This window comes from Komagataeibacter xylinus (assembly GCF_031081985.1).
In the GTDB taxonomy this organism is placed as follows: Bacteria; Pseudomonadota; Alphaproteobacteria; order Acetobacterales; family Acetobacteraceae; genus Komagataeibacter; species Komagataeibacter xylinus_E.
In genome coordinates this window covers 1-112,666 of record NZ_JARWSK010000003.1, presented here as the reverse complement: position 1 = coordinate 112,666, position 112,666 = coordinate 1, and the positions used below count along the sequence as shown (strand labels likewise).

Genomic DNA, 112,666 nt, shown 5'->3' with positions numbered 1-112,666 from the left:
CGTGCGGCAAGCTATGGCGGCGGCTGAAGCGGGCGCGGATGGTATGGATGATCGAAATTATTGATCGTTTTCATTAAAACGATTGTTTTGACAAATAATCCCCCAATCGACCAGAACGTCCGCAGGCCAAGCGAAAGGGTTTTGCATGTCGATGAGGAAGATGGTTGCGGCGGCGGTAGTGGCCGGGGGCGTGGTGTATGGTGGCACGGTCGCCTATCTCACCCATTTTGATCACGCAACCGCACCCGCCCCTGCGGGTGCGGGCGTGGATGCCGTGTCCGCCGCGGCACTTGATGTCGTGCGCGAGGCACGGTGTGACTATTGCCACGCGGCCAAGGTTGAACTGCCGTTCTACTTCCACCTTCCCGTGGCGCAGCCGCTCATGAGCCGCGACCGCACCGAAGGGCTGCGCCACTTCCGCGTGGAACCGGTGATCGACGCGCTGCAAAATGGCAGCGTGCCCGATGAGGAAAAGCTGGCCCGCATCGAGGAAGTCATCAACCAGAACCGCATGCCCCCCACGCTGTACCTGCTCATGCACTGGCATGCCCATCTTTCCGCCAGCCAGCGCGAGAGCATGCTGACGTGGATCGCGCAGGTGCGCCGCCAGCATTACGCCACCGCCGGCGTGGCCGACCGCTTTGCCGCCGAACCCGTGCAGCCCATTCCCGAATCTGTCACGGTGGATGCCAACAAGGTGGCGCTGGGCCAGCGCCTGTTCTTTGACCGCAGGCTGTCGGGTGATGAAAAGTCCAACTGCGCCAGTTGCCACAGCCTGCAGCATGGCGGCGTGGATGGTCTGGTCACGGCCACCGGCATTGGCGGCCAGAAGGGGCCGATCAACGTGCCGACGGTGTTTGATGCGGGCTTCAGCAGATGGCAGTTCTGGAACGCGCGCGCCGACACGCTGGCGCAGCAGGCGGCAGGCCCGGTCATGAACCCGGTCGAGATGGGATCGCATGACTGGAACGCCGTGGCGGACCGCCTGCGCGCCGACCCGACCTACGCGCCTGCGTTCGCGGCCGCCTTTGGCAGCGATACGATTGATGAGACCACCATCACCAACGCCATCGCCGAATATGAAAAGACGCTGATCACCCCGGACAGCCGCTTTGACCAGTATCTGAAAGGCGATGACGCCGCACTGAACACGCAGGAAAAGCATGGCTACGCGCTGTTCAAGCAGGTTGGCTGTTCTGGCTGCCATACCGGCCCGTCCATGGGTGGCCAGGCGCTTGAGCCGATGGGGCTGGAAGGCGATTATTTCGCGGCCCGTGGCGGCAAGCTGACCGATGCCGACAGGGGGCGCTTTGAAGTCACGCACGACCCGGCTGACATGGAGCGCTTCAAGGTGCCCAACCTGCGCAACATCGCGCTGACCGCGCCTTACTTCCATGATGGCAGCGTCACAACGCTTGATGAGGCCGTGCGCAAGATGGCGCGCTACCAGACGCCGGACCATGACATGTCCGACCCTGACGTGGCGGATATCGTGGCCTTCCTCAACACGCTGACCGGGCGCTACCAGGGCGAGACGCTGCGCAACACCACGCCCTGAGTTGTCTGATAAAAAACGACTGATGTTTACAGGTGCCGCCTTTTTTCAAAAAAAGGCGGCATTCTTTTTGCGTGGGCGCCATGCCTGAAAACATGGACCTTGCGGGCGCGGTATGATTCTATGCGCGCAGGCCACCGGCCCGCAGAAAGGAATCATACCGTGAGGCAGCGCAGACTGAACGAGGAGGAACAGGCCCTGTGGGCGGCCTTCGCGCAGGGTATCGCGCCGCTCCGGACCGCGCCACGCCACACGGGCCAGACGCCGCCGCCCGCTTCGCCGCCTGCCGTGCCGCCCGAGGCCGACAGGCCGGGCATGAGCCGCGCGGCCATCATGCAGCGCCTTGCTGCGGGCGGCGTGCACGCGGTGCACCAGACCGCCAGCCACAGCCTGACAGTGCAGAAGGGAAAGGGCGGCGCGTTCGAGATTGGTGTGCGCAGGCCGGGGCTCGATGATACGAGCTGGCGCGGGCTGGTGAGCGGCAAGCTGCGCCCCGAGCGCCGGCTGGACCTGCACGGGCAGGTGGCGCAGACGGCGTTCCACCGCCTGCACGGCTTTCTCATTCAGGCGCATGCCGACAATGTGCGCTGTGTCGAGATTATTACCGGGCTGGGCAGCGGCCATCATGGCGGCATCCTGCGGCGCGAACTGCCGTTCTGGCTGGGGCGCGGCGATCTTGGCCGCCTGATCCTGGCCGTAGTGCACCCGCATGCGGCCAATCAGGGTGCCGTGCGCGTGCTGCTGCGCAGGCCGGGGCGCGGCGTGTACCGCTAGAGCCGCCGCCGCTACCGGCGCCCCTTCAGCCCAGCCGCCAGGTGGGCAGGTTGGCAGCCAGCCAGCGGCGCAGGGTCATGATGCTCGAGGTATCGCCCGAAATCTGGCGCAGCGCCTCGGTTGCGTCCGTGCCGGTGAGCAGCGTGCGGCCTGCATCATGCATCGTGGCCTGCAGGGTGCCATCATGCAGCGCCTGCGTGGTGGCCGCCCGCCACCGCGCCAGCGTGGCCGATGAGGTGAGCATGGGCAGCACCAGCGCCAGATCCACCCCCGCAGCCCCCGCCAGCGGCTTAAGCGCCGCATGCAGCAGGCTGCCCAGCGCCGAGCGCGCATCCTGGCGCAGCCGGTCTTCCATGTTCATGATCGTCTGGCCGGGCAGGCTGCACGGGCCGGGCCGGTCGGTCAGGGCAAACAGGGCGGGGCAGCCCGCCTGCGCCAGCGTGCTGGTCAGCGCCGCCGTCTCGGGCGTGCCCAGCGGGTCGGTAATCTGGATGACATCGACCTGGTTGTCGCGCAGGGCGGCGGCGGCGGCCTGCGGCGTGGCCAGGCCCGTAACCGGTATGGGCCGCAGCCCGAACAGCGTCATGGCCAGCACGGTGGGCAGTTCGATTCCGGTCAGGGTCGAGACGGCAATGCGCACGGGCCGGTCGCGCATGAAACTGCCAAGGCTGCGGTGCAGCTGCGTGCGCCCGATCACGATGGGCACCGTCAGGCTGAGCAGCAGCGGCAGCCAGCGGCTGTAGTCGAAATGGATGCGCGGATCGCCGCACAGCGAGGAAACCAGAGCCGAGCCGGGGGCGGCGAGCGCCATCATGCCATCTGATGCGAACTGGGAATCGAACAGGTTGGCTCCCGTCACCCCGTCCTGCCCCACGGTATCGCGCACGCTCAGCGGGTTGGGCAGGCCCAGCGCCTGACCCAGCGCCGTGGGCAGGATGGGGCTCCAGCGTTCCGCCATGGCGCTGTGGCTGCCCGCCATGAGCAGCCCCGGCGTGCCGGAGGGAAGCAGGGGCAGGCGCTCGCGCGGGAGTTCCGAGGCCCGTGCCCCCCATGGCAGGGCAGCCCCTGCGGCCACAAGGGCCATGAAAGCCCGGCGGTTGATCATGGCTGGCGCTGCCGGTGGGGCCTGCGCGCCACCAATGCCCTGTTGTCGGGTCCTGCCGCATGGGGGCGGACGGGCTGGTCAGGGCAGGGCAGGGAGCGTGGAACGGGCATGGCGGCTATTCTTATGGCCAGTGGACTTCCGGGGGAAGGCTCATGAGGATGGCTTCGGTGTTTCCACCGGTCTTGAGGCCAAAAATCGTGCCACGGTCATGCAGCAGGTTGAACTCGACATACCGCCCGCGCCGGACAAGCTGCGCCTTGCGCTGCTCTTGTGTCCACGGCTCCATCATGCGGCTGCGCACGATGTCGGGATAGGTTTCCAGGAAGCCAAGCCCCACATCGCGGGTGAACGCGAAATCGGCATCGAGGTTGCCGGTATCGAGCCGGTCATAAAAAATGCCGCCAAGGCCACGCGCTTCATCGCGGTGGGGCAGGTAGAAGTATTTGTCGCACCACTCCTTGAAGCGGGGATAATACTCCGGGTCATGCTTCTCGCATGCCTTGCGGAACCCGTCATGGAAGCGCTTGCCATCGCTGATGGCCTCGGCACTTTCGGGGAACATGGGCGTAATGTCGCCACCGCCGCCAAACCAGCCCTGCGTGGTGATGATCATGCGGGTGTTGAAATGGGCCGCGGGCACCAGCGGGCTGCACATATGGGCGACGAGGCTGATGCCGGTGGCAAAGAAGCGCGGGTCTTCCGACGCGCCGGGAATCGAGTCGCGGAAGCCGGGGCTGAACACCCCGCTCACGGTGGAGACATTGACCCCCACCTTTTCAAACACGCGCCCGCGCATGAGGCTGATCACGCCGCCGCCGCCGGGCGTGCCATCGTCGTTGGTGCGTGACCACGGCTTGCGCTCGAAGCGGCCCGCTTTTTCCTTGCCGGGCAGGGTGGGCGTGCCAGCGGTCACGGCCTCATCCTCGATCTGTTCAAAGGCCGTGCAGATCCGGTCACGCAGGGTTTCAAACCAGGTCCGGGCCGTGTCCTTCAGTGCGTCGTGGGCGACGGGGGTGCGGGAAATTGTCATGCTCGTCTCATTTAGCCCGTTCTGGTCGTTCGCGATGGATATTACGGGTGCCCGTTTGTTCCACTTATTGCAAGACGGGTGATTGCAAGACCGGCCGCGCTGCCGCTAGGAAGGGGGCCAGCCCCGTGCCGAAAGGCGGGGCGTATGACAATCGCGGCGGGAACGTAGCAGACATGCATGAACCGGGTCATCAGCAGCGCGGGGCGCAACGCCGGCGCATCATGTTACGCCGTGGCATGCTGCTTGGCGGTCTGCTGGCAGTCCTGCCACTGGGCAGCGGGGCCAAGGCGCAGGCGCACGACTATCGTGAGCCGCCCCGCCAGCACTGGAGCTTTCAGGGGCCGCTGGGGCATTTTGACATGGCGGCCGTGCAGCGTGGCTACACGGTGTATGCCCAGGTCTGTTCCGCCTGCCACGGCATGAAGTCGGTAACCTATGGCGACCTGGCCGGGCTGGGGCTGAAGGAGGCGGATGTCAACGCGCTGGCGGCCAGCCACCACATCCCCGCAGGGGTGGATGCAGGCGGCCACCCGGTCTCCCGCCCCGCCAACATGGATGACCACCTGCTCTCCCCCTATCCCGATGCGCATGTGGCGGCAGCGGCCAATCACGGCGTGGTGCCGCCCGACCAGTCGCGCCTTGCCGTGGTGCATCCCGGTGGGGTGGACCGCATCTATGCCTTCCTGACCGGATACGGCCAGACCCCGCCCGCGGGCACGGTGGTGCCGCCGGGCACGTTCTATAATCCGTATGCCGCCAATGGGCAGATCGCCATGCCGCCGCCCCTGTATGAAGGGGGCATTACCTACCCCGATGGCACGCCCGCCACGGTTGAGCAGCAGGCGCGTGATGTCACGACCTACCTGGCCTGGGTGGCCAGCCCGCACCTGACGGCGCGCCATCGCGCAGGGGTGGGGGCGATCGTGTTCCTGCTGATCCTGCTTGTACTTTCCATCTGTCTGAAACGGAGAACGTGGTCCAATGTCCACTAACGCTGCCACCGGTGAGCAGATCGAGCCGGTTATCGGCCTGATCGGCGGGTCCGGCCTGTATGATATCGAGGGCCTTGAGGACAAGGAATGGCGCACGGTCGAGACCCCGTGGGGCAAGCCGTCCGACCAGCTTCTGTTTGGCAGGCTTGATGGCGTGCGCTGCGTGTTCCTGCCGCGCCATGGCCGGGGCCACCCGCTGCCGCCTTCGCGCCTGAACTACCGCGCCAATATCGATGCGCTCAAGCGCTCGGGCGTGACCGATATCGTCTCGCTCTCGGCGGTCGGCTCGCTCAAGGAAGAACTGCCGCCGGGCCACTTCGTGGTCATCGACCAGTTCATCGACCGTTCGTTCGCGCGCGAGAAGAGCTTTTTCGATACCGGCTGCGTGGCGCATGTCGGCATGGCCGACCCGCTGTGCCCGCGCATTGGCGATGTGCTTGAGGGCCAGTGCCGCGAACTCGGGCTGGACGTGACCCGGGGCGGCACCTACCTGGTCATGGAAGGCCCGCAGTTCTCCACCCGCGCCGAGAGCAATCTCTACCGCTCATGGGGCTGCTCGGTGGTGGGCATGACCAACATGCCCGAGGCCAAGCTCGCCCGTGAGGCCGAGATCTGCTACGCCACCGTGGCCATGGTTACCGATTATGACTGCTGGCACGACGACCATGACAGTGTGACGGTCGATGCAGTGGTCAAGGTCATGCAGCAGAACGCCAGCCGCGCGCGCGCGCTCGTGCGTTCGGTCATCCCCAAGCTCGGTGCGAAGCGTGGCCCCTGTTACGCAGGCTGCGACCGCGCGCTCGAGCACGCCATCATCACGGCGCCCGAAAAGCGCGACCCGGCCCTGCTGAAAAAGCTGGAAGCCGTTGCAGGCCGCGTGCTCAACCGCGGTTAAAAACAGCCTTAAAAAAACAGAAGTTTTTGGGTGCCGCCTTTTTTCAAAAAAGGCGGCATTCTTTTTGGCGGTTACAGCCAGTGCTCGAAAAAGCTCAGCGTGCGCTGCATGGCCAGAGTCGCGGCGGCCTCGTTGTAGGATGGGCGATCCGTGCAGCCAAAGCCGTGATCGGCCCCCTCATAGGTAAAGATTTCGATGTCCTCATGTGCCGCGCGGATGGCGTCCACGTCGTGAGCCGGGATATGGGCGTCTTCCGCGCCAAAATGCAGTTGCACGGGGCAGTTGGGCACCTGGGCCCGGGTCTCGGCAATGCCGCCGCCATACCATGCCACGGCGGCCGCGAACGCCTTGGTATGGCACGCGGCCTCCCATGCCAGCTTGCCGCCCCAGCAGAACCCCACGATGCCCTTCTTCTCGGTTGTCAGCATGTCGGCCGCAGCCACAAGGTCGCGCAGCGCGTTCTCCTGCCCCACTTCGGCGCGCAGCTTCAGCCCTTCGTGCATGCCCGCATTATCATAGGGCAGGATGGCATCGCGCCGCGCGCGGTCGAACAGGGCCGGGGCAATGGCCTGATAGCCCTGGGCGGCGAAGGCGTCGCACACCGCGCGGATATAGGGGGTGACGCCAAATATTTCCTGCACCACCACCACGGCGCGCGCCGCATCGGGCCGACCAGCCCGATAGGCGGAAAATTCATGCCCGTCCGCCGCGGTAACGGTTACGACTGCGCCCATGGTTTTCACTCCATTCTTTCCTTCATTGCCGGGCAAAGAATGATGCCGCCTGCCCTGACGTCAATATGAAACCCGCGTGAGGGGCGACTTTATGAGAATTCCTTCCCATGAAGCCCCGCGCTGGCGGCCGGTGCGCTGGAATCGGCACGCCAGTGTGTCATGCATTGTGGGGAGGGCTGTTCCGCCGCTTTTGATGGGGGGTAAATCGCTTCACTAACAAATTGATAATAAATGTAAAAATGAAGGTTTTTCCCTGCTGGCCCTTTTGCGCGCGAATTCTGCGCCGTCTCGCTGCGCGCCATTCTTGACACCTGTAGGGGGGCTACCTATCTGGTGTTTAGCACTCTCACGAGGGGAGTGCTAACGCGATGCGGCCTGGCGCGCGCGCCAACCGGTGGCGTTGCTTGATTCAAGGGCGTTACCTTTAGAAGATTTGGAGCAATCCATGACGAAATTTCGTCCCCTGCATGACCGAGTGGTCGTCCGTCGCCTTAAGAGCGAGGAAAAGACAGCAGGTGGTATCATCATCCCTGAGACCGCCAAGGAAAAGCCGATGGAAGGCGAGGTGATCTCGGTGGGGCCGGGTGCCCGTAACGAGCAGGGCCAGGTTGTGGCTCTTGACGTGAAGGCGGGCGACCGCGTCCTGTTCGGCAAGTGGTCGGGCACGGAAGTGACGATCAACGGTGAAGAACTGCTGATCATGAAGGAAAGCGACATCATGGGCGTGGTCGCCTGACCCACCCGCGCTTTCCACACCGGGTAACCTTTTAAAAAACCTTTCCATACGGAGAAGAGAACAATGGCAGCCAAGGACGTAAAGTTCGGCGGTGAAGCCCGCCAGCGCATGCTGCGTGGCGTGGACATTCTGGCCGATGCAGTAAAAGTGACGCTGGGCCCCAAGGGTCGTAACGTCGTGCTCGACAAGAGCTTCGGCGCACCGCGCATCACGAAGGACGGTGTCTCCGTCGCCAAGGAAATCGAACTGGCCGACAAGTTCGAGAACATGGGCGCGCAGATGGTCCGTGAGGTCGCCTCCAAGACCAACGACATCGCAGGCGACGGCACCACCACGGCAACCGTGCTGGCACAGGCCATCGTGCGCGAAGGCGCCAAGGCCGTTGCCGCCGGCATGAACCCGATGGACCTCAAGCGCGGCATCGACAAGGCGGTTGGCGTTGTCGTTGAAGAGCTGAAGAAGAACGCCAAGAAGATCACCACGCCTGCCGAGACCGCACAGGTCGGCACGATTTCCGCCAATGGCGAGCATGAAATCGGCGAAATGATCTCCAAGGCTATGCAAAAGGTCGGCTCCGAGGGCGTGATCACGGTGGAAGAGGCCAAGGGCCTGCACACCGAGCTCGACGTGGTCGAGGGCATGCAGTTCGATCGTGGCTACATCTCCCCGTATTTCGTGACGAACGCGGAGAAGATGACCGTCGATCTGGACAGCCCCTACATCCTGATCCACGAGAAGAAGCTCTCCTCGCTCCAGCCCATCCTGCCGCTGCTTGAAGCCGTTGTGCAGTCCGGCCGTCCGCTGCTGATCATCGCTGAAGATGTCGATGGTGAAGCGCTGGCGACCCTGGTGGTCAACAAGCTGCGTGGTGGCCTGAAGATCGCCGCCGTCAAGGCGCCGGGCTTTGGTGACCGTCGCAAGGCCATGCTGGAAGATATCGCGATCCTGACCGGTGGCCAGGTCATCAGCGAAGACCTCGGCATTAAGCTGGAAAGCGTTACGCTGGATATGCTGGGCACCGCCAAGAAGGTGCACATCGACAAGGAAAACACCACCATTGTCGAGGGTGCGGGCGCAGGCGAGGCCATCAAGGGCCGTTGCAGCCAGATCCGCGCGCAGATCGAGGAAACCACCTCCGACTACGACCGCGAGAAGCTGCAGGAACGCCTTGCCAAGCTGGCAGGCGGCGTTGCCGTGATCCGCGTGGGTGGTTCCACCGAGATCGAGGTGAAGGAGCGCAAGGACCGCGTGGACGACGCCCTGCACGCAACCCGTGCGGCTGTTGAAGAAGGCATCGTTCCCGGTGGTGGCACGGCGCTGGCCCGCGCATCCACCAAGCTTGGTGGCCTGCACTTCCATAATGACGACCAGCGCGTCGGTGCGGACATCATCCGCAAGGCCCTGCAGGCACCGCTGCGCCAGATCGCTCACAATGCGGGCGAAGACGGTGCGGTCATTGCTGGCAAGGTGCTGGAAAACGACACCTACACCTTCGGTTTCGATGCCCAGATGGGCGACTACAAGGACCTCGTCGAAGCTGGCATCATCGACCCGATGAAGGTCGTGCGCACGGCGCTGCAGGATGCAGCATCGGTCGCGGGCCTGCTGATCACCACCGAGGCGATGGTAGCCGAGCGCCCCGAGAAGAAGCCCGCGGCACCGGAAGGTGGCATGGGCGGCATGGGTGGCATGGGCGGCATGGATTTCTGATCCAGCGCCTGCGCACTCCGGCCCCAAGCTGCAGCACGGGGCCGGATGCCAGAATAAAAAAAGGGGGAAGGGCCATTGGCCTTTCCCCCTTTTTTTATGCCCGGCGCGTGCGATCATGTCGGGATCATTTGACACGGGTGCCCATTTCATGCTGCCCCTATGGGTGCACGAACGGCGTGGAAGTGGCAGGGTGTTTTCCGGATGCCCCGTTTTTTCATGGCGGTAAAGGCACACGCGCCCGGATTGCCGGTATTAGGACCGGCAAGGATGGCGCTGGAGAAGAGACTGGCTATGGCTACCGGAAAAGTAAAATGGTTCAACGCAACCAAGGGTTTTGGCTTCATCATGCCTGATGATGGCGGCAAGGACGTGTTTGTGCACATCACGGCGGTGCAGGCTGCTGGCCTGCGTGGCCTGAACGAGGACCAGGCGGTCAGCTATGACATCGCCATGGAGCGTGGCAAGGCTGCCGCGACCAACCTCAAGGCGCTCTGAGGCGTCTGCTGCCCCGCACATGCGGGGAACGGCAGGGAGACACGATCAGGAAAGCTGGCCCGCGGATACGTCCTGCGCCTGCAGGAAGGCCGTGATCTCCCGCGCCGCAGCGCTTAGCCCGAGGCGGCGCACGGCCACCCCTTCGGGGAAGGCGGAAAGCAGGCGTGACGGGGTGCGCCGGTCCAGAAGGACGAACACCCCCCTGTCCTGCCTGCTGCGGATCAGGCGGCCAAAGGCCTGGCGCAGGCGCAGGCGGGCAATCCTGTCATCAAAGCGCCCCGGCGCGCCGCCGGACAGGTGAATGCGCCGCTCGCGGTGCAAAATATCGGGTCGCGGCCACGGCACGCGCTCGAAGGCAACAAGACGCAGGGCCTCGCCCGGCACATCCACCCCATCGCGCATCGCATCCGTGCCCAGCAGGCAGGCATTGCGCTCGCTGCGCATGATATCGACCAGCGTTGCGTTATCCATCGGGTCCACATGCTGGGCAAACAGCGGCAGGCCCGCTTCCTCCAGCGGGGTCACGATGCGGCGATACACCTCGCGCAGGCGCGATATGGCGGTAAACAGCCCCAGTGCGCCCCCACCCGATGCCATGAATAGCGTGCGGTAGGCCCCGGCAAGGGCTGCCGGGTCATCATGCGCCACATCGGTAATGATGAAGGCCCGGCTCTGGCGCGCGTAATCAAACGGGCTGGGAAACGACGCGCGGATGGCGGGCGAGGGCAGGTGGATCGCGCCTGACCTTGCCTCGGCGGCATCCCATGCGCGTTCGGCGCTGTCATTGGTGTTGTCCTCGCCGCTTTCGTCGCGCAGCGTGGCGGAGGTGACCAGCACGCCATGCGCCGGGGCTGCCAGCACGCTGGCAAACGGAATGGTGGGGTCCAGCCAGTGGCGGTACAGCCCCACGTCGCGCTCGCCGGGGTTCTGGCCCTCGCGCCGGTCCATGCGGATATAATCGATATATTGCGGCGTTTCGCCACCCGTGGGCGGTTCGTTGGCCTGCATGCTGCCGAGCATGGCGCACCAGCCATCCACCCGCGCCAGTGCCCTGCGGCGGATGGAGCGGATGGCGGCGGCAATGCGCTCGCGCATGGGGGTGTCGAGCCAGTCGGCCTCGGTTTCCAGTGCCTCATCAAGGCGGGCGACCAGCGTGCGCAAGGGCTCGGCCAGCCGCCTTAACGCGCGTTCCAGCGCCTGTGCCGCCTCATGCAGCGATTCGGGCATAGGGTAGAGGTCGCATTCGCTGTCGCTGCGGCGCGGGCCACCTTCGGGGCTGCCCTGCGTGCGGGCGAGCACCTGCTGGCGCAACTCATGCAGCAATGCCTCGGAGGGGTTGGACAGCACCGGTTCCTCGCCCTCGGCGGGCACGCGGGCGGCCCGGTGCACCGGGTCAAGGGCGGCGAGGCGCGCCGACCAGCCCGGTGCGGGCAGGGCGCGGGCGGCCATCAGCGCGGTATCAAGTGGCGTTTCGATGCGGGGAATGTTGGCCAGCAGGTCTTCAAGCCTGCGCCGCAGTCCGCGCGCGCGTGAGCGCGCCCCTTCGGCGCCGAGCAGCCAGCGCCGCAGTTCGGCCGCCTCCAGCCCTGAAAGCTCAAGGGCGAAGGCGCTGTCCGCCGCATCGGCAATATGGTGGCCCTCATCCATGATGTAGCGGGTGGGGGTGTTGTCCTCGTTGCTCGCACCCGAGCCATCAAGCGCGTGCCACGCCGCCTGCGACATGACGAGTGCATGGTTGGCAATCACGAGGTCCGCCGTGCGGGCGCGGCGGATGGAGTGCTCCACCATGCATTGCTGGTAATGCGGGCAGGCGCCATGGATGCACTCGCCCCGCCGGTCGGCAATGCTGGTCAGCAGCCCGCGCCCGAACAGATCGGCAAACCAGCCGGGCAGGTCGCCGCCAAACAGGTCGCCATCTTGCGTGTGCGCCGCCCATAGCGCCACCAGCGCCAGCCCGATGAGGGTGCCATCGCCCGCCTGCCCGCGTGAGAGCGCGATGTTCACGCTCTCCTCCATGTTGAGCAGGCACAGATAGTTCTCGCGCCCCTTGCGCACCACCACATGGCTGCGGCGCACGGCGGGGTCGGGGTAGAGCCGCGCCAGTTCGGATTCGATCTGGCGTTGCAGGTGGCGGGTATAGGTGCTGATCCACACAGCGCCGCCGTTGCGGCGTGCCCAGATATTGGCGGGCGCCACGTAGCCCAGAGTCTTGCCGGTGCCGGTACCGGCCTCGGCCAGCACCATGTGCGGGTCGCCCTGGGTCGCGCGCGGGGTGAAGGCGCGGGCGGCAACGTGGCTGAACGCCTCCTGCGCCGGGCGGTGCTCGGCCCCTTCGCCAATAATCTCGCGCAGATGCGCCTGCGCCTCCTCCCCGCTGACCGGATGGGCGGCGGGGGCAGGGCGGGGGGCGGTTTCCTCCCATTTGGGCAGGCGGGTCCAGACCTTGAGCGCCTCGTTGGGCTGGATCATGCCTGCGGGCAGTTTCCCGTCATCCTTCAGGCCCAGTGCCGCGCAGACCGATGGCCCCCACGCCCATCCGGCCTTGCGCATGCGCCACGCAAGGGCTGCGCGGATGCCGCCCTCGGGCGTGTTGCGCAGGCGGGCGATGCGGCCAAGCATTTCGAAGGCAAGGTCGGGCAGCAGGTCGGCTTCGGGGCTTTCCAGCCTGTCCGCCTCAAGCCCGAGCGCCATGCCCAGCCCGCGCGCGGTGGGTGGGGCTGCATGGGCGGGCAGGGTGAAGGCGAACAGTTCCAGCAGGTCCAGCCACGGGCAGGGCCGTGGCGGGGGCGGCAGGTCGAGCCTGCGCGCGATGGCGGGCGCATGGATGACCATGGGCACGGGCCACTGCGGCAGTTCACGGCGGATGTCGGCGCCCTGCATGGACAGGATTTCCCCATCCGGCGTGAGCACCGACCAGGCGCCGTGCCGGGTAAGGATCGCCGGGGCGCTGTCCGGCAGGGGCGGGGTGTCTGGCATGGTCGTCAATGATATAGAGTACGAGCGGGCAGATGTCGCCCGCCGTGTGTCATGCCATTCTTATTGCTGTACCCTATGGTGTGGAATAGGATGGATTGACCCGTGCCCTTCCTGCCCATAGCTTGCCGGTCCATGTCAGAACAGCATCCTGCCCTTATCTCGCCCCTTCCCAAGTCCTGGCCGTTCGAGGAGGCCGCCAAACTGTCCGCGCATGTTGGCGCGCGTGCGGTGACGGCTGACAAACCCGTGCTGCTGGAAACCGGCTATGGCCCGTCCGGCCTGCCGCATATCGGCACGTTTGGCGAGGTGGCGCGCACGTCATGGGTCAGGCAGGCGTTTACGAAGCTGACCGGCCTGCCCACCCGGCTGCTGGCCTTCTCCGATGATATGGACGCCCTGCGCAAGGTGCCCGAGAACGTGCCCAACCAGGAGATGCTGCGCCAGTATATCGGCAAGCCGCTCTCGCGCGTGCCCGATCCGTTCGGCACGCATGAATCCTTTGCCGCCCACAACAATGCCCGCCTGCGCTCGTTCCTTGATGGCTTCGGGTTTGATTACGAATTCGCGTCCTCCACGCAGTATTATGAAGGCGGGCGTTTTGACGCGGCGCTGAAGCGCGTGCTCGAGGTGCATGACCAGATCGTGGCCGTGATTGCCCCCACGCTGGGCGAGGAACGCCGCGCCACCTACTCCCCCGTGCTGCCCATCCACCCGCGCACCGGGCAGGTGATGCAGGTGAAGATGGACGCCATCGACCCTGTGGCCGGCACCGTGCGCTGGACCGATGAAGAAGGCGAAACCTTCGAGACCCCCGTAACCGGTGGCCACGCCAAGATGCAGTGGAAGGCCGACTGGGCCATGCGCTGGTATGCGCTGGGCGTTGATTATGAAATGTCGGGCAAGGACCTGATCGACAGCGTGCGCCTGTCTGGCAAGATCTGCCGCATCCTTGGCGGCCAGCCGCCCGCGGGCCTGACCTATGAGCTGTTCCTGGACCAGAACGGGCAGAAGATTTCCAAGTCAAAGGGCAACGGCATCTCGGTCGAGGAATGGCTGCGCTACGCCCCGCCCGAAAGCCTTGGCCAGTACATGTTCAACGCGCCGCAGCGCGCCAAGCGGCTGTTCTTTGATGTCATCCCCAAGGCGACGGATGAATACCTGGCCCATGTGGGCAAGGCCCGCGCCATGGAGCCTGCCGACCCAGCACTGCTGACCAACCCGGCATGGTTCATCCACAAGGGCGCGATCCCGGCTGATGCCGGCAGCCCGGTCACGTTTGGCATGCTGCTGAACCTTGCCTCGGTCGCCAATGCCGAGACGCCGGATGTGCTATGGAAGTTCATCCAGCGCTACGACGCCAATGCCACGCCCGAAAGCTGCCCCATGCTGGCGCGGCTGGTGGAATACGCCATCGTCTACTACGCCGATTTCGTGCGGCCCACCAAGCAGTACCGTGCGCCGGATGCGCATGAGCGCAAGGCGCTGGCTGATCTGGCCGAGGCCCTGCGCGGCATGGAAGGCGGCGATGTCAGCCCCGATGCCTGCCAGAACCTCGTGTTCGAGATTGGCAAGACCCACGGCTTCGAGCCGCTGCGCGCGTGGTTTGGCTGCCTGTATGAAGTGCTGCTGGGCCAGAAGGAAGGCCCGCGCTTTGGCATTTTTGTCGCCCTCTATGGCGTGGCGGAAACCGTGGCCCTGATCGAGGCCGCCCTGACCCGCGCCGAGGGAACAGCGGCCTAAGGGCCTGCCCATGGCTGAACGTCCCACCCAAGACGCAACGCCTGCCCCGCCCGAAGGGGATGGCCCCACCGGGGCGGGCCTGACCCCCGCGCGCCGCCGCAACGCGCTGCTGCGCCACCTGCCGCATGTGCTGGGGCTGTTTTTGCTGGTGGGCGCCGTAATCGTGGTGCAGCGCGAGGTGCGCACCCTGCACTGGCAGGACATCAGCCACGCGCTGCTCACCATTCCCACCACCACGTTGTGGGCGGGGGCAGGCTTCACGCTGCTGTCCTATCTGGTGCTGTCCTTCTATGACTGGCTTGCCGTGCGGCAGGTGGGCTGCAAGCTGGCCTTCCGGCGCACGGCGTTTGCGGCGTTCTGTTCTTATGTGCTGTCGCATAATCTCGGGTTTTCCGCCATTTCGGGTGCGGCGGTGCGCTTCAGGCTGTATGGCAACTGGGGGCTGAAGCCCTTTGAGGTTGCCCAGATCATCGCGTTCTGTTCGGCCACCTACCTTCTGGGGGCTGCGGTGCTGATCGGCAGCGTGCTGGTGCTCGAGCCGGGCACGGTGCCCTTTATCGGCCATGCGCTGCCTTCGCCCATGATGCGGCTGGTGGGCTGTCTGTTATGGGCGGGAGTGATCGGCTATGTCATTGCCGGGCGCTACGTGAACGAGATCAGGGTCTGGCGCTGGCAGGTCACCTTTCCATCCTCTGGCATGGCGGTGATGCAGACCCTTGTCGCGGCCCTCGAGGTCGCGGCCACGGCGGCCATTGCCTACACGTTCCTGCCCGTGGCGCCGGGGCTGGATTACGGTACGTTCCTGGCCATCTACATCGCCTCCTACACCGCAGGGCTGGTGGCCAGCGTGCCGGGGGGGCTAGGCGTATTTGACGGCACGATGATGCTGGCGCTGGGCGCCTACGTGCCCGCGACCCGCGTTGTGACCGCCATCCTGATCTTCCGCCTGTTCTATTACATCGTGCCGCTATTCGTGGCGGGCATCATGTTCGCGGCGCATGAACTGTTCCTGCGCGGTGACGCGGCCCTTGCGCGCAAGGCAAGTGCTGGCAGCCCCCTGCGCGGGCCGCGACCGGGCAGGCCGAGCCAGGTGATCCGTGAAAGCGAGGCCGATTTCTCGGTGGCGGTGGCGACTGGTGCGGTCTCGCTGTGCGGGGGGTTGCTGCTGGCGCTGACCCTGCTCGACCCCGAAAACTGGCTGAATGCGGGCCGCCTGCAACCGCTCTTCGCCATGGTGGGCGACTATCTGCTTTCGCTGATCGGTGTTGTGCTGATCGGGCTGGGTATCGGGCTTTCGCAGCGCGTGACGCTGGCGTGGAAGGCCACGATCGGGCTGCTGTCGGTGGCGTGTGCGCTGACGTTGCTGCGCGACTCGCCCATGGCGGTGCCGGGGCTGCTCATGCTGGTGTGCCTGCTGATAGCACCCTTCCGGGGGTCCTATTACCGCCATGCGCGCATCATGAGCGAGCCGCTGTCTTCACAGACCATCCTTTCCCTTGTGTTGCTGATCACTTCGGTCGTGGTGCTGGTGCTGGCGGGTCCGCATGATTCGGCGGGGGGAAGCTGGTGGGAGATCATGCTCTTCGCCACCCGTCCGGGTATTGCGCAATGGACGCTGGGGCTCGCGGTCATGCTGGGGCTGGTCACGATCGTGCGGCTGGTGCGGCCGGGGCGCATTCACGTGCTGCCGTGGAACAAGCAGGGCCAGGCCCGTTACCGCGCCCTTGATCATGCGCTTGACGGGGTGGGGCAGGTTACGCCCGCGCCTTCGGGGCTGATACCGGGTGCGCGGCGGCAGGCGCTGCTGCCCTTCGTGCGGCTGGGGCCATACCTGATCGGGCTGGGTGACCCGGCGGGCCATGCGGATGACTGCACATCGGCCATCTGGTGGCTGCGCGACCTTGCGGTGCAGGAAGGCTGCCAGCCTGCCTTCTGGCATGTCGGCACCAGCCTGCTTGCGGTCTATAACGAACTGGGCCTGACGCCCTGGCCGCTGACGGAGGAAGGCGCGCCGCTGCATCCGTGTTTCCTGTGCGCGGGGGCAGATGACCTGAACACGATCCGCTCGCTGATGGACAAGGCCTTCGCGCCTTTGGGGCAGACCGGATGCTGAAGGCGCGTGCCGTGTGGCGTAAAGGAAACCGCTCATGACCGCCCATGCGGGACTGCTCACGCATTTTTCCACCGTGGTGGGCCTGCCCAGCCTGTCGGGTGCGTTCCTCATGGCATTTCCGGCGCTGTTTTCCATTGTCAATCCGCTGGGGGCGGCGCTGATCTTTGCACAGGTTACGGCGGGGCATGACCGGCGCACCTGCGTGGCGCTTGCGGGACAGGTAGCGTTCTATTCCGCCATGCTGATGCTGGCCTCGATCTGGATTGGCGGGCTGGTGCTGTCGTTCTTTGGCATCACCATTGATGCCCTGCGCATTGCAGGCGGCCTGGTGGTGGCGGTGCGGGCATGGTCGCTGCTGCAGGCCCCCGAGACGGAGGAAGCCCGCAAGCAGGCCCAGGCCAGCGGCAGCACGCAGGGCGCCAACCTGATGGGGCAGGCGTTCTTTCCGCTGACCATGCCCTTTACCGTCGGCCCCGGCACGATTGCGGTGGCCATTGCACTTGGCTCGGAAGGGCCACCGGCAGGCCCGCACATCGTCTTTTATGGCGTGCTGTCAATTGCGGCGGTGCTGGTGGCGGGGATTGTGTGGGCGGCCTATGCCTATGCCGAGCAGTTGCTGTACCTGTTGGGCAAGACCGGCACGCGCATCGTCTCGCGGCTTGCAGCACTGATCCTGCTCTCGATTGGCGTGCAGATCCTGATTACGGGCGTGCAGGGGGTGGTGCTGTCAACCGCGCATGCCGTCATGACAATGGCGAATTAAGAGACTGTTTAAAAACAACTCATTGCTAAAAAATGATAAAAGTTTTGGGTGATGCCTTTTTTCAAAAAGGCGGCATCCGGCAGGTTTCATTTTCTCATCACGTCAGCGGTGCGATTTCAGGCACGGGCCGTCCCTCAAGCACGGCCCGCACGCAGGCGCGTAACGCAGGCAGCACATCCGTGCCGAATTGCGGCGTGCGTCGCTCCCATGCGCCCGTGCGCCATGAGGGGTGGGGCAGGGGGAAATAGCGCGGCAGGTAGTGGCGAAAGTCGAGGCAGCGCGTGCTCACCTTTCCCTTGCCCAGAATATGCAGTTGGGCGTAGCTGCCCACCACCAGCGTCAGTTCAAGGGCGGGCATCTGCGCCATGATGCGCGCGCGCCACTGCGGTGCGCATTCCGGCCGGGGTGGGCAGTCGCCACCCTTGGGCAGGCGACCGGGATAGCACAGGCCCATGGGCACCAGCGCAATGCGGCTGGAATCATAGAACGTGGCGCGATCCACCCCCATCCATCCCCGCAGCCGGTCGCCCGAGGCATCATTGAAGGACTGCCCGGTTTCATGCACGCGCGTGCCCGGTGCCTGGCTGGCAATGAGCAGCCGCGCCGTGCGCGAGACATGCAGCACCGGGCGGGGGCCAAGCGGCAGGTGCGCCGCACAGGTCTGGCAGGCGCGGATGGCGTGCAGCAGGTCTTCAAGGGTTTCGGCCATGAGGGTGCCTTTTATGCTTTCAGCAGCTCGCGCGTCCATGCCGGAACCGTGCGGGTGGCAGGGCCGAGAATGGTCTGGTCAAAGGCGCTGCGGCCCGGCGGGGGCTCAAGGTTGAACAGCATCGTATCGGCATGGCTGGCCACGCTGTCCACAAACCCTGCTGCCGGATAGACCACGCCGGAAGTACCGATGGCCACGAACAGGTCACAGGCTGCAAGTTGCCGGGCTATGGCCTCCATATGGTAGGGCATTTCGCCAAACCAGACGATATCGGGCCGGAGTGCGGGCATGCCGCAATCGGGGCAGGGCGTATCGGGGGTGCAGTCGGTTTTCCATACAGGGGTGGCGTGGCAGCGGGTGCAGCGCAGCCGCAGCAGTTCGCCGTGCATGTGAATGACGTTGCGGCTGCCTGCGCGTTCATGCAGGTCGTCGATATTCTGCGTGATGATGGTGAGGTGCCCCGGCCAGTCGCCCGTGCGCCCGGCCTGCTCGAGTGCGGCGAGCGCCTTGTGCGCTTCATTGGGGTGCACGGTGGGAAGTTGCGCGCGCAGGCCGTTATAGAACCGGTCCACCCGTAGCGGGTCGCGCGCAAAGCCCTGCGGCGTGCAGATATCCTCGATCCGTTCATGGTTCCACAATCCATCCGCGCCACGAAAGGTCTGAAGACCCGATTCCTGGCTGATGCCCGCTCCGGTCAGGACAACGATGCGCTGCATGCGAACTCTCCCTCAAGGCGAAAGCCAGTAGTGTGCGGGATTGCCGTACATAAGAAAACCGCCATGGACATAAGCCCATGGCGGTTTTCCGCAATGCGTATCAGGGTGAGGGTGGCCCGTGATGAAAGGCCACCCCTGCCGCGTATTATTACTGCGCGGCGTCCTGACCGGTGTGCGTCTGCGGTGCAAACGTCCAGCCCGAGCCGTAAGGCTGCGGCAGGAACACCGACCAGCCGCTGCTCATGCTGTTCCAGCCGGAGCTGGAAACCGGAGCCCCGGTGTCACGCAGCTTGGTCACGTCGGCTGCCGTAACGGTGCCCGGCGCCTTGTTGCCCCAGCTGGTGCGGATGAAGTTGACCACATCGGCGATCTGCTGGGCGGACAGCGAGCTGCTGTAACCCGGCATGGCCACCGCGGAAGGTGCCCAGTTGCTCGGCGGCAGCACGCCACCATGAGCGATCACGTTCACCAGCGAGGTCGGGTTCTCGGTCACGACAACCGGGTTGCCAGCCAGCGGCGGGAACATGCGGGCCACGCCACCACCGTCGTTACGGTGACAGATGGCGCATTCTTTCACATACGTGTCAGCACCCGGCATGCTGGCGGTGTTGCCAGAGTTCAGGGCCGTCGCGGTGGACGGATCGTATGTGTAGTTGCCCTGTGAGGGGGGCACCGGCGGCAGGCTCTTCAGATACTTTGCGATGGCGTGCAGGTCGTCATCGGTGAAGTACTGGGTGCTCCATGCCACCACGTCGCCCATGCCACCGAACACGGCGGAGTGGTCGATACGGCCGGACTTGAGGAAGGTGTAGATGTCATCTTCCGACCAGCGGCCCAGACCCACGACCGGGTCGTTACGCAGGCTGGGGGCCACCCAGTTGTCGATCGGCGCGCCACCGGCCAGGAAGTCAGGCCCACCCGAGGCATCGAGCGCCTTTTCCTGCATGGCGAAGCCGCGCGGCGTATGGCACGCGCCGCAATGGCCCGGACCCGTCACCAGATAGTCACCACGTGCCACGTCGGCATCTGTGCCGGGGGCGGGGGTGAAGTCCTTGGGCGAGGGCGAGAACATCATGCGCCAGATGCCCAGCGGCCAGCGCATCGACATCGGCCAGGAAATGTCCGGCTGCTTGTCAGGCTGTGCGACCGGCTTCACCCCATGCATGAAGTATGCATACAGCGCCTGCATGTCTTCCTTCGTCATGCGCGAGAAGGAAGGATACGGCATGGCCGGATACAGCGTGGATCCATCCTTGCGGATACCGTGGCGCACCGCTTCGTCGAATTCGGCGAAGGTGTAGCGACCGATACCGTAGGTCGGGTCCGGTGTAATGTTTGTGGAATAGATCGTGCCGATCGGGCTCTTGATTTCAAGCCCGCCTGCATACGACTGCCCATGGAGGGCGGTGTGACATGCTACGCAGTCACCCAGTCGTGCGACATACGCCCCTTTCTGGACCAGCGCGGGGTCGGCATCTGGCGTCTGTGCCAATGCCGTCCCTGCCAGCAGACTAAACGCTGCCGCGCTGAATGTCACCTTAAGCCTGTTGATCATTATGTTCACCATCATGCGTCGCGTTGATGCGAAAAATTGTCAAAACCGGGAGATTATGGCTGCTGCTCGGGAATACCGGCAGCGTTCTTCCGGGCATCAACTTCCCTCTGATAGGTCTCGTTCGCACGCTTGATCAGGAACTGGCGGATATCCTCGATCTCGGTGGGGTTCATGCTGCTGTCGAAGCGATCCATACCATAGGCGGTAAGGGCGCCGCGGCCGACAACATTGTAGAACGCATCCTCGTGGCGGATGGACCCGGACCAGCGCAGGTCAGGCAGCACACCAGCACCTTCGGCATTGTCGCCATGGCAGGCGGCGCAATAGGTCTGGAACTGGAAGTAGCCGTTATCGGTGCGCTTGCTGTCGAACTGTGCCGGCGGCTTGACGGGCAGGAAGCCCTGGTCATTCTGCTTGGGCAGCGGGCCCGACTTGCCATCAAGCGAGAAGGCAATGATGCGCGAGTGGTTGACGGTCCAGCCGCTGGTGCGGGCAAGGCCACCGAGGAAGAACGGATAGATGCCGCCCCAGCCCACTTCAACCGCGACATACTGCTTCTTGTCGCTGCCAAGGTAGGACACGGGGGGAGCGATGATGCCGCTATCCGCCGCGAAGTGGAACAGATCGGAACCGTTCGTCGCGTCATAGGCGTGGAATTCGCCGTTCGCCAGACCCTGGAAGAGCAGGTCGCCGCCCGTAGCCAGGATGCCACCGTTCCACGGACCCTTGTGGTCCACGCGCCAGGCTTCAGCCTGCGTCTTCGGATCCCAGGCCACGATCCAGCCCTTCAGGTCCTTCACGAAGGCCTGCTTGGCTTCGGGGGAGTCGGGGATGCCGACCTTGTTCATGTCCAGACCAAGGTTCCAGCTATCGGGATGCGGCGTGAAGCCACCGATCTGGTTGGTGTACAGGAACGGAACCTGCTGCGCGGGAATGTAGACCAGCCCGGTCTTGGGGCTGTACGCCATGGCCGCGAAGTTATGGCCGCCAAGGTCACCCGGAATGCCGTACCAGTCCTTGCCCGTAAGCGTGTAGAGCGCATCGGGGTTGTAGATCGGGCGGCCGGTCTTGGGGTCGAGGCCACTGGCCCAGTTCACATAGACATAGTTCTTGCCCGAGATGAACTCGCCGGTCTTCGCATCGATGATGTAGAAGAAGCCGTTCTTGGGCGCATGAACGATGACGTGACGGGTCTCACCGTTGATCGGCAGGTCAACCGTCATGATCTGCTGGACCGAGGTGAAGTCCCACTGGTCCATCGGCGTTTCCTGGAAATGCCAGACGTATTCGCCGGTTTCCGGCTTCAGCGCGACGATGCTGCCCAGGAACAGGTTGTCGCCCTTGCCTTCCGAGCGGTACTTGTAGTTCCACGGCGAACCGTTGCCCACGCCAAGGTAGACTAGGTCGGACACGGGGTCATACACGATGGAATCCCACACCGTGCCGCCGCCACCCTGGCGGGTCCAGGCGCCGGTCGGGCTCCAGGTCTGGTAGGCCTTGTTCATCAGCACGCTGTCGGAGGCAGCATGGTCCGGCTCGTTCTTGGGGTTCGGAACCGTGAAGAAGCGCCAGTCCAGCTTGCCGGTCTCGGCATCGAACGCGGAGACAAAGCCGCGCGCACCGAACTCGGAGCCACCGTTACCAATGATCACGCGGCCCTTGGCGATGCGCGGCGCGCCATCAACCGTATAGGAACGCTGCTTGCCCAGCTCCGCCTCGGGCGGGATGGTGTTCACGCTCCAGACCAGCTTGCCGGTCTTGGCGTCAAGCGCGATCAGGCGGCCATCGAACGTGCCGAAATAGACCTTGCCATTCCAGTAGGCGGCGCCACGGTTGACCGTGTCACAGCAGCCCTTGTCGGCGATGTTGCCGGGCACGCGCGGGTCATACGACCACAGCAGCTTGCCGGTGGCGCCATCAACGGCCTTCATCATGCTCCAGTTGGTGGTGGCATACATGATGCCATTGACAACCAGCGGCGTGCCTTCCTGGCCACGGTTGGTATCAAGGTCGAGATACCAGGCCAGCTTCAGGTTACCAACATTGGAACGGTTGATCTGATCCAGCGGGCTGTAGCGCTGTTCAGAATAGGTGCGGCCATAGGTCATCCAGTCGCCGGGATGGTCATCCGCATGGATGATCGCTTCCCCCGTGGCGCCCTGCCCGTCATCTGCGGATGCCATGGTGGCATAGCCCGAGATGAGAGCCGCACATATCGTTCCGGCTGTAAGCGTTCTGCTCAGAGAACGTCTTTTTCCGAAAACGGCAGAAATCATATGTGATGTCCTCAGAAAACTAACGGTTTCGAATTCAGGACGCCGCCGCTGCAACTTTCCGTCCGGGCAGGCTTTCTGAATGTAACCGGCAAAAAGCGCGGGGAGCGCTCATTTTCCGACCAGACAGGAAACCGGCTTCGGGCAGGGAGAAAAAGCAGGTAGTCCGTTTCATCCGAACATACCGAGGCTAGCACGCCCGTCTCCTGACATTTTAGTGTTCAGGCTCACGAAAACGTGAATATGTTGTCTGATAAGCAATGAAACAGATAGCTCGCTCTAGCCGAAGTTTTTTTAAAATATGTTGATATTGCAGCAAGAATGAGAAGACCCGCCTGAGGCCGCGCGACAGGTGCTTCACAATAAATGATGAGAAATATATTTTTATTATTCATGAATGGCATAAATTTTTGGTGAAATGACTATCTGCTTCACGCCGTACGCGTAACGGATCGGGGCAGGGAATCAGCCCTGTAGCGGATAATGTTCCAGCGCATCATAAACCGGGCCATCCGCATGGCGCAGGGACTGGAAAAGCGTGAAGTGCCCCACCAGTTCACCCTCAGGCATGGGCGGCATGGCAGCCAGCCAGGCCTGCCGCCGGAGTGGATCGGGGTGTTGCATGTGGCCCACTGTCACATGCGGCACAAAGCGGCGTGTCGCGCGGGCGCCGGTGGGCAGGAGCCGGTTCATGGTGGCGCGGACTCGCTGTTGCAGGTGCGTAAGGGTCGCATCGGGCGCGCAGCCGACCCATAGCGTATCCGGTCCGTGATGGGTTTCGGGCTCAAACAGGCCCGGCGCTGTCAGGCTGAGCATGGGAGGGGCTGCTGTTATGGCGTTCAGGGCATGGTGAATGTCTTCGAGGAGATGGCCGTGCGTTACCGCACCCAGATAATGCAGCGTCAGGTGATAGGACTCCGGTGGAGACCACGCCACGTCAGGCAGGTTGCCCCGCAGGTCAGCGAGGGCGCGCATGAGCGGAAGGGGAAGTTCAAGACCAATGAACAGACGCATCCGGCACCTTTGTGGTGAAAAGGGAAAAACGGCACATGCAGCATGTGTTGTACAGTATATATAGTAGTGTGAAATGCGCAGCGTGTTGCCGCATTGTAATGTGTTCGTCACGCTGATGTTCTTGAACCGCGTCTAGCATAAGCCCACATGCAGGCAGACGCACGTCAGTTACCGACGTGGAGGAAGGAAACAACAAAATGGCTTTTGGCCCTGATTCGCGGAGTTTCATCCGCCCCACCGCTGAGAGTGCCATGGGCTCCGTCGATATGGGCCTGCGCGCCTATATGCTGCGAGTCTATAACTGGATGGCATCGGGGCTGGTCCTGACCGGACTGGTTGCCTACCTGATCGCCAACACCCAGCTGCAGACGCTGTTCTTCCAGTACGTGCCTGCCCTTGGCACGATCAAGCCGACCGGGCTTGGCATGCTGGCCATGATCGCGCCGCTTGGTTTCGTCCTGGTCATGTCGTTCGGGGTCAACAGGCTGTCCACCCAGGCGGTGCAGACCCTGTTCTGGCTGTTCTGCGGGGTGATGGGGGCAAGCCTGTCCAACATCTTCATGGTGTTCACGGGGGTTTCGGTTACGCGCGTCTTCTTCATTACCGCCGCAACCTTCTGCACCATGTCCATCTGGGGCTACACGACTCGTACCGACCTCAGCCGCTTTGGCTCGTTTTTCATGATGGGGCTGTTCGGCCTGATCATCGCGGGCGTGGTGAACATGTTCCTGCACAGCCCCGCGCTGTATTTCGTCTACAGCGCCGCAGGCGTGCTGCTGTTCGTGGGGCTGACCATGTTCGATACCCAGAACATCAAGGCCGCCTACCAGCAGGTTGCAGCCTATGAAGGGCCGGACCAGGCCGCCAAACGCTCGGTCTATGATGCGCTGAACCTCTATCTGAACTTCATCAACCTGTTCCAGTTCCTCCTGCAGTTCATGGGCGTGCGAAACAGCAGCAACGACTGACCGGCAGGATTCCTGGATTCAAGGACTGGATCAGTCCTGTTTGCCTGCATGAGAAGGGCTGCCACGACCGTGGCAGCCCTTTTTGCGTTGATGGAGGGGCTGGAAGGGTATTTCTGTTAAAAAAGATAAGACTTATTCATATATGGAAATTATATGATGACGAGAGTGTGAGGTTGATGACGCCTAATTAAGTCATTGTAAAAAAACGATTTTGTAAGATAAATTTTAAGCAATGAAATCTATTGAAATATTATGTGAAGGCTTGCCTATAAGGCCGTTCAGGTCGGATAACCCTTGAATAGAAAAACTATATGAAAGGGTATGCGGCACAGGACATGCGCTTCAGCACACAGGACGGCATCGCGATTCATGGTCCGATCTGCCCTGAGAGTACTATTTACGTAAGGACTGGCAGCCTGGATTGATCAAAGTCATGGTCGGCCGGTCTGCAACTAACTCATGACGGACGCAAACCGGAAAAGGCTACTGTCATTTTCGGAAGTCGACTCAGGCGCGATGTCGCTGGATGCCGGGAAAGCAGAATGCTTTTTTCCTGCCATGCGTATAACGTGGCCGCTGTTGTCTAAGCCCGTGGATGAAGCGAGGATGTGAGCAAAACAGGGTGATGTCGAAACCAACGAGGCGTGAGATGAAGAAAAAAATCTTGCCGAGATTAACAAAGCTGATGAGCCTATCTTCAGCAGCGCTGTTAGCTGGCTGTACCTGGGATACACTTGATCCCAAGGGCGTTGTCGGTGCTCAGGAAAAAAGCCTGATCCTGACCTCGACCTACGCGATGCTGCTGGTTGTCATACCGGTATGTATCCTGACGCTGCTGTTCGCATGGCAGTACCGTCAGTCCAACACTTCGGCGGAATACCTGCCGAAATGGTCGCACTCCAACAAGATCGAAGTGGTCATCTGGGCAATCCCCAGCCTGATCATTCTGTTCCTGGCGGTGCTGACCTATCAGACATGTCATTCGCTTGACCCGTACAAGCCGCTTGAGGCTGAAGCCAACGTCAAGCCAATTCATGTCGATGTTGTGGCACTGGACTGGAAGTGGCTCTTTATCTATCCGGATGAAGGGATCGCAACCGTCAACCAGATGGCCATGCCGGTGAATACGCCGGTCGATTTCCGGATCACCTCTGACTCCGTGATGAACTCGTTCTTCATCCCGCAGCTCGGCACGATGATCTATGCCATGGCCGGGATGCAGACACAGCTGCACCTGATCGCCAACGAAGCGGGTGACTTCCAGGGTGAGTCCTCCAACTTCAGCGGCAAGGGCTTCTCCGACATGCGCTTCCGTGCGCTGGCAATGCCGGCGGACCAGTACAGCGCGTGGGTCGAGAAGGTGAAGGCTTCTTCCGAGCAGCTCGACAGCGCAAGCTATCCGAAGCTGGCCGCGCCGAGCGAGGCCAACCCGGTTGAGTACTTCTCGCATGTCGATGCGGGTCTCTTCGATGCCATCGTTGCCAAGTACAATGACGGCATGGTCATGGACAAGAGCACCGGCAAGATGCTGCACGTGCAGCAGTCCGCGATGTCCGACATGAACATGAAGGAATAGGACAGATGTTTGGCAAATTAACTTTGTCGGCCATCCCTTATGATGTGCCGATCCTTGTTGGGACGTTCATCGGTGCCGCTATCGCGGGTCTCGCCGTTGTCGGTCTCATCACCTATTACGGTAAATGGGGCTACCTGTGGCGTGAATGGCTGACCTCGGTCGACCACAAGCGCATTGGTGTCATGTATATCGTTGTGGCCCTCGTGGCGCTGTTCCGTGGTTTTGCGGACGCGATCATGATGCGCTCCCAGCTCGCGCTGGCCTATGCCGGTAACCCCGGCTACCTGCCGCCGCACCACTATGACCAGATCTTCTCCGCACACGGCACGATCATGATCTTCTTCATGGCCATGGCGTTCATGCAGGGTCTGATGAACATCGTGGTGCCGCTGCAGATCGGTGCGCGCGACGTGGCCTTCCCGTTCGTGAACACGCTGAGCTTCTGGATGACGACCATCAGCTTCCTGCTGGTCAACGTCTCGCTGTTCATCGGTGAGTTCTCGCAGTGCGGCTGGCTGGCTTACCCGCCCCTGTCCGAGCAGCAGTTCAGCCCCGGCGTCGGTGTTGACTACTATATCTGGGCGGTTCAGCTGTCCGGTGTGGGCACGCTGCTGACGGGTGTGAACTTCTTCGCGACCATCGTGAAGATGCGTGCGCCGGGCATGACCTACATGCGTATGCCGGTGTTCACCTGGACCATCTTCTGCACCACCGTGCTGATCATGGTTGCCTTCCCGATCCTGACCGTGGCCATGGGCCTGCTGGGTCTGGACCGTTACCTGGGCATGCACTTCTTCACCAACGACGGCGGCGGCAACCAGATGCTCTATCTGAGCGTGATCTGGGGCTGGGGCCATCCGGAAGTGTACATCCTTGTCCTGCCTGCCTTCGGTGCCTTCTCCGAAATCACGCAGACCTTCTCCCGCAAGCCGCTGTTCGGCTACAAGACCATGGTCTACGCGACCGCTTCCATCATGGTCCTGTCGCTGGTCGTGTGGGTTCACCACTTCTTCACCATGGGTGCTGGCCCGAACGTGAATGCGTTCTTCGGCATCATGACGATGATCATCGCCGTTCCGACTGGCGTGAAAATCTTCAACTGGCTGTTCACCATGTATAAGGGCCGCATCGAGTTCCATGCGACCATGTACTGGGTGATCGGCTTCATGATCACCTTCTCCATCGGTGGCATGACCGGCGTGATGCTCGCCATCCCGGCTTCCGACTTCGTGCTGCATAACTCGCTGTTCGTTATCGCCCACTTCCATAACGTGATTATCGGTGGTGTGTATTTCGGCTACGTGGCGGCCATGAACTTCTGGTTCCCCAAGTCTTTCGGCTTCAAGCTGAACGAAGCATGGGGCAAGCGGGCGTTCTGGTGCTGGTTCATCGGCTTCTATGTGGCGTTCATGCCGCTGTATGTCGTTGGTTTCGAGGGCATGACCCGTCGTATGAACCACTACGACAACCCGGAATGGCACCCCTGGCTGCTGATTGCTGAAGTCGGTGCCGTGCTGATTGCATGCGGTATCGTGTGCCAGCTGACCCAGCTCTATGTCTCGATCCGCGACCGTAACCTGGCCGAGAACCGTGACCTGACGGGCGATCCGTGGAACGCACGCACGCTGGAATGGTCCACCTCTTCGCCGCCGCCGTTCTATAACTTCGCCATCCTGCCGGAAGTGCACGAGCTCGACGCTTTTGCCCACGACAAGGAAGCGGGTATCGACACGCGTCGCGCTGGTGGTGACTATCAGCCCATCCACATGCCCAAGAACACGGCATGCGGTTTCCTTATCGGTGCCTTCAGCTTCGTGCTTGGCTTCGGTGCAGTCTGGTATATCTGGTGGCTGGCGGCCGTTGGTCTGATCGGTGTCATCGCTACGGTGATCGCGCGTTCGGCTGACAATGACGTCGATTACTATGTGCCGGTGTCCGAGGTGGCTCGTATCGAGCAGGAGCACACCCATAACCTTATGGCAGCACAGGCAGCGGAATAATGGCGCAAAACATGACTGCTGATGCAGCCCATGCCCATGATGAACACCACGAATCTCCCGTGGTGTTCGGGTTCTGGCTGTATCTGATGACGGACTGCATCATCTTCGGTACGCTGTTCGCAGTGTTCGCGGTGTTGCGTGACCAGTTTGCCGGCGGTCCGACCGGCCACGAAGTGTTCGAACTTTCGGGTGTTGGCATTGAAACGGCAATCCTGCTGTTCAGCTCCATCACCTACGGCTTTGGCATGATCGCCGCCCACGAGAACAAGGTCAGCACCATGCGGACCTGGCTCGGGGTGACCTTCCTGCTGGGCCTGGGCTTCCTGTTCATGGAAATCCGCGAGTTCTCGCACATGATTGCCGAAGGCAACGGCCCGGATCGCAGCGCGTTCCTGTCCGCCTTCTTCACGCTGGTTGGCACGCATGGTCTGCATGTCACCTGCGGCCTGCTGTGGATGGCGGTCCTGCTGTTCCAGACGGCTGGCAAGACTGAACTGAACGAGCGCATGGTGGGCAAGCTGACCTGCCTCAGCCTGTTCTGGCACTTCCTGGACATTGTCTGGATCTGTGTCTTCACCTTTGTCTATCTGATGGGTGTGCTCTGATGGCTGATCATATTTCATCCTCCGGAGAGAGCCACGGCAGCGTAGGATCTTACGTTACCGGGTTCGTACTGGCCGTTATCCTGACGGTCGCCGCCTTCGGTCTGGTGATGTCGCATGCGATGTCACCGTCTGCCACCGGTGGGGCGATTGCCCTGCTGGCGGTGGTCCAGATCGTGGTTCACCTGATTTACTTCCTGCACATGAACGGTTCGTCCGAGCAGCGCTGGAACGTCATGGCGTTTGCATTCACGGTGCTGTCGGTTCTGGTCCTTGTGGCCGGCACGATGTTCATCATGCATGACACGTCCATCAACATGATGTCGCGCTGATACGCGGCTTCATGCTGGGCTTTGGGGGTGGGCAACCACCCCCGGGGCCAGACGGCATAAAAAAAGACCGGCACGGGAAACCGTGCCGGTCTTTTTTATTGGCCCTAGGCGGGAAAGAAAGGCGGGATCAGCCCTTCTGCGGCTCGGGGGAAAGCAGGTCTTTCTTACCGGGCTTGTCTTTCCATTCCTCGGCATCGGCCGGGGCGTCGATCTTGCGGGTGATGTTGGGCCAGATCGCGGCGTATTTGGCGTTGAGTTCGGCCCAGGGTGTGGCGCGGTCGTCGCTATCGGGGAAGATGGCCTCAGCCGGGCATTCCGGTTCGCACACGCCGCAGTCGATGCATTCATCCGGATTGATTACGAGAAAGTTCTCACCCGCGTAGAAGCAGTCAACCGGGCAGACTTCGACACAATCTGTGAATTTGCAGCGAATGCAGTTTTCGGTGACCACATAGGTCATCGCCTATCTCCGATCATTATTTGTGTGGCCTGTGGCAGTAGGCCCAGCCATGGAAAGGGACGAGGCGCCACAGGGGGCATGACCTCATCGGGAATGGCGGAAGATATGAGAGTGTTTTCCGGTCGTGGCAAGCCCAAGACGGTGGCTAATGCATAATCCGTGCCTGTATTGTCCCTATCGCCACAATATTCAGGCAGTTTCTGGAACAATTTCATACAGAAGTTGTGCAAGTGGCGCTGCCTGGCGGCGTTCGGCCTGACCTGTCACGCGAATGACGATTACGGCCTTGCGGTCGGGGGCGGGCAGGGTCAGCACGTCGCCTGTGCGCACGAGTGCATGCGCCTTGGTCACGCGCTGGCGGTTGATGCGCACGTGTCCGCTGGTGGCGATCTGCGCGCAGGCGCTGCGGCTGCGCCCGAAGCGGGCATGGAACAGCCACACATCAACGCGCTGTGCCTGGGGCTGGGGAGCAGGGGCCTGTTTCATGCGTTCAGGGCCGGTCCAGAAGGGTTGCAAGGGCGGCGAAGGGGCTGTCAGGCCGCCGCGGCCGCCGTGTGGCGCCGCGCTTGCTGGCCTGATGCTCCTGCACCGGGCGGGTTTTCTCGTGCCGGGTGTTTTCGCCTTCCGCATGGAAGCGGATCATGATCGGGGCCGGTGGTCCGTAGCGGTCGGCGGGCATGGCGCGCGGATGGTGCACGCGCATGTTCAGCCCCTTCAGCACGGCAGGCAGCATTTCACGGCGCACGCCCAGCCGAGAGGCCAGTTGCGGGGGTAGCGGCACGGGGGCGCGGCGGGTCAGGCGGGCCAGTTCTCGAATGAATTTTTCCGCAATATCGAGCCGCAGGCGCACAGGGCCCGCCGCGAGCCAGCCCATGCGGTCCATGAAGGCCGCAGGCAGGGCATCGGGCGGCAGGGTGATGCGGCTCATGGCGGGCAGGGCGGGGCAGGGCATGTTCAGGCTGATGGCCACCAGCCAGCCGCGCAACTGCAGCGGGCGTTCCTTCAGGATCGCGGGCATGAACAGGGTATAATGGCCCACGCGCACCCCCAGCCTGCGCAGGCGGCCCAGCATCTCGGGCGGCAGGCGCTCGCCCCGGTGCAGGGGGGCGATGCCAGCGCCTTCCAGCAGGCGGTGAACGATGCCGCGCAGCTCGGGCGTGGCGGCGACAGCGGCCTGCACGGCAAAAAGCGGGGCAAGATGCTCGCGCACGACCTGCCCCAGCCAGGTCTGGAGCCGGTTGCGGATTCGCTCGCGCTGCGCGTTGTCGAGCAGCGGGTTGTCGAGCACCAGCGGGCGGGGCGAGAGCACGTCGGCGCCCGGCAGCAGGCGGGCCAGGTTCATGCCCTCCCACATGATATGCGTGCCATCGGGCGAGAAGGTGAATTGCTGGTCGTCACCCTGCACCAGCAGCGCCACGCGGCGGGGAATCTCGCTGCGCACGGCACGGCGGGCGGCACGCATGAGCAGGCGGCCATCCTCGGCATCGGCATGTTCCCCCGCAATCAGGTCAAGGCCCGCGATCCGGCCAACCTCATGGCCTTCCACCACCACATTGCCCTGCGCGGTCACGGCGGAGAGCAGGTTGTCGTGCCCGCCTTCATCAAGCCTGCGGATCAGCGTGGTGGCGCGGCGGTCGACAAAGCGGGCGGTGAGCTGTTCGTGCAGCACGTCGGACAGCCGGTCCTCCGCCTCACGCGTGCGGGCCTGCCAGTGTTCGGCATGGGCAATCCAGCCGGGGCGGGCGGCGATGTAGCTGCACACGCGAATTCCCGCCAAGCGCTGCATCAGCGTGTCGATGGTGCCATCGGTCTGGAAGAAATGGGTGATCTGGTTTTCCATCCATGTGGCGGGGATGCGGCCATCACTGATCAGATGGGTGAAGATGCGCCCGCACAGGCGGATGTGGCTGTCATCGCCCAGCTTGCGGAAATCGGGGATCTGACAGCTCTCCCACAGCATCCGCGTGGCCGCGCGGGAATGGACCAGCGGGCGGATGTCGGGGTTTGCCGAGAGTGCTGAAAGGGCCAGCACGTCGCTCGCTTCATGCCCCGCAATCAGTTCAGGCCGGGGCGAGGCTTGGTTGAGGCTGCCGAGCAGGCTGGCGGGCGAGGAAAAATCAAGCGCGCTGTTGCGCCATGACAGGCGGGTGAGCGGGTCGAAGCGGTGCTGCTCCACGGCCTCGGCCAGTTCCTCATGCAGGGGCGGGCAGGTGCCGGTGGTGCCGAACGTGCCATCGCGCAGGCCGCGCCCGGCACGCCCGGCCACCTGCGCGATTTCCCCCGCTGTGAGAGGGCGGATGCGCGAGCCGTCGAATTTCGACAGGCTGGCAAAGGCCACATGGTTTACATCCATGTTCAGCCCCATGCCGATGGCATCGGTCGCGACGAGGTAATCGACTTCCTTTTCCTGATACAGCGCCACCTGCGCGTTGCGCGTGCGCGGCGAAAGCTGGCCCATCACGATGGCGCAGCCGCCGCGCCTGCGGCGCAGCAGTTCGGCAATGGCGTAAACCTCGCCCGCCGAGAACGCGACAATGGCCGAGCGCGGCGGCAGGCGCGTGAGCTTGCACGCGCCCGCATGGGTCAGTTGCGACAGGCGGGGCCGGTGCTCTATCTCGATGCCCGGCACAAGGCGGCGGATCAGGTTGCGGATGGTGTCGGCACCGAGGAACATCGTCTCCGCCGTGCCACGCGCGTGCAGCAGCCGGTCGGTAAAGATGTGGCCGCGGTCAGGGTCGGCGCAGAGCTGGATTTCATCCACCGCCACGAATTCCACCCGCCGGTCGAGCGGCATGGCCTCGACCGTGCATGAAAACCAGCGCGCCTTCGGCGGAATGATCTTTTCCTCGCCGGTAATCAGCGCCACGGCCTGCGCGCCCTTGCGGGCGACCATGCGGTCGTAGTTCTCGCGGGCGAGCAGGCGGAGCGGGAAGCCGATCACCCCGCTGGAATGCGAGAGCAGCCGCTCGATCGCGAGATGCGTCTTTCCGGTATTGGTCGGGCCGAGCACAGCCCGGACCACCTGGTCGGAATGGGGGCCGGAGCGATGCCCGGCCGCTGCGCGATGGGGGGCGCGAAGCCCCGAGGGTACACCCGTCATGCCGGTATGCTCCGGCCAAGTGGACGGAAATGCAAGCAAAACCACGTGGGTGCGCCCGCCATCGCGGCAGGGGGTGTTGCGTTGGCGCGATGGCGGACGCACCCTTGCGGGCAACAGAAGCTGACGCAACCGAGGAACGCCATGAACATGCCGCAACACCCTGACTGTCTGGTCGCCGCGCACGATGTGGGCCACGAACCCGTTGGCGTGGTGCACGCCATCCGCCCTTCGGCCCTGGGCGGGCTTGAGGCGCTGGTGGGCGAGAAGGCGGCGCGTTTCGCGCTTCAGGCCGGTTTCGTTGCCCGTTACGGGCAGGTGCAGGGCCTGCCCGATGCGGATGGCAACATCACCACCGCCGTGCTGGGCGTGCCGGAAGCGGCGGATGGAGCCGACCCGTTCGTGTTCGGCGCCCTGGCCGACTCGCTGCCAAGCGGGCTGTGGCGCATCAGCGCACCGCAGGATGTTGCCGCCTCCGACATGGCGCTTGGCTTCTGCCTTGGTGCGTATCGCATGCCCGCTTTCGGGCGCGACAGTGCCCCGAAACCGCCACGGGCGCGGCTCGTGGTTGACGCGGCGGGTCTGGCGGCAGGCCCGGTGGCGCAGTGCATCAACCTTGCGCGCTCGCTCATCAACACGCCGCCCAACCTGATGGGCCCCGATGACCTGGCGCGGGCGGCGCAGGCGGCGCTTGAGCCGCTCGGCGCCGATGTGTCGGTCATTCGCGGCGCGCGGCTGGAGCAGGATTTCCCCACCGTGTTCCATGTGGGCATGGGCTCGGAGCGCGCGCCCTGCGTGGTGGTGGCGCGCTGGAGCGGCAGCACCGCGCCCGAGGATGCGCCGCTTGTGTCGCTGGTGGGCAAGGGCGTGTGTTTTGATACCGGCGGCTACGACCTCAAGCCGCCTTCCTCCATGCTGCGGATGAAAAAGGACATGGGGGGCGCTGCCATCATGCTGGCGCTGGCGCGGCTGGTGGTGCTGTGCAACCTGCCGGTGCGGCTGGAACTGTGGCTGGGCTGTGTTGAGAACAGCGTGTCGGGCCGCGCCATGCGCCCGTCCGACGTGGTGCGCACGAGGGCGGGGCTGACGGTGGAGGTGGGCAATACCGATGCCGAGGGCAGGCTGGTGCTGTGCGACCTGCTGCATGCCGCATGCGAGCACGATCCCGCCCTGCTGGTTGATGCCGCAACCCTGACCGGCGCCGCCCGCGTGGCGCTCGGCCCAGACATGCCCGCGCTGTTCAGCAACAGCGATGAAGCCGCCCTGGCGCTGGAGGGGGCGGGATGGGCCTGCGGCGACCCGCTATGGCGCCTGCCACTGTGGCCGGGCTACCGCAAATGGCTGCGCAGTCCGGTGGCAGACCTGAACAATATTTCATCCAAACCGATGGCAGGGGCGATTACGGCGGCGCTTTTCCTAGAGAATTTTGTCAAAACTGATGTGCGCTGGGTTCATATCGATACCTATGGATGGAACGATTCCGACCGCCCCGGCCGTCCTGAAGGTGGAGAAAGTCTTGGTTTAAGAGCGGCTTATGTAGGAATATTAAAAATATTTAATCTTGACGAAACGAACGCGCCGTTAAAGAAACAATTATGAAATCGAACTAATTTGCCAGGTGCGACTTATATATGCCGTAAATGCCAATTATATAGGCACCACCAGATAGACACCATTCCGTGCCGGTCCGATTCCATGGCCCACAGGCCCGTTGGCCGGCACGAGATCATGACAGAGGATTCCAACCGATGGCCAAGTCATCACAGGCTAATCAGGCGAATGCGGACCAGATGACGCAGTCCCTGCGCGATACCGTTGTTGCAATGGTTCGCCGCGACGGGCCTGACCTTTCAGCGCGCCAGCTTGCCGTGTTCCTGACCTGCTACCTCAGCGACAGCGCCCACACCGTGCGTGGCCTCGCCGCCGAGCTGAACGTGTCCAAGCCCGCGATCACCCGCGCGCTCGACCGGCTCGAGGACCTGCGCCTCGCCCGCCGCACGGCCGACCCGATGGACCGCCGCTCGGTGCTGATCACGCACACCCCGCAGGGCAACGGCTTCCTGCGCGACCTGCGCACGATCGTGAACGAAACATCCGCCGCAGCGCAGGAAAAGGTTGCCGCCCCCGTGCGCAAGGCGCCGCGCGCGCGTCGCACCGAGGAACTTCGCCGCGCAAGCTGAGTTAGAAGCAGGTTCTCTTCGTGCATTCCGCGACGGAAGGTTTCCATTCCATGCATATCTCTCGACGTCTGCTTGCCCTCGCCATTGCGATCGCCCCCCTTGCCAGCCTGCCATGCGCGGCCATGGCCGAGGAGTCCTCGCTTGGCACGCCATCGGGCACCGTCACCATGAAGTTCAAGTCGCTCGATATCGGCGTGGGGCATACATGGGGTACGGGCAAGCTGGTCTATGGGCACCATACCTACCGTTTCAAGATCGAGGGCGGGTCGCTCGCGGCTGTGGGCTATGCCAACATCAAGGGCACCGGCACGGTCTATAACCTGCATTCGGTCAAGGATTTCGAGGGCAGCTATGCCGCCGTCAACGGTGACGTGACAGCAGGCACAGGCATTGGCGCGGTCCTGCTCAACAACCCCGCAGGCGTGCGCATCCGGCTCGATACCTCCAGTTCCGGCGGCCGCCTTGCCGCAGCCGCCCAGGGCATGAAGATTACCCTTACCGGCAAGTAAGCTTCGTTATCTGTCACGATCGGCAGGGGGAATGGTCGCAGGGCCATTCCCCCTGTTTCGTTTCTACCACCGCACGCCCGGCGCATGCCGCACGCGCCAGATTACCACAGCGGCCCAGAGCAGTTGCAACGCCAGTGGTCCGCCAGTTGCGGCAGGCAGGCCGACCACGCCGCCTGCCAGTGCGCCTGCTGCCACTGCGCCGCAGAGCGTTGCCGCCCAGGCCAGCATGGTGATTGTGACAGGCTCCATGCCCCCGCGATGGGCCATCTGGTAGAAATGCTCCCGGTGCGCCTGCAGCAGCGGGCGGCGCAGCATGGCGCGGCGCAGGAGCGTCACTCCCACATCGGCCAGCAGGCCCGACAGCATGAGCGGCATGAGCGCCCGGCCATGCGCCAGTTGCGGCAGGTCGGCCATGTGCAGCCCCAGCGCGCCCAGCACCAGCCCGCAGCACTGGCTGCCCACATCGCCCATGAACAGCCGCGCTTTGGGGAAATTGAAGGGTAGGAAACCGGCAATGGCAACAGCCATGACCAGCGCCGTGCCCCATGTATCGACCCCTGTGCCAGCATGCAGGCACAACAGGGCCGTGGCCAGGCAGGCCAGCAGGGTGCAGCCCGCGGCCAGCCCGTCCAGCCCGTCCATGAAGTTGATGGCGTTGCACAGCACGACCAGCCACAGGCTGCGCCCCGCCAGCGCGCTCCATGCCGCACCATCATGCGGCAGCACGCCCAGGCTGCCCCAGGCCACCAGCAATGCCGCCAGTACCTGCGCGCCCAGTTTCCACAGGGCGGGCATGGGGTGCATGTCGTCGCGCCATGAAAACAGGCCCAGCCAGGCGGTCGCGGCCAGCAGGGTCTTGTCGGCAAGGGTGGGGGCATGGTGCCAGAGCATCTGCGCCAGTGGCACGCCGGTCACGAACACGGCCAGAATGGCCAGCCCGCCGCCCTTGGGCACGGGCCGGGCATGGGCGCTGCGCCCGGTGGGATAGTCCAGTATGCGCAACCCGATGACCCGGCGCGACAGCAGGGCGGCCACGCCCGCGCCCGCGCCCAGCAGCAGCACGAAAAGCATGGCCGCGCCATGATCGGCATGCACAAGGGTCATGAAAGCGGGGTCCGGGGCATGATCTCTCCTTCTTGCCCCCCGCTGGCTCGGCTATAGGGAGGGGGTAATGGCAACGCAATCCTCCAGCGCGCACTCCCTGGCCGAGTGCCTGCGCATGACACGGACAATAGCGCTGAACTGCATGCTTGATACGGTCCTGGGGGGGCTGGCGGCAAGCCTTGCGGGCTGGGCGTGCGGGTATCAGGCGCCAGTGGCTGGTGGCGTGTGGCATGCCGGGGTGCAGGTGCTCGGCATGGCGGGTCTTGGCGTGGCGGGGTGGCCGTTCCGTATCTTCCAGCAGCACTGGCGCTTTGCGGGGCGGTCCGATTTCTGGCGGCTGGGCGGGGCGTGCGCGCTGGCGGGCGGGCTGGTGCTGCTGGCCACGATCGGGCTGGGCATGGCCGCCCCGGCCTTCAGCATGGTTTACGCCATGGCGGCGTTCGTGCTGCTGGCGGGCGTGCGGGGTGGCTATCAGTACTGGCGGCAGGACCTGCGGGGGCTTGGGAGCCGCCAGCGCGTGATCGTGCTGGGTGATGGGGAAGACGCCAGCCGGTTTCTGGCACTGGCGCCGCATAGGGGCCGCCGGGTCGCGGGGCTGGTGCTTGAAGGCCGCCAGCGCCGCCCCGGCCGCAGGCTGCGCGGCCTGCCGGTGCTGGGGCAGGTGAGCGACCTGCGGGCCATTCTGGCGGCTCTGGGGGCGGATGAGGACTGGATGGTGGTGGTGGCCGATCCGCACTGCCGGGGCGAGCGGCTTTCCGCTGTCCTGCGCATGGCGCATGAAAGCGGCACCCCGGTGCGCTGCATGCCCGACCTGTCCGGCCTGACAGGCACCGCACGCGCGCCCCTGCACCCCGTAAGGCTGGCCGACCTGCTGCCCCGCCAGCCCATGCCCCCCGATGAACAGGGCCTTGCCAGCATGCTGCGCGGGCGGCGGGTTCTGGTTACGGGGGCGGGTGGGTCGATCGGGGCGGAACTGGTGCGCCAGATCGCCCGGCACGCGCCTGCGGAACTCGTTTTGCTTGATATGGGCGAGTTTCCACTCTGGCAGGTGGATATCGACCTTGAGGCGACAATGCCCGCGCTCAAGCGCCATCTGGTGCTGGCCGACATACGCGACCCCGCGCGCATCGAGCGCGTCTTTGCCTGCTATCGCCCCGAGCTGGTCTTTCACGCAGCGGCGCTCAAGCAGGTGCCCATGGTCGAGGCCAACCCGTGCGAGGGGCTGCTCACCAACGTCACCGGCACCCGCATCGTGGCCGATGCGGCCAGCCGCTACGGCGTGCGGGCCATGGTGCTCGTCTCGACCGACAAGGCGGTCAATCCCGCCAGTGTCATGGGCGTGTCAAAGCGCATTGCGGAGATGTACTGCCAGGCCCTTGATGCCCGCGCCCGGCGCGGGGGTGGCCCTGATGCCATGCGCTGCGTGACCGTGCGCTTTGGCAACGTGATGGGTTCGACCGGCTCGGTCATTCCGCTGTTCCAGCACCAGCTTGAGCGTGGTGGCCCGCTTACGGTGACCGACCCGCGCATGCGGCGCTATTTCATGACCGTGTCCGAGGCCGTGGGGCTGGTGCTGCAGGCCAGCGCCTGTGGCACCGGCGCGCAGGAGGACAGGCTTGCCGCCGCCCTGCTGCGCCGGGGCGGGGTGTTCGTGCTCGACATGGGCACGCCGGTGCGCATCCTTGATCTGGCGCGGCAGATGATCGTGCTGGCGGGGCTGCGGCCGGAGCGTGACGTGCAGATCCGCTTTACCGGGTTGCGACCGGGCGAAAAGCTGGCCGAAGACCTGTTTCACAGCCAGGAAATCCTGCAACCCACCGGCTGTCCCGGTTTGCGGATGGCAACGCCGCGTACGGTGGACCTTGCGCAGGTCGTCAATATCATGGATGCACTGACAGTGGCATGTCGTCAGGGTGACAGCGCGCGGGCGCTGGAACTGGCAGGCCAGCTCGTACCCGAATTTGTCCATAACCCGCACGGCATGGTTACACAGGTTCCGGCGGGGCAGGCCGATGTGGAAAGGAATGCATCATGAACGCTCCGGCGCAGGCGCCCATAGGTTTTCTTGACCTGCCCAGACAGCAGGCCGCCATTGCCGATGCACTGCGCGAGCGTGTCGATGCGGTGATGCGGCACTGCCGCTTCGTCATGGGCCCCGAAGTGGCCGAACTCGAATCCCGGCTGGCAGGCTACGTGGGGGCAGGGGAATGCGTGGGCGTGTCATCGGGCACGGACGCCATCCAGGTGGTGCTGATGGCCGAGGGAATCGGTGAAGGCGATGCCGTGTTCCTGCCCGCCTTCACCTACACCGCCACGGCGGAGGTGCCGCTGGTGCTTGGTGCCACCCCGGTCTTTGTGGATGTGGACCCCCATACCTTCCAGATCGACCCTGAAAACCTGCGCCAGCGCATTGCCGATGTGCGCAGGGCCGGCCGCCTGCGCCCGCGCGCGCTGATCGGGGTGGACCTGTTTGGCCAGCCCGCGCCGTGGCCCGCGCTGCGCGCCATTGCGGCGGAGGAGGACCTGTTCCTCATGGCCGACTGCGCGCAGGCCTATGGCGCAAGCCTGTCGGGCTGCAGGCTGGGGCGCGAGGGGGTGGCGACCACGCTGTCCTTCTTCCCCTCCAAGCCGCTTGGCGCGTATGGCGATGCGGGCGCGATCCTGACCGATGACCCGCAGCGCGCCGAACTCTACCGCTCGCTGCGCACCCACGGCGAGGGCAAGACCCGCTACGAGGTGCTGCGCACGGGCATGAATGCGCGGCTCGATACGCTGCAGGCGGCCATCATCCTGGCCAAGATGGACCGTTTCGATGCCGAGCTTGCCCGCAGGCGCGCCATTGCCAGCGCCTATGACAAAGGCATTGTAGGCCATCTGGTGCCCCCCGCCCGCGTGGCGGACAGCGAATCCTCATGGGCGATCTATTCCGTGCTGACCCAGGGCGAGGCCAATCGCGCCGCCATGCAGGAAAAGCTCAAGGCCCGTGGCGTGGCCTCGGCCATCTATTACCCCCGGCCGCTGCACCGCCAGCCCGCCTATGCGGCCTGCCATGATGGCGCATCGCTGCCGGTGGCCGAAGATCTTTCGCGCCGGATCATGGCGCTTCCGCTACATCCGGAACTGTCGGACAATGACGTGGCCCGGGTCATCGCGGCTGTGTGTGCATAAGGAGACCATACGCCAATGAGACGCGAAACCGCCCTGCTGATCGGGTTCCTGTTCATCACCATCGGCACGGCAGCAGGGTTGTGGTACATGGCCATGCCCAATTTCCGGCCGCTGACCTTCCCCACCATGCAGTCGGGCACCATTGCCGTCGGCCCCATGCGGCGCGAGCGCACGCTCACGGCAGCACAGGTCAAGACGCTCAATGACTGGCTGCAGGCCCACACCAAGGGCTGGGGCCCGCTGGGCCAGACCCCGCCTTCAAGCGGTGATGCGGTGATGGAAATGCAGGTGGCGCCCGATGGCAGGCAGCCCAGTGGTCCCGCCGTGCCCTACCGCATCACGCTGTGGACCGGCATCAGCGCTGCCGACTGGAACAACACCGTGTTCGTGGAGGAGCGCCCCGGCGCCGTGATCCGCTTCCATCACTACAAGGACAAGGATTTCGACGCGCTGCGTGACCTGGTCAACCAGTATGACTATGCCCGGTCGGCTTTTCCATGAGCCTTGTGCGCGCAGGCACGCAGGGCCTGATCTTTGATTGCGACGGCACGCTGGTCGACAGCCTGCCGCTGTACCGTGAAGGCTGGCTCGCAGCCCTTGAGGATGCGATCGGCCACGGCGTGCCGCCGGAATGGTTTCATGGCCATGGCGGCATGTCGGAGCACATGGTGCTCGATATTGTCGAGCAGCGCCTTGGCCGCGTGGTGGACCGCGATGGCATCATCTCGAATGCGCGGACCAGCATGCTCAGGCAGTTGCATGTGCTGCGCGAGATTACGGTCGTGACCGATATCGCCCGCGCCTATCATGGCCGCCTGCCCATGGCGGTGGCCTCCAACGGCTCGCGGCAGGTTGTCTCGGCCTGCCTGGGTCATCTCGGGCTTGAGAAACTGTTCGATGTCATCATCACCATTGATGACGTGGATCACCCCAAGCCCGCGCCGGACATGTTCCTGCTGGCTGCCCGCAGCATTGCCTGCCTGCCCGCCACCTGCCTCGTGTTCGAGGACAGCCCGGAGGGCATGCAGGCGGCAACGCGCGCCGGCATGGCGCATGTGGATGTCAATACCCTGCAGGGCTGATGGCCGCAGGGCGACAGGACCGAACTGGTAAAGATAAAAGTTTATGGGTGCCGCCTTTTTTCAAAAAGGCGGCATTGTTTTTGCCGGTGCCTAAACCCGCTCGTCGTCATCCAGTTTTGGCGTGGCCCTGTCCATGGTGGCGAGCAGGGCGGCGGTGAGGGGGGAGGCGAGGATCAGGCCGGGAATGCCGAGGATGGTGCCAAAGATCGTCTGTGACAGGATGGTCAGCCCCGGCGGCATCTTGACCGCATGGCGCTGGATGAGCGGCGCCATGACATTACCTTCGAAGAACTGGATGGCGGCGTAAAGCCCCAGCACCATCACCCCCTCGCGCGTGCCCTGCGACAGCCCGATGAGCACGGCAGGCACCGCCCCCACGAAGGCCCCGATATAGGGAATGAAATTGGCCATTCCCGCCACCACGCCCAAAGCCAGGGCCAGCGGCACGCCAATGCACCATAGCCCGATGAAGGACAGCAGCCCCACCACCGTCATGTCCAGCGCCTGCCCCGCCGTCCAGGCCCATAGCGTGCGGCCTGCGGTCAGCAGCAGCGTGCGCGATGTCCTGCGATAGGGGTGGGGGATCAGCCGCAGCATGCCATTGACATAGATTTCGGGCGAGATGGCGAAATACAGCCCCGCGATCAGGATCACGGCCAGCGTGCCCGCCGCCCCGAAGGCCGAGGAGACAAAGCCCGTCATCGACCCTGCGATGGACCCGAATCCGGTATTGCCTGATGTCTGTTCGTTGCCGCCAAGGGTGGTGGGCAGGTTATCAAGGATCATCCGCCCGGTGGAGGAATGGCCCATGCTGTCACGCAGGTTGTGGGCCTGCTCGCTCAGGGCGGTGCGCAGCTTGACCGCCTGCTCCGATATTTCCGGCCCGCTGCTCCAGATCAGGCCGGTCAGCGCGCCGATCAGCACCACCACCACGGTGGTCAGCGCCAGCCAGTAAGGCATGCGGGTGCGCCGTTCGACAAGGGCGGCAAGGTTATGCAGGATCACGGCCACCAGGGTTGCGGCGAAGATGACCATCAGCACGTCGCCCACCACCCAGATCAGCATGACCACGATGGTCACGATCAGCGTCAGGCGCAGCAGGGCATAGATGCGTGCGAGTTGTGTAGCGCGGGGGTCGGTGATGTCATCCTTGTGATGGACAGGCTTTGAATCGGGTTCGCTGGAAGAGGGAGCCGTGGGCGGAGAGGCTGTCATCTATGGGTCCGTATGCTGGGCATGGAACATGTGAAAAAGGCAGGGCGTGCGCGTGGCGTGAACCCGGATAACGCAGGGCGGAGCGGACGGATTGCCAGAGGGCGAAATTCCGCTACGGATGGTCTGGTAAGGTGATATGGCCCTGATGGGTTAATGCCGCATTGATGTGCAAGCGGTAAGCCAATCTTCGCCATCGGGAAAGGGCGGATATGTGAGTGACGCAAACATGGCCCCCCTTCCGGCGGGCCGCGCATGGGCGGTCTGGGTGGCGCTGGCGGTGGCCACGTTTGCCATCGGCACGGGTGAGTTCGCGCTCATGGCGCTGCTGCCCGGCGTGGCGCGCTCGCTTGGCGTTGGCGTGCCGGTGGCGGGCCATGTCATCAGCGCCTATGCGCTGGGCGTGGTGGTGGGCGCGCCGCTTGTCACCCTGTTTGCCGCCCGCATGCCCCGGCGCAGGCTGCTGCTGGTGTTGCAGGCCGTGTTTGTGGCGGGCAATGCCGGGTGCGCCCTTGCCCCCGGTTACGGTACGCTGGTGGTCCTGCGTTTTCTGACCGGGGTGCCGCATGGCGCCTTTTACGCCGTGGCAGCACTGGTGGCGGCGGCGATGGTGCCACCCGCACGCCGGGGGCGGGCCGTGGCGGGCGTATTCTCGGGTCTTACGATCGCGCATGTGGTGGGCGTGCCGCTGGTAACGTGGGTGGGCGAAGCCCTGGGGTGGCGCGCGGTTTACGGGCTGGTCACGTTCATGGGGCTCGTCGCCTTCGGGCTGATGGCGCGCAGCCTGCCGCCTGTGCCGGTCGATCCCGCCCATGCGCCCTCCCTGCGGCGCGAGCTTGGGGCGCTCGGGCGCCCGCAGGTGTGGCTGACACTGGCCACGGGGGCGGTCGGGTTTGGGGGCATGTTCTGTGTCGGCACCTATCTTTCCACCGTGCTGCTGGGGGTTACCGGGGTCTCCGCCGATGTGCTGCCGGTAGCGCAGATGCTGTGGGGGCTGGGCATGGTGGCGGGCAACATGGCGGGCGCGCGGCTGGTTGATGTCAGCCCGGTGCTGGCGATCATTGTAACCCTGGTGGCGAGCACGCTCATGTCATGCCTGTTTGCGCTGTGCGCGGGCAACGTGTGGCTGATCCTGCCGGTCATTGGCCTGACCGGCTGCATCATCGCCCTGCTGCCCGCACTCCAGACCCGGCTCATGGACGTGGCGGCCGGGGCGCAGGGGCTGGCGGCGGCGCTTAACCACTGCGCCGTCAACATCGCCAACGCATTCGGGGCGTGGCTGGGTGGGGCGGTGATTGCGGCGGGCTATGGCGCGCAGTCGGTCGGGTGGGCCGGGGCCTGCCTCTCGGCTGTGGGGCTGGGAATTTTCCTGATCGGGCTGGCCGGTTCCTGGAAAGCGACCTGTAAATGATAAAAGTTTTTGGGTGCTGCCTTTTTTCAAAAAGGCAGCGTTTTTTCGAAGCTTTTTGAAAAAAGCTTCACCAAAAACTTTTATCGGCCTTAGTCCGCATTCGCGGCTTCAAGCTCGGTTTCGGCTTCCAGCCAGTCTTCCTCGGCGTGGTCATGTTCGCGCGCAATGGCGGCAAGGCGGGTGTTAAGCGCCGTCACCTCCTCGGGCTTGCCGGTTTCATACAGTTTGGGGTCGGCCAGTCGGGCTTCCAGCTTTGCGCGTTCGGCCACCAGTTTCGCCATAAGCTGCTCGGCATCGCGGATGCGCTTGCGCAGGGGGGCCGTGGCCTTGCGGGCCTCGGCGCGTTCGCGCCGGTCATCACGCTTGGGGGCAGCGGCGGGGCGGTCGGGGTTGCTGGCGGCCACCGCGCGGGCGCGTTCGGTCAGCCACACGCGGTATTCCGCCATGTCGCCTTCAAACGGGCGCACCGTGCCATCGCCCACCAGCCACAGCCGGTCGGCCACGAGTTCAACCAGATGCGGGTCATGGCTGATCAGCAGCACCGCGCCCTCGAATTCCGCCAGCGCCCGGATCAGCGCATCGCGGGCATCGAGGTCGAGGTGGTTGGTCGGTTCATCCAGAATCAGCAGGTGCGGGGCATCGCGCGTGGCCAGAGCCAGCAGCAGGCGGGCCTTCTCACCGCCTGATAGGTCGCGCGTGGGGGTTTCGGCCCGCTCCGCATCCAGCCCGAAGCGGGCAAGCTGCGCACGCACGGCAGGCGGCGTGGCTTCGGGCAGGGCGCGGGCCATGTGGTCGACCGGCGTTTCATCGGGCCGTAGTTCCTCGGCCTGATGCTGGGCAAAATAGCCCACCTTCAGCTTGGGGCTGTGCTGGATCGTGCCCGACTGGGGCTCCAGCCTGCCCGCCACCAGCTTGGCGAAGGTGGACTTGCCGTTGCCGTTCGCACCAAGCAGGGCGATGCGGTCCTCCATGTCGATGCGCAGCGACAGGTTGGACAGGATGGTATGATCGCCATACCCGGCACTTACGCGCTCCATGGTCAGCATGGGCGGCGGTAGGGCGGAGGGTTCGGGGAAGGCGAAGTGGCTGGGCGTATCCTCCACCACGCTGTCAATCTGGGGCAGTTTTTCCAGCGCCTTGATGCGGGCCTGCGCCTGCTTGGCTTTGGTGGCCTTGGCGCGGAAGCGGTCGACAAAGGACTGCATGTGCGCGCGCTTGGCGTTGATGCGCTCGGCCATGCGGGCCTGCTGCAGCGCCTGCTCGGTGCGGATGCGCACGAATTCCTCATACCCGCCGGGCGTGAGCGTAAGCTTGCCGCGGTCAAGATGGGCGATGGCATCGACCGCGCGGTCGAGCAGGCCGCGATCGTGGCTGACAATCAGGGCAGCGCCGCCAAAGCGGGCCAGCCAGTTCTCGAGCCAGATCGTGGCCTCGAGGTCGAGGTGGTTGGTCGGCTCATCGAGCAAAAGCAGGTCGGGGTTGAGGAACAGGGCCGTGGCGAGGGCCACGCGCATGCGCCACCCGCCCGAAAAGTCGGATACCGGGCGCGCCTGGGCGCTGGCGTCAAACCCGAGGCCGGACAGGATGGCGGCGGCGCGGGCAGGCGCGCTATGGGCATCAATGGCCAGCAGGCGCTCGTGGATATCGGCAATGCGGGCGGGGTCGGTGCAGGTTTCGGATTCGGCCAGCAGGCCCGTGCGCTCGGTATCGCCCGCAAGCACGGTATCGAGCAGGGAGCCATAGCCGGTGGGGGCCTCCTGCTTGATGCGGCCCATGCGCGCGCGGGCGGAAAGGTGAATGGAGCCGCCATCGGGCGCGATATCACCCGCAATGGCTGCCAGCAGCGTGGATTTGCCTGCCCCGTTGCGGCCCACGAGGCCGATCTTGCGGCCGGGGTCGATGCTCAGGCTCGCGCCATCAAGCAGGGTGCGCCCTGCAATGCGCAGGGTCAGGTCAGATATGACGAGCAGGCTCACGGGCGGAAAACTCCGGCAATAAAGGGGGCATGGCTGGTTTCGTACCTACCAGTCTGCGGCGATATGCTCTAGATGGCGGTTGTAAGGTGATGTCGGCTTATGTCCAATGCCGCCTCGTATATTTTGCAACCCGTTGAAAGGAGCTGTCCCATGGCAGTCGAACGTACCCTCTCCATCATCAAGCCCGATGCGACCCGCCGCAACCTGACCGGCAAGATCAATGCCGTGTTCGAAGGCAATGGCCTGCGCATCGTTGCCCAGAAGCGCATCCAGCTGACCAAGGCGACCGCTGGCGCGTTCTATGAAGTGCACAAGGAGCGCCCGTTCTACAACGACCTCGTGTCCTTCATGATCTCCGGCCCGGTCGTGGTGCAGGTGCTTGAAGGCGAGAATGCCGTGCTGAAGAACCGCGAAGTGATGGGTGCGACCGACCCCAAGAAGGCCGAAGCCCACACCATCCGCGCCCAGTTTGCCGAGAGCATCGAAGCCAACTCCGTGCATGGCTCGGACAGCCTCGAGAACGCGAAGAACGAGATCTCCTTCTTCTTCGCTGGCACCGAGATCCTGCCCTGATCCTTTTGGATCAGACAGGGGCCGGGGTGTGATGCCCCGGTTGCGGAAAAGCCGACCTTCGGGTCGGCTTTTTTTATGCCTGCGGGTTGACGGGCGCTATAATATTTTATCGCACCTAACAGTATTGAAAAGCGGAAAGCCCAGCGCAGGCCGCGCAGATGCCCGGCCCCGATAAAGGCATAAAGAGGAAAAGTTTTTGGTGAAGCTTTTTTCAAAAAGCTTCGACAGGGCGCTGCCTTGATGAAAAAGGCAGCGCCCGGAAGCCTGTATTAAACCGCCAGCAGGCTGTCAGCCGCGTCAGGCACGGGTGTCGTGGCCGGGGCCAGCACGCGGCGCAGGGCTGTGGGGTAGAGCCTGTGTTCCTGCACCAGCACGCGGGCGGCAAGCATGTCCGGCGTGTCGCCATCAAGCACGGGTACGGCAGCCTGGCCGATGACCGGACCTTCATCCATGCCCTCGGTCACCCAATGCACGGTGCAGCCATGGATGCGGGTGCCGTTTTCCAGCGCGCGCTCATGCGTGTGCAGGCCGGGAAAGGCGGGCAGCAGGCTGGGGTGGATGTTGAGCATCCGCCCCTTCCATGCCGTGGTCAGGAATGGTGTGAGCAGGCGCATGTAGCCCGCAAGGCAGATATATTCCACGCCCGCCGCCCGCAGCGTGGCATCGAGCGCGCGCTCATGGCCCTCGCGGTCGCGGGGGTAGGCGCGGTGGTCGATGGCGCAGGCTTCAAGCCCGGCTTGCCGCGCCACGTCCAGCCCCGGCGCGTCGGGATTGTTGCTCAGCACCAGGGCGATGCGGGCGGGGTAGTCAGGCTGGGCGCAGGCTTCGATCAGCGCGCGCATGTTGCTGCCGCGCCCGCTGATGAGGATGGCGATGGGAGTCTTGTGCATCGGGGCGGGGTCAGTCACGCAGTTCGGGTAGTTCATCAAAGGTCAGCGTGGCCGGGCTGTCCGGGCTTTCTCCCTGGGTGATGGTGCCGATGATGAAGGCCTGCTGCCCGCGCTCGGCCAGCTTCGCCATGGCGGCATCACTGTCGCGCACCACCAGCACCATGCCCACGCCGCAGTTGAACACGCGCAGCATTTCCTCGGTGGTGACATTGCCAATGCTGGCCAGCCACGGGAAGACCGGCGGCACCGGCCAGGCCGTGCCATCCAGCACGGCGCGCACGCCTTTTGGCAGCACGCGCGGCAGGTTGCCGGGCAGGCCGCCGCCGGTAATGTGGGCAGCACCCACCAGCAGGCCCGCGTGGTGCAGGTCGAGCACGGGGCGCACGTATAGCGTGGTGGGCGTCATCAGTGCCTCGCCCAGGGTCTGGCCGTCGGCAAACGGGCAGGGGGCATCCCAGCCCAGCCCGCTGCGTTTGACAATGTTGCGCACCAGCGAAAAGCCATTGGAATGCACGCCCGCCGAAGGCAGCGCGATCAGCGTGTCACCGGGGCGGATATCGCCGGGCAGCAGCGCCGTGCGCTCGGCCGCGCCGACCGAAAAACCGGCCAGGTCGTAATGGCCGGGGCCGTACATGCCCGGCATCTCGGCAGTTTCGCCGCCCACCAGCGCGCAGCCCGACTCGGCGCAGCCCTTCGCTATGCCGCGCACCACCTTGGCCGCATCCTCGACGGCAAGCTTGCCGGTGGCGAAGTAGTCGAGGAAGAACAGCGGCGTTGCGCCCTGCACCACAAGGTCGTTCACGCACATGGCCACGAGGTCGATGCCCACGGTTTCATGCAGGCCGCTCTCGATGGCGATCATGAGCTTGGTGCCCACGCCATCGGTGCATGAAACGAGAATGGGATCGGAAAAACCGGCGGCTTTCAGGTCAAACAGCGCGCCGAATCCGCCAAGCCCGCCCATGGTGCCGGGGCGGTCCGTGGCCTTGGCCGCAGGCTTGATGACCTCGACAAGGGCGTCGCCCGCCGCGATATCCACCCCGGCATCGCGGTAGGTGGCGCTTGGCGCGTTGTCGGAGGCAGGTGTGGTCGGGCGGGGGGCGGACGTCATGCAGCAGGCCTTTTTCACAAGCAAACTATCACTTTCCCGGACTCCCTCGCGCAGGCTATGAAAACCGCCCTTGGAGCCGGGTTCAAACGGACTTCCGGCTTTCTTTACGTCATGGTGGGGCTGCGCACAAAGCGGTGGTTGAGCATACGAAGCTGAAAACGGATGAAAACACGCCTGCCGGGGTGATCGGCCAGATGGTGTTGCCGTTTGCCCACACGCCGCGTTTCCGTGCCGCCGATTTCGTTTTTGCCGCGTCCAACGCCGCAGCCCGGAGCTGGCTGCTCGGCTCCACGCCCTGGCCCGAGCGCAGGCTGGCGCTGTGGGGGGCAGCAGGCACCGGCAAGACCCACCTGCTTGAAATCTGGGCGCACCGTCATGGCGCGCGGCTGCTGCACGGGGCCAGCCTGTCGCACGCGCATGTTGCGGCCCTGTTCCCGGCCTGTGGCGCGCGGGTGCCGCTCATGGCCATTGCGCTCGACAGTGCGGATGAATGCGCCGATGAGCGTGCGCTTTTGCACCTGATCAATGCCGCGCGCGAGCATGGCATGGTGCTGCTGCTTGGCGCGCGCACGCCGCCCGCGCGGTGGGCGGTGGCCCTGCCGGACCTGGCCAGCAGGCTGCGCGCGACCATGGCGGTGGCCATCAGCCAGCCGGGCGATGGGCTGTTGCGCGTGCTTTTGCTGCGCCTGCTGGCCGAGCGCCAGATCGTGGTGGCGCAGCCGGTGGTGGAGTGGCTGCTGCGCCGCCTGCCGCGCACGGCGCTGGCCATGCAGGAGGCCGCGAACCGGCTCGATCACGCAGCCCTTGCCTCGGGCCGCCCGGTCACCCGCGCCCTGGCCGCACGCGTGCTGGCCGACCTGCTGCCAGCCGAGCCGCCGCTGGTGCCTTCGGAGCAGAAAAACGATGGTTTGCGCGTGTCATAAAAAATTCATGGGTTTTCAGCCTGGCGCCTGTTGGCCGGCATCCCTTTCAGAATAAAAGTTTTTGGGTGCCGCCTTTTTTCAAAAAGGTGGCGTTCTACCAAAGCGTTTTGAAAGCAGCTTCATCCCTGACTTCAGGATGTTGCCCCTGAACGCTTCGGGGCACGCAGGGGCTTGGCGCTGGCCAAGAGGGCGCTCCGTCGTCTAGAATCACTTGCAACAAGCAATGCCACCGCCGAACGGGAGCGCGAATCCATTGGCCAGAACGCCACGCAAGCCTGCCACGGGCGCAAAACCGGCGCGTCGCCGCGCAGCCTCCACCAAAGCGGCAGGGCGTCAGGTCGCCCTGCGCGAGGCGCCTGAAACCCAGATCGACGCCACATCGCCCGCCCGCTTCATCAACCGCGAACTGTCCTGGCTCGACTTCAACCAGCGCGTGGTTGACGAGGCCGACAACCCCCGCAACCCGCTGCTCGAGCGCGTTCGCTTCCTGTCGATCAGCGCGTCAAACCTTGATGAATTCTATTCCGTGCGCGTGGCGGGGCTTGTGGGGCAGGTGCGCGAGGGACTGGTCAAGACTTCGCCCGACGGGCTGACGCCGCAGCAGCAGCTTTCCGCCGTGCGCGAGCGCACGGGGCGGCTGTTGCAGGAGCAGCAGCGCATCTGGCGCGACCTGCAGCGCGAACTCGAGGGCGCTGGCGTGGTGGTGTGCGATGAGGTCTCCTTCACCGCCGAGGAGCAGGAGTGGCTGGATAGCTGCTTCATGGAGCGCGTCTTCCCCGTGCTCACGCCGCTGGCCATCGACCCCGCCCATCCGCTGCCCTTCATCCCCAACATGGGCATAGCCCAGGCGTTGCGGCTGATGAATGCCGAGACCGGGCAGTTCGTGATGGAGGCGCTGATCCTGCTGCCCGCGCGCATCGAGCGTTTCATCCGCCTGCCTGCCGCCCTGTCACCGCCTGGTGTTACGCGCTTCATCCTGCTCGAGCGCCTGATCGTAATGTGCATCGACCGCCTGTTCCCCGGCCTCGTGGCGGGGGACTGGGGCGTGATGCGCGTGGTGCGCGACACGGATGTGGAATTCGAGGACGAGGCGGAGGATCTGGTCCGCTCGTATGAGAGCGCGCTCAAGCGCCGCAGGCGTGGCGTGGTGATCCATCTCGATATCGAATCGCGCATGCCCGAGGACCTGGCCCGCTCCATGGCCGACGGGCTTGCGCCCCCGCCTGATGAAGTGTTCGTGCAGTCCGGGCTGATCGGGGTGGTGGACCTCAAGCAACTGATCGTCGATGACCGGCCCGACCTTCTGTTCCCGCCCTATACGCCACGCTTTCCCGAGCGGATTGTTGATTGCGGGGGCGACTGCTTCGCCGCCATCCGCGCGCGCGACATGATCGTGCATCACCCGTTTGAAAGCTTTGACGTGGTGGTGCAGTTCCTGCGGCAGGCAGCGCTCGACCCCGCCGTGGTGGCGATCAAGCAGACGCTGTACCGCACCTCGCGCGACAGTCCGATCGTGAAGGCACTGATCGAGGCGGCGGAAGCAGGCAAGGCGGTCACCGCCATGGTGGAACTGCGCGCCCGTTTTGACGAGGAGGCGAACATCCGCCTCGCCCGCGCGCTCGAGGCGGCGGGCGTGCAGGTGGTCTTTGGTTTCTCCGACCTCAAGACCCATGCCAAGCTCAGCCTCGTGGTGCGGCGCGAGGGCAATGGCCTGCGTTCGTATGCGCATTTCGGCACGGGCAATTACCACCCCATTACGGCGCGGATTTATACCGACCTGTCGTTCTTTACGTGCAACCCGGAGCTTGCACGCGATTCGGCGCGGCTGTTCAACTACATGACCGGCTACGCCATGCCTGCCAGGATGGAGGCGATCGCGTTCTCGCCCGTGACCATCCGCCGCACGCTTGAAGACCTGATCGCAGGCGAGATCGCGCATGTGCAGGCGGGCAGGCCGGGGCAGATCTGGCTCAAGATGAACTCGCTGGTCGATCCCGACCTGATCGACCGGCTCTATGCGGCGTCGAATGCAGGCGTGCGCATCGTGGCGGTGGTGCGTGGCATCTGCTGCCTGCGCCCCGGTGTTCCCGGCCTTTCGGAGAACATCAAGGTCAAGTCCATCGTGGGGCGCTTCCTCGAGCATGCGCGCATCTATGCGTTTGGCGACGGGCACCGCCTGCCATCCAAGCAGGCGAAGCTGTACATTTCCTCGGCGGACTGGATGCAGCGTAATATGGACTGGCGGGTGGAAAGCATGGTGCCCATGCTCGACCCGCAAATTCATGCCCGCGTGCTTGACCAGATCATGATGATCGATCTCAAAGACAACCTGCAGTCGTGGATTCTACAGCGTAACGGGGTCTGGCGGCGGCTGGAGCCGGGGCGCAGGCCCTTTTCATCGCATGAGTATTTCATGGAGCATCCGGGCTATCCGGTGCGTGGCGCGCCAGAAGCCCCGATCCGGGTCAGCGCATCGCAGCCGTGGCATGCGGAACAGATTATTGAGGACTGAGGATTACGGCATGGGCACGCTCAAGGCAGGACGCGCAGGCAGCATATGGGGCGCGATGTGACGGGTGCTGGCGGGTTTCGCCGTTCGGCGGTCATTGATCTGGGTTCGAATTCCGTGCGCCTTGTGGTGTTTGACGGCATTTCGCGCAATCCCGCGCCCATTTTCAACGAGAAGGTGGTGCTCAGGCTGGGCCGGGGGCTCAACGCCACGGGCCGGCTGAACGAGGAGGCGGTGCCGCTGGCCATGGAGGTCATGGCCCGCTTCAACGCCATTGCGCGCGGCATGGAGGCAAGCCCCTTCGAGGTGCTGGCCACGGCGGCGGTGCGCGATGCCACCAACGGGCCGGAATTCGTGGCGGGGCTGAAATCGCGCCTGCCAGGCGTGCCCATCCGCATCTTGAGCGGGGAGGAGGAGGCCGATTATTCCGCCACCGGCGTTCTGTGCGGCATACCCGACGCCAACGGGCTGGTGGCCGATATTGGCGGCGGCTCGCTTGAGCTGATCCGCATCGAGAACGGGCGCAAGCGCGATGCCTGCACCCTGCCGCTGGGCGTGATCCGGCTCAATGACCGCGCCGATGGCGATCTGGCCCGCGCGCGCACGCTGGTGGATGAGGACCTGGCCCGCGTGGACTGGCTGGAGGCCGTGCGCGGGCAGGATCTGTACCTTGTGGGGGGCGCCTTTCGCGCACTTGCGCGCATGCAGATCGCGCGCACGGCCTATCCGCTCAATATCGTGCATCTCTATCAGCTTGCGCCCGACACCGCGCGCGAGATGACGGACTGGATCCTGACCGCCAACAAACGCTCGATCGAGCGCCTGCCCGGCGTGCCGCGCAAGCGGCTGGATGATGCGCCCTTTGCCGCCACCGTGCTGCGCAGGCTCATGCGGCATGCGCAGCCCAACGGGCTGGTCTTCTGTGTCGATGGCCTGCGCGAGGGGTGGTACATGCGCAATGTCGCCGCAAGCGTTGCCGATAACGACCCGCAGGATGCCGTGGCCCGCGAGATGTGCAGCATGCTCGGCCGCAGCATGCAGTTGCCCGAGCGCCTGGCGGACTGGACGGCGCCGCTCTTCCCCGATGATGACCCCGTGGCAGGCCGCCTGCGCGCGGTGGCGTGCTGGCTGTCGGATGTGGGCGCGCATGACCACCCGGAATACCGCGCCGAGCAGACCTACCTGCGCATCCTGCGCCTGCAGGGCGTGGGCTTTACGCATCAGGCGCGGGCCTTCCTGTCGCTTACGCTTGCGGTGCGCTACGGGGCTGACCTGTCGGTGGCGTATCTGCAACCCTCGCGGCAGTTGCTTGACTCCGCGCAGTTTGCCCGTGCCGTGGCGCTGGGGCAGGCGCTCCGGCTGGCTTATACGGTCAGTGGCGGTACGGAAGCCCTGCTTGATGGCACGCGGCTGGAAATGGCAGGCGGCACGCTGTCGCTGCATTTCGCGCCGGGGCGCGACGTGGTGCAGGGCGAGAGCGTGCGTCGCAGGCTCGAACGCCTGGGCAGCGCCATGGACATGTCGGTGCGCATCCGCGACCATTAAGTGAAAAACTGAATCAGAATAAAAGTTTTTGGGCGCTGCCTTTTTTCAAAAAGGCGGCGTTTCCCCAATAACGCTCAGATATGTCTGTAACGGGGGCGAGCATGAAGCACGGCGCGCAGCGCGATCTGCTGCTGGTTCGCGGCGGCACGGTAGTCACGGGGCAGGCCAGCCTGCGGGTGGACGTGCTGTGCGGCGGCGTGGGAGAGATTCTCGCCGTCGGGCCTGAGCTTGAAGCGCCCACCGCCTGCACCATCATCGACGCCGATGGCCTGCTGGTCCTGCCGGGTGGGGTTGACCCCCATACCGGCATTGGCGCGGATGCGGCCGGTTTTGCTGCAACGGCTGATGCGCTGGCCGGCGGCACCACCACCGTGATCGACGTGATGCAGCCACAGGGCCGTGACATGGCGCAGGCGTGGCGCGACTGGCGGCAGGCAGCGGCCTGCGCCCCGGTCGATGTCGGGCTGTGCATGGGGCTGCCGGGTGGCGGTGGCGCTGTCATGGGGGGCATGGACATGCTGGCGGGCCGTGGGGTCAACAGCTTTCATCTGTCCATGGCAGCGGGCATGGCGGATCGTGACATTCTTGATCTGGCAACCCATGCCGCGGGCCTTGGCGCCCTGTGCGTGATCGAGGCGCAGAACGCGCAGGCCATGGCCTACCTGCGCGCGGCCCTTGACCATGCGGGCGTGAGCGCAGCCGAAGCCTGCCCGCTGGCCTGCCCGCCCGCCATCGAGGCGGATGCCGTTGGCCGGGCCATCATGCTGGCGGGGCTGGTGGGGGCGCCCGTGCATGTTGGGCCGGTTTCAACGGCGGGCGCGTGTGCCGCCATCATCGCCGCCCGCGCCCGGGCCGAGCGCGTGCAGGCGCATGTGCTGGCCCCGCATCTTGTGCTCGATGAGGCGGTGTATGATGCCGATGATGCTTCCCCCTACCTGATGCGCCCGCCCTTGCGCGACGGCACGCACCGGCGCGCGCTGTGGGGCGCGCTGGCCTGTGGCGCGGTGGGCATGGTGGCCAGTGGCTTCAGCCCGGCAGGGCGGGCGGGCCATGGCGTGGCAGGGGGGCTGGCCGAGCGGATGCGCGTGGTGTGGCGGCACGGCGTGCAGGCGGGCGTGATGGAGGCGGAGGAATTCGTCCGCGCCACATCGGAGGCGGCAGCCATGGCCTTCAACATATACCCCCGCAAGGGCGCCATCATGCCGGGTGCTGATGCCGACCTTGTGCTGTGGAACCCCGATGCACAGGAGATGCGCCCTGCCAGCGCGGGCGGCCTGTATGGTGGCATTGCGCTGGGCGGCCAGCCAGAATGCGTCATCCGCGGCGGGGTGGTGGCGTTCCGTGATGGCGCGCTGCAGGAAGGGGCCACCTGCGGTGCCTACGTGCCCTGCCCGGCATTCCGGCCCGGCCTGTCGGCGCGGCTGCGGCAGGCGGCCCGGTTATCCGTTTGAAAACAGAGCAGAGATGAACGTTTCCGGGTGCCGTCTTTTTTCAAAAAGGTGGCATTCTGAAAAAAGGCATCATGGCATTGCCCCTTTGCATCAGGGCGGGGTGACAGCGTAGGATCATCTTCCCATATAATGGGATCACGAAACATCAATGGCTGTTCCGGCTGTCTGCCTTGAGGGGGGTGAGGCAGTCCGTGGCCACAGGACAAGGGAACAGGTTTGACGGGGATCAGACACGATATCCGTTTCTATGTCGGGAACGAATATCATGCGTTGGCCAACATCGCGCCAACACGCACGCTGCTGGACTGGCTGCGCGAGGAGCGGGGCCTGACCGGCACCAAGGAAGGCTGTAACGAAGGCGATTGCGGGGCCTGCACGGTGCTCGTGGTGCGGCTGGAGGGCGAGCGGCTGGTGTGGCGCGCGGTCAATGCGTGCATCCAGTTCGTATGCATGCTCGATGGCGCGCAGGTGCTCACCATCGAGGATATGCGCGCGCCTGATGGCAGCCTGCACCCGGTGCAGCAGGCCATGGTGGAGCATCATGGTTCGCAATGCGGTTTCTGCACGCCGGGTTTTGTCATGTCCATGGTGGCGGGCCGCAAGGCCGCCGGGCTTGCGCAGGATGAACGCGGCATTGACGACATGCTGGCAGGCAATCTGTGCCGCTGCACCGGCTATGCGCCCATCGTGCGCGCCATGCGCCATGCCATGCAGGCGGGGCCTGACCATTTCGATGCCATGGCCGATGACATGGCCGCGCGCCTGCGCGCCCTGCGTGATGGCGCTACGGTTGACATTGCCACGCCCACGGGCCGCCTGACCATTCCGGCAACGGCGGATGCGCTGGCCCATACGCTGCTTGAGAACCCCGATTCCCGCATCGTGGCGGGGGCGACCGATGTGGGGCTGTGGGTGACCAAGGGCCTGCGCGACCTGCCGCATGTGATTGCGATTGGCCAGATTGCCGACCTGCGGCGTATCGAGCCTACGGCGGAAGGGCTGTACATCGGCGCTGCCGTTACATGGCAGGAAGCCCGCGCAGCCCTGGCGGAAATCCTGCCCCAGCCCGATGAGGAAGTGTTCCGCCGCATCGGCTCCGTGCAGGTGCGCAATGCGGGCACGGTGTGCGGCAACATCGCCAACGGCTCGCCCATTGGCGATGGCCCTCCGGTGCTGATTGCGGCAGGCGCGCAGTTGCACCTGCGCCGGGGCGATACGCGCCGCACCATTGCGCTGGAAGAGTTCTTCATCGATTACGGCAAACAGGACCGCGCGCCGGGCGAGTTTGTGGAAGGGATCACCATTCCCGTCCCCGCACCCGATACGGTCATCCGCGCATGGAAGGTGTCCAAGCGGTTCGATCAGGATATCTCGGCCATTCTGGGTGCGTTTTCGCTCACGCTTGCGCCTGATGGCACCATCCGCAATCCGCGCATCGCCTTTGGCGGCATGGCGGCCACCCCGCGCCGTGCGCGGCACACGGAAGAAGCCCTTGCGGGCCAGAAGTGGAATGACGCCACGCTGGACGCCGCGCGTGAGGCGATCATGGCCGATTTCACGCCCCTGACCGACATGCGGGCGAGTGCATGGTACCGCAGCACGGTCGCCGCCAACCTGCTCAACCGGCTTTACGCCGAGTGCGGGCCGCCCGCCGTCCGCGTGCCCACCAGCGTGCATGCTGCCTGTACTGCCACGGGAGATCATGCTCATGGCTGATGCAAACATCGCGGCCACCACCGCGCCCGTGCCTGGCGGCGCATCGCAAAGCCTGCGGCACGAAAGTGCGGCCATGCATGTGCAGGGCACGGCCAGTTATATTGACGACCTGCCCGAACCGCGTGGCACGCTGCACCTCGTGCCCGGGCTGAGCACGCGCGCCCATGCCCGCATTGCCTCCATGAACCTTGACGCCGTGCGGCAGGCCGAGGGCGTGGTGGCGGTCTATACGGCGGCAGACATACCGGGTGAGAACCAGATCAGCCCGGTGGGCAAGGGCGATGAGCCGCTTTTGGCAAAGGATATTGTCTCCTTTTATGGCCAGCCGCTCTTTGTCGTTGCCGCCACCACGCGTGGCGCCGCCCGGCGCGCGGCGCGTCTGGCGGTTGTAGACTATGAAGACCTGCCCGCCATCCTCGACATCGCGCAGGCCCGTGAAAACGGCAGCCCGCTTGTCTGGCGGCCCATGGAAATGAAGCGCGGCGACGTTCTGGCCGGGCTGGAACACGCGCCACGCAGGCTTTCGGGCCGCATTACGGTGGGCGGGCAGGAGCATTTCTATCTGGAAGGGCAGGTGGCCCTTGCCCGGCCGGGCGAGGAAGGGGAGATGCATGTCACCTCCTCCACCCAGCACCCGACCGAGACGCAGCATATGGTCGCCCATGTGCTCGACCGCCCCGCCAACCTCATCACCGTCGAGGTGCGGCGCATGGGCGGCGGCTTTGGCGGCAAGGAAACGCAGGCCAATGCCTGTGCCTGCCTCGCCGCCCTCGTGGCCGACAGGACGGGCCGTGCGGCCAAGATGCGCCTCGACCGCGATGACGACATGACCATGACCGGCAAGCGCCATGACTTCGTGATCGATTACGATGCAGGCTTTACCGATGACGGGCGGATCGTGGCGGTGGACATGGTGCTCGCCGCGCGCTGCGGCTGGTCGGCCGATCTGTCCGGCCCGGTCATCGACCGGGCGCTGTTCCATGCCGATAACGCCTATTTCTACCCCGATGTGCGCCTGCGCTCGGAGCCTTTGCGCACCAATACCCAGTCCAACACTGCCTATCGCGGCTTTGGCGGCCCGCAGGGCATCGTCGCCGCCGAGCGCGTGATCGAGGAGATTGCGTTTGCCACCGGCCTCGACCCGCTCGAGGTCCGGCTGCGCAATGTCTATGGCACGCATGATCGCAACGTCACGCCGTACAACATGGTGGTGGAAGACTCGATCACCCACGACCTGCTGCCCGCACTGGCCCGGCGCTGCCATTACGCGCAACGCCGCGCGGCGTGCCGTGAGTTCAACGCGGCCAGCCCCTATCTGCGGCGCGGCATCGCCATCACCCCGGTCAAATTCGGCATCTCGTTCACCGCCACCCATTACAATCAGGCCGGTGCGCTGGTGCATGTCTATACCGATGGCTCGGTGCAGGTGAACCACGGCGGCACCGAGATGGGGCAGGGCCTGCATACCAAGATGGTGCAGGTGGCCATGCGGGAATTCGGCCTTGGCACTGACCAGGTGCGCATTACCGCCACCACCACCGGAAAGGTGCCCAACACATCGGCCACGGCGGCCTCGAGCGGGGCGGACCTCAACGGCATGGCGGTGCTTGATGCCGTGCGCCGCATCAAGCGCAGGCTGGTGGAATTTGCCGCCAGCCACTGGAACGTGGGCGAGGACGAGGTGCGCTTCGCGCCCGATGGCGTCCATGTGGGCGACAAGGTCATCGCGTTCTCGCATCTGACCCGGCAGGCGTATTTCGCGCGTGTATCCATGTCGGCCAACGGGTTCTACAAAACGCCCAAGATTTCGTGGAATGGCGATACGGGGCAGGGCCGCCCCTTCTATTATTTTGCCTACGGGGCCGCGTGTTCGGAGGTTGTGATCGACCTGCTGACCGGCGAGACAAAGATCGACCGCGTGGACATTTTGCATGATGCGGGCCAGTCGCTGAACCCGGCACTCGACATTGGCCAGATCGAGGGCGGTTTCGTGCAGGGTGCGGGCTGGCTGACCTGCGAGGAACTGGTATGGGACGCGGCAGGCCGCCTGCGCACGCATGCGCCCAGCACCTATAAAATCCCCGCCTGTTCCGACCGCCCGCGCGTGTTCAACGTGGAATTGCTGGAAAACGCGCCTAACCGCGAGCACACCATCTTCCGCTCCAAGGCGGTGGGCGAGCCGCCCTTCGTGCATGGGGTATCGGTGCTGCAGGCCATATCGGATGCGCTGGCCAGCCTTGATGGCTACCGCACCTGCCCCCGGCTTGATGCCCCCGCCACGCCGGAGATGATCCTGCGCACGGCAGATCGCCTGCGCCGCGACCAGTCTCCCGCCCGCTGAACCCATGAGCATGGAAATGCGCGCCGATCTGGCCCGCTGGCGGCTCATGGGCCAGCCGGTTGCCCGGATCAGCGTATCCGCAGCACGGGGCTCCACCCCGCGCGAGGCGGGCACTTTCATGCTGGTCACGCCCACGGAGCAGTCCGGCACGGTGGGCGGTGGCGAGCTTGAATGGAATGCTGTCCATCAAGCCCGCGCCCTGCTGGCCACGGGTGGCGGGGCGCAGGACCTGCGCATCGACCTTGGCGGCCGCTCCGGGCAGTGCTGCGGTGGCGAGGTGATGCTGTTCATCGACGTGCCAGATGGCAGCGGGCTGGACGCCGTCATGGCGGCACTCGAGCGCGAGCGCCGCGAGGCCCCGCTGCTTGTGCTGTTCGGGGCGGGGCATGTGGGCCGCGCGCTGGCCCATGTGCTGGCCCCGCTGCCGCTGCGGCTGGCCTGGTGCGATTCGCGCCCGCATGAATTCGGCCCCGTCATTCCCCCTGGCGTGGACGTGCATGATGATGGCGACTGGCAGCGCCTTGTAACAGGCGCGCCCGCAGGCTCCGGCGCGCTGGTGCTGACACAGAGCCACGCGCTTGACAGCCTGATTGTTGCATCCATCCTCGAACGGGGCGATTTTCGCTATGTGGGCCTGATCGGCTCGCACACCAAGCGCCGCCGTTTCGAGATGGCCTTCCGCGCGCTCGGCCTGCCCGAAGACCGCATCAGTGCCATGGTCTGCCCCATCGGGGGGGAGGGCGTGCGCGACAAGCGGCCCCCGGTCATCGCGGCGCTGGTGGCGGCGGAAATCGTCACGCGCTTCCTGCACGCGCCGCGGGAAGAAGGTGATGCAGATGGGGATGAGACACGCTTATGAACGATCCGCTTTCGCGCACGCCCCGCATGATGCGCCTGCACGCGCGGGGCATTTCCTACTTCAATGCGGTGCGGGAATGCCGCTCCATCCGCGAGGCGGCGCGCAGGCTCAATGTCACGCCCTCGGCGCTGACGCGCCAGCTTGCGCAGATGGAGGCCGAGATCGGCGCGCCCCTGTTCGATCGCCTGCCCGAAGGCATGGTCCTGACCGAGGTGGGCACCATCATGGCCCGCCATATCGTGACCGTGATGCAGGATGCCGCCCGGACGGAGGAGCAGATCAACGCCCTGTCCGGCCGGCATGACGGCAGGCTGCGCATCATGGCGGTGGAAGGCATAGCAGGCCAGCTCCTGCCCGCGCTGCTCGAGCGCATCATCTCGGCCTTCCCCACCGTTGAGCTGCATGTGGAAGTCGGCGCGCCCAAGACCATCGTTTCGGCATTGCAGGACGGGCGGGTTGACCTTGGCATCGCGTTCTCGCTAGCCCTTTACCCCGAATTGCGGCGGGTGGCGGTGGGGCATTTTCCCGTCGGTGCCGTGGTGCGCGCCGATCACCCGCTGGCGCACCTGCGCACGGTCACGGTGGAGGAATGCGTGGCCTACCGCCTGATCCTGCCCACGCGCACGCTCTCGCTCTACCGCGTGATGGAGCCGATGCTGCGCCCGTGGCAGGACCGGCTGAACGTGGTGCTGCATACCGGCTCGATCGAACTGACCAACCGCATGGTGCTGGCAGGGACGGGGCTGGCCTTCCAGTCGCCGCTGGCCGTGGGCGTGCAGCCCGGCCAGGACAGCCTGCGCCATGTGCCATTGCGTGACACCCGCGCCGTGACCGATCTCGGGGCCTATGTGCGTGAATCCCGCTGGCTGCCGCCATTGCTTGAAACCGTGATCGAGGAACTGCGCCTTGAACTGCGCCGCGTGCAGGGCGTGAGCGACGAGCGCGCGGTCTGACTACCGTTGCGATTTAGGCAACGGAATGATGAAATCATTCTACTGGACGAAACACCCTGCGGGCTGATTAGATCAATTCATCGTGGTGCGGTTGGGGGATATCCGCATGACGTCGGGGGACGTCATGCGGGGCTGCATCAGCCAAAGCCGAAAAAACAGATGGGGACCCGCAGATGGATACCAACATGCAGCCGAAAGACGGGGGGCTGGCGGCACTCGATGCAGCCGTGCGCCGTGACCTGGAAATCATCCGCTACCCGCGCAAGGAATGGGTTCCCCCCATCGAACGTGATGGCCGGCGCGTGCTTGATGTCGCGATCATCGGCGCAGGGCAGGGCGGCCTTGCCACGGCGTTTGCGCTCAAGCGCAACAACATCACCAATGTGCGCATATTCGACCGGGCCTCAAAAGGCGGGGAAGGCCCGTGGGTGACATTCGCGCGCATGATCACGCTGCGCACGCCCAAATACGTGACCGGCCCCGACCTTGGCGTGCCCTCGCTTACCCCGCGCTCATGGTATGAGGCGCAGTACGGCGCGGCAGCATGGGAGAAGCTGGACAAGATCCCCCGTGGGGACTGGCAGGCCTATCTCGACTGGTACCGCGACATCCTCGACCTGCCGGTGGCCAATGACCACGAATTCACGGGTGTGACCTGGGAGGATGGCCTGCTGCGCCTGACCTTCCGCCGCCCCGATGGCACGAGCCACGTGCATTATGCCCGCAAGCTAGTGCTGGCCACCGGCATCGAGGGCTGCGGCACGTGGCATGTGCCCGACTTCATCCGTGAAGGCCTGCCGCGCGACCGTTATGCCCATACATCCGAGGCGATTGATTTCGCGGCGTTGAAGGGCAAGCGCGTCGGCGTGCTCGGTGCCGGGGCCTCGGCGTTCGATAATGCCGCGACCGCGCTCGAGGACGGTGCGGGCAGCGTGACCCTGTGCCTGCGCCGCAAGGAAATTCCCTCCATCAACCCGTACCGGTGGATGGAGAATACCGGCTTCCTCGCCTATTACCCCGCCCTGTCCGATGAGTTGCGCTGGGGCTTCATGCGCCGCATTTTCGATCTCAACCAGCCGCCGCCGCAGGATACGTTCTGGCGGTGCCGCAGGCATGCAAACTTCGCCTACCGTACCGGCTGCCCCTGGACGGGCGCCCGCATGGAGGGCGACGAGATCGTGGTCGATTCGCCCACTGGCGAGATGCGCTTTGACTTCGTGATCATTGGCACGGGCTTCGCCACCGACCTGTCCCGCAGGCCCGAGACCGCATCCTTCGCCCCCTCCGTCGCCCTGTGGGGCGAGCGCTACAAGGCACCCGCAGGGGCCGAGAGCGCGGTGCTGGAAAGCTATCCCTACCTGGGCGACTGCTATCAGTTCCTGCCGCGCCACAAGGATGACCCGCTGGCGCCCATGCTGGCCAACATCCATAATTTCACGTTCTCGGCCACGCCGAGCATGGGGCTGTCGGGGGCCTCGATCAGCGGCATGCGCTTTGGTGTCGAGCGCCTCGCCCACGGGCTGGGGCGTGACCTCTACGTGGCCGATGGCCGCAAGCACCTTGAAAGTCTGCTGTCCTATGACGTGGCGGAACTGGTCAGTCTCGATCCTCCTGTTGCATGATGCGCCCCGGGTAGATTTATCCATTCGGGAGAGAGTGAGTAGATGAGCAGTGCTGTAAGCCTTTCACCTTCCGCGCCGGGTGTTGCCGGCGCGGGGGCGAGCAATGACCACAAGGTGCCCCCCGTGACAGACATGGCCCGGATGATCGGCCTGACCATTCCGGTGGCCTGCCTGCCCGATGTCGTGGCCAATACGGCGTTGCTGCAGGGCTATGCCGACCTCGTGGCAGGCTTTGTGCTGCCCGATGACTGCGAGCCAGCCTACGAGTATGCGCCATGACCGCGCGCGCCATGGGGGCAGCGCTTGGCATCGCCGCTGACATACGCGCAGGCCGCCGCAACGCCGTGGGCGTGGTCACGGCGGTCATTGCCGATATCGAGGCCCGTGATACCCGCTTCAATAGTGTAACCCGCATCCTTGGCCCCGCCGCCGTGGCGCAGGCCGAGGACGTGGACAAGGCAATTGCCGCGGGCCGCGACCCCGGCCCGCTCGCGGGCGTGCCTTTTGGCGTAAAAGACCTGTTTGACGTACGCGGCGAGGTGACCACCGCAGGCTCCATCGTGCTGCGCGACAACCTGCCCGCCACCGAGGATGCCACCGTCATCGCCCGCCTGCGTGCCGCAGGCGCCGTGCCGGTGGCGACCCTGAACATGGATGAATTTGCCTACGGCTTCTCCACCGAGAACGCGCATAACGGCACCACCTGCAACCCGCATGACCGCACCCGCCTGGCCGGTGGCTCGTCGGGCGGGTCGGCTGCCGCCGTGGCGGCGGGGCTGCTGCCCTTTACCCTGGGCTCGGACACCAATGGCTCGATCCGCATCCCCTCCGCGCTGTGCGGGGTGTGGGGGCTCAAGCCCACCTACGGGCAGGTGCCGCTGCGCGGGGTCTATCCGTTCGTGGCCAGCCTCGATACCGCAGGCCCCATGGCCGACACGCTTGAAGACCTGATGGCGGTATACGGCATCATGTCTGGCCGGGACGTGTCGGCCCTGCCCGATGTGGCATCCGTGAAAGTGGCGCGGCTGGGGGGCTGGTTTGCCCGCAATGTCAGCACTGAGCTGACGGCTGCGATTGATGGCGTGATGGCGCATCTGGGCCATGACAGCGTGATCGAACTGCCCGAGGTGGCGCGCGCGCGGGCCTCCGCCTTCCTCATCAGTGCGGCAGAGGGGGGCAACCTGCACCTGCCCCGCCTGCGCAGGCGCTCCATGCAGTATGACCCCGCCACCCGCAATCGCCTCATGGCGGGTGCCATGCTGCCTGCCGCCACCTTTGTGCAGGCGCAGCGCTTCCGCCGGTGGTTCCGCGCGCAGGTGCATGCGGCCTTTGCGCAGGCGGATGTGCTGGTGGCGCCCACCACGGTGGGGGTTGCACCGCGTATCGACCAGCCTTCCATCATGGTGGATGGCAAGAGTGTTTCCGCGCGGGCCAATCTGGGCATTTACACCCAGCCCATCAGCCTGGCCGGGCTGCCGGTGCTGGCCACCCCGCTGGCCGTGGACGGCCTGCCGCTGGGCATCCAGCTGATCGGCGCGCCGGGGGCCGAGGCGAAACTGTTCGCCGTGGCCGCTGAACTGCAACGCGCGGGCCTGGCCGCCTGCCGCCCGCTTGATGCGGGTTACGCGCGGAAGGAAAAGGCATGCTGAACACGCCGCGTTCATGCCGGGGGATGGTCACATCCCCCCACCACCTTGCCAGCCAGGCTGGCCTTGACGTGCTCAAGGCGGGCGGCACGGCCATTGAGGCCGCTGTTGCCACCGCCGCGGCGCTGGCCGTGGTCTATCCGCACATGACCGGCATTGGCGGTGATGCCTTCTGGCTGACCATGTGGCCCGATGGGCGGGTTGAAACCATCGATGCCTGCGGGGCTGCGGCAGGCAAGGCGGATGCCGCGTTCTATCACGCGGCGGGCCATGACACGATTCCGTGGCGTGGCCCGCTTGCGGCCAATACGGTCGCGGGCACCGTGTCGGGGTGGGAGATGGCCCTGTCGTGGAGTCATGCCATGGCGCCGGGCCTGCCCCTAGGCCGCGTGCTGCGTGATGCGCTGTACTATGCCGAGCAGGGCGTGCCCGTCACGGCGGGCGCCGCCGAGATCACCCGCCAGAAGGTGGAAGAACTCAAGGACGTGCCCGGCTTTGCCGCACAGTTCATGCCCGGCGGCAAGCTGCCGCAGGCAGGCGACATCCTGCATAACCCGCGCCTGGCCGCGACCCTGCGCCAACTGGCTGATGAAGGGCTTTCCAGCTTCTATCGCGGCACGGTGGCGCGTGAACTCGCCGCCGACCTCGAGGCCCTTGGCAGCCCGCTCACCCTGGCCGACCTGCAGGCGCACAGGGCGACGCACCAGCCCGCACTTCATGCCCGCATTCACGGCGCGGACCTGTACAACATGGCGCCGCCCACGCAGGGCGTGGCCTCGCTGCTGATCCTGGCGCTGTTTGACCGGCTCAAGGCCGCGAACGCGGATGATTTCGATTACCTGCACGGGCTGGTCGAGGCCACCAAGCAGGCCTTCCGCTACCGCGACACGCATGTGGGCGATCCCGCCTACATGACCGTACAGGCGCAGGACATCCTTGATGACCGCAAGGCGCTCGACCGCATGGCGGCAAGCATCGACCCCAACAAGGCAGCGCCGTGGCCGTGGCAATCGCAGCAGGGCGATACGGTGTGGCTGGGCGTGATCGATTCCGACGGGCTGGCCGTGAGCATGATCCAGAGCCTGTATTTTGAATATGGCTCCGGCGTGGTGCTGCCGCGCACCGGCGTGGTGTGGCAGAACCGGGGCACCAGCTTCGGCCTTGACCCGCAGGGGTGGAACGGGCTGCAGCCGGGCCGCAAGCCGTTCCATACGCTCAACCCCGCCGGCGCGCGCTTCGAGGATGGCCGGACCATGGTGTACGGCACCATGGGCGGCGAGGGCCAGCCCCAGACACAGGCGGCCCTTTTCACCCGCTACGCGCGGTACGGCATGCCGCTGCAGCGCGCCATCACCGCCCCGCGCTGGCTGCTGGGCCGCACATGGGGGGAATCCAGCGTCAGCCTGAAATATGAGGACCGCTTCAACCCCGAGGTGATCGCCCGCATGAGTGCCGCAGGCCACCAGATGGAACGCGTGGCGCCATTTTCCTCCATCATGGGGCATGCGGGCGCGCTGGTGCGCCATGACTCCGGCCTGCTGGAGGGGGCGACCGACCCGCGCAGCGATGGGTGTGTCGCAGCATGGTAAACGCAGGAGGCAGCATGGATCAGCCTTCGGGCCAGCGCGCGGTGGCACGCTGCGCCGAACTCGGCCGCGCACCCTATTCCGAGATGGAGGGTGGGCTGTTCCGCCCCTATCTCGGCCCATCCTACCGCGCCACCTGCGAGCGGCTGGCTACATGGATGCACGCGGCAGGCATGACCACGCGCATGGATGCGGCGGGCAACCTGCTGGGCCGCTACGAGGGCCTTGCGCCTGACGCCCCGGTGCTGCTGCTCGGCTCGCATATCGACAGCGTGCGCGATGGCGGCTTTTTTGATGGCATGCTCGGCGTCATTCTTGGCATCGAGACCGTGGCCCATTTCGCGGCAGCGGGCAAACGCTTCCCCTTCGCGCTGGAAGTCATAGGCTTTGGCGATGAGGAGGGGTCGCGCTTCCCGTCCGGCATGCTGACCTCGCACGCCGTGGCGGGCGTGCTCGAAGCCCCTGATCCCGCCATGAGCGACTGGAGCGAGACCGCAACGCTGGCCAGCGCGCTGGAAGGCTTCGGGCTGGATGTGGGCCAGATGCACAAGGCATCACGCAGGGGCGAAAAGATCCTCGCCTATGTCGAGGCGCATATCGAGCAGGGGCCGGTGCTCGAGGCCGAAGGCCGGGCGCTGGGCGTGGTCAGCGCCATTGCCGCCCAGCATCGCTACCGCATGACCCTGCGCGGCATGGCGGGGCATGCGGGCACCGTATCGATGGACCTGCGGCGTGATGCGCTGGCGGGTGCTGCCGAGATCATCCTCGCCGCCGAGCGCATTGGCCGCGCGGGCACCGACGGGCTGGTGGCCACCGTGGGATCGCTTGACGTGATGCCGGGTGCGGCCAACGTGGTGCCGGGCGAGGTGGTGTTCACCCTTGACGTGCGGGCTGGCACCAATGCGGCGCGTGACCGGGCCGCCCGCGAAATCCTGGCCGTGGCCGAGGCGGTGGCAAAAAAGCGCGAGCTGGAACTTGCCATCAGCATGCAGCAGGATCTTGATGCGACCCCATGTGATCCACGCCTGACCACCTTCATGGAACAGGCCGTGCGCGACGTGACGGGGGCCGAACCGCGCCTCCTGGTCAGCGAGGCGGGGCATGATGCCATGATCATGGCGCATCTGGCCCCGGTTTCCATGCTGTTCATCCGCTGCGCGGGTGGCATCAGCCATAACCCCGCTGAATCCGTGACCGATGCGGATACGGATGCAGCCCTGCAGGCGATGATCGCCTTTATTGGACTTTTTGAGAGACATTTCGGATGACCCAGACCTTTTTCGGCCAGATCAACCCTCCCGCCCGGCTGCTCATGGGGCCGGGGCCGGTCAACGCCCACCCGCGCGTGCTGCGCGCCATGGCGGCCGACATGCTGGGCCAGTTCGACCCCGAGATGACCGAATACATGAACCAGACGATGGACCTCTACCGTCAGGTGTTCATGACCAATAACCGCTGGACCCTGCTGGTCGATGGCACGGCGCGCGCGGGCATCGAGGCGGCCCTCGTCTCGCTGGTCGAGCCGGGCATGAAGCTTTTGATCGTGCGCGCGGGGCGTTTTGGCCTGCTGCTTTCCGAGATCGCGCAGCGTATCGGCGCCGAGATCGTGACGCTGGACCTGCCCTGGGGGGAGGTGGCAAGCCTTGAGCAGATCGAGGACGCCATCGTAACCCACCGCCCGCATGTACTGGCCTGCATTCATGGCGATACCTCCACCACCATGGCCCAGCCGCTTGATGGCGTGGGGGCACTTTGCCGCAAGTATGACGTGCTGTCCTATGTTGATACCACGGCCACCCTGGGCGGCATGGAAGTGGCCACCGACCGCTGGGGCGTGGACGTGGTGAGCAGCGGATTGCAGAAGTGCATGGGCGGCCCGCCGGGCTCGGCCCCCATCACCATCTCCGACCGCGCGGCCGAGCACATCTTCGCCCGCCGCCATGTCGAGGCGGGCATTCGTGGTAGCGACACGACAGACGGCACGCGCGTGCGCATTCCGTCGAACTATTTCGATCTGGCCATGGTCATGGATTACTGGTCCGAAAAGCGCCTCAACCACCACACCGAGGCGACCACCATGCTGTACGGCGCGCGTGAAGCCGCCCGCGTGGTGCTTGAGGAAGGGCTTCAGGCCCGCTTCGCCCGCCATGCGGCAGCATCGCGCGCGGTGTGCGCCGGGCTGCGCGCCATGGGGCTGGAACTGTTTGGCGGCGACGAACACCGCATGACCAACGTGACCGGCGTGTACATCCCCAAAGGCATTGATGGGGAAAAGGTGCGCGGCCGCATGCGCGAGGATTTCGAGATCGAGATCGGCTCCGCCTTCGGCCCGCTGCAGGGCAGGATCTGGCGCATCGGCGCCATGGGCTACAACGCCGAGAAGCACAAGGTGCTGCTGACCATGGGCGCGCTCGAGACCGTGCTGCGCCATGAAGGCCACGGCTTTGCCGCGGGTGCGGGCGTCGATGCCGCCCTTGCCGCTTATAACGACTGATAATGGGAGACCACGGCGTCATGTCTGACACAGGTGCCTATCCGCGCGACATGGTTGGTTATGCGGGCAACCCGCCAGATGCAAAATGGCCTGGCGGGGCGCGGATCGCGGTCCAGTTCGTCATCAATTACGAGGAGGGGGCCGAGAACTCGGTCCTCCATGGGGATCGTGGGTCGGAGGCATTCCTGTCCGAGATGGTGGGGGCGCAGTCCATTCCCGGCGCCCGCGCCATTGCGATGGAAAGCCTGTACGAATACGGCTCGCGTGCCGGGTTCTGGCGGCTGCACCGCATCTTTACGCAGCGCAAGCAGCCGCTCACGGTGTTTGCCGTGGCCGCCGCCATGGCGCGCAATCCTGCTGCAGTTGCCGCAATGAAGGATGCCGGGTGGGAAATCGCCTCCCACGGGCTGCGCTGGATCGACTACCAGCACGTGCCCGAGGCCGTGGAGCGCGCCCACATCCTTGAATGCATCGCGCTGCATGAAAAACTGACCGGATCGCGCCCGCTGGGCTGGTACCAGGGCCGCACCAGCCCCAACACCGCCCGCATCGTGGCGGAGGAGGGCGGCTTTGTGTACGACGCCGATTCCTACGCCGATGACCTGCCCTATTACGACCGCAGTTCCGGCCGGGCGCAACTGATCGTGCCCTATACGCTCGATGTGAACGACATGCGCTTCGTGGCGCTGAACGGCTTTACCGAGGGCGAGCAGTTCTTCAACTACCTGCGCGACACGTTTGATGAACTGTACGAGGAAGGGGCGGACAAACCACGCATGATGTCCGTCGGCCTGCACTGCCGCGTGGCGGGCCGCCCCGGCCGTGCGCGGGCGGTGGCGCGCTTCCTTGACTATATCGCCCAGCGCGAGAAGGTCTGGGTCGCCACCCGGCTGGACATCGCCCGGCACTGGCTGGAGACGCACCCGGCATGAACCGCGTTTTTGACCGGGTGAATTCACTCTCCGCCGTGCGGTTTGTGGAACTGTTTGGCCCGATATACGAGCATTCGCCGTGGGTTGCGCAGCGCGCCCATGGCCATGCGCCCTTCAGTGGGCAGGATTCCATGCTGGCCGCCATGGCGCTGGTGCTGGAACAGGCGCAGGAGGCCGAAAAGATGGCCCTGATCCGCGCTCACCCCGAACTGGCACAGCGCATGGGGGTTGACCCCACGCTTACCTCGGCCTCGGCTGCGGAACAGGCCTCCGCCGGGCTGGACCGGCTGACGCCGGATGAGTTTTCCAGCTTCCGCGCGCTCAATGAGGCCTATGCGGCCAAATTCGGCATGCCCTTCATCATCTGCGTGCGGCGCTCGGACAAGCAGGCCATCCTCAACGGCCTGCGGACCCGGCTGGAAAACACGCCCGAGGTCGAGCAGCAGACCGCGCTGGCCGAGATCAACAAGATCGCAGCCCTTCGCCTGGCCGATGTGCTCGAACGCCTGGAGCATGAAATATGAGCACGCTTTCCACCCATGTGCTTGACCTCGTATCGGGCAGGCCCGCCGCTGGCATGGCCATCAGCCTGTGGGCCGGGCAGGACTGCCTGTTCCGTGGCGTGACCAACGCCGATGGCCGCTGCCCTGAACTGGGCGAGCAGATGGGCGAGATGCGCCCCGGCGCCTACCGGCTGGAATTTGCCGTAGCCGCCTATTTTCGCGCGCAGGGCGCAGCCTTGTCCGAGCCGCCTTTCCTTGACGTGGTGCCGATTGCATTCGGCATGGCGGCAGCGGGGGCCGATGGCAGGGGCGGCCATTACCATGTGCCGCTCCTGGCCTCGCCGTTCGGGTTCTCAACCTATCGCGGTAGCTGAAAACCAGACGTTTCCGGTGAAGCTTTTTTCAAAAAGCTTAAAAGGACATGACGCCTCGCCGTGCCTCAGCGCGGCGGGGGCGCGGTGGGCGCATCAACAACCAGTTTGGCCAGATAGATCAGGGTCTACGCACCAAGGCTGTGATAGGGTGGTAGCCGGGCATTGAGCGCCACGATCTGCGCGAATTCCCTGACAGACAGCGGCACATTCTCATCACACCGATGATCGCATAATGTCCCGAAGGCCAGCGGGCATTCATTGAAATCGACATATTCCAGGGCGGGCAGGCGTTTTCCCTCTGGCATCCGCCCTACAAAAAGGTGGCCAGAGGCCCGGATGTCTTCCCTGATATCCGTCATGCTGCTTCCATTACATCATTAAAAAAGGGCCGTGGCATGAAACGCCACGGCCCTTTTTGCATGCTCCTGCGGCAGGCTGGCCCGCCGCAGGATGCACCGAAATCAGGAAACAGCCTGCTTCAGCGCCGCCGTCAGGTCGGTGGTGCTGGCCTTGCCGCCCAGGTCGCCCGTGCGCACGGCACCCGAGGAGATGACTTTCTCGATGGCCTTGTCGATGCGGGTGGCCAGGTCCTGGCGGCCCACATGCTGCAGCATCATGTTGGCAGCGAGCAGCAGCGAGGTCGGGTTGGCCTTGTTCTGGCCTGCAATGTCGGGGGCCGAGCCATGCACGGCCTCGAACACGGCGGCCTTCTCGCCAATATTCGCACCCGGTGCCAGGCCAAGGCCGCCCACGAGGCCAGCGGTCAGGTCGGACAGGATGTCGCCAAACAGGTTGGTGGTGACAATGCAGTCATACTGCCACGGGTCGGTCACGAGCTGCATGGCGCAGGCGTCAACGATGCGCTCGTTCACTTCCACGCGGCCTTCATATTCCTTGGCGACCTTGCGGCCTTCCTCAAGGAACAGGCCGGTCAGCAGCTTGAGGATGTTGGCCTTGTGCACCAGTGTCACGCGCTTGCGGTTGTTCTTGACCGCATATTCAAAGGCATAGCGCACGATGCGGTTGCATTCCGCGCGCGAGGTGTAGCCTGCGCTGGTGGCGATGGCATGCGGGTCGTCGCCAACGGGAATGTAGTTTTCGAGTGCGGCGTAATAGCCCTCGAGGTTCTCGCGGAAGATGACGAGATTGATGTTCTCGAAGCGGCCGCCCGGCACGATCGTTTTTGTGGGGCGCACATTCGCGAACAGGCCGAACTCCTGGCGCAGTGTGACGTTGATGGACTTGAAGCCGCCACCGACGGGCGTGGTCAGCGGGCCTTTCAGCGCAAGGCCGGTGCGGCGGATGCTCTCGATCGTTTCCTTGGGCAGCGGGCTGCCGGTCGCCTCAAGGGCGGAAACGCCACCAAGCGCCTTTTCCCATTTGAAGGGGGCGCCAACCGTATCAAGGATCTCGACAACGGAGTCGACAATTTCAGGCCCGATTCCATCACCGGGAATCAGGGTAGCGGGAATTGTTTTTTCTGCGGACATTCTCGAACGTCTCCCTTTAGTGCTTGCTACTGAAAAGCGTTTCAGCATGCGCACCGGCTTGGCGGACCCGGTTCGTTGCCGGGTGCCCCGTCGGAACTGGTTAAAAGTCCTAGGCCCCCCAGTCCGGCGTGACAATCGGGCCACGGGGCCGGGCTGGCGGTTTTACAGTCACATTATCCGGCGTGCAGCGGCGCGCAGGCCGCCGCAAGCCATGCACGCGCCGGAGTTTGCAGATGCGGCGCGATGCTTTCAAAAACCCGTGCATGATAGGCATCAAGCCATGCCGTCTCGGCCGCTGACAGGCTGGCGGCGTCAACCAGCCGCCTGTCAAAGGGGGCCAGCGTCAGCACTTCGAATTCCAGAAACGACCGGTTGGCCTCGCCCACATTGCTGGGCTGGACCAGATGCAGGTTTTCAAGCCGGATGCCAAACGCGCCGGGGCGGTAATAGCCCGGCTCGTTGGACAGGATCATGCCCGCATGCAGCTTTACGGGCCGGAACACGGGCGAGATCGTGGCCGGTCCCTCATGCACCGACAGGTAGCTGCCAATGCCGTGGCCGGTGCCGTGGTCGTAATTCAGCCCGCCCTCCCACAGGGCATGGCGGGCGAGCGCATCAAGCGCATGCCCGGTCACACCAGTGGGGAAGCGCGCGCGGGCAAGGGCAATATGCCCGCGCAGCACGCGGGTAAAGGCATCGCGCGCATCCGCATCGGGCGCATCCGGCCCGGTCCAGATGGTGCGGGTGATGTCGGTGGTGCCGAAGGGATACTGCCCGCCGCTATCAATCAGATAGACCTCGTTGGGGCGCAGCGCCCGGTTGCTTTCGGCGGTGACGCGGTAATGGATGATCGCGCCATTCGGCCCCGCGCCGGAGATGGCGGGGAAGCTTTCCTCGCGGTAATCCGGGCAGTCCTTGCGAAAGCCATTGAGCGTTTCAGCCGCATCGAGTTCCGTGGTGCGGGCCGCATTGTCATCCAGCCAGTGCAGGAAGCGGCAGATCGCAACACCATCAAGCAGGTGGGCACGCCTGCTGCCGTCCTGCTCGGTCGGGTTCTTGATGGCCTTGGGCAACTGGCAGGGATCATCCTTGCGAATGACCGTGGCCCCGGCCTGTTCGAGCACCTGCATGAACCAGATGGCATTGCGGGCGGGGTCAACCTGCACGCGGGCCGGGGCGAGGGCGCGCAGGCTTTCCTCCAGTGCTGCGGGCGGCAGCAGGGTTACGTCGGCACCCAGCCAGTCGCGCGTCTGCTGCGCCACCTTGGCGGGGTCGATGAACAGCGTCACCCGCCCGTCATCATGCACGATGGCAAAGCTCAGGCTGAGCGGCGTGTAGGGCACGTCGGTGCCGCGAATATTGAGCAGCCACGCAATCGAAGCCGGGTCGCTGAGCACCAGCGCGTGCTCGCCCGCCATACGCAGGCTGGCGGCAATGGCGTCGCGCTTGGCCGCACTTGCCTGCCCGGCCCAGATTTCGGGTTGCGGCACGCAGGGCGTGCAGGGCGGGGCGGGGCGGTCGGTCCAGATCTGGTCCACTGGGTTCTCGGCCAGTGGCACGAGTGTCAGCCCCGCATCATTGAACGGGCGCAGCGCGCTCTCACTGGTCAGGCGCGGGTCGTAGCCAATGCGCAGGGTGGCCCCATGCTGCGCCAGCCAGCCTGCGGGCGGGGTCTGGGTAATGTGCAGCCGCTCCCAGGTCGCGGCGTCAACCTGCTGGTCCATCTGGGTCATGTAGCGCCCGTCGGAGAACACGGCGGCGCGGTCGGGCAGGATGGCCGCAAGCCCCGCGCTGCCGGTAAAGCCGGTAAGCCAGGCGAGCCGTTCCGCGCAGGAGGCGACATATTCGCCCAGATGCTCATCGCCACGCGGCAGGATGAAGCCGTCCACGCCCATCCGGCTCAGGGTCGTGCGCAGGGCATCGGGGCGGTTCGGGGCAGGCGACATGGGCATATCCTTGAGGGGGTTGGAACTTACACCGGCGACATGATGCGGTACAGGAACAGAAGGTCCATCCAGCGGCCATACTTGGTGCCGCATTCAGGCAGCAGGCCCCCATGCTGGAAGCCAAAGCGCTCATGCAGCTTGCGCGAGGCGATGTTGGTCGAGGTAATGCCCGCGATCATCACATGCACGTCCGCCGCCTTCGCCCGCTCGCACAGGGCCTGCAGCAGGGCGCTGCCAATGCCCTGGCGCTTGTAGGCGGGCGCGATATAGAGCGAGTGCTCCACCGTGTGCCGGTAGCCTGAAAACGGGCGGAACATCTTCCAGCTACTGTAGCCCGCAACATTGCCATCAGGCATCTGCGCCACCAGCACGGGAAAGCCGCTGGCCTGGCTGGTGTGCAGCCACTCCAGCCGGGCCTCGAGGGTGGTTTCCTGCGTTTCCCACATCGAGGTGCTGTTGCGGATGGCGTGGTTGACGATCTCGACAATGGCCGGAATATCGTCATCCGTCGCATCGCGGATCAGGAGGGCGGGCGTGTCAGCCATGGGGTTTGCGCAGGATCAGCGTGCCCCAGTCTCCCTCGCGCAGGTGGCGCTCGAGAACAAGCCCGTGGCGTCTGTGGGCGGCCAGCACCATGCGCACCTGCGTGTTGAGCAGCCCGGCCAGAATGGCGGTGCCGCCGGGCATCAGGTTGAGCGCGAGGTCAGCGGCCATGGCGCAGAGCGGGCGGGCCAGGATGTTGGCGAATACAAGGTCGTATGGCGCATGGTGGCGGATGGCGGGCGTGGACCAGCCATTGCCCAGATGGCAGTCAACCAGGTTGGCCAGCCCGTTCATGGCGGCGTTGCGCTTTGTCACCCGCACCGACCACGGGTCGATATCGGTGGCCAGCACCGGCTTGTGCAGCAGTGCCGCCGCCGCCATGGCCAGGATGCCCGAGCCGCAGCCAAGGTCGAGAATGCGCTGAGGTTTGCGGTAGGCCACCATTTCAAGCGCGCGCAGGCAGCCGCGCGTGGAGCCGTGCTCGCCCGAGCCGAAGGCAACGCCCGCATCGAGTGTTATGGTAATGCGCTGCGGGTTGGGCGCATCCTCAAGGTGGGTGCCGCGAATGGCGAAGCGCTTGCCCGCAAGCTGCTCGGGGAAGGATTCATAGGTGCGGGCCAGCCAGCCTTCGGCCTCGGTGTGGCTGCGCTCGAGTTCGGCATCCACACCGCTGGTCAGGGCGGCAAGGATGAGGGCCGCGCGCAGTTCGTCCTCGCCGCTGCCGGTGTCCTTCACCCCTTCCACGCGCCACAGGGTCTGGCTGTCATCGAGTTCAAAGATGCCGATGGTGGCGCATACGGTGGCGAGGGCGGATTCATACGCCTCGACCGCATCGGGCGGAATGGTGACCGATATGGTTTCAAGTTCGGTGGCGTGACGCCGGGGGGAAAGGCTCATCTATACCTGCTCAACAAATTTATCGATCACCCGCTTGGGGCCTGCTTTTTCAAACGCGACTTCCAGCCGGTTTCCCTCGACCGAGGTAATCGTGCCGTAGCCGAATTTCTGGTGGAACACACGCGCCCCCACCTTCATGCCCGCAGCCGGGGCGGCTGTGGGGGTGACGTCATGCACCCTTCGCGCTGCCACGAGCGGGAAGGGGGATGAGCCGAACACCCCAGGCCGACCGAGGAAGTTGCGGCGGCTGTTGGCGCTGTCGCCCCGGCTTTCAATGTGCTCGGCGGGCAGTTCTTCCACAAACCGGCTGGGAATGGCGGACTGCCAGCTACCATAGATGAGCCGGTTGGCTGCGTGGCTGATGATGGCCAGCCTGCGCGCGCGCGTAATGCCCACATAGGCCAGGCGGCGTTCTTCCTCCAGCCCCTTCAGCCCGCCTTCATCGAGCGTGCGCTGGGAGGGGAAGACCCCTTCCTCCCATCCGGGCAGGAACACGGTGTCGAACTCAAGCCCCTTGGCGCCATGCAGCGTCATGATGCTCATGCTGTCATCGCCCGCCTTCGCCTCGGTATCCATGACAAGGGCGACATGTTCTAGGAAGCCGCCAAGGTTCTCGTAATCCGCCAGCGAGCGCACGAGTTCCTTGAGGTTCTCGATCCGGCCCGGCGCGTCGGGAGATTTGTCGGCCTTCCACATCCCGATATACCCGCTTTCTTCCAGCAGGTTGTCGATGGCCACGACATGCCCTTCGCGCCCGGCCTGCTCGCGCGCGGTGGCGAGTGCGTGCATGAGCGCGGTCAACTGTTCCTTTGCTTTGCCTTTGATCTCGCCGGTGGCGAGCATTTCCAGCACGGCGGCGGTCAGCGGTATCTGGCGCTCGCGGGCGTGCATGTGCAGCTTCTGCAACCCCGTGGCGCCCACGCCCCGGCGCGGCACGTTGATGATGCGCTCGAACGCCAGGTCATCGGAGGGCTGGCTGACCACGCGCATATAGGCAATGGCATCGCGGATTTCGGCGCGTTCATAAAAGCGCAGGCCGCCTACCACGCGGTAGGGCAGGCCGAGGGTGATCAGCCGCTCCTCGAACGCGCGGGTCTGGAAGCCCGCGCGCACGAGGATGGCGATCTCGCTCATGGCGTGGCCATCGGCGCGCAGGCGTTCGATCTCGGCGCCGACCATGCGGGCCTCGTCATCGGAGTCCTGCACGGCAATCACGCGCACCTTCTCGCCTTCCGCATCCTCGCGGCCGGGGTGCAGCGTCTTGCCAAGGCGTTCCTCGTTATGGGCGATCAGGCCCGAGGCCGCGCCAAGGATCTGGCGGGTGGAGCGGTAATTGCGCTCAAGGCGCACCACGTGCGCACCGGGGAAGTCACGCTCGAAACGCAGGATGTTCTCCACCTCCGCCCCACGCCATGAGTAGATGGACTGGTCATCATCGCCCACGCAGCAGATGTTGGACGGCTGGCCCGGCCTGTGGGCCAGAAGCCGCAGCCACAGGTACTGGATGGTGTTGGTATCCTGGTATTCATCAACCAGGATGTAGCGGAAGTAGCGGTGATACTGCTCCAGCACGGCAGGGTGTTTGCGCAGGATTTCCGTCATGTGCAGCATCAGGTCGCCAAAGTCGCAGGCGTTGATCTGTTTCAGCCGGTTCTGATAGTCGGTATAGATCTCGGCGCAGCGACCGTTGGCGAAATCCGTGTCCTCGGCGGCCGTGATGGCGTCGGGCACGAGGCCGCGATCCTTCCAGCGCTGGATCACGCCCATGATCGCCTGTGGCGGCCAGCGCTTGGTGTCGATACGGTAGGGCTCGAGTACCTGCTTGAGCAGGCGCAACTGGTCATCGGTATCAAGGATGGTGAAGCTGCTGGTAAGGTTCACATATTCCGCATGGCGGCGCAGCATGCGCGCGCACAGCGCGTGGAAGGTGCCCAGCCATAATCCTTCCGCCGGTTCGCCCAGCAGGGCGCTCACGCGTTCGCGCATCTCGCGCGCAGCCTTGTTGGTGAAGGTCACGGCCAGGATCTGGTTGGGCCGCGCCCGGCCCGAAAGCAGGATATGCGCGAACCGCGTGGTCAGCACCCGCGTCTTGCCCGTGCCCGCGCCGGCAAGGACCAGCAGTGGGCCGTCGGTCGTCTCGATCGCGGCGCGCTGCTCGGGGTTGAGGCGGCTGAGGTATTCCGGCGCGTTGCCGGTAGGGATAAGGCTGTCCATCACGCTTTCTTCTATACCAATCCGGGCAGTGCGCACCAATGCTATCGGGCATGGGGAGGGGTCATGAAAGAAACAAAACCCGCAAAAACACCGGCACGGGTCGGCCCCGGCGGCCACAGGGCGCGCATGCGCCAGCGCATTCGCGTGGCGGGCGCGCACTCGCTGGCCGATTATGAACTGCTGGAGATGCTGCTGTTCGCGGCAATCCCCCGGCGCGACACCAAGCCGCAGGCCAAGGCGCTACTGGTAGAATTTGGCAGCCTCGAGGCGGTGCTTGAAGCCCCGCCTGCCGCCCTGCGGGCCGCGGGGCTAGGGCCGCGCGGGGTGGCGGTCATGGGCGTGCCGGGCGAGGTGGCGCAGCGTCTGGCCCACGCCGACCTGCGCGCGCAGGTTGTTTTTACCGACATGGCGGTGCTGCTCGATTACTGCGACCGCCTGCCAGCCTGCACGCCTGATGGCATGCGGATGTTCTACCTTGATTCAGCCCGCCACATGCTGGCCGATGAGGTCGTGCCTGCAGGCCCGGCCCCCGAACAGTGCCGCGCGGTGCTGGCCCGCGCGCTTGAACTGCATGCGGTCTCGCTCATTGCGGTGCGCGACATGGGCCAGCAGGCCCCCCCATCGCCCGAAAGCCTGCCCGAACTGCGGTTTTTGCGCATGCTGCACGCGCATGCCCGCCTGCTTGGCCTGATGTTTCAGGACTGCCTGGTGCGCGGGGCGGGGCAGGTGGTGAGCCTGCGGGTGCTGATGGAGCGCTAGGTGTGGGGATGCGCCTCGGCTGCCGCGAATTGCTGGCGGATGGAGGCCAGCAGTTCGGAGGGCTGGCTGACCAGCGCATCCGCACCCGCCTGCACCAGTTCCTCGCGCGTGCCGTAGCCCCACAGCACGCCCAGCGCGCGCACATGGTTGGCATGCGCGCCGCTGATGTCAAAGCGGCGGTCGCCAATCATCAGCGCATCTTCGCGGTTGACCGCGTATTCACGCAGCACGGCGGCGATCAGTTCGGGCTTTTCGGCCCCGCTTTCATCCTCGCGCGCGCCGGACAGGCCATCAAAATACTGCACCAGCCCACGCATGTGCAAAATCTTGCGCGCAAGGTAGCGCGGCTTCGAGGTGGCCACGAACAGCCGCACGCCTTCAGCCGAGAGGGTCTCGATCACCTCGCGCATATGCTCGAATACCGGGCTTTTGTGCATGCCCCCCGACTCGTAGTGCTTGCGATACAGCGCCATTGCCTCCTGCACCCGGTCATCGCCATACTGTGCGAGGATGTGGCCGATCAGTTCCTCAAGCGGCGGGCCGACCACCCAGGTCAGGTCCATCGACAGGTCGGGCTCATGCCCGAGGTCGCGTAGTACGGCATGGATGGATTCGACAATGCCATCACGCGAGCGGATGATGGTGCCATCAAGGTCAAAAAGTACGGTATGGGACTGATGAAGACGCATGCAGGTTCATAACCTCCTTATTTTGTCGCCATCATGCACCATGGCGGCGTGTCCTGTCCTGCAATTGTTGGGGAAGGGCCGTTTTGTCCGACCATAAGCCGCCCGCCCCCGCATCGGTGCCTCTTGGTGGCAGCATCAGCCGCGCGCAGGACCATGCCTTCCTGCATCGCCTCATCCGCACGCTTGATACGGCGCATCCCGCCCCCGACCGGCTGGCAGCCAGCCTTCTGGCCCGTTTCGGCTCGGCGGGCATGGCGCTATCGGCGCATGTGGGCGGGCTTGATGAAGTGGCGGGGCGCGAGGCGCTCGTGCCGCCGCTGCTCGCGGTGGCGCGCGAGGCCGCGCTAAGGCTGTATCGGAGCCGGGTGCGGCGCACGGATGTGCTCGCGGGCCGCAAGGGGCTGGAGGCTTACCTGCAGGCCTGCATGGGCCATGAGGTGATCGAGCAGTTCCGGGTGCTGTTCCTTGATGGGGCATGCCACCTGCTGGCCGATGACCTGATGGGCACCGGCACGGTCAACCATTCCCCCGTCTACCCGCGCGAGATCATGCGCCGCGCCCTGCAACTGGGCGCCGAAAAGCTGGTGCTGGCCCATAACCACCCTGCGGGCCGCCCCGAGCCATCAGGTGCCGATATCGAGATGACCATGCGCATTGCCCAGATCGGCAAGATGATGGGCGTTGTGGTGCATGACCACATTATCGTGGGCAACAGGCGCACCCACAGCTTTCGCGCCATGGGGCTGATTGCCTGAGTATTCGTGGTCGAGATAAAGTTCCGGGTGCCGCCTTTTTTGATAAGGCGGCATTCTTTTGAAGCTTTTTGCAAAAAGCTTCACCAAAAACTCTATTTGCCAGCCGCGTCGTCTTTTGGGTTCACGGGCGTTGCCAGTGGGCCAAGGGCGGCTTCAACACCGAACTCACCGGGCAGGCTGCCGGGCGGAAAGATCACGTTCACATGCCCCATCTTGCGCCCCGGCCGGGCCTCGGCCTTGCCATAATGGTGGGGCAGCAGGCGCGGGGTGGCCATGATGTCGGGCCACAGCGTCATGTCATCGGGGCCGATCAGGTTTTTCATCACCGCGTCGCTATGGCGGGTGGCAGGTGGCAGCGGCAGATTGGTTACAGCGCGCACATGCATCTCGAACTGGTCCACCGGGCAGGCATTCATGGTCCAGTGGCCGGAATTATGCGGCCGCGGCGCGATCTCGTTCACGCGCAGGCTGCCATCATGGTCCACGAACATCTCCACCCCCAGCAGCCCCACAAGGCCGAGGGCCGAGGCAATGCGCCGGGCCAGATCGCGCGCCTGCGCGGCAAGGTCAGGGCTGATGCGCGCAGGGGCCAGGCTGATGTCGAGAATGCCGTTGCGGTGGCGGTTCTCGGTTACATCAAAGGTGCTGACATCGCCGCGTTCGTTGCGAGCCACCATCACGCTCACCTCGCAGGCGAAGCGGATCATGCCCTCGGCTACCAGCGGGTGGGGGCGCAGCGTATCGAATGCGTGGTCGAGGTCGGTCGCGCTGTGAATGCGGGCCTGCCCCTTGCCGTCATAGCCCAGCCGGGTGGTCTTGAGAATGAAGGGATAGCCCAGCGCGTCCGCCGCGCGGTCAAGGTCGGCCCGGCTTTCAACCGCGTGCCAGGGGGCGACGGGAATGCCGTGCTCGCCCATGAAGGTTTTCTCGGCAATGCGGTCCTGGCTGATGCGCAGGATCGCACCCGCCGGGTGAACCGGGCGCAGGCTCGAGAGCAGGTCCAGCCCGTCGGCGCTGATGTTCTCGAACTCGAAGGTGATGACATCCACCGCACCGGCAAAGCGGCGCAGGGCATCGTGGTCATCATAGGCGCCAAGGGTCACGGCATGCGCCACCTGGGCTGCCGGGCCATCGGCCTCGGTGGTCAGGATATGGGCGCGGTAGCCAAGGCGGGCGGCGGCAATGGCTGACATGCGGCCAAGCTGGCCACCGCCCACAATGCCGAGGACGGAACCGGGGGGCAGCATGCTCATCGGGTCGGCTCATCCGCCACGGCCGCCGTCTGGGCCGCGCGCCACGCTGCCAGCCGCGCGCCCAGCGCCGGGTCGGACAAAGCGAGGATGGCAGCCGCCATTAGGGCGGCATTGGTCGCCCCCGCCTTGCCAATGGCCAGCGTGCCCACGGGAATGCCGCCGGGCATCTGCACGATGGAAAGCAGGCTGTCCATGCCCTTGAGCGCATGCGATTCGACCGGAACCCCCAGCACCGGCAGCGCCGTCCAGGCCGCACACATGCCCGGCAGGTGGGCCGCTCCACCCGCGCCTGCGATGATGACCGAAAGCCCGCGCCCCTGCGCGGCTTTTGCATATTCCGCCAGCCGGTCGGGCGTGCGGTGGGCGGAGACGATGCGCACCTCATGCGCAACTTCAAGCTTTTCCAGCACGGCGGTGGCGTGGCGCATGGTTTCCCAGTCGGACTGGCTGCCCATGATGATCCCCACGCAGGGGGAGGAAGAAGGGTGGCTCACGGTTTGAAATACTCTCGTCAGGTCGTCAGGCAATACTGTCGGGGATCAGGCGGCTTTCCAGCCAGGTGATCTCGTCCTTGAGCAGCAGTTTGCGTTTTTTCAACCGTTGCAGTTGCAACTGGTCCGCCATCTGCAGGGCCATGCGGCTTATGACCGTATCAAGGTCACGATGTTCGCTGCGCAGTTCATGTAGTTTGCGAAGGAGGGTCTCGCGATCTGTCAGCATGGCGGCTCATCTGTTCGGTGGGCAGGGCCCTAGTCTAAGCATATCCGCGCCAAAAGGCGAAATGCGTGCGCCTTGCCCCACGGTCTGCAATTTTAGCATGGAATTTGCCTGCGCGTCTGGTCTAGCCTGATCGGGTCGTAGCAAAGACGCTGGAGGGTTCCATGTCGTATGAAGCGCGTATCAACAGCCTCAAAACACGCCATGCGCGGCTTGATGCCCGCATTTTTGATGAAGACCGCCGCCCGCTGCCCGATGAGGGCGCGATAAGGCGGCTCAAGCTGGAAAAACTGCGCGTAAAGGAAGAAATTGAGCGACTGGCCAGGCTGGGCTGAACAAAAGGCCCTGCTTTTCCGCCCGGCGGGCATGCCGCCGGGCGGTCAGGCTTACAGTGCGTGCTCGCTGTCGTCGTCCAGTTCAAGCGGCGGGGGAACGGCCTGGCCTTCACGGGCAAGGCGTTCATTGGCGGCAGCAACCATGGCATTGAGGTCGGTCTGGCTGCACAGGCCCAGTGTCACGGGGTCACGCGGCTTGATGTTGGGGCTGTTCCAGTGCTGCTTGCTGCGCACTTTCTCGATCGTGTCCTTGGTGGTGCCCAGCAGCTTGCTGATCTGCTGCTCGGACAGCTGCGGGAAGTTGCGCAGGATGAACGCAATCGCATCCGGCCGGTCGTTGCGCTTGGCTACCGGCGTATAGCGCGCGCCCTTCGAGCGGCGGTTGATCGGGTTGGCAGGCGGCAGGATCTTGAGGCGCGACTCAGGGTCTTTCTCGCAGCGGTCGATTTCCGCCTGGGTCAGCTGGTGGTTGGCAATCGGGTCATAGCCCACGATTCCCTGCGCCACTTCGCCATCGGCGATGGCCTGCACCTCAAGGGGGTGCATTCCACAGAATTCGGCAATCTGGGTAAAGGTCAGCGCCGTCTTTTCAATAAGCCACACGGCGGTTGCCTTGGGCATCAGGGGCAGGGCAGTCATTGTCACTCAGGTCCTACAGCGTGTGGCGCCACACGCAGGCACCTGAAATGGTGTGTGAAACGGCTCCATCCCGAAGCGGGAACCGTGCGTACCTGCTGGCGCGCTTAAACGGAAAACACTCGTGGAAGTGATATGAAGGTTGCAGACGCCAAAGGTCAAGACATCAATCCGCCCGCGCCTGATGTTTCGCATCCATCAGCCCGGAGCCTGAAAAGATGCGGGCAGTCATGCCGACGTGCGTACCGTACAAAAACGGGGGCAGGCCATCTGGCCCGCCCCCGCAATCAATGACCCTGTTCAGGCCGCGCAGCCACACGCGGCGGGCTGTGGGGCAGGGGTGGCAACACAGGCGGGGGCGGGCTGCGCATCCTCCATGGCCACGACCTGCCCTGACGAGATGGGAATGCGGCGCGGCTTGAGCGCCTCGGGCACGATCTGGCGCACGGCAATGCGCAGCAGGCCGTTGGTCATGTCCGCCTTTTCCACCACCACATGGTCGGCCAGCACAAAGCGGCGCTCGAACGCGCGTGTGGCAATGCCGCGATGGAGCATCTCGCGGTCCTGCGTGTTTTCCGCCACGCGACCGGCCACGATCAGCGTGTTGTCCTGCACGGTCAGTTCGATGTCATCGGGGCCGAAGCCTGCCACCGCCATGGTCAGGACATAGCGGGCATCGGACAGCTTTTCGATATTGTAGGGCGGGTAGGACGGGCTGACCGGATTCTGGGCCGCCGTATCGACAAGCTGGGCCAGTCGGTCAAACCCGATCGCGCTGCGAAACAGCGGTGCGAAATCATAAGCCATGTTCAAAACCTCCATGAAGCAAGGTCTGCGGTAGGCGGCCCCTCGGTCGAGCGGGCCGCGCTTTGGGGAAGATGCGAACCCGCTCGGGCGTTCGCATGGTCCAGACATGGGAATGCCCGGCCCCCCGTTCAAGGGACCGGGCATTGCCCGTAACCGCAGTGTATGTTCGGTGGAGGTAAGGGTTATCAGCCCTTCTTGCGCTGGCCCAGCGCGCCGAACTTCTTGTTGAACTTGGCGACCTGGCCCCCGGTGTCCATCATGCGCTGCACGCCGGTCCACGCCGGGTGGGACTTGGTGTCGATGTCGAGGCGGAGCGTATCGCCCGGCTTGCCGTAGCAGGAGCGGGTCTTGTACTCGGTGCCATCGGTCATGATGACATTGATCTCGTGGTAGTCGGGGTGGATGCCGGATTTCATTTCAAAAAACTTTCGCGCTGGGCCCACCGATGCCGACCGGGGGCGTATGTTCGGCTGGCCTATAGACGAGATGGGCGCCCGAGATCAACACCCGATGGCAAGAAAACCCACGCCCGTGGCGGCAGGCAGGGTGTTACCGCGTTGCATCAGGGGAGCGGAATGGCAAAAAAGCGGCGTTGATGCAGTCGTCACGCGCGCCCGATGTTGCTAGGAGTAAATATCTTCTGCGAAATAAAGGATTGGCGTTAATGGCAAAACTGCCGGATCACGTGCCTGAACTGCACGTCAAGGATATTCATGTACCCGGTTGGCTGGGCGAATTCCGCAACTTTCTCATGCGCGGCAACGTGGTTGACCTCGCCGTCGGTGTTATCGTCGGCGCGGCGTTCACGGCTATCGTGAACAGCCTGGTGAAGGATATCTTCACCCCCATCCTTGGCCTGCTCATTGGCGGCATCGACTTCACCAACCTGTTCATCACCCTGCGCGGCCCGCATCTGGCCACGCTGGCCGATGCGCAGAAGGCTGGCGCGGTTACCCTGAATGTGGGCCTGTTCCTCAATGCCGTGATCCAGTTCGTCATCATCGGTTTCGTGATTTTCTGGGTGGTCAAGGTCATCAACCGCCTGACTGCCAAGAAAGAAGCCGAGAAGCCGGCAACGCCGCCCGCCCCCCCGCGCAGCGAGTTGCTGCTGCAGGATATTCTCGACGTGCTCAAGACCGAAGCCGCCCAGAAGGGCGAGGCCCCCAAGGCCTGAATACACGCTCCGGCGCCGTGTTCTGGGCGCGGGGCAAGGAACGGGCACCCTGTCGGGGGTGCCCGTTTTTTTGTGCCCTTTCATGCCCTTGTGTCCGGTGGCCTAGGTGCCCACTATTGCAGGCGCGGGTTGATCACATGCGGTGTTTGTGTAACCCGGTGGCTGTGACCCGCCCGTCTGGCCAGACCACGGCGCGGGGCATGCGTTGTGCATGAGAGAATTTTCACAGCCGTTACAGGGTTGGCGCTACATGATTGATATTCGACGACATGTCCGTTCCGGCATGCTGCTTGTGGCGGCGGCCAGCCTGCTTGCGGGCTGCCATGGCCCGCAGCGCCCGGACATGGCGCGCCTGCTCGGCCCGGCCCAGGATTACCTGCTGGTCTCGACCTATTTTATGGCCGAGGGCAGCCTTGTCAGCCGCCTGCAGGATGGCGGGCTTTCAGGCCAGCAGGTGTATGACATGGCCACCTCGCTCAAATACGGCAAGCACACGATCATGGCCGTGCTGCAAAAGCCCTCGCGCCGCGCGCGCCGCGAAGGCCAGCAGGCCGTAGCCCTGATGGTGGCCTGCGCCAATCAGCCCGACCCTTCCACGCTCAATGGTGTTGCACCCCCGCGCTGCCTTCCCGGCGCGCCGCTCATGCCCGTCAATGCAAAAGGGCAGGTCGTGCCGCCATCGGCCGGACCTGCCCCCAGATAGTGTGAAACGTTTTTGGTGAAGCTTTTTTCAAAAAGCTTCAAAAAATGCCGCCTTTTTGAAAAAAGGCGGCACCCATAAACTTTTACTTTTTATCGGTCATACTCTCAGGAACGCGTGGGCGGCCGTGCATCCCGCCGCAGCCGCTTCTCGCCCATCAGCAGTAGCAGGGGCGCTGCGATGAAGATGGAAGACGACGTGCCCACCACGATCCCGAACAGCATCACCCACGCAAAGCCGGACAGGCTGGCCCCGCCAAACAGGGCCAGCGGCAGGGCCGCCAGGAACACGGTGCATGACGTGCCCAGCGTGCGGCTCAGCGTCTCGTTGATCGACAGGTCAATCAGTTCGGCGAGCGGCATGGTGCGGTATTTGCGCAGGTTCTCGCGCACGCGGTCATAGACCACCACCTTGTCGTTGGTGGAGTAGCCCAGAATGGTCAGGATGGCCGCCACCATCACCAGATCGAACTCGAAATGCGTAATGACCAGAAAGCCGATGGCCTTGGTCAGGTCCAGCACCAGCGTCACCACCGCGCTGACCGCGAACTCCCATTCAAAACGGAACCAGATATAGGCCAGGATCATCAGCAGGCTGATGCCCAGCGCCAGCATGCCGTTGCGGAACAGTTCCTTCGACACCGAAGCCCCCACCGCATCCGCCCGAAGCACCTGGGCTCCGGGCAGGGTGGCGATGGCATGGCGCACGGAGTCGACCATGGCCTGCGTGCGGGCCTCGTGGTCGGGTTCGCTCTCAGGCGGCGTGTCGAGGCGGATCAGCACGTCATCGGGGCCGCCAAAGGACTGCACGCCCGCAGCCGAGACATGCTCCTTCGCCAATGCGGCGCGGATGACGTTGAAATCAGCCGGCCCCTGCGTGCGGGCCTCGACCACGATGCCGCCCCTGAAATCCAGCCCCAGCGTCAGCCCGGGGTGGAAGAACAGGATCAGCGAGGCGATGGACAGCACGGCAGACGTGGCCAGCCCGATAAAGCGCCCGCGCATGAAGTTGATTTTCGTGCCACGCGGCACGAACCGGAGAAGGGGACGATCAAACATCATTCGGCGCGCCTCAGACCGGCAGGGTGCTGGGGCGTGTGCGGGCATACCAGCGCACCATCAGCATCCGGGATAGGAGAAGGGTGGTAAACAGGGTCGTCACGATACCGATCGTGATGGTCAGCGCGAAGCCGCGCACCGGCCCGGTTCCGAAAACGAACAGCATGACATGGGCCAGCAGGGCGGTTGCGTTACTGTCCACGATGGTGGCGGTCGCGCGCTCGAAGCCTGCCTGCATGGCCTGCAGTGCGCTGCGGCCGCGGGCCACTTCCTCGCGGATGCGCTCGTTGATCAGGATGTTGGCATCCACCGCCATGCCCAGGGTCAGCAGCATGCCCGCCATGCCCGGCAGGGTCAGTGTCGCCTCGAACAGCGAGAGGATGGCGGTCATCAGCACCAGGTTGGCCAGAAGGGCGATGTTGGCATACCAGCCGAACCGGCCATAGAACAGCGCCATGAATGCGATCACGAGCACGAAGCCCGCGGCCAGGCTGTAGCCGCCAGCGCGGATCGAATCGGCCCCGAGCGAGGGCCCGATGGAGCGCTGCTCGATCACGTTGAGCGGTGCGGGCAGCGCGCCCGCGCGCAGCAGCAGGGCCATATCGGTAGCCTGCTGGGCGGAGAAGCCGCCGGTAATCTGCCCGTTGCCGCCGGTAATGGCGGTGTGGATGATCGGGGCCTCGATCACCTTGTTATCGAGCACGATGGCGAAGCGCTTGCCCACATTGGCACGGGTGACATCGCCAAATTCCTGCGCTCCGGTCGAATCGAAGGTAAAGTTCACCGCCCATTCGCCGCCATCCTGATCGATCGAGGCGCTGGCATTGGTCAGGTCAGCGCCGTCCACGTCCACATGCGAGAAGACCGGCAGCGTGCCCTGCCCGTCGCTCATGGGCAGCATTTCCACGCCTGCGGGCGGTACGCTGGAGCCAATGGCGGAATCGGCCACGAGGTGGAAGGTCATCTTCGCCGTGGTGCCAAGCAGGTTCTTCACCCGCTCGGGGTCGCTGATGCCGGGCAGTTCGACAATGATCCGGTCCTCGCCCTGTCGGGTGATCTCGGGGTCGATCGCGCCGGTGGCGTCAATGCGGCGGCGCACGATCTCGATGGACTGGGTGACCGCATCATAGGCGCGCTGGCGGGCCGCATCGGGTGAGAGCGTGAGGGCAATCTGGCCACCTTCACCCTCTTCCACCTTGAACTCGCCCGGCGTGTTCATCGGCATGGCGCGCAGCGCCTTGAGGTCGGGCTGCGTCTCGTCGGGCGTGCGGGGGGTGAAGGTCACGCCATGGGGGCCGGTGGCCAGGTTGCGGTAGCCAAGCCCGGCCTTGAGCAGGGTCTGGCGGGTCTGGTCCTGCAGGCCGCGCAGCCTGTCGGTGGCGACGCTGGCCATGTCCACCTGCAACAGCAGGTATGAGCCGCCACGCAGGTCAAGGCCCAGATGGATCTGGCGCCAGGGCAGGGAGGGGCTGGGCTGGCGGATGAAGTTGGGCAGGCACAGCGCCAGCCCGATCAGACATACGCCAATGACCGAAGCCATTCTGAGCCGACTGTAATACATCATGACTTGATGGAAAGCTCCCTGCGCCCGGCTGAGCCGGTTCCCTTGCCCGGCATGGTCAATGTGTCGTGTGCACGTAAAATCAGTGCGGGAACATGCCGCCCCACGCCCGATGATGCAACCGCTGATGCACCGAGCGCCTGCCCGGCGTTGCCGTTTTGCCGCATTGGCGGCGACAGGCGCGCATGGCGGGGGCTGTGCGACCGGCGTGCTGGCTGCTAATCCGGCAGGGGTGTTTCAAAGGCATGGTCGTTTTGAAACGGCCCCGGAAGAACGGCACGCAGGAAAGGCAGGACATGGCGCAGGCAGCACGGCGGTTACGCATCGGCATTGTGGGGGCTGGGCATTTTGGCCGCTTCCATGCGCTCAAGGTGCTGTCTGGCGCGCGGGAGGAACTCGTGGGCATTCATGACCCCGATGCCGCGCGCGCGCGCAAGGTGGCTGATGAGGCGGGGGGCGTGCCGGTGCTGTCCTACCCCGACCTGCTGGCCCGTTGTGATGCGATCATCGTGGCGGCCCCGGCGGAATATCATTTTGACCTTGCCCGCGAAGCGCTTGTGGCGGGCAGGCACGTGCTGGTTGAAAAACCCATGGCCGCGACGCTGGAGCAGGCCGATGAACTGATGCATCTGGCGCAAAAGCACGGCGTGGTGCTGCAGGTGGGCCACCTGCTGCGTTATTCCGCTGAGCACCGGGCCATTACCGAGCGCATCACCCGCCCGCTTTATATCGAGGCAACCCGCATCGCGCCCTACAAGCCGCGCGGCACGGATGTATCGGTCATCCTCGATCTCATGATCCATGATCTCGACCTGGTTCTGGCAATTGTCGACAGCCCGATCGAAAGCGTGGATGCGCTGGGGGCTGCGGTGAGTTCGCCGTTCGAGGATATCGCCAATGCCCGCGTGCGGTTTGAAAATGGCTGTGTCGCCACCATTGCGGCGAGCCGCATCTCGCTCAAGACCGAGCGGCGCATGCGCGTGTTCTCGCAGGAGGGCTACCTCTCCGCCGATTTCATGAAGCGTGAACTGACCATGATCGGGCGCGAGCGCGGCCTGCCGCTGCCGGGCACGGGCGGCTTCCGCCGCGAATCGGTCACATGGCGTGACCATGACACGCTCGCCGCCGAGCACGCGGCCTTTGCCGCCTCCTGCCTTGATGGCGCGAAAGTACTGGTTGATGGCGCGGCAGGCCGGCGGGCGCTGGCGGCCGCCCTTGCGGTAACGCAGGGCATTGCCGCCACGCGGGCGCGGATGGAGGCGTCTGGGTTGATCATTCCCCCCGTTCAGGAGGACTGAAGCGTCTCGCGCAGCATTTCAAGTTCCAGCCAGCGTTCCTCGGCGCCAGTCAGGTCGGCCTGCGCCTTTTCCAGTGCGGCCGTCGCGGCGGTGAAGGCAGCGGGGTCGCGGGCATAAAGCCCGCCATCGCTCAGCACTGCGCGCAGGCGCTCGATTTCCGCCTCAAGGGCTGCCATCTGCCCCGGCAGTTGCTCAAGCGCATGCTTGTCCTTGTAGGTCATCTTGCGGGCAGGCTGGCGGGGCGAGGTGCTGGGGGTGACATCGGTCGTGGCGGGTGCGGCTTCACTACGCTCGGCGCGGGGGCGGGCGGCGAGGGTCGCATCCTGCCGCTGGGCCAGCATGTCGCTGTAGCCACCGGCATATTCCACCCATTTTCCGCCGCCTTCGGCCATCAGGATGGAGGAGGCGACCCGGTCGAGGAAGTCACGGTCGTGGCTGACAAGCAGCACCGTGCCGGAATAGGCGGCCAGCATCTCCTGCAACAGGTCGAGCGTTTCAAGGTCGAGGTCGTTGGTTGGCTCATCGAGCACCAGCAGGTTCGACGGCCGCGCCAGCGCACAGGCCAGCATCAGCCGCCCGCGCTCACCGCCTGACAGCACGCCCACCGGGGTGCGCGCCTGCTCGGGGCGGAACAGGAAGTCCTTCATGTAGCCAATGACATGGCGCTTCTCGTCACCCACCTGCACCATGTCGCCCCCGCCGCCGGTCAGCGTATCGGCCAGGGTGGCGGTGGGGTCGAGCGTGCGGCGCTGCTGGTCCAGTGTCACGACCGACAGCGCGCTGCCGATATTGATCGTGCCCGAATCCGGCTTGTCCTGCCCGGTGAGCAGGCGCAAGAGCGTACTCTTGCCCGCGCCGTTCGCGCCCACGATGCCCAGCCGATCCTTGCGCAGCACGCGCAGGTCGAGATGGCTGACCACGGGGTGGGCGGGGTCATAGGCGCGGCAGACATCCTCGGCCACGGCAACGAGCTTGCCCGAAAGGTCGCTCTCGCGGGCTTCCATTTTCAGCCCGCCCTGCGGGCGGATGGCGGTGCGGCGCTGGTTGCGCAGTTCGGCCAGTTCGGCCACGCGGCGCACGTTGCGCTTGCGGCGTGCGGTCACGCCGTAGCGCATCCAGTCTTCCTCGCGCGCGATCTGGCGGTCAAGCTTGTGGCTGTCGCGTTCCTCCTGCTCCAGCACCTCCTCGCGCCAGGTCTCGAAGCGGGCAAAGCCCTGGTCGAGCCTGCGGGTCACGCCTCGGTCGAGCCACACCACCGAACGTGACAGGGTTTCAAGCAGGCGGCGGTCATGGCTGATGATGACCATGGCCGATGAGAGCGAGAGCAGTTCGCGCTCCAGCCATTCAATGGTGGGCATGTCGAGGTGGTTGGTCGGCTCATCGAGCAGGAGCAGGTCCGGCTCGGGGGCGAGCGCGCGGGCCAGCGCGCAGCGGCGTGCTTCCCCGCCCGAGAGTGTTGACGGGTCTTCCGTGCCATTCAGGCCGAGTTCGCCCAGCAGCAGTTCGGCTCGGTATTCCGGGTCGTTCGGCCCCATGCCCGCGCGCACGTAATCCAGCGTGGTGGCAAAGCCCGACAGGTCAGGCTCCTGCGGCAGGTAGCGCACCGTGGTGCCGGGCTGGAGGAAGACCGTGCCGGAATCGGCCTGGATCTCGCCCGCCGCAATGCGCAGCAGGGTGGACTTGCCGCAGCCATTGCGCCCGACAAGGCAGACCCGCTCGCCGGGGCCGATACCAAACCCCGCGCCATCAAGCAGCGGCGCGCCACCAAGGGTCAGGGTAATATCTTGGAGGAGGAGAAGGGGAGGAGGAGCCATACCCGCTTATGTCGTGTCAGGCGGGCCGGGCGCAAGGTCCGTGTGGGCAACCCCTATCTGCGCGCCGTGCTTTCGAGCAGTTCGAGGAAGGACAGCCCCCAGCCCAGCGCGGTGCGGTTGGCGATGGCGTTCCAGCACGCCTGCCAGCGTTCACGCTTTTCGGCGGCGGACATGGCCAGTGCGCGCTCAAGCGCATCGGCCATGCCGTCATGGTCGAGCGGGTTGACCAGCAGGGCCGCGTCAAGCTGGCTGGCGGCCCCTGCCAGCCGTGAAAGGATGAGCACGCCAGGGCTCTCGGGGTCCTGGGCTGCGATGAACTCCTTGGCAACGAGGTTCATGCCATCGCGCAGAGGGGTGATGTAGCCGATATCGGCCAGGCGCATGTAGCCCGCCACCGTGGGGCGCGGGCTGCCGCGGGTGAGAAAGCGCAGCGGCGTCCAGTCCGCCTGGCCGCGATGGGCGTTGAGCTTGCCGATCTGGTGCTCGAGCTTCCTGCGCAGCGCCTTGTAGGATTCGACCTCGGTGCGGCTTTCGGCCGCGATCTGCAAAAAGGTGACCTGCCGCTCGCGCTCGGGGTAGGTCTCGAGCATGCGCTCATAGCCCGCCAGCCGGTGGTCCAGTCCCTTGGTGGGGTCCATCCGGTCCACGCCAAAGATCAGCTTGCGCCCCGCCAGCGAGCCTGAAAGGCGCTTCAGGTCCTGCGAATCGGCGGCCGTGGCGGCAATGCGGGCAAAGGCCTGCGGGTCGATCTCGACGGGAAAGGTGCCCACGCGCACCGTATGGTCCTCGAACACCAGCGTGTCCTCGCCCTTGAGCACCGCGCCTGCCGTGCGGGTTGCGGCGAAGATGAAATTGGCGGTGTCATCGGCGGTCTGGAAGCCCAGCAGGTCGGCTTTCAGCAGGTCGCGCAGGAAGGTGCCGCCATCGGGTGCTGTGGCCAGCATGTCGGGCGCGGGGAAGGGCGTGTGCAGGAAGAAGCCGATGGGCTGGCGCACGCCATTGCGGCGCAGCAGGGCAGGTAGCGGCAGCAGGTGGTAGTCGTGAATCCAAATGACGTCATCGGGCCGCAGCAGGGGCAGCAGGTTCTCGCAGAAGCGCTGGTTGACCGACCAGTAGGTTTCAAGCTCGCGGCGCTCGAAGTGGATGTGCTCGGGCAGCGAGTGCATGAGCGGCCACAGCGTGCCGTTGGAAAAGCCGGTGTAGTAATTGCGGTGCTCGGCGGGAGTGAGGCCGATGGTGGCGTATTCCACCCCTTCGGCCTGCTGATGTTCAGGCGGCAGATGGGCGGCGTCGGGGTGGCAGGTGCCGTTCCAGCCAAACCACATGCCACCCTGGCGGGCCAGCAGGTCCTTGAGCACCACCGCGAGGCCACCAGGCCGCAGCCCCTCCTTGGGAACGGGAACGCGATTGGAGACGATGACCAGCCGTTTCATTCTGCCCTCTCTTCACTCAGCAGTCGCATGGCGGCCCAGCTTCGTCCGGCAGCACGACAGCGGCAGCATACACATCTGCCCGGGCAGCGGGATGCCTGTTGCGCCGGGACTGGCATGCGGCTTTGTCAGTTCAGCGGCACGCCGCCCGATACGGCCTGATAGGTGGACACCGCCAGCGTCAGCGGTTCGAACGGCTTGGTGATGACGAAAGCGGGCTCGATCGTATCGCCCGTGAGCAGCCGCTCGGGGTAGGCGGTGACGAAGATGATCGGAATGTCCTGGTGCTGCAATATGGCCGAGACGGCCTTCATCCCGTCACCGCCATCACCGAGGTTGATGTCGGCCAGGATCAGGCCGGGCCGGGTCTCGCGCGCAAGGCGCACGGCCTCTTCCTCGCTGCTGGCGACACCGGCAATGGTGTGGCCGCACTGGCGCACCAGTTCCTCGATATCCATCGCGATGATCGGTTCATCCTCGATGATCAGCACGCTGGTCTGGGCGCACGAGCGCAGGCGGGCATGGGCATCCTCCAGCATGGCGGCCGCCTGCGGCTGGGCAATGGCCAGCACGCGGGCGGCGTCCGCCACGCTCAGTTCCTCAAGCGAGGTGAGCAGGAGCAGCTTGCGCGCCAGCGGCGGCATGCCGCCCGCTTTCGTGTCCTGCGCGCCGTGCTGGGCATGGTGGCGCGAAATCCATTGGTAAAGGCGTAGCCTCGGTGGCAGGGTAGGATCATCCACCGCCATGAGTTCGCGCAGGCTTTCGGCCACCAGAAGGTCGCCGCTTGACTGGCTGCCACATAACGCACGGGCGTAACGCCGGGCATAGGGCAGGGCGCGAAGCAGGTCTTGACGCCGTGATAGCGGCATGAGGCATTCATCTCCCCAGATAAACTGTTACACTCCGGATCATGACAGCGTTAGGCTGTGCTGCAAGAGTTGAAGAGTAAACAAACTGGAATCAAGAATACCATTTGATCCGTCACGGGTCACGCACTTGCGTGGGGAGATGCTGTCTCTCCTGCCACAATTGCGTGGTTTTGCCCGTTTCCTGACCGGCCAGCCCGCGGCGGCGGATGACCTGGTGCAGGAAACGGTGCTGCGCGCGCTCGGCGCGCTCGAGCAGTTTACGCCCGGCACCAGCATGAAGGCGTGGCTCTATACCATTGCGCGCAACCTGTTTTACGAGCAGGCGCGAAAGGGGCGGCGCGAGCGTGATGTCATGTCGGATTACGCCCTGCGCCCCGACCAGGCCGAAAGCGGCACCGGCGCGGGGGAAGCCGACGTGCTGCGCGACCTCAACGGCGCCATCTGGCAGCTCACCCCCCGCCTGCGCGAGGCGCTCGTACTCGTGGGCGTGCAGGAAATGACCTATGTCGAGGCCGCCCATGTGTGCGGTGTTACGGTGGGCACGCTCAAGGCCCGCGTGTCGCGCGCGCGGGCGCAGATCATGGAATACATGCAGGCGGGCGCCGGCGGCGAAGGCTGAGGGAACCAATGCGCGGTGCTCGCGTTTTCGTTACATGGAAAATGTAACCTTTCATCCCTCCCGTTCATTGCACTGGCATGAACGACGAAACAGGGGAGATGAAAATGACCAGCAGCTTTCATGACCAGATGATTGCAATCCTGCCCCGACTGCGTGTGCAGGCCCTGTCGCTCACGCGCAACCGTGCGGCAGCCGATGACCTGGTGCAGGATGCCGTGTGCAATGCGCTGGCCGCCCAGCACAGCTTTACGCCGGGCACCAATTTCTCGGCATGGATGCATCGCATCCTGCGCAACCGCTTCATTTCCGACCTGCGCAAGAAGCGCGAGACCGGCAATATCGAGGATGTGCCCGCATCCAGCATGGCGGGCAGCGGCGCGCATGAAGAGCGCCTGATGGTCAAGGAACTCGCCGAGGCCATGAACCGCCTCCCCGCCGACCAGCGCGAGGCGCTGGTGCTCGTGGTGATGCAGGGCATGAGCTATGACGAGCTTGCCGCCGCCACCAGCTGCGCGGTGGGCACCGCCAAGAGCCGCGTGTTCCGCGCCCGCCGCCAGCTTGCCACGTGGCTGTATGGCGAGGAGCGCGATATCTCCACCGTTGAACTGCGCGGTGCGGTGCAGCGCCTGCGCTCGCGCACGCAGGCCCGTGCCGCTACGGCATCGGCAACGGCCTGAGACGGGAATTCCCACTTTGAATTATGGCGTGAATATGGCACTGACACGGATGACTTCGTCAGTACCCAGGGATTCTACAGGGTAATGATGCGGCCCTGGCATACAGGCAGGGGTTGTGTGAAGTGGGAATTTACTTCGGGATAATGCGATGGCTCTGAAGGACAAGTGTCCTCCCAGGCAACCAGGAAAGAAGTCCACAAGCAGATCGGATGATGCGTTCGAGCTATGGCTGAGGCGAGGGCTGCACCAGTTGTTCGATGATGTGACCAAAGAGCCTGTTCCCGAGGAGCTGCTGCGTCTTATTGAGGAAGACCGGAAGCGGACAAAATAGGCATGTCCGTTCCACCTTCCTCCGCGCGGGGCGGCAGGCAGGGACGCCATCGCAGCCTGTTTACGCGGGTCGGGCGCGTGTTCGATGCCGTGCGCGGCCGGATGATGGCGATCATCCTGCTCGCCGCCATGCCCATCGCCCTGATCGGGGCCGTACAGGCGTGGCACAGCTACCATAATACCCTTGAGGCGCCGGGCTACCGCACGGACATGGCCGTGGCGCGCATCGATCTTGAACTGCACCATGAATCCGAGCATGTGGCCTCGCTGTTGCAGGCGGTGGCGCGCATGCGGCTCGACAGCAGCGGGCTTGCGCGCATGCTCCAGCTTGTCGAGTCGCTGACCGGGCGGCATTACAGCCAGATCGCGCTGGCCGATGACCGGGGCAATATCGCCGCCGCCGTTGGCCCCGACCATGACGCGACACCCCTGACCATTGACGAGATGCCGCGCTTTCAGGGCGACGTGAAGCTCGTGGCCATACCCGATGCGCTGACCGGCGTGCCCGATCATTTCCGCATCACGGTTGTGGCCACGATTGGCGATGATGCCGGCCGCCCGGCGCGCTCGGGCTACCTTACGGCCATCATGCCGCTGTCATGGCGCAGTGCCGTGCTCCAGACCAGCGACCCCCGGCTTGACCTGATGCAGCAGAGCGGCCCGATCGAGATCTGGGTCATGGACAGTCACGCCCGTGCCACGACCCCCCTGTGCGCGGATTGCAACTGGCAGGAGCACCCGCCGGCGCGGATCATGCAGTGGGCGCGCTTTGAGGTCACGCATGGCGTGGAGCACGACCACATCACCCTGCCTGAAGGTTCGTATTCCATCGGGCGGGTGCAGGGGGGCGTGTACGTGCTCACCATGACGCGGCGCAACGCCAGCGAGCGGCATGCGGTGGTCATGTTCGCCATCTCTCTGGTCAGCAGCGGAGTGCTGCTGCTCGTGGGGCTTCTGGGGGCCTCGAAAAGCGCTGACGTGCTGGTCATCACGCCGCTGCGCCAGCTTACGGCCTCGGTCAACCAATGGCAGCTTGGCGGCGTGTATGACGTGCGCTCGAACTGGGCCATGCCGCTTGAGGTCAGGCAGCTTGCCCATGCCTTCAGCAAGGCCACGCGCAGGCTGGCACGGCATGAAAAGCGCCTTGAGCGCGCGCAGGTGCGCCAGGAGCTGCTGCTCAAGGAGATGCACCACCGCGTCAAGAACAACCTGCAGATCGTGGCCTCGCTGCTCAACCTGCAGGCAGGCCGCATCCGCCAGCCTGGCGCGCGCGAGGAATTTGCCCAGGCGCGTGACCGCGTGCGCGCGCTGGCAACCCTGCACCGCTACCTGTATGCCGATGGCGAACTGTACAGCCTGAACATGCAGAGCTTCGTGCGCGAACTGTGCGGCCAGATCATGCATGCCATTGGTGAATCCGATGAAGGCCGGATCACGCTTGATATCCGCGTCGATGACCTGCTCATGGTGCCCGACCAGGCCGTGCCGCTGGCCCTGATCGTGACCGAGGCGGTCAGCAACACCATCAAATATGCCTTTCCCGACCAGTTGCACGGCACGCTTGAAGTGGGCCTGCGCGCGCTTGATGGCGGGCGCGCCTGTCTGTGGATTGCCGATAACGGCGTGGGCATGGCGGCGGGCCGCAACCTTACGGGCGCGGAAGACGGGCGCAGCGGGATCGGCATGCAACTGATCCGCGGCTTTGCGCGGCAGCTTGGCGGCACGTTGCAGATGTTCGAGGAAAACGGCACCCGCTATGTACTTGTTTTTGCGTTAAAGCAGCCCGATCAGGATGAACTGGCCGACTGAATGCATGCAAAAATGCATGGCAGAGTTATCTCACGGGCAGTTTATGGCGGCGCATGATGGCTGTCCCTGTGTCGTGTCATTCGGTATAGGGAGCGGTCATGAGTGATGACAAGACAGTGATGAAGGCGTGGACCCGGGCACAGTCGCGCCTGGGGCGCAGGCAGGCCATGCCTGTCGTGTTGCTGGGTCTGGCCATATCCGCCGTTGCCGTGGGGCAGGTATGGTGCATCGCCACCGTGCTGGCCTGCGTGCTGGTGCCCGGCGGCATGCCGGTTGTTGCGTGGCCGCTGGCGGGGCTGGTGGGGCTTGCGGTGGCGCGCGCGGGCCTGCAGGCGGCATCTGACACGCTGGCCGCGCGCGCGGGCATGAAGGGCCGCGCGCGGCTGCGTGGTGGTGTGATCGAGGCCATCATGCGTGGCGGGCCGGGGCTTTTGCGCCAGCACCACACGGGCGAACTAACCGCGCTGGCCGTTGACCGGATCGAGGCGCTCGACGGGTTCTTCGCCCGCTGGCTGCCTGCTTCCGTGCTGTGGGTGGCCGCCCCCCTTGTCATTGGCGTGCTGGCGGCATTCGTACAGCCGGGCTCGGCGCTCATCATGGCCGTTTGCGGCCTTGCGGTGCCGTTTGGTCAGGCGCTGTTCGGTATCGGGGCGGCGGTGGCCTCGCGCAACCAGTTCCTGGCCATGACCCGCCTGCAGGCCCGCTTTCTTGACCGGGTGCGCGGCATTGCCACCATCGTGCTGTCGGGCCGCACGGAGGATGAAACCCGCAGGCTTGCCGCAAGTGCGGAGGAACTGCGCCTGCGCACCATGAAGGTGCTGCGCGTGGCCTTCCTCTCTTCCGCCTCCATCGACTGCGCCATGGTCGTGGCCCTTGTGCTCATCGCCCTGCGCAACGGCGCGCACCTGATGGACCTGCACGAGCAGGGCGTGCCTGCCGCCATTATGGCAGGCCAGGTGGCGCGCGGGCTGTTCGTGGTGCTGGTGGTGCCGGAATTCTTTGCCCCCTTCCGCAGCCTTGCCCTGGCCTATCAGGACCGGGCGCATGCCTCGGGGGCCGCGAGCGCCATGCGCATCCTGCCCGATGACGCTACGCCCGCGCGGGTGGGCGGCCAGGCGGTGTGCGACATGACGGGTGGTGTCGCGGTGGCCTTTGAGCATGTCAGTTTTGCCTGGGATGCGGCACGTGGCATGGCGGTTGATGATGTCTCCTTCAGCGTGCCCGCGGGCCAGACGCTGCTGCTGTGCGGCGCGTCGGGTTCGGGCAAGTCCACCATCATCGAACTGCTGCTCGGCTTCATCCAGCCTGCCAGCGGGCGCATTACGTTCAACGGCGTGGACATGACCACGCTGGCGCCTGAAGCGCTGGTGGCCATGACCTCGTGGATCGGGCAGAAGCCGGTGCTGTTTGCGGGCACGCTGCGCGAGAACATCCTGTTTGCCCGCCCCGATGCAACGCAGGCGCAGCTTGACGCCGCCGTTGCTGCCGCCGCGGCCGGGGATTTCGTGGCCAGCCTGCCCCACGGGCTCGATACCTTTATTGGCGAAGGGGGCTTTGGTCTGTCTGGCGGTCAGGCGCAGCGCGTGGCGATTGCGCGTGCCTTCCTGAAAGATGCGCCACTTGTGGTGCTTGATGAGCCAAGCGCGCATCTCGACCCCGATACCGAGGCCGATGTGTTTGAAAGCCTGCGCCGCCTTGCCGCCCGGCGCACCGTCATCCTGGCCACCCATTCCAGCGCGGTGGCGGGGTTTGAGGGCCAGCGGATCGACCTGGCGCAGGGCCATGTCGTGACCAGTGGGGAGACAGTATCGTGAAATCCTCACAGACAAGGGAACTGAACCGTCAGGCGCAGCGCGAGGGCGTGCTCGCCCCCGTAGGCCGCATCCTGCAGATCTGGCAGCGGCGCGCGCCGCTGCTTACGGCGGGGGCGCTGCTGTCGCTGCTCGCGCTCATCATCGGCCTTGTGCTCATGCGCGAGGCCGGCATCCGCGTCGCTGCCATGACCATGGGCATGATCGTGGTCACGACCGGGGCGCTGCGCATCTTTGGCAGTGCGCGGGTGATCCTGCGCTATGCGGAGCGGCTGGTCGCGCATGATGCGATGTTCCGCGCGCTGGCCGATGTGCGGGTGTGGTTCTTCCGCCATCTTGCGCGCGGGGCGGCGGCGGGGCTTGGCTTCCGCCGCGCGGGCGACCTGCTCTCGCGCCTCGTGTCGGATGTCGAGACGCTGGATGGGCTTTATCTGCGCATCATCCTGCCGCTGGCGGGTGCATGCCTTGTGCTGCCGTTCCTGTTCATCGCCATCAACATGGTCAGTTCCATGCTGGCCGTGGTGGTGTGCGCGCTGTTTGCCTGCGGGGCGTTCGTGCTGCCGCTATGCGCCGCCATGCTGGGGCGGCGCGAAGGCGGGCTGGTCAACCATGAGGCCGCCCAACTGCGCGTGGGCGTGCTCGACATGGTGGGTGGCCTGCGTGAGATCGCGACCTTCGGGGCGGAGGGGCGCATGCTTGACCATGTGCGCGACCGTGATGCCGCCCTTTACCGCGCGCAGATGAAGCAGGCCCGCATGCTGGCGCTGGCAGGTGCCGCCTCCTATCTGTGCGGGCAGGCGGCGGTTGTGGCGGTGCTGGCCGCAGCCCTGGGGCTGGGCCTGCCGCGGATTCCCCCGCTGCAGGCTGCGGCCGTTCTGTTCCTTACGGTTGCGGCTTTCGAGAGCATTGGCGGGCTGACGCGCGCGGGCGCGCTTGCGGGCAACATTACCCGTGCCGCCGCGCGCGTGGTGGCGGTGGGCGACCTGCCCGGGCATGCCCCGCCCGAAGGCACGCAGCCTGCGCCCGCGGGTACCGACATCCGCTTCGAGCAGGTTTCCTTCCGGTGGGACGAGGCGCGTGCGCCGGTGCTTGATCATCTTGACCTGAGCATTCCCGCAGGCCAGCGCATTGCGGTCATGGGGCCTTCGGGGGCGGGCAAGTCCACGCTGGCGGCATTGCTGCTCAAGGTGGTGGGGCCACAGGCAGGGCGCATTACGCTCGGCGGAGAGGATATCGCCACCATCCGCGACGAGGCGATGCGCGAGCGGATTGCCTGGCTGTCACAGGCGACGCACCTGTTTACCGATACGATTCGTGCCAACCTGCTGCTTGGCCGTCCCGACGCCACCGAGGCTGACCTGTGGGCAGCACTCGAGCAGGCCCGCGTGGCCGATGTGGTGCGTGAACTGCCCGATGGGCTGGATAGCTGGCTGGGCGAGGGTGGTGCCAGCGTATCAGGCGGGCAGGGGCGGCGCCTGGCGTTGGCCCGCGTGCTGCTTTCGCATGCACCGATCCTGATTCTGGATGAACCGGCCACCGGGCTGGATGCCCAGACCGAGCGTGAATTCCTGCTCACCCTCAATGAGGTGACGCAGGGGCGCACGGTCATTCTGATCGTGCACCGGCTGACAGGTGTGGAAAAGCTGGATCAGGCATGGCGTATCGTGGGTGGTAAAACCGTGGCGGCTACGGCATGAAGGGGCCGCCCCGCCTGCCGAAAGGATTGACGTGCCCCGCCCCAGCGGGCACGAAGTAGCTCAAAACCGGATCGGACACACCTCAAGGCTGGGCGCGGTCCGTCATGCATACCTGAAACGGGAGTAACTCCATCATGCGTCGCCTGTCCCTTCTTCTTGGTCTTGGTCTGCTGACAGGATGCGCTGGTGGCCATCCGGGCAAGTATGTCGTGTTCTTCACCCCCAATTCCGCCCAGCTTGATGCCCCGGCCCAGACCGTGATCTCTCAGGCGGCCCAGCGCGCGGTGACAAACCATTCCAAGGTGCGCGTTGAAGGCTATGCCGCCGCCAGCCATGACCTGTCGGCTGATGAACTGCTGGCCATTGACCGCGCCAAGATCGTGGCCCGCCAGCTTGCGGTTGACGGCGTGGATGCAGGCCGTATCAGCCAGCAGCCGCGTGGCCCGATGAACAACGAGGACGGTGCGCTGGCCTCGCGCCGTGTCGAGATCGAGGTCGGTGGACACTGAGCGAAAGTCCCGCTTTTCATGATATGACGGCGCCTGAAGGCAGCACGCGCGACCCGCGCGCGGTGCTGGCCGAGGTTTTCGGCTTCCCCGATTTCCGTGGCCTGCAGCAGCAGGCGGTGGCGGAGGTCATGGCCGGGCGCGACTGCCTGGTGCTCATGCCCACCGGTGGTGGCAAGAGCGTGTGCTATCAGGTGCCCGCCCTTGCCCGGCCCGGCACGGGGCTGGTCATCTCGCCCCTGATCGCGCTGATGGATGATCAGGTTGCCGCCCTGCGGCAGCTTGGCGTCAATGCGGGCGCCCTGCATTCCGAGCAGGAACCCGAGGACGCCGCCCGCGTGCGCTCTGACCTGATGGCAGGTCGGCTCGACATTCTCTACGTCTCGCCCGAGCGCCTGCTTTCGCCGGGCATGCTCGACCGGCTCGGGCGGCTCACGCTCTCGGTCATCGCCATTGACGAGGCGCACTGCATCTCGGCCTGGGGGCATGAATTCCGCCCCGAATACCGCGAGCTTGCGGCATTGCCGCAGCATTTTCCCAATGTGCCGCGCATAGCCCTTACCGCCACGGCGGACGCGCGCACGCGCAGCGACATTCTTGAAGCCCTGGCCATGCCCGATGCCACGGTGCTCAAGGCCAGTTTCCACCGCCCCAACCTCGATATCGCGGTCAAGCCCAAGACATCGGAAATCCGCCAGCTTACCGCCATTCTCGACCGGCACCGGGGGGCGGCCTCCATCGTGTATTGCGGCAGCCGCAGCAAGACCGAGCGCGTGGCGCGTTCGCTGGCGGGCAAGGGTTATGCGGCGCTACCGTTCCATGCCGGCCTCTCGCCGGTGGAAAAGCGCGCGGCACTGATGCGCTTCCGCTCGGGCGAGCCGGTGGTGATCGTGGCCACCATCGCCTTTGGCATGGGCATTGACCGGCCCGATGTGCGCGCCGTGGTGCATCTGGACATGCCATCCTCGCCTGAAGGGTATTACCAGCAGATCGGTCGTGCCGGGCGCGATGGCGAGCAGGCCGAGACCGTGCTGCTTTATGGCGGCGATGACATGGCCCGCGCACGTTACTGGCTGGAGCAGTCCAACGCGCCTGATGCGCAGAAACGCATCATGAGCGCGCGGCTCGAGGCCATGATCGCCCTGACCGAAACCACGGGCTGCCGCACCCAGGCGCTGCTCTCGTGTTTTGGCGAGGAACTTGATGAAGCCTGCGGCCATTGCGACAACTGTCGCAGCCCGGTGGCCACATTTGATGGCACGGTGGCCGCGCAGAAGGTGCTCTCGGCCATCTACCGCACCGGCCAGCGCTTTGGCGCGGTGCATGTTGCAGGCGTGCTGCGGGGCAAGGCTTCGGACATGACGGCGCGGCACGGGCATGAAAAGCTGAGCGTGTTTGGCATTGGCCGCGACCGGCCCGAGCCGTTCTGGCGCGGCGTGATCCGCCAGCTCATCGCGCGCGGGGCCATCAGGGTTACGGGCGAATACAATGCCCTTGCCCTTGAAGAAGGCCGCGCGCGCCCCATATTGCGCGGCGAGGAGCCGATCATGCTGCGCGAGGACGCGACCGAGGATCTCAAGGCCGCGCGCAGTACCGGTGGCGGCACGCGCCCTGCCATGGCCGACCTCACGCCCGAGGCCGCTGCCCGTTATGAGGCGCTGCGTAGCTGGCGGCTGGGCGAGGCGCGTGAACAGGAAATTCCGCCCTATGTCATTTTTCATGATGCGGTGCTGCATGATATTGCCCTCGAGCGCCCGACCACGCTTGATGAGCTTGGCATGATCCGTGGCGTGGGCGGCTCGAAGCTGGCCCGCTATGGCGAGGCGGTGCTCGATGTGCTGGCGCAGACCGGGGCCTGAGACCATCCCGGCCGCCATTTTGCCCCCAGATCAGGAACAGCTTGCCCATGCGTTGCCCTTTTTGCGGACATGACGACACACAGGTAAAGGACAGCCGCCCGCATGAAGATGGGGCGGCCATCCGTCGCAGGCGCATCTGTGGCTCATGCGGGCAGCGCTTCACCACCATCGAGCGCGTGCAGTTGCGTGATCTGGTCGTGATCAAGGCCGATGCGCGGCGCGTGCCCTTCGAGCGCGACAAGCTGGCGCGTTCGGTCAAGGTTGCCCTGCGCAAGCGCCCGGTTGATGCCGAGCGGATCGAGCGGATCGTCACCGGGCTGGTGCGCAGGCTCGAGGCGATGGGGGAGACGGACATCCCCTCACGCGATATCGGGCGGCTGGTCATGGAAACGCTGCGCGAAATTGATTCGGTCGCCTATATCCGCTTTGCCAGCGTGCACTGGGATTTCCGTGAAACCAAGGATTTTGCTGATATCCTTGCCACGATTTCGACCGCCGGGCCGGGCGGGAGCAGCGAGGACTTTCCGCCTTCCGGCCCGAAAGACAAAGATTGAACTGGACCCCGCCGCCCAAAGAGGCGATGAAGCCGTGATTTTGCAGCAACGCCACAGCAGGAGTAACGCGCCATGACACAGACAGACGGCGACCGGCAGCCCAAGGTCCGTTCCCGCACCGCTTCACGCGTGGCAGCGGTGCAGGCCCTGTTCCAGATCGAGCAGGGGCATGAAGGGGCCGAGCAGGTCATCAACCAGTTCAACCGCCACCGCCTTGGCGGGGCCGGGTCTGAATATGCCGAAGGCCAGGTGCCCGAGGCCGATGCCCGGTTGTTCGGCATCGTGGTGCGCGGGGCCATCGCCCGGCAGGAGCGCATCGATGCGCTCCTGCACGAGATCCTGCCCGCGTCGTGGCCGCTGGCCCGCCTTGACCCGGTGCTGCGTGCGATCATGCATGCGGCGGCCGGCGAGATGCTGGCCGCAGATCCCGCACCCGCGCGCGTCATCATCAACGAATACATGGATATCGGCCACGGCTTCCTGGCCGGTGACGAGCCGCGCATGCTCAACGGCGTGCTCGATGTGCTATCGCGCCGGGTGCACGAACCAGCACCCGCCGCCCCGGCCGAGGCAGCGCAGGACGTCGTTGATGAAGCCCCCGACAGCCCGGCTTCCTGAAGCGGGATAAGGAGGGCGGCCATGGCACCGGATCGCGCCAGGGAGGATGGCCTGCCAGCCGAATTCGGCTTTATTGCCCGCGTGTTCCGCCCGCTGGCAGGCGATGGCGCGCTGGACCTGCGCGATGACGCGGCCGTGTTCACGCCCCCTGCGGGCCAGCAACTTGTCGTTGCGGCGGATGCCATGGTCGAGGGCGTACATTTTTTGCCCGATGACCCGTCGCACACCATTGGCCGTAAACTGCTGCGCTGCAACCTGTCCGACCTTGCAGCCATGGATGCGACGCCCTTGGGCTACCTGCTGACCGTATCCATGCCCCCTGCGCGGGATGAGGCGTGGTTTGCCGGTTTTGCAGCGGGCCTTGCGCAGGACCAGCGGCAGTTTGCCATTACCCTGCTGGGTGGCGATACCACCGCCACATCCGGCCCGCTGGTGCTCTCGCTCACCATACTGGGGCATGTGGCGCCCGGCATGGCGCTGCGGCGCAATACCGCACGGGTGGGTGACGGCCTGTGGGTGACCGGCACGATTGGCGATGGCGCCATGGGCCTGCTGGCCCGGCAGGGGCAGGTGCCCGACCCCGATGGCTTTCTGGCCAGTCGCTATCAGTTGCCACGCCCGCGGCTCGGGCTTGCGCTCGGCGGCATTGCCTCGGCCGGCATGGATGTGTCGGACGGGCTGGTGCAGGACCTGGGGCATATGGCGCGCGAGAGCGGGGTGGGGGCCATCATCGAAGCCCCACAGGTGCCGCTTTCGCCCGCCGTGCGCGCGCTCGGCCCTTCATGGTTGCCCCAATGCCTGACGGGTGGCGATGATTATGAACTGCTGCTGGCCGTGCCCCCCGCGCAGGAAAGCCGCCTGCTGGCCCATGCGGCCCGCGTGGGTGTTGCCGTGACCCGCATTGGCCAGATCGTGCCGGGGAGCGGCGTGCGGGTGCGTGATGAAGCCGGGCGGGACATAAAGCTGGCCCGCCGGGGCTGGAGCCACGTCCAGCCCTGAAACACAAGAACACCGCCTTTTTGAAAAAAGGCGGCACCCAAAAACTTTTATTCTCCCTTACTCTTCCAGCGGGCGGTCATACACCCGGTAGCGCTTGCACGGCTCGGGCGTGATGCGCTCGATCAGGCGGCGCATGGACGTGTTGGTTTCCAGCACCCAGCCCAGCTCGATGGTGCGGTAGGGCAGGCTGCGGCCACGCTTCATGAGTTCGGTAATGGCAAGGGCGGGCATGATCGCGCCAAGGGCCGTGCCATCAAGCACGGAACTCACGCCAAGCAGGATGACGCGGGCCGAATGGAACTCGTGGCGCAGCAGCCGCTTGCCCAGCTTGAGCCAGCCCAGGGGTGAGGGAGCGCCATTCAGGTCAGCCGAGATGTCGAACACGTTGGGCACCACCAGCGCCACGCACACAGGCGTGCCCGCCTGCTCGATCAGCACGAAGTGCTCGGGCTTGAGCAGGGGCTTCATCTCCACGATCATGGATTCGATGTCTTCGCGCGCCAGCGGGATCGAGCCCCAGTTATTGCGCCAGGCATCGTTGTAAAGCGCACGCAGGATCTCGCCATCTTCCTTGATGCGGTCCATGCGCAGGCCGCGCGTGGTGACATTGCCCAGCCTGCCTTCGCCCAGCCGCAGGCTGGCGGGCACGAGATGGGCTTCCTCTGCATCAGGCCCGGTGTGCATCTGGTAGGCCACGAGGTCGCGCACCTTGGTGCAGCCGCAGGCATCCATCATGCCCGGCAGCCATTTGGGGTGCCACGGCATGGCCACCATGGGCAGGGCGTGGTGGCCTTCAAGCATCAGCCCGAACTCGCCATTGCTGTCGAGCGTCTGGGGGCCGCGCATGGTCTTCATGCCGCGCTGGCGCAGCCAGGTGCCGGCGGCATCCAGCAGGGCGGACACCACCTCAAGGTCGTCAATCGCATCGAACGCGCCAAAGAAGCCGATCGGCGCGCCATAATGCTCCATCGAGACCGGATCGATCTGCGCCGAGATACGGCCTACGGCCCGCCCGCCGCGCATGGCGAGAAAATACTGTGCCCGCCCGTTGCGGAAAAAAGAATTCTTGCGCGGGGTGAGCAGGTCGCGCTGGGTCAGGTCAAGCGGCGGCACATAGCCTGGCAGCCCCGCATAGAGGTGGCGGGGCAACTGGATGAAGGTGGTCATCTGACGAAAACCGGAAACGGGTACGATAGTAAGACGATCGGTTTCGTTCATGACCGGTTCGTTGCATCCTGAACATTACCGGCATCGACCTTCATTCCGTGGCAAAACGGGGCAGGCTATGCAGGCATGGGTTGAAAGAAATGATTCGGTGGTCCGTCCTGTTGTTGTGCTCATGGCACAGATGGACCCTGAAAAGGAAGATGGACAATGACAGTAAGCTCTGCATCACGCACGGATGAAGGCCGATATGTGCTCATTACGGGGGCCTCGAGCGGGATAGGAGCGGAACTGGCATGGCTTTATGCAGCCCAGGGGCGCCCGCTTGTGCTGTGGGGGCGCGACGCGGAGCGGCTCGAGGCGGTGGCGGCGCGCGCGCGTGGTTGCGGCGTGGCGGTCCAGACCCGCGTGCTCGATCTGGCCGATGGGGCCGCCGCCATCGCGGCCCTGCGCGCCGATGATGCGGCCCACCCCATTGGCATCGCCATCCTCGCCGCGGGCCTTGGCGACATGCGCCGCAGCGATGACGTGGTGGAAAAGGCGGAGGACGTGCTGCGGCTGGGGCTGGTCAATTACGCCACCCCTTCCGCCATGGCGGCGGCGGCGGCCGAATGCATGGTGCCGCGCGGGCGGGGGCATATCGTCATGCTTGCTTCGGTCGCGGCGTTTCATGCACTGCCGTTTGCTGCGGCCTATTCCGGCTCAAAGGCAGGGCTCAAGCGCTTTGCCGAGGCCCAGCAGATGGCCCTCGCCCCTTTGGGCATCGGGGTGACCCTGGTCTCGCCGGGGTTTGTCGATACGCCCATGAGCCGCCGCGTGGTGGGAGCCAAGCCCTTCCTGCAGAGCGCGCCGTCTGCCGCCCGCCGCATTGCGCGCGCGGTAGCGCGTAACCAGCCCCATCTGGTCTTTCCGTTCGTGTTCTCGGTGCTGCGGCTGATTGACACATTGGTGCCGTGGCCGCTCAAGCGGCGCATCCTTTCCGCCATCAGGGCGGACCAGACGGACTGATTTCCAGCCATGCGCCGGGTATAATAAAATGTATTTTAGTCCTGATCGCGGCGATTATGGCCATTTTGTGACCTCGATCAATGAAATGCCGACCCGGCTGGTCTTTTTTCATATCCGAGACGTGAACCCACGGGCCTGCGAAGCTTCAATTCATCTGCCTGTTGCATGGAATGCCGGGGACAGGCACACTTGCAGGCCATTTTTATTACAATAATGCGGGCAGCAATCTGCCGTATGGCCACGGAGCGTGACCGGACATGAAAGAGATCGTAGCAGTTGACATTGGTGGAACCCATGCGCGGTTCGCCATTGCCCAGGTGGACCAGGGCCGTGTCGTCACGCTGGGGGAGGCCACGACCCTCAAATGTGCCGATCACGCCAGCCTGCAACTGGCATGGGAAGCCTTTGCCCGCGTGGTCGACCGCCCGCTGCCCAAGGCGGCGGGCATTGCCGTAGCATGCCCGATCAAGGGCGATATCCTCAAGCTGACCAACAACCCGTGGGTGATCCAGCCTGCGTGGCTGCCGGTCAAGCTGGGGGTGGACGAACTGATCCTGGTCAATGACTTCGGCGCGGTGGCCCATGCCGTGGCACAGGTGGGCGCGGACAGCCTCCAGCATATCTGCGGGCCTGACGTTCCGCTGCCCGAGCAGGGCGTGACTACCGTGGTGGGGCCGGGCACGGGGCTGGGCTCGGCTTACATCGTGCGGCGCAAGAAGGGTTACTTCGTGTGCGAGACCGAGGGCGGGCATATCGATTTCTCGCCGCTCGACCCGCTGGAGGACCGGATCCTGACCGTGCTGCGCCGCCGTTACCGCCGCGTGTCGGTCGAGCGCGTGGTGTCCGGACCGGGCCTTCTGAACCTGTATGAGGCGATTGCCGAAATGGGGGAACTCTCGGTCAAGGCGCGTGATGACAAGGCCCTGTGGACCATGGCGCTGGAAGGTTCTGACCCCGTGGCTGCCGCAGCCCTCGAGCGGTTCTGCCTCAGCCTGGGCACCGTGGCGGGCGACCTTGCGCTGGCGCAGGGTGGCAGTGCCGTGGTGATTGCCGGCGGCCTCGGGCTGCGCCTGGCCAAGCACCTGCCCAATTCAGGCTTTGCCGAACGTTTCGTGGCCAAGGGCCGGTTCGAGGGCATGATGTCGGACATGCCGGTGAAGCTGATCACCTACCCGCAGCCCGGCCTGCTGGGTGCGGCCGCAGCCTTTGCCGAGGCTTACCGCCAGGACTGACAGCCGGTTTGAACAATGGCTGACTGATAAAAAAGAATAAAAGCATCCGATGCCGCCTTTTTCCAAAAAAGGGCGGCATTTTTTTTAGGGATTGGCTGAAGCCCGCGCTGCCACCAGCTTCAGCCGCGCCACAGATGACCGGGCATGGCATCGTAATGCCGGGTCAGGAAATCAAGCAGCAGGGCGAGAACCTGCCCCATATGCTGCGGGTCATGCCGGGCATGGCGGGCGAGTTCTGGCAGGGGGCGCTGGTCAATCATCGCGCCAATGAGCACACGCTCGTAACGGCCCCCGATAATATCGTGAATATACCGATACCGGTTGATCGACCCGCTCCGCCCGTTGAGCGGGCGGCGTGACAGGCCGAGCGATGTCCGGTCAAACAGCGGGTCTTCAAGCCCCATCACGCCAATCCGGTAATCCGTGGCCCAGAACCGTGCTGCCTCGGCCTGGCGGGCCGTAATGATGCCATCATGGCGCAGGGTCTCGATAAGGACGGGGAGTGTCGGATCAGGATCCGGCTGCGCGCCATGGGCGGTTGTCTGGGCAGTCAGTGGCGCAGGACTGTCGGCAGGCAAGGGGCGTACTTTCATGATCGCGTAAGGGTGTATCATCTTCGCGTTGCGGCGGGTGGTCAATCACATGATGTATGCCGGTGCCGCCTTCCCATAAAAAAACGGCATCACCCGGGTGCAGGTGATGCCGTAAGTTTCCGTGGGCAGAGTTGGGAAATCGACGGTTGGGATTCTGTCGGGTGACCCACGGGTTGCATTCTTGATAATGATAATCACTATCATTATCAAGATAAAAATTGACGCCAGCTTCCCCCGCTGCTGCTGGACCCGCTCCCCAAAACGTGGTGCCATGACCCACACCTTCAAAGCAGGCAGGGAACAGCATGGCCATTACACCGCTTGAGGTCGCGGCACGGGGAACGGGAGGGCGTCGTGGCGCCGACATTCTTCTGGAAATTCTGGAAAGTGAAGGGGTTCGCTATATCTTTGGCAATCCCGGCACGACCGAACTCCCCCTGATCGATGCCCTGCAGCGCCGCCCGGACCTGAAATACATCCTGGCCCTGCAGGAGGCGAGCGTGGTGGCCATGGCCGATGGCTATGCGCAGGCGGCAGGCCGCCCCGGCTTTCTCAACCTGCACACGGCGGGCGGGCTGGGGCATGGCATGGGCAACCTGCTCAATGCCAGCGTATCGCAGACACCGCTGGTGGTGACGGCGGGCCAGCAGGATTCGCGGCATACCATTTCCGACCCGCTGCTGTTTGGTGATCTGGTCAGCATCGCAACCCCTGCCGTCAAATGGGCGCAGGAAGTGCTGCATGCCGACCAGTTGCCCGTGCTGGTGCGCCGTGCCTTCAACGATTCGATGGCAGCCCCCTCGGGGCCGGTTTTCCTGTCGCTGCCCATGGATGTGATGGAGGAGGCCAGCGATATCGACATCGGCAGACCCTCTGTCATCAACCGCGAGGCCATAGCCGGTGGCCTGCCCGAACTGGCCCGCGCGCTGGCGGCCATCGCGCCGGGGCGGCTGGCCATTATCGCGGGCGATGAGGTGCATGGTGCAGATGCCGCAGCACAGGTCGCCGCGGTGGCCGACATACTGGGGGCGCCGGTTTATGGCGCGTCATGGCCCTCGCGCATTCCGTTCGCCACCTCATGCCCGCTCTGGGCAGGCAACATGCCCACGCGCGCGACCGATATTGCCAGCCGCCTTGCGGATTATGATGCGATTTTCGCGCTCGGCGGCAAGTCGCTCATCACCATCCTTTATTCCGAAGGTTCGCCCGTGCCGCCGGATTGCGCGGTGTATCAGGTCTCGGCCGATGCGCGTGACCTTGGCCGCACATTCCAGACGCCGCTCTCCCTTGTGGGTAATATCCGCGCCTCGCTCGATGTGCTGCTGCCGCTGTTGCAGCGCGAGACGGAGCCGAACCGCGCGGCCCATGTCGCCGCGCGCGAAAACGTCGTGGCGGCCCGCACCCGCAGGCGCCTTGAGGCCGAGGAACTGGTGGCGGCTCATCAGGATGATGCGGTCATTGCGCCCTGCGTTGCCGCCCACGAGGCCGTGCGCGCCATTGGCCCCCAGGTTGCCATTGTGGATGAGGCGATTGCCACGTCATCCTACACGCGCATGTTCCTCAACAGCGACTGGGCGGCGCAGTATTCCTTCCTGCGCGGCGGCGCGCTGGGCTGGGGCATGCCGGCTGCGGTGGGGGCCTCGCTCGGGCTGGGGGGCGAGCCGGTGGTCTGCCTTGTGGGTGATGGCGCGGCCCTCTATTCCCCGCAGGCGATCTGGACTGCGGCGCATGAGCAGTTGCCCGTGACATTCGTGGTGATGAACAACCGCGAATATAACGTGCTCAAGGGCTTCATGCGCGGGCAGACGCATTATGTCTCGGCCCGGCAGGGGAATTTCCTGGCGATGGATCTGTGCGATCCGCCCATTGATTATCAGGCGATGGCGACTTCATACGGGCTCGAGGCCCGGCAGATCACGCGGGCAGCCGATATTGCCCCGGCCATTGAGGCCGCCATGGCGTCGGGGCGGCCCAACCTTGTCGAGATCGTGATCAGTACGGTCTAGCGGGCGGGGGAGCTGCACGAAGCGGGCATGGCCTCGGCCCGCTCGCCACCGGGATTGACCTTCAGGGTCAGGCGCATGACGGCAGCCGCCAGATGCGCGCCACTCGTATGCATGGTCGCCTTGATGTCGACGCCGTGGTTGTTATCAAGCACCGCCACGTTGCGGCCCCGGCCAATCGTGCCCTCGGCCCGCACCGACCAGTACGTGCCATTGATGTCGGACAGGCGGGCGAGGTTATAGACCTTTCCTTCGCCCCGCAGCGTGCTGTAGCCGATTCCCACAGCGCCACCGCCCGTAATCTTGACCGGGTAGGAATGGCCGCCAAAATAAAGCCGCCCCTTGCCCCATGAATAGCCACCGGCAAGGGCTGCGTCATGCAGGCGAAAGCACAGCGAAGCCGTTGGCTGGCCCAGCGCATCAGCCGCCCAGGCGGAAGGAGCGGCCAGTAGTCCTGCTGCAAGAAGGACGGGGGCGGAAAGAAGAGCTGGGCGCACGATATGTTCCTGTTACGATAGGCTGGCTGGGAGCATGAAGGTCGTCACTGGGCTCCGGCATGGTTGACCGGGTTCGTCCTTTGTTTTTCAGTTGATTATCATCAAAAGGCAACCCCTGTCTGTTTCATGCCCTCTGCCTGCATGACAGGAAGGGAAGGAAACACTGCGATGCATCCTGTAACATTTGCCCCGCGCCGCATGCGGCATGACAGTCCCGATTGCGGGCCTGCCCTGCGGCGCATCCGCGCGGATGCGCCTTTTGTCTATGGCCTGACGAATTATGTCGCCGCCGCCCTCAGCGCCAACGTGCTGCTTGCCGTAGGGGCGGCTCCCGCCATCGGGGCGGCACCCGGCTGGCCTGTGGCCTTCGGGGCGCAAGCTGGTGGGCTATGGGTGAACGCGGCGGGGCTGATCAACGCGACAGAGCACGACATGCTGGCCGCAATCGATGCGGCCAATGCGGCAGAAGTGCCATGGGTGCTCGATCCCGTCGCCATGGGGGCGGGTGTTGCGGAATATGATGATATCATTCGCCGCCTGGCGGCATGCAGGCCCGCTGTCATTCGTGGCAATGCCAGCGAGATCATGGCGCTGGCAGGTGGTGCTGCTACCGCGCGCGGGGTGGAGACAACAGCCTCGATCACGCAGGCCGTGCCGCTGGGGGTGGCGCTGGCGCGCAGGTCGGGCGCGATCGTGGCCATCAGCGGGCCGGAGGATCATGTCCTTTCCCCTGATGGTCAACAGATCATCATACCGGGCGGCCATCGCTGGCTGACGGCCGTAACAGGCGCAGGCTGCGCCCTTGGTGGCCTGATTGCAGCGGGCCTTGCGGTGACGCCTGCTGATCCGCACGAGCGGCTGACAACAGTAGCCGCCGTGCATGCCCTTTATGCCCGCGCGGCGGAAATGGCGGCCGGACCCGCGCAGGGGCCAGCCTCCTTCGCCACCGGGTTTGTTGATGCTCTGGCGCAGCTACAGGGCAGGGCGGACGACTAAATCAGGAAATATCGGCCATGAGAGAGACATGCGCCGCGATGATCTTCCAGCCATCGGGCATGCGCACCCATGTCTGGCTCTGCCGCCCGATGCGTTCGCTGCCATGGCGGCGGAATTCCAGGTCAACCGTGCCCAGATCCGTGCCAATGGCGGTGATGTGCCGCCGCAGCACATCGCGCGGCGGCGAACCGCCCGTGCGGTTGCGGCGGAAAGCGGCAATCTCGTCATAGCCATAAAGCGTCTCGCCCACGCCATACCGCACCGTTTCAGGCCCGTGATAGAACAGGGTGTCGAGTTCAGGGATGTCGTTTTCACCCAATGCACGTTCGTAGCGGTCGGACATGGCGGTCAGTTCCGCCACGATTTCACTGCGATTCAGGTCCGGAGGCATGTGGTTCTCCCTCAATGGATAGGACTGGTCAGGATGCCGAAGCAGGTGGAGTGGTATGCGGCGCTTCATCCGTCACGTTGATAACAGCCTCATCAGAAATCGATACCACTTCCGACGGCGGGCGATGGGCGACCTCATCCGTTTTGCGGCTCAGTTCGTTGATGACCGTTTTCAGCTCGGTCACCTCGTCACGCACGTCATTGAGAATTTCCATCAGCGCCGCGTGGTCTTCCGCCGCGCGCTGGTCCGCGCCCCGGCTCAGAACCGCGTTGCCCACCATCAGCGCGGGCAGGGCAACAAGCTGAATGCAGTTGCTTATATAGAGCAGCGTGTTCTGCCATGCGGGCGCGGCGAGCGGAATGAGCGAAAAAACCAGAAAGCCGTAAACGCACCAGATGCTGCCGAATATGAAGGTCATGCGTACGGCAACGCGCTCATTGACCTCGCTGATGAGGGAAGATTTGGGAGACTGATTCGTCATGAGACCCAGCTTTTGCAATGAATGACTGTGATTTCAGGCGGTATGTCTCAAAACATGTCGCTTTGCGCCTGCCTTAAATGGATAGGATTTATGCCACAGATGGGGGAAGCCTGTTTTTGCAGATTGTTTTTTATGGCCCGCAATTCGCAGTCTGATGCCGTTTTTCAGGCATATGCCCGCATGCAGGAACAGGTTTTTTCGCTCATTCCGCATTTTTCTGATTGACGCTGGGGTGTGTGGGTCCTATATCCCCAATCACCGGCGGCGCTGAGGAAACTTCTTGAGCT

106 protein-coding genes (1 of these 106 cut by a window edge) are annotated in these 112,666 nt (G+C 64.9%); 64 read left to right on the top strand and 42 right to left on the bottom strand.

Annotation, left to right across the window (positions count from 1 at the left end; all coding sequences use genetic code 11):
• The 3 genes from QEG70_RS06715 to QEG70_RS06705 form a co-directional block, all read left to right on the top strand.
• Positions 1-64, top strand: the 3' end of a protein-coding gene (locus tag QEG70_RS06715; RefSeq protein WP_308719963.1) for a DNA-methyltransferase. Its footprint begins 827 nt before the window's first position; the window shows 64 of its 891 coding nt (coding positions 828-891); its start codon lies beyond the left edge, outside the window; it ends in the stop codon at positions 62-64.
• An 87-nt stretch (positions 65-151) separates the two neighbouring features.
• Positions 152-1,558: a cytochrome-c peroxidase gene (locus QEG70_RS06710; RefSeq protein WP_308720211.1), complete on the top strand. Its 1,407-nt coding sequence runs from the start codon at positions 152-154 to the stop codon at positions 1,556-1,558.
• Positions 1,559-1,717: 159 nt separating this feature from the next.
• A complete protein-coding gene (locus QEG70_RS06705) occupies positions 1,718-2,329 on the top strand; it encodes a Smr/MutS family protein (protein ID WP_308719962.1) in 612 nt (203 codons plus the stop codon).
• 25 nt (positions 2,330-2,354) lie between these two features.
• Here QEG70_RS06705 and QEG70_RS06700 read toward each other — a convergent pair whose 3' ends face one another.
• Entirely contained in the window at positions 2,355-3,434 is a 1,080-nt protein-coding gene (locus tag QEG70_RS06700) for a hypothetical protein (protein WP_308719961.1), read from the bottom strand.
• A 121-nt stretch (positions 3,435-3,555) separates the two neighbouring features.
• On the bottom strand, positions 3,556-4,464 hold the full coding sequence (hemF, locus tag QEG70_RS06695; protein WP_308719960.1) for an oxygen-dependent coproporphyrinogen oxidase: 909 nt from the start codon (positions 4,462-4,464) through the stop codon (positions 3,556-3,558).
• Between the two features lie 173 nt (positions 4,465-4,637).
• On the opposite strand from hemF, the gene QEG70_RS06690 reads away from it, so the two are divergent.
• Entirely contained in the window at positions 4,638-5,456 is an 819-nt protein-coding gene (locus QEG70_RS06690) for a cytochrome c1 (protein WP_308719959.1), read from the top strand.
• Complete coding sequence (locus tag QEG70_RS06685; protein ID WP_130730035.1) at positions 5,446-6,351, top strand: S-methyl-5'-thioadenosine phosphorylase; 906 nt, start codon at positions 5,446-5,448, stop codon at positions 6,349-6,351. Before QEG70_RS06690 ends, QEG70_RS06685 begins: the two co-directional genes overlap by 11 nt.
• Positions 6,352-6,422: 71 nt before the next feature.
• Here the strand turns inward: QEG70_RS06685 and QEG70_RS06680 are convergent, their stop codons facing one another.
• Together QEG70_RS06680 and QEG70_RS06675 are read right to left on the bottom strand one after the other, a co-directional pair.
• Positions 6,423-7,085: a dienelactone hydrolase family protein gene (locus QEG70_RS06680; RefSeq protein WP_308719958.1), complete on the bottom strand. Its 663-nt coding sequence runs from the start codon at positions 7,083-7,085 to the stop codon at positions 6,423-6,425.
• Between the two features lie 89 nt (positions 7,086-7,174).
• Positions 7,175-7,387, bottom strand: a complete 213-nt coding sequence (locus tag QEG70_RS06675) for a hypothetical protein (protein ID WP_308719957.1) — start codon at positions 7,385-7,387, stop codon at positions 7,175-7,177.
• A 143-nt stretch (positions 7,388-7,530) separates the two neighbouring features.
• Here QEG70_RS06675 and QEG70_RS06670 point away from each other — a divergent pair, with 143 nt between their 5' ends.
• The 3 genes from QEG70_RS06670 (at position 7,531) to QEG70_RS06660 (ending at position 10,026) form a co-directional block, all read left to right on the top strand.
• Positions 7,531-7,821, top strand: a complete 291-nt coding sequence (locus tag QEG70_RS06670; RefSeq protein WP_172158177.1) for a co-chaperone GroES — start codon at positions 7,531-7,533, stop codon at positions 7,819-7,821.
• 63 nt (positions 7,822-7,884) lie between these two features.
• The gene (gene groL / locus QEG70_RS06665; RefSeq protein WP_308719956.1) at positions 7,885-9,531 is read left to right on the top strand and encodes a chaperonin GroEL; all 1,647 of its coding nucleotides are present in this window, start codon (positions 7,885-7,887) and stop codon (positions 9,529-9,531) included.
• A 291-nt stretch (positions 9,532-9,822) separates the two neighbouring features.
• Positions 9,823-10,026 carry a cold-shock protein gene (locus QEG70_RS06660; protein WP_010507660.1) on the top strand — a complete coding sequence of 68 codons (204 nt, stop codon included), beginning with the start codon at positions 9,823-9,825 and terminating at the stop codon, positions 10,024-10,026.
• A gap of 45 nt (positions 10,027-10,071) precedes the next feature.
• Here the strand turns inward: QEG70_RS06660 and QEG70_RS06655 are convergent, their stop codons facing one another.
• Positions 10,072-13,002 (bottom strand): ATP-dependent DNA helicase, encoded by a 2,931-nt coding sequence (locus tag QEG70_RS06655; protein ID WP_308719954.1) that lies wholly within the window; start codon positions 13,000-13,002, stop codon positions 10,072-10,074.
• 132 nt (positions 13,003-13,134) lie between these two features.
• Here QEG70_RS06655 and QEG70_RS06650 point away from each other — a divergent pair, with 132 nt between their 5' ends.
• The 3 genes from QEG70_RS06650 to QEG70_RS06640 are packed head-to-tail and all read left to right on the top strand — an operon-like array spanning position 13,135 to position 17,618.
• Positions 13,135-14,742: a lysine--tRNA ligase gene (locus QEG70_RS06650; RefSeq protein ID WP_308719953.1), complete on the top strand. Its 1,608-nt coding sequence runs from the start codon at positions 13,135-13,137 to the stop codon at positions 14,740-14,742.
• A 10-nt stretch (positions 14,743-14,752) separates the two neighbouring features.
• Positions 14,753-16,855 carry a lysylphosphatidylglycerol synthase domain-containing protein gene (locus tag QEG70_RS06645; RefSeq protein WP_308719952.1) on the top strand — a complete coding sequence of 701 codons (2,103 nt, stop codon included), beginning with the start codon at positions 14,753-14,755 and terminating at the stop codon, positions 16,853-16,855.
• A 34-nt stretch (positions 16,856-16,889) separates the two neighbouring features.
• Positions 16,890-17,618: a MarC family protein gene (locus QEG70_RS06640; RefSeq protein ID WP_308719951.1), complete on the top strand. Its 729-nt coding sequence runs from the start codon at positions 16,890-16,892 to the stop codon at positions 17,616-17,618.
• A 97-nt stretch (positions 17,619-17,715) separates the two neighbouring features.
• On the opposite strand, the gene QEG70_RS06635 is transcribed toward QEG70_RS06640, so the two are convergent.
• From QEG70_RS06635 to thpR, 5 genes are all read right to left on the bottom strand, one after another.
• Positions 17,716-18,327, bottom strand: coding sequence for a uracil-DNA glycosylase family protein (locus tag QEG70_RS06635; RefSeq protein ID WP_308719950.1), 612 nt, complete (start codon positions 18,325-18,327; stop codon positions 17,716-17,718).
• Between the two features lie 11 nt (positions 18,328-18,338).
• Positions 18,339-19,043, bottom strand: coding sequence for an NAD-dependent deacylase (locus QEG70_RS06630; RefSeq protein WP_308719949.1), 705 nt, complete (start codon positions 19,041-19,043; stop codon positions 18,339-18,341).
• Between the two features lie 148 nt (positions 19,044-19,191).
• Positions 19,192-20,598: a c-type cytochrome gene (locus QEG70_RS06625; protein WP_374762558.1), complete on the bottom strand. Its 1,407-nt coding sequence runs from the start codon at positions 20,596-20,598 to the stop codon at positions 19,192-19,194.
• 53 nt (positions 20,599-20,651) lie between these two features.
• On the bottom strand, positions 20,652-22,874 hold the full coding sequence (locus tag QEG70_RS06620) for a PQQ-dependent dehydrogenase, methanol/ethanol family (protein ID WP_308719947.1): 2,223 nt from the start codon (positions 22,872-22,874) through the stop codon (positions 20,652-20,654).
• A gap of 462 nt (positions 22,875-23,336) precedes the next feature.
• Complete coding sequence (thpR, locus tag QEG70_RS06615) at positions 23,337-23,885, bottom strand: RNA 2',3'-cyclic phosphodiesterase (protein WP_308719946.1); 549 nt, start codon at positions 23,883-23,885, stop codon at positions 23,337-23,339.
• Between the two features lie 197 nt (positions 23,886-24,082).
• On the opposite strand from thpR, the gene QEG70_RS06610 reads away from it, so the two are divergent.
• The 5 genes from QEG70_RS06610 (at position 24,083) to cyoD (ending at position 29,363) form a co-directional block, all read left to right on the top strand.
• Complete coding sequence (locus tag QEG70_RS06610; protein WP_308719945.1) at positions 24,083-24,853, top strand: Bax inhibitor-1/YccA family protein; 771 nt, start codon at positions 24,083-24,085, stop codon at positions 24,851-24,853.
• A 649-nt stretch (positions 24,854-25,502) separates the two neighbouring features.
• On the top strand, positions 25,503-26,429 hold the full coding sequence (cyoA, locus tag QEG70_RS06605) for a ubiquinol oxidase subunit II (RefSeq protein ID WP_172158197.1): 927 nt from the start codon (positions 25,503-25,505) through the stop codon (positions 26,427-26,429).
• Positions 26,430-26,434: 5 nt separating this feature from the next.
• On the top strand, positions 26,435-28,429 hold the full coding sequence (cyoB, locus tag QEG70_RS06600) for a cytochrome o ubiquinol oxidase subunit I (protein WP_172158199.1): 1,995 nt from the start codon (positions 26,435-26,437) through the stop codon (positions 28,427-28,429).
• Entirely contained in the window at positions 28,429-29,034 is a 606-nt protein-coding gene (gene cyoC / locus QEG70_RS06595; RefSeq protein WP_308719944.1) for a cytochrome o ubiquinol oxidase subunit III, read from the top strand. The genes cyoB and cyoC overlap by 1 nt, the downstream gene beginning before the upstream one ends.
• Positions 29,034-29,363: a cytochrome o ubiquinol oxidase subunit IV gene (gene cyoD, locus QEG70_RS06590; protein ID WP_308719943.1), complete on the top strand. Its 330-nt coding sequence runs from the start codon at positions 29,034-29,036 to the stop codon at positions 29,361-29,363. Before cyoC ends, cyoD begins: the two co-directional genes overlap by 1 nt.
• Before the next feature lie 127 nt (positions 29,364-29,490).
• Here the strand turns inward: cyoD and fdxA are convergent, their stop codons facing one another.
• The 3 genes from fdxA to QEG70_RS06575 all read right to left on the bottom strand — a co-directional run bounded on the left by fdxA (position 29,491) and on the right by QEG70_RS06575 (position 32,923).
• A complete protein-coding gene (gene fdxA, locus QEG70_RS06585) occupies positions 29,491-29,823 on the bottom strand; it encodes a ferredoxin FdxA (protein WP_172158202.1) in 333 nt (110 codons plus the stop codon).
• A 189-nt stretch (positions 29,824-30,012) separates the two neighbouring features.
• Positions 30,013-30,309 (bottom strand): S4 domain-containing protein, encoded by a 297-nt coding sequence (locus QEG70_RS06580; RefSeq protein ID WP_308719942.1) that lies wholly within the window; start codon positions 30,307-30,309, stop codon positions 30,013-30,015.
• 4 nt (positions 30,310-30,313) lie between these two features.
• Positions 30,314-32,923, bottom strand: a complete 2,610-nt coding sequence (locus QEG70_RS06575; protein ID WP_308719941.1) for a helicase-related protein — start codon at positions 32,921-32,923, stop codon at positions 30,314-30,316.
• Positions 32,924-33,064: 141 nt separating this feature from the next.
• Between QEG70_RS06575 and QEG70_RS06570 the strand changes: the two genes are divergently transcribed.
• The 3 genes from QEG70_RS06570 to QEG70_RS06560 all read left to right on the top strand — a co-directional run bounded on the left by QEG70_RS06570 (position 33,065) and on the right by QEG70_RS06560 (position 35,609).
• Positions 33,065-34,519, top strand: a complete 1,455-nt coding sequence (locus QEG70_RS06570; RefSeq protein ID WP_308719940.1) for a leucyl aminopeptidase family protein — start codon at positions 33,065-33,067, stop codon at positions 34,517-34,519.
• 149 nt (positions 34,520-34,668) lie between these two features.
• Entirely contained in the window at positions 34,669-35,100 is a 432-nt protein-coding gene (locus QEG70_RS06565) for a MarR family transcriptional regulator (protein WP_308719939.1), read from the top strand.
• Positions 35,101-35,150: 50 nt separating this feature from the next.
• Entirely contained in the window at positions 35,151-35,609 is a 459-nt protein-coding gene (locus QEG70_RS06560; RefSeq protein WP_308719938.1) for a hypothetical protein, read from the top strand.
• A 63-nt stretch (positions 35,610-35,672) separates the two neighbouring features.
• Here the strand turns inward: QEG70_RS06560 and QEG70_RS06555 are convergent, their stop codons facing one another.
• Positions 35,673-36,713, bottom strand: coding sequence for an MraY family glycosyltransferase (locus QEG70_RS06555; protein WP_308719937.1), 1,041 nt, complete (start codon positions 36,711-36,713; stop codon positions 35,673-35,675).
• A 67-nt stretch (positions 36,714-36,780) separates the two neighbouring features.
• Here QEG70_RS06555 and QEG70_RS06550 point away from each other — a divergent pair, with 67 nt between their 5' ends.
• Genes QEG70_RS06550 through QEG70_RS06535 form a run of 4 tightly spaced genes read left to right on the top strand, consistent with a single transcriptional unit; the run spans position 36,781 to position 40,963 of the window.
• Positions 36,781-38,748, top strand: a complete 1,968-nt coding sequence (locus QEG70_RS06550) for a polysaccharide biosynthesis protein (RefSeq protein WP_308719936.1) — start codon at positions 36,781-36,783, stop codon at positions 38,746-38,748.
• Complete coding sequence (locus QEG70_RS06545; protein WP_308719935.1) at positions 38,745-39,881, top strand: DegT/DnrJ/EryC1/StrS family aminotransferase; 1,137 nt, start codon at positions 38,745-38,747, stop codon at positions 39,879-39,881. The genes QEG70_RS06550 and QEG70_RS06545 overlap by 4 nt, the downstream gene beginning before the upstream one ends.
• Positions 39,882-39,896: 15 nt before the next feature.
• Entirely contained in the window at positions 39,897-40,382 is a 486-nt protein-coding gene (locus tag QEG70_RS06540; protein ID WP_308719934.1) for a hypothetical protein, read from the top strand.
• Positions 40,379-40,963, top strand: a complete 585-nt coding sequence (locus QEG70_RS06535) for an HAD family hydrolase (RefSeq protein WP_308719933.1) — start codon at positions 40,379-40,381, stop codon at positions 40,961-40,963. The genes QEG70_RS06540 and QEG70_RS06535 overlap by 4 nt, the downstream gene beginning before the upstream one ends.
• Positions 40,964-41,053: 90 nt before the next feature.
• Here QEG70_RS06535 and QEG70_RS06530 read toward each other — a convergent pair whose 3' ends face one another.
• Positions 41,054-42,178, bottom strand: a complete 1,125-nt coding sequence (locus tag QEG70_RS06530; RefSeq protein WP_308719932.1) for an AI-2E family transporter — start codon at positions 42,176-42,178, stop codon at positions 41,054-41,056.
• A 211-nt stretch (positions 42,179-42,389) separates the two neighbouring features.
• Between QEG70_RS06530 and QEG70_RS06525 the strand changes: the two genes are divergently transcribed.
• Entirely contained in the window at positions 42,390-43,586 is a 1,197-nt protein-coding gene (locus QEG70_RS06525; protein WP_308719930.1) for an MFS transporter, read from the top strand.
• Between the two features lie 89 nt (positions 43,587-43,675).
• Here the strand turns inward: QEG70_RS06525 and QEG70_RS06520 are convergent, their stop codons facing one another.
• Complete coding sequence (locus QEG70_RS06520) at positions 43,676-45,562, bottom strand: ABC-F family ATP-binding cassette domain-containing protein (RefSeq protein ID WP_308719929.1); 1,887 nt, start codon at positions 45,560-45,562, stop codon at positions 43,676-43,678.
• 150 nt (positions 45,563-45,712) lie between these two features.
• On the opposite strand from QEG70_RS06520, the gene ndk reads away from it, so the two are divergent.
• Positions 45,713-46,135 carry a nucleoside-diphosphate kinase gene (gene ndk, locus QEG70_RS06515; protein ID WP_010514331.1) on the top strand — a complete coding sequence of 141 codons (423 nt, stop codon included), beginning with the start codon at positions 45,713-45,715 and terminating at the stop codon, positions 46,133-46,135.
• 269 nt (positions 46,136-46,404) lie between these two features.
• Here the strand turns inward: ndk and purN are convergent, their stop codons facing one another.
• Both purN and purM read right to left on the bottom strand, forming a co-directional pair.
• Entirely contained in the window at positions 46,405-47,061 is a 657-nt protein-coding gene (gene purN, locus QEG70_RS06510) for a phosphoribosylglycinamide formyltransferase (protein WP_308719928.1), read from the bottom strand.
• The gene (gene purM / locus QEG70_RS06505) at positions 47,036-48,136 is read right to left on the bottom strand and encodes a phosphoribosylformylglycinamidine cyclo-ligase (RefSeq protein ID WP_308719927.1); all 1,101 of its coding nucleotides are present in this window, start codon (positions 48,134-48,136) and stop codon (positions 47,036-47,038) included. The genes purN and purM overlap by 26 nt, the downstream gene beginning before the upstream one ends.
• 134 nt (positions 48,137-48,270) lie before the next feature.
• Between purM and QEG70_RS06500 the strand changes: the two genes are divergently transcribed.
• From QEG70_RS06500 to uraH, 17 genes are all read left to right on the top strand, one after another.
• Positions 48,271-49,059 (top strand): P-loop NTPase family protein, encoded by a 789-nt coding sequence (locus QEG70_RS06500; RefSeq protein WP_308719926.1) that lies wholly within the window; start codon positions 48,271-48,273, stop codon positions 49,057-49,059.
• Positions 49,060-49,282: 223 nt separating this feature from the next.
• On the top strand, positions 49,283-51,571 hold the full coding sequence (locus QEG70_RS06495; protein ID WP_308719925.1) for an RNA degradosome polyphosphate kinase: 2,289 nt from the start codon (positions 49,283-49,285) through the stop codon (positions 51,569-51,571).
• Between the two features lie 45 nt (positions 51,572-51,616).
• Entirely contained in the window at positions 51,617-53,113 is a 1,497-nt protein-coding gene (locus QEG70_RS06490) for a Ppx/GppA phosphatase family protein (protein WP_308719924.1), read from the top strand.
• 101 nt (positions 53,114-53,214) lie between these two features.
• Positions 53,215-54,564 carry an amidohydrolase family protein gene (locus tag QEG70_RS06485; protein WP_308719923.1) on the top strand — a complete coding sequence of 450 codons (1,350 nt, stop codon included), beginning with the start codon at positions 53,215-53,217 and terminating at the stop codon, positions 54,562-54,564.
• Positions 54,565-54,789: 225 nt separating this feature from the next.
• On the top strand, positions 54,790-56,280 hold the full coding sequence (gene xdhA / locus QEG70_RS06480; RefSeq protein ID WP_308720210.1) for a xanthine dehydrogenase small subunit: 1,491 nt from the start codon (positions 54,790-54,792) through the stop codon (positions 56,278-56,280).
• Positions 56,273-58,621 (top strand): xanthine dehydrogenase molybdopterin binding subunit, encoded by a 2,349-nt coding sequence (gene xdhB / locus QEG70_RS06475; RefSeq protein WP_308719922.1) that lies wholly within the window; start codon positions 56,273-56,275, stop codon positions 58,619-58,621. Before xdhA ends, xdhB begins: the two co-directional genes overlap by 8 nt.
• A gap of 4 nt (positions 58,622-58,625) precedes the next feature.
• Positions 58,626-59,480 (top strand): xanthine dehydrogenase accessory protein XdhC, encoded by an 855-nt coding sequence (xdhC, locus tag QEG70_RS06470; protein WP_308719921.1) that lies wholly within the window; start codon positions 58,626-58,628, stop codon positions 59,478-59,480.
• Positions 59,477-60,433: a LysR family transcriptional regulator gene (locus QEG70_RS06465; RefSeq protein ID WP_129551770.1), complete on the top strand. Its 957-nt coding sequence runs from the start codon at positions 59,477-59,479 to the stop codon at positions 60,431-60,433. The genes xdhC and QEG70_RS06465 overlap by 4 nt, the downstream gene beginning before the upstream one ends.
• A 173-nt stretch (positions 60,434-60,606) precedes the next feature.
• Positions 60,607-62,055: a SidA/IucD/PvdA family monooxygenase gene (locus QEG70_RS06460; RefSeq protein ID WP_308719920.1), complete on the top strand. Its 1,449-nt coding sequence runs from the start codon at positions 60,607-60,609 to the stop codon at positions 62,053-62,055.
• Positions 62,056-62,097: 42 nt separating this feature from the next.
• A complete protein-coding gene (locus QEG70_RS06455; RefSeq protein WP_308719919.1) occupies positions 62,098-62,334 on the top strand; it encodes a DUF4089 domain-containing protein in 237 nt (78 codons plus the stop codon).
• The gene (locus QEG70_RS06450) at positions 62,331-63,704 is read left to right on the top strand and encodes an AtzE family amidohydrolase (protein ID WP_308719918.1); all 1,374 of its coding nucleotides are present in this window, start codon (positions 62,331-62,333) and stop codon (positions 63,702-63,704) included. Before QEG70_RS06455 ends, QEG70_RS06450 begins: the two co-directional genes overlap by 4 nt.
• On the top strand, positions 63,698-65,290 hold the full coding sequence (locus tag QEG70_RS06445; RefSeq protein WP_308719917.1) for a gamma-glutamyltransferase family protein: 1,593 nt from the start codon (positions 63,698-63,700) through the stop codon (positions 65,288-65,290). The genes QEG70_RS06450 and QEG70_RS06445 overlap by 7 nt, the downstream gene beginning before the upstream one ends.
• Positions 65,284-66,555 (top strand): allantoate amidohydrolase, encoded by a 1,272-nt coding sequence (locus QEG70_RS06440; protein WP_308719916.1) that lies wholly within the window; start codon positions 65,284-65,286, stop codon positions 66,553-66,555. Before QEG70_RS06445 ends, QEG70_RS06440 begins: the two co-directional genes overlap by 7 nt.
• Positions 66,552-67,781, top strand: a complete 1,230-nt coding sequence (locus QEG70_RS06435) for a pyridoxal-phosphate-dependent aminotransferase family protein (RefSeq protein WP_308719915.1) — start codon at positions 66,552-66,554, stop codon at positions 67,779-67,781. The genes QEG70_RS06440 and QEG70_RS06435 overlap by 4 nt, the downstream gene beginning before the upstream one ends.
• A gap of 20 nt (positions 67,782-67,801) precedes the next feature.
• A complete protein-coding gene (gene puuE / locus QEG70_RS06430) occupies positions 67,802-68,713 on the top strand; it encodes an allantoinase PuuE (RefSeq protein ID WP_308719914.1) in 912 nt (303 codons plus the stop codon).
• Positions 68,710-69,237: a 2-oxo-4-hydroxy-4-carboxy-5-ureidoimidazoline decarboxylase gene (gene uraD / locus QEG70_RS06425; protein ID WP_308719913.1), complete on the top strand. Its 528-nt coding sequence runs from the start codon at positions 68,710-68,712 to the stop codon at positions 69,235-69,237. Before puuE ends, uraD begins: the two co-directional genes overlap by 4 nt.
• Positions 69,234-69,590: a hydroxyisourate hydrolase gene (uraH, locus tag QEG70_RS06420; protein WP_130729995.1), complete on the top strand. Its 357-nt coding sequence runs from the start codon at positions 69,234-69,236 to the stop codon at positions 69,588-69,590. Before uraD ends, uraH begins: the two co-directional genes overlap by 4 nt.
• 125 nt (positions 69,591-69,715) lie before the next feature.
• Here the strand turns inward: uraH and QEG70_RS06415 are convergent, their stop codons facing one another.
• From QEG70_RS06415 to QEG70_RS06390, 6 genes are all read right to left on the bottom strand, one after another.
• A complete protein-coding gene (locus tag QEG70_RS06415) occupies positions 69,716-69,949 on the bottom strand; it encodes a MafI family immunity protein (RefSeq protein WP_308719912.1) in 234 nt (77 codons plus the stop codon).
• A gap of 102 nt (positions 69,950-70,051) precedes the next feature.
• Positions 70,052-71,080, bottom strand: a complete 1,029-nt coding sequence (locus QEG70_RS06410; RefSeq protein ID WP_110566483.1) for an isocitrate/isopropylmalate dehydrogenase family protein — start codon at positions 71,078-71,080, stop codon at positions 70,052-70,054.
• A 173-nt stretch (positions 71,081-71,253) separates the two neighbouring features.
• Complete coding sequence (locus QEG70_RS06405; protein WP_374762557.1) at positions 71,254-73,032, bottom strand: M24 family metallopeptidase; 1,779 nt, start codon at positions 73,030-73,032, stop codon at positions 71,254-71,256.
• Between the two features lie 20 nt (positions 73,033-73,052).
• Positions 73,053-73,571, bottom strand: a complete 519-nt coding sequence (locus QEG70_RS06400) for a GNAT family N-acetyltransferase (RefSeq protein WP_078526824.1) — start codon at positions 73,569-73,571, stop codon at positions 73,053-73,055.
• Entirely contained in the window at positions 73,564-74,466 is a 903-nt protein-coding gene (locus QEG70_RS06395; protein WP_308719910.1) for a 50S ribosomal protein L11 methyltransferase, read from the bottom strand. The genes QEG70_RS06400 and QEG70_RS06395 overlap by 8 nt, the downstream gene beginning before the upstream one ends.
• Positions 74,467-76,680, bottom strand: coding sequence for an ATP-dependent helicase (locus tag QEG70_RS06390; RefSeq protein WP_308719909.1), 2,214 nt, complete (start codon positions 76,678-76,680; stop codon positions 74,467-74,469). It abuts the gene before it with no gap.
• Positions 76,681-76,743: 63 nt separating this feature from the next.
• Here QEG70_RS06390 and QEG70_RS06385 point away from each other — a divergent pair, with 63 nt between their 5' ends.
• Positions 76,744-77,439 carry a JAB domain-containing protein gene (locus QEG70_RS06385; RefSeq protein WP_308719908.1) on the top strand — a complete coding sequence of 232 codons (696 nt, stop codon included), beginning with the start codon at positions 76,744-76,746 and terminating at the stop codon, positions 77,437-77,439.
• Here the strand turns inward: QEG70_RS06385 and QEG70_RS06380 are convergent.
• Positions 77,436-78,128, bottom strand: a complete 693-nt coding sequence (locus QEG70_RS06380) for an HAD hydrolase-like protein (RefSeq protein ID WP_308719907.1) — start codon at positions 78,126-78,128, stop codon at positions 77,436-77,438. The genes QEG70_RS06385 and QEG70_RS06380 overlap by 4 nt on opposite strands.
• Positions 78,129-78,211: 83 nt before the next feature.
• Here QEG70_RS06380 and QEG70_RS06375 point away from each other — a divergent pair, with 83 nt between their 5' ends.
• Complete coding sequence (locus QEG70_RS06375; protein ID WP_308719906.1) at positions 78,212-78,883, top strand: JAB domain-containing protein; 672 nt, start codon at positions 78,212-78,214, stop codon at positions 78,881-78,883.
• Positions 78,884-78,975: 92 nt separating this feature from the next.
• Here QEG70_RS06375 and QEG70_RS06370 read toward each other — a convergent pair whose 3' ends face one another.
• The 3 genes from QEG70_RS06370 to QEG70_RS06360 all read right to left on the bottom strand — a co-directional run bounded on the left by QEG70_RS06370 (position 78,976) and on the right by QEG70_RS06360 (position 80,856).
• On the bottom strand, positions 78,976-80,136 hold the full coding sequence (locus QEG70_RS06370) for a 5-(carboxyamino)imidazole ribonucleotide synthase (protein WP_308719905.1): 1,161 nt from the start codon (positions 80,134-80,136) through the stop codon (positions 78,976-78,978).
• Entirely contained in the window at positions 80,133-80,591 is a 459-nt protein-coding gene (gene purE, locus QEG70_RS06365; RefSeq protein ID WP_308720209.1) for a 5-(carboxyamino)imidazole ribonucleotide mutase, read from the bottom strand. Before purE ends, QEG70_RS06370 begins: the two co-directional genes overlap by 4 nt.
• A 64-nt stretch (positions 80,592-80,655) precedes the next feature.
• Positions 80,656-80,856 carry a YdcH family protein gene (locus tag QEG70_RS06360; protein WP_308719904.1) on the bottom strand — a complete coding sequence of 67 codons (201 nt, stop codon included), beginning with the start codon at positions 80,854-80,856 and terminating at the stop codon, positions 80,656-80,658.
• A 161-nt stretch (positions 80,857-81,017) separates the two neighbouring features.
• Here QEG70_RS06360 and QEG70_RS06355 point away from each other — a divergent pair, with 161 nt between their 5' ends.
• On the top strand, positions 81,018-81,188 hold the full coding sequence (locus tag QEG70_RS06355; RefSeq protein WP_078526835.1) for a YdcH family protein: 171 nt from the start codon (positions 81,018-81,020) through the stop codon (positions 81,186-81,188).
• Positions 81,189-81,239: 51 nt separating this feature from the next.
• On the opposite strand, the gene QEG70_RS06350 is transcribed toward QEG70_RS06355, so the two are convergent.
• The 3 genes from QEG70_RS06350 to rpmE all read right to left on the bottom strand — a co-directional run bounded on the left by QEG70_RS06350 (position 81,240) and on the right by rpmE (position 83,047).
• Positions 81,240-81,827 carry a DUF1013 domain-containing protein gene (locus QEG70_RS06350; protein WP_308719903.1) on the bottom strand — a complete coding sequence of 196 codons (588 nt, stop codon included), beginning with the start codon at positions 81,825-81,827 and terminating at the stop codon, positions 81,240-81,242.
• A 297-nt stretch (positions 81,828-82,124) separates the two neighbouring features.
• Positions 82,125-82,631 carry an Hsp20 family protein gene (locus tag QEG70_RS06345; protein ID WP_308719902.1) on the bottom strand — a complete coding sequence of 169 codons (507 nt, stop codon included), beginning with the start codon at positions 82,629-82,631 and terminating at the stop codon, positions 82,125-82,127.
• A gap of 185 nt (positions 82,632-82,816) precedes the next feature.
• On the bottom strand, positions 82,817-83,047 hold the full coding sequence (gene rpmE / locus QEG70_RS06340; protein WP_061272648.1) for a 50S ribosomal protein L31: 231 nt from the start codon (positions 83,045-83,047) through the stop codon (positions 82,817-82,819).
• A 248-nt stretch (positions 83,048-83,295) separates the two neighbouring features.
• Between rpmE and mscL the strand changes: the two genes are divergently transcribed.
• On the top strand, positions 83,296-83,805 hold the full coding sequence (gene mscL / locus QEG70_RS06335) for a large conductance mechanosensitive channel protein MscL (protein WP_078526841.1): 510 nt from the start codon (positions 83,296-83,298) through the stop codon (positions 83,803-83,805).
• Between the two features lie 250 nt (positions 83,806-84,055).
• Positions 84,056-84,508, top strand: a complete 453-nt coding sequence (locus QEG70_RS06330) for a hypothetical protein (protein WP_308719901.1) — start codon at positions 84,056-84,058, stop codon at positions 84,506-84,508.
• Positions 84,509-84,612: 104 nt separating this feature from the next.
• Here the strand turns inward: QEG70_RS06330 and secF are convergent, their stop codons facing one another.
• The gene (gene secF / locus QEG70_RS06325; RefSeq protein WP_308720208.1) at positions 84,613-85,563 is read right to left on the bottom strand and encodes a protein translocase subunit SecF; all 951 of its coding nucleotides are present in this window, start codon (positions 85,561-85,563) and stop codon (positions 84,613-84,615) included.
• Positions 85,564-85,576: 13 nt separating this feature from the next.
• Complete coding sequence (secD, locus tag QEG70_RS06320; RefSeq protein WP_308719900.1) at positions 85,577-87,127, bottom strand: protein translocase subunit SecD; 1,551 nt, start codon at positions 87,125-87,127, stop codon at positions 85,577-85,579.
• A 293-nt stretch (positions 87,128-87,420) separates the two neighbouring features.
• On the opposite strand from secD, the gene QEG70_RS06315 reads away from it, so the two are divergent.
• The gene (locus QEG70_RS06315; RefSeq protein WP_308719899.1) at positions 87,421-88,422 is read left to right on the top strand and encodes a Gfo/Idh/MocA family protein; all 1,002 of its coding nucleotides are present in this window, start codon (positions 87,421-87,423) and stop codon (positions 88,420-88,422) included.
• Here the strand turns inward: QEG70_RS06315 and QEG70_RS06310 are convergent.
• From QEG70_RS06310 to QEG70_RS06300, 3 genes are all read right to left on the bottom strand, one after another.
• Positions 88,410-90,236 (bottom strand): ABC-F family ATP-binding cassette domain-containing protein, encoded by a 1,827-nt coding sequence (locus tag QEG70_RS06310; RefSeq protein WP_308719898.1) that lies wholly within the window; start codon positions 90,234-90,236, stop codon positions 88,410-88,412. The two genes, QEG70_RS06315 and QEG70_RS06310, sit on opposite strands and share 13 nt — an antisense overlap.
• 53 nt (positions 90,237-90,289) lie before the next feature.
• Positions 90,290-91,669: an alpha,alpha-trehalose-phosphate synthase (UDP-forming) gene (locus QEG70_RS06305; RefSeq protein WP_308719897.1), complete on the bottom strand. Its 1,380-nt coding sequence runs from the start codon at positions 91,667-91,669 to the stop codon at positions 90,290-90,292.
• A 125-nt stretch (positions 91,670-91,794) separates the two neighbouring features.
• On the bottom strand, positions 91,795-92,535 hold the full coding sequence (locus tag QEG70_RS06300; RefSeq protein WP_308719896.1) for a response regulator: 741 nt from the start codon (positions 92,533-92,535) through the stop codon (positions 91,795-91,797).
• Between the two features lie 139 nt (positions 92,536-92,674).
• On the opposite strand from QEG70_RS06300, the gene QEG70_RS06295 reads away from it, so the two are divergent.
• The 12 genes from QEG70_RS06295 (at position 92,675) to thiL (ending at position 104,014) form a co-directional block, all read left to right on the top strand.
• Positions 92,675-93,154 (top strand): sigma-70 family RNA polymerase sigma factor, encoded by a 480-nt coding sequence (locus QEG70_RS06295; RefSeq protein WP_308719895.1) that lies wholly within the window; start codon positions 92,675-92,677, stop codon positions 93,152-93,154.
• A 104-nt stretch (positions 93,155-93,258) separates the two neighbouring features.
• A complete protein-coding gene (locus tag QEG70_RS06290) occupies positions 93,259-93,831 on the top strand; it encodes a sigma-70 family RNA polymerase sigma factor (RefSeq protein WP_308719894.1) in 573 nt (190 codons plus the stop codon).
• Positions 93,767-93,916, top strand: a complete 150-nt coding sequence (locus tag QEG70_RS16990; protein WP_374762556.1) for a hypothetical protein — start codon at positions 93,767-93,769, stop codon at positions 93,914-93,916. Before QEG70_RS06290 ends, QEG70_RS16990 begins: the two co-directional genes overlap by 65 nt.
• A 63-nt stretch (positions 93,917-93,979) precedes the next feature.
• A complete protein-coding gene (locus QEG70_RS06285; RefSeq protein WP_061272675.1) occupies positions 93,980-94,162 on the top strand; it encodes a hypothetical protein in 183 nt (60 codons plus the stop codon).
• A 2-nt stretch (positions 94,163-94,164) separates the two neighbouring features.
• Complete coding sequence (locus tag QEG70_RS06280; RefSeq protein WP_308719893.1) at positions 94,165-95,970, top strand: sensor histidine kinase; 1,806 nt, start codon at positions 94,165-94,167, stop codon at positions 95,968-95,970.
• A gap of 98 nt (positions 95,971-96,068) precedes the next feature.
• Positions 96,069-97,784 (top strand): thiol reductant ABC exporter subunit CydD, encoded by a 1,716-nt coding sequence (gene cydD, locus QEG70_RS06275; RefSeq protein ID WP_308719892.1) that lies wholly within the window; start codon positions 96,069-96,071, stop codon positions 97,782-97,784.
• Positions 97,781-99,478 carry a thiol reductant ABC exporter subunit CydC gene (gene cydC, locus QEG70_RS06270; RefSeq protein WP_308719891.1) on the top strand — a complete coding sequence of 566 codons (1,698 nt, stop codon included), beginning with the start codon at positions 97,781-97,783 and terminating at the stop codon, positions 99,476-99,478. Before cydD ends, cydC begins: the two co-directional genes overlap by 4 nt.
• Before the next feature lie 134 nt (positions 99,479-99,612).
• Entirely contained in the window at positions 99,613-99,987 is a 375-nt protein-coding gene (locus QEG70_RS06265) for an OmpA family protein (RefSeq protein ID WP_061272688.1), read from the top strand.
• A 23-nt stretch (positions 99,988-100,010) separates the two neighbouring features.
• On the top strand, positions 100,011-101,843 hold the full coding sequence (gene recQ / locus QEG70_RS06260) for a DNA helicase RecQ (protein WP_308719890.1): 1,833 nt from the start codon (positions 100,011-100,013) through the stop codon (positions 101,841-101,843).
• A gap of 47 nt (positions 101,844-101,890) precedes the next feature.
• Positions 101,891-102,397, top strand: coding sequence for a transcriptional regulator NrdR (gene nrdR / locus QEG70_RS06255; protein WP_308719889.1), 507 nt, complete (start codon positions 101,891-101,893; stop codon positions 102,395-102,397).
• A gap of 72 nt (positions 102,398-102,469) precedes the next feature.
• Entirely contained in the window at positions 102,470-103,015 is a 546-nt protein-coding gene (nusB, locus tag QEG70_RS06250) for a transcription antitermination factor NusB (RefSeq protein WP_308719888.1), read from the top strand.
• Between the two features lie 21 nt (positions 103,016-103,036).
• Positions 103,037-104,014 carry a thiamine-phosphate kinase gene (thiL, locus tag QEG70_RS06245; RefSeq protein ID WP_308719887.1) on the top strand — a complete coding sequence of 326 codons (978 nt, stop codon included), beginning with the start codon at positions 103,037-103,039 and terminating at the stop codon, positions 104,012-104,014.
• A 57-nt stretch (positions 104,015-104,071) separates the two neighbouring features.
• Here thiL and QEG70_RS06240 read toward each other — a convergent pair whose 3' ends face one another.
• Positions 104,072-105,232, bottom strand: a complete 1,161-nt coding sequence (locus QEG70_RS06240) for a hypothetical protein (RefSeq protein WP_308719886.1) — start codon at positions 105,230-105,232, stop codon at positions 104,072-104,074.
• A 156-nt stretch (positions 105,233-105,388) separates the two neighbouring features.
• Between QEG70_RS06240 and QEG70_RS06235 the strand changes: the two genes are divergently transcribed.
• Complete coding sequence (locus QEG70_RS06235) at positions 105,389-106,186, top strand: SDR family NAD(P)-dependent oxidoreductase (RefSeq protein WP_308719885.1); 798 nt, start codon at positions 105,389-105,391, stop codon at positions 106,184-106,186.
• A gap of 257 nt (positions 106,187-106,443) precedes the next feature.
• Complete coding sequence (gene glk / locus QEG70_RS06230; RefSeq protein ID WP_308719884.1) at positions 106,444-107,418, top strand: glucokinase; 975 nt, start codon at positions 106,444-106,446, stop codon at positions 107,416-107,418.
• A 119-nt stretch (positions 107,419-107,537) separates the two neighbouring features.
• Here the strand turns inward: glk and QEG70_RS06225 are convergent, their stop codons facing one another.
• Entirely contained in the window at positions 107,538-107,996 is a 459-nt protein-coding gene (locus QEG70_RS06225) for a hypothetical protein (RefSeq protein ID WP_308719883.1), read from the bottom strand.
• 60 nt (positions 107,997-108,056) lie between these two features.
• A complete protein-coding gene (locus tag QEG70_RS06220; RefSeq protein WP_308719882.1) occupies positions 108,057-108,284 on the bottom strand; it encodes a hypothetical protein in 228 nt (75 codons plus the stop codon).
• 32 nt (positions 108,285-108,316) lie between these two features.
• Here QEG70_RS06220 and QEG70_RS06215 point away from each other — a divergent pair, with 32 nt between their 5' ends.
• Positions 108,317-110,017, top strand: a complete 1,701-nt coding sequence (locus tag QEG70_RS06215) for a thiamine pyrophosphate-binding protein (RefSeq protein ID WP_308719881.1) — start codon at positions 108,317-108,319, stop codon at positions 110,015-110,017.
• Here the strand turns inward: QEG70_RS06215 and QEG70_RS06210 are convergent.
• Positions 110,014-110,511 (bottom strand): hypothetical protein, encoded by a 498-nt coding sequence (locus QEG70_RS06210; RefSeq protein ID WP_308719880.1) that lies wholly within the window; start codon positions 110,509-110,511, stop codon positions 110,014-110,016. The genes QEG70_RS06215 and QEG70_RS06210 overlap by 4 nt on opposite strands.
• Positions 110,512-110,679: 168 nt before the next feature.
• On the opposite strand from QEG70_RS06210, the gene thiM reads away from it, so the two are divergent.
• Complete coding sequence (gene thiM, locus QEG70_RS06205; RefSeq protein ID WP_308719879.1) at positions 110,680-111,507, top strand: hydroxyethylthiazole kinase; 828 nt, start codon at positions 110,680-110,682, stop codon at positions 111,505-111,507.
• A 1-nt stretch (position 111,508) separates the two neighbouring features.
• On the opposite strand, the gene hpxZ is transcribed toward thiM, so the two are convergent.
• Together hpxZ and QEG70_RS06195 are read right to left on the bottom strand one after the other, a co-directional pair.
• Entirely contained in the window at positions 111,509-111,898 is a 390-nt protein-coding gene (gene hpxZ, locus QEG70_RS06200) for an oxalurate catabolism protein HpxZ (protein WP_308719878.1), read from the bottom strand.
• A gap of 28 nt (positions 111,899-111,926) precedes the next feature.
• Entirely contained in the window at positions 111,927-112,379 is a 453-nt protein-coding gene (locus QEG70_RS06195; RefSeq protein ID WP_308719877.1) for a hypothetical protein, read from the bottom strand.
• Positions 112,380-112,666 lie beyond the last annotated feature (287 nt).

What these genes read in the sequence shown, in the direction of transcription:
- QEG70_RS06380 (WP_308719907.1), bottom strand. Translation starts at nt 78,128, where the DNA reads ATGCGTCTTCATCAGTCCCATACCGTACTTTTTGACCTTGATGGCACC.
- QEG70_RS06350 (WP_308719903.1), bottom strand. Translation starts at nt 81,827, where the DNA reads ATGACTGCCCTGCCCCTGATGCCCAAGGCAACCGCCGTGTGGCTTATT.
- QEG70_RS06305 (WP_308719897.1), bottom strand. Translation starts at nt 91,669, where the DNA reads ATGAAACGGCTGGTCATCGTCTCCAATCGCGTTCCCGTTCCCAAGGAG.
- QEG70_RS06575 (WP_308719941.1), bottom strand. Translation starts at nt 32,923, where the DNA reads ATGACGGGTGTACCCTCGGGGCTTCGCGCCCCCCATCGCGCAGCGGCC.
- uraH (WP_130729995.1), top strand. Translation starts at nt 69,234, where the DNA reads ATGAGCACGCTTTCCACCCATGTGCTTGACCTCGTATCGGGCAGGCCC.
- purE (WP_308720209.1), bottom strand. Translation starts at nt 80,591, where the DNA reads ATGGGCAGCCAGTCCGACTGGGAAACCATGCGCCACGCCACCGCCGTG.
- uraD (WP_308719913.1), top strand. Translation starts at nt 68,710, where the DNA reads ATGAACCGCGTTTTTGACCGGGTGAATTCACTCTCCGCCGTGCGGTTT.
- QEG70_RS06645 (WP_308719952.1), top strand. Translation starts at nt 14,753, where the DNA reads ATGGCTGAACGTCCCACCCAAGACGCAACGCCTGCCCCGCCCGAAGGG.
- QEG70_RS06395 (WP_308719910.1), bottom strand. Translation starts at nt 74,466, where the DNA reads ATGAGCCTTTCCCCCCGGCGTCACGCCACCGAACTTGAAACCATATCG.
- QEG70_RS06485 (WP_308719923.1), top strand. Translation starts at nt 53,215, where the DNA reads ATGAAGCACGGCGCGCAGCGCGATCTGCTGCTGGTTCGCGGCGGCACG.
- QEG70_RS06670 (WP_172158177.1), top strand. Translation starts at nt 7,531, where the DNA reads ATGACGAAATTTCGTCCCCTGCATGACCGAGTGGTCGTCCGTCGCCTT.
- QEG70_RS06410 (WP_110566483.1), bottom strand. Translation starts at nt 71,080, where the DNA reads ATGTCCGCAGAAAAAACAATTCCCGCTACCCTGATTCCCGGTGATGGA.
- xdhC (WP_308719921.1), top strand. Translation starts at nt 58,626, where the DNA reads ATGAGCATGGAAATGCGCGCCGATCTGGCCCGCTGGCGGCTCATGGGC.
- QEG70_RS06490 (WP_308719924.1), top strand. Translation starts at nt 51,617, where the DNA reads ATGGGGCGCGATGTGACGGGTGCTGGCGGGTTTCGCCGTTCGGCGGTC.
- recQ (WP_308719890.1), top strand. Translation starts at nt 100,011, where the DNA reads ATGACGGCGCCTGAAGGCAGCACGCGCGACCCGCGCGCGGTGCTGGCC.
- QEG70_RS06215 (WP_308719881.1), top strand. Translation starts at nt 108,317, where the DNA reads ATGGCCATTACACCGCTTGAGGTCGCGGCACGGGGAACGGGAGGGCGT.
- QEG70_RS06455 (WP_308719919.1), top strand. Translation starts at nt 62,098, where the DNA reads ATGAGCAGTGCTGTAAGCCTTTCACCTTCCGCGCCGGGTGTTGCCGGC.
- QEG70_RS06545 (WP_308719935.1), top strand. Translation starts at nt 38,745, where the DNA reads ATGAACGCTCCGGCGCAGGCGCCCATAGGTTTTCTTGACCTGCCCAGA.
- QEG70_RS06310 (WP_308719898.1), bottom strand. Translation starts at nt 90,236, where the DNA reads ATGGCTCCTCCTCCCCTTCTCCTCCTCCAAGATATTACCCTGACCCTT.
- QEG70_RS06550 (WP_308719936.1), top strand. Translation starts at nt 36,781, where the DNA reads ATGGCAACGCAATCCTCCAGCGCGCACTCCCTGGCCGAGTGCCTGCGC.
- QEG70_RS06385 (WP_308719908.1), top strand. Translation starts at nt 76,744, where the DNA reads ATGAAAGAAACAAAACCCGCAAAAACACCGGCACGGGTCGGCCCCGGC.
- QEG70_RS06570 (WP_308719940.1), top strand. Translation starts at nt 33,065, where the DNA reads ATGAACATGCCGCAACACCCTGACTGTCTGGTCGCCGCGCACGATGTG.
- QEG70_RS06360 (WP_308719904.1), bottom strand. Translation starts at nt 80,856, where the DNA reads ATGCTGACAGATCGCGAGACCCTCCTTCGCAAACTACATGAACTGCGC.
- QEG70_RS06405 (WP_374762557.1), bottom strand. Translation starts at nt 73,032, where the DNA reads ATGCCCATGTCGCCTGCCCCGAACCGCCCCGATGCCCTGCGCACGACC.
- QEG70_RS06440 (WP_308719916.1), top strand. Translation starts at nt 65,284, where the DNA reads ATGGTAAACGCAGGAGGCAGCATGGATCAGCCTTCGGGCCAGCGCGCG.
- rpmE (WP_061272648.1), bottom strand. Translation starts at nt 83,047, where the DNA reads ATGAAATCCGGCATCCACCCCGACTACCACGAGATCAATGTCATCATG.
- QEG70_RS06290 (WP_308719894.1), top strand. Translation starts at nt 93,259, where the DNA reads ATGACCAGCAGCTTTCATGACCAGATGATTGCAATCCTGCCCCGACTG.
- QEG70_RS06465 (WP_129551770.1), top strand. Translation starts at nt 59,477, where the DNA reads ATGAACGATCCGCTTTCGCGCACGCCCCGCATGATGCGCCTGCACGCG.
- cyoB (WP_172158199.1), top strand. Translation starts at nt 26,435, where the DNA reads ATGTTTGGCAAATTAACTTTGTCGGCCATCCCTTATGATGTGCCGATC.
- QEG70_RS06530 (WP_308719932.1), bottom strand. Translation starts at nt 42,178, where the DNA reads ATGACAGCCTCTCCGCCCACGGCTCCCTCTTCCAGCGAACCCGATTCA.
- QEG70_RS06265 (WP_061272688.1), top strand. Translation starts at nt 99,613, where the DNA reads ATGCGTCGCCTGTCCCTTCTTCTTGGTCTTGGTCTGCTGACAGGATGC.
- QEG70_RS06635 (WP_308719950.1), bottom strand. Translation starts at nt 18,327, where the DNA reads ATGGCCGAAACCCTTGAAGACCTGCTGCACGCCATCCGCGCCTGCCAG.
- QEG70_RS06415 (WP_308719912.1), bottom strand. Translation starts at nt 69,949, where the DNA reads ATGACGGATATCAGGGAAGACATCCGGGCCTCTGGCCACCTTTTTGTA.
- nusB (WP_308719888.1), top strand. Translation starts at nt 102,470, where the DNA reads ATGACACAGACAGACGGCGACCGGCAGCCCAAGGTCCGTTCCCGCACC.
- QEG70_RS06220 (WP_308719882.1), bottom strand. Translation starts at nt 108,284, where the DNA reads ATGGCACCACGTTTTGGGGAGCGGGTCCAGCAGCAGCGGGGGAAGCTG.
- QEG70_RS06315 (WP_308719899.1), top strand. Translation starts at nt 87,421, where the DNA reads ATGGCGCAGGCAGCACGGCGGTTACGCATCGGCATTGTGGGGGCTGGG.
- hemF (WP_308719960.1), bottom strand. Translation starts at nt 4,464, where the DNA reads ATGACAATTTCCCGCACCCCCGTCGCCCACGACGCACTGAAGGACACG.
- QEG70_RS06655 (WP_308719954.1), bottom strand. Translation starts at nt 13,002, where the DNA reads ATGCCAGACACCCCGCCCCTGCCGGACAGCGCCCCGGCGATCCTTACC.
- xdhB (WP_308719922.1), top strand. Translation starts at nt 56,273, where the DNA reads ATGGCTGATGCAAACATCGCGGCCACCACCGCGCCCGTGCCTGGCGGC.
- QEG70_RS06710 (WP_308720211.1), top strand. Translation starts at nt 152, where the DNA reads ATGAGGAAGATGGTTGCGGCGGCGGTAGTGGCCGGGGGCGTGGTGTAT.
- purN (WP_308719928.1), bottom strand. Translation starts at nt 47,061, where the DNA reads ATGAACTACCCGAACTGCGTGACTGACCCCGCCCCGATGCACAAGACT.
- QEG70_RS06610 (WP_308719945.1), top strand. Translation starts at nt 24,083, where the DNA reads ATGGCTTTTGGCCCTGATTCGCGGAGTTTCATCCGCCCCACCGCTGAG.
- QEG70_RS06240 (WP_308719886.1), bottom strand. Translation starts at nt 105,232, where the DNA reads ATGAACGAAACCGATCGTCTTACTATCGTACCCGTTTCCGGTTTTCGT.
- QEG70_RS06280 (WP_308719893.1), top strand. Translation starts at nt 94,165, where the DNA reads ATGTCCGTTCCACCTTCCTCCGCGCGGGGCGGCAGGCAGGGACGCCAT.
- QEG70_RS06660 (WP_010507660.1), top strand. Translation starts at nt 9,823, where the DNA reads ATGGCTACCGGAAAAGTAAAATGGTTCAACGCAACCAAGGGTTTTGGC.
- QEG70_RS06540 (WP_308719934.1), top strand. Translation starts at nt 39,897, where the DNA reads ATGAGACGCGAAACCGCCCTGCTGATCGGGTTCCTGTTCATCACCATC.
- QEG70_RS06445 (WP_308719917.1), top strand. Translation starts at nt 63,698, where the DNA reads ATGCTGAACACGCCGCGTTCATGCCGGGGGATGGTCACATCCCCCCAC.
- QEG70_RS06495 (WP_308719925.1), top strand. Translation starts at nt 49,283, where the DNA reads ATGCCACCGCCGAACGGGAGCGCGAATCCATTGGCCAGAACGCCACGC.
- QEG70_RS06450 (WP_308719918.1), top strand. Translation starts at nt 62,331, where the DNA reads ATGACCGCGCGCGCCATGGGGGCAGCGCTTGGCATCGCCGCTGACATA.
- QEG70_RS06435 (WP_308719915.1), top strand. Translation starts at nt 66,552, where the DNA reads ATGACCCAGACCTTTTTCGGCCAGATCAACCCTCCCGCCCGGCTGCTC.
- QEG70_RS06625 (WP_374762558.1), bottom strand. Translation starts at nt 20,598, where the DNA reads ATGATCAACAGGCTTAAGGTGACATTCAGCGCGGCAGCGTTTAGTCTG.
- QEG70_RS06535 (WP_308719933.1), top strand. Translation starts at nt 40,379, where the DNA reads ATGAGCCTTGTGCGCGCAGGCACGCAGGGCCTGATCTTTGATTGCGAC.
- QEG70_RS06580 (WP_308719942.1), bottom strand. Translation starts at nt 30,309, where the DNA reads ATGAAACAGGCCCCTGCTCCCCAGCCCCAGGCACAGCGCGTTGATGTG.
- QEG70_RS06355 (WP_078526835.1), top strand. Translation starts at nt 81,018, where the DNA reads ATGTCGTATGAAGCGCGTATCAACAGCCTCAAAACACGCCATGCGCGG.
- QEG70_RS06560 (WP_308719938.1), top strand. Translation starts at nt 35,151, where the DNA reads ATGCATATCTCTCGACGTCTGCTTGCCCTCGCCATTGCGATCGCCCCC.
- QEG70_RS06285 (WP_061272675.1), top strand. Translation starts at nt 93,980, where the DNA reads ATGGCTCTGAAGGACAAGTGTCCTCCCAGGCAACCAGGAAAGAAGTCC.
- cydD (WP_308719892.1), top strand. Translation starts at nt 96,069, where the DNA reads ATGAGTGATGACAAGACAGTGATGAAGGCGTGGACCCGGGCACAGTCG.
- QEG70_RS06700 (WP_308719961.1), bottom strand. Translation starts at nt 3,434, where the DNA reads ATGATCAACCGCCGGGCTTTCATGGCCCTTGTGGCCGCAGGGGCTGCC.
- QEG70_RS06555 (WP_308719937.1), bottom strand. Translation starts at nt 36,713, where the DNA reads ATGACCCTTGTGCATGCCGATCATGGCGCGGCCATGCTTTTCGTGCTG.
- QEG70_RS06400 (WP_078526824.1), bottom strand. Translation starts at nt 73,571, where the DNA reads ATGGCTGACACGCCCGCCCTCCTGATCCGCGATGCGACGGATGACGAT.
- QEG70_RS06370 (WP_308719905.1), bottom strand. Translation starts at nt 80,136, where the DNA reads ATGAGCATGCTGCCCCCCGGTTCCGTCCTCGGCATTGTGGGCGGTGGC.
- QEG70_RS06650 (WP_308719953.1), top strand. Translation starts at nt 13,135, where the DNA reads ATGTCAGAACAGCATCCTGCCCTTATCTCGCCCCTTCCCAAGTCCTGG.
- glk (WP_308719884.1), top strand. Translation starts at nt 106,444, where the DNA reads ATGAAAGAGATCGTAGCAGTTGACATTGGTGGAACCCATGCGCGGTTC.
- QEG70_RS06295 (WP_308719895.1), top strand. Translation starts at nt 92,675, where the DNA reads ATGCTGTCTCTCCTGCCACAATTGCGTGGTTTTGCCCGTTTCCTGACC.
- QEG70_RS06620 (WP_308719947.1), bottom strand. Translation starts at nt 22,874, where the DNA reads ATGATTTCTGCCGTTTTCGGAAAAAGACGTTCTCTGAGCAGAACGCTT.
- QEG70_RS06195 (WP_308719877.1), bottom strand. Translation starts at nt 112,379, where the DNA reads ATGACGAATCAGTCTCCCAAATCTTCCCTCATCAGCGAGGTCAATGAG.
- purM (WP_308719927.1), bottom strand. Translation starts at nt 48,136, where the DNA reads ATGACGTCCGCCCCCCGCCCGACCACACCTGCCTCCGACAACGCGCCA.
- ndk (WP_010514331.1), top strand. Translation starts at nt 45,713, where the DNA reads ATGGCAGTCGAACGTACCCTCTCCATCATCAAGCCCGATGCGACCCGC.
- fdxA (WP_172158202.1), bottom strand. Translation starts at nt 29,823, where the DNA reads ATGACCTATGTGGTCACCGAAAACTGCATTCGCTGCAAATTCACAGAT.
- QEG70_RS06330 (WP_308719901.1), top strand. Translation starts at nt 84,056, where the DNA reads ATGATTGATATTCGACGACATGTCCGTTCCGGCATGCTGCTTGTGGCG.
- QEG70_RS06685 (WP_130730035.1), top strand. Translation starts at nt 5,446, where the DNA reads ATGTCCACTAACGCTGCCACCGGTGAGCAGATCGAGCCGGTTATCGGC.
- cyoD (WP_308719943.1), top strand. Translation starts at nt 29,034, where the DNA reads ATGGCTGATCATATTTCATCCTCCGGAGAGAGCCACGGCAGCGTAGGA.
- thiM (WP_308719879.1), top strand. Translation starts at nt 110,680, where the DNA reads ATGCATCCTGTAACATTTGCCCCGCGCCGCATGCGGCATGACAGTCCC.
- secF (WP_308720208.1), bottom strand. Translation starts at nt 85,563, where the DNA reads ATGTTTGATCGTCCCCTTCTCCGGTTCGTGCCGCGTGGCACGAAAATC.
- QEG70_RS06235 (WP_308719885.1), top strand. Translation starts at nt 105,389, where the DNA reads ATGACAGTAAGCTCTGCATCACGCACGGATGAAGGCCGATATGTGCTC.
- thpR (WP_308719946.1), bottom strand. Translation starts at nt 23,885, where the DNA reads ATGCGTCTGTTCATTGGTCTTGAACTTCCCCTTCCGCTCATGCGCGCC.
- cyoA (WP_172158197.1), top strand. Translation starts at nt 25,503, where the DNA reads ATGAAGAAAAAAATCTTGCCGAGATTAACAAAGCTGATGAGCCTATCT.
- puuE (WP_308719914.1), top strand. Translation starts at nt 67,802, where the DNA reads ATGTCTGACACAGGTGCCTATCCGCGCGACATGGTTGGTTATGCGGGC.
- QEG70_RS06300 (WP_308719896.1), bottom strand. Translation starts at nt 92,535, where the DNA reads ATGCCGCTATCACGGCGTCAAGACCTGCTTCGCGCCCTGCCCTATGCC.
- QEG70_RS06690 (WP_308719959.1), top strand. Translation starts at nt 4,638, where the DNA reads ATGCATGAACCGGGTCATCAGCAGCGCGGGGCGCAACGCCGGCGCATC.
- QEG70_RS06680 (WP_308719958.1), bottom strand. Translation starts at nt 7,085, where the DNA reads ATGGGCGCAGTCGTAACCGTTACCGCGGCGGACGGGCATGAATTTTCC.
- thiL (WP_308719887.1), top strand. Translation starts at nt 103,037, where the DNA reads ATGGCACCGGATCGCGCCAGGGAGGATGGCCTGCCAGCCGAATTCGGC.
- QEG70_RS06565 (WP_308719939.1), top strand. Translation starts at nt 34,669, where the DNA reads ATGGCCAAGTCATCACAGGCTAATCAGGCGAATGCGGACCAGATGACG.
- QEG70_RS06390 (WP_308719909.1), bottom strand. Translation starts at nt 76,680, where the DNA reads ATGGACAGCCTTATCCCTACCGGCAACGCGCCGGAATACCTCAGCCGC.
- nrdR (WP_308719889.1), top strand. Translation starts at nt 101,891, where the DNA reads ATGCGTTGCCCTTTTTGCGGACATGACGACACACAGGTAAAGGACAGC.
- QEG70_RS06630 (WP_308719949.1), bottom strand. Translation starts at nt 19,043, where the DNA reads ATGCAGCGCATCGTTGTCCTGACCGGAGCGGGCATCAGCCAGGAATCG.
- secD (WP_308719900.1), bottom strand. Translation starts at nt 87,127, where the DNA reads ATGATGTATTACAGTCGGCTCAGAATGGCTTCGGTCATTGGCGTATGT.
- groL (WP_308719956.1), top strand. Translation starts at nt 7,885, where the DNA reads ATGGCAGCCAAGGACGTAAAGTTCGGCGGTGAAGCCCGCCAGCGCATG.
- QEG70_RS06460 (WP_308719920.1), top strand. Translation starts at nt 60,607, where the DNA reads ATGGATACCAACATGCAGCCGAAAGACGGGGGGCTGGCGGCACTCGAT.
- mscL (WP_078526841.1), top strand. Translation starts at nt 83,296, where the DNA reads ATGGCAAAACTGCCGGATCACGTGCCTGAACTGCACGTCAAGGATATT.
- cyoC (WP_308719944.1), top strand. Translation starts at nt 28,429, where the DNA reads ATGGCGCAAAACATGACTGCTGATGCAGCCCATGCCCATGATGAACAC.
- hpxZ (WP_308719878.1), bottom strand. Translation starts at nt 111,898, where the DNA reads ATGCCTCCGGACCTGAATCGCAGTGAAATCGTGGCGGAACTGACCGCC.
- QEG70_RS06345 (WP_308719902.1), bottom strand. Translation starts at nt 82,631, where the DNA reads ATGGCTTATGATTTCGCACCGCTGTTTCGCAGCGCGATCGGGTTTGAC.
- QEG70_RS06675 (WP_308719957.1), bottom strand. Translation starts at nt 7,387, where the DNA reads ATGGCGCGCAGCGAGACGGCGCAGAATTCGCGCGCAAAAGGGCCAGCA.
- QEG70_RS06640 (WP_308719951.1), top strand. Translation starts at nt 16,890, where the DNA reads ATGACCGCCCATGCGGGACTGCTCACGCATTTTTCCACCGTGGTGGGC.